General features: G+C 34.7%; 65 protein-coding genes. 17 read left to right on the top strand and 48 right to left on the bottom strand.

What is annotated here, in order from left to right; all coding sequences use genetic code 11:
- Positions 1–79: 79 nt before the first annotated feature.
- The 9 genes from J2Y38_RS23895 to J2Y38_RS23855 all read left to right on the top strand — a co-directional run bounded on the left by J2Y38_RS23895 (position 80) and on the right by J2Y38_RS23855 (position 7,370).
- Positions 80–1,885 (top strand): fibronectin type III domain-containing protein, encoded by a 1,806-nt coding sequence (locus tag J2Y38_RS23895; protein ID WP_309847741.1) that lies wholly within the window; start codon positions 80–82, stop codon positions 1,883–1,885.
- Between the two features lie 91 nt (positions 1,886–1,976).
- Positions 1,977–2,444 carry a phage holin family protein gene (locus J2Y38_RS23890; protein WP_309847739.1) on the top strand — a complete coding sequence of 156 codons (468 nt, stop codon included), beginning with the start codon at positions 1,977–1,979 and terminating at the stop codon, positions 2,442–2,444.
- 78 nt (positions 2,445–2,522) lie between these two features.
- Complete coding sequence (locus J2Y38_RS23885; protein ID WP_309847736.1) at positions 2,523–4,865, top strand: mechanosensitive ion channel domain-containing protein; 2,343 nt, start codon at positions 2,523–2,525, stop codon at positions 4,863–4,865.
- Between the two features lie 93 nt (positions 4,866–4,958).
- Complete coding sequence (locus J2Y38_RS23880) at positions 4,959–5,579, top strand: hypothetical protein (protein WP_309847734.1); 621 nt, start codon at positions 4,959–4,961, stop codon at positions 5,577–5,579.
- A 61-nt stretch (positions 5,580–5,640) separates the two neighbouring features.
- Positions 5,641–6,042, top strand: a complete 402-nt coding sequence (locus J2Y38_RS23875; protein WP_309847731.1) for a hypothetical protein — start codon at positions 5,641–5,643, stop codon at positions 6,040–6,042.
- 21 nt (positions 6,043–6,063) lie between these two features.
- Positions 6,064–6,450 (top strand): hypothetical protein, encoded by a 387-nt coding sequence (locus J2Y38_RS23870; RefSeq protein WP_309847729.1) that lies wholly within the window; start codon positions 6,064–6,066, stop codon positions 6,448–6,450.
- 21 nt (positions 6,451–6,471) lie between these two features.
- The gene (locus J2Y38_RS23865; RefSeq protein WP_309847727.1) at positions 6,472–6,723 is read left to right on the top strand and encodes a hypothetical protein; all 252 of its coding nucleotides are present in this window, start codon (positions 6,472–6,474) and stop codon (positions 6,721–6,723) included.
- A gap of 90 nt (positions 6,724–6,813) precedes the next feature.
- The gene (locus J2Y38_RS23860) at positions 6,814–7,026 is read left to right on the top strand and encodes a hypothetical protein (RefSeq protein WP_309847725.1); all 213 of its coding nucleotides are present in this window, start codon (positions 6,814–6,816) and stop codon (positions 7,024–7,026) included.
- Between the two features lie 2 nt (positions 7,027–7,028).
- Positions 7,029–7,370, top strand: a complete 342-nt coding sequence (locus J2Y38_RS23855; RefSeq protein ID WP_309847723.1) for a hypothetical protein — start codon at positions 7,029–7,031, stop codon at positions 7,368–7,370.
- A gap of 73 nt (positions 7,371–7,443) precedes the next feature.
- On the opposite strand, the gene J2Y38_RS23850 is transcribed toward J2Y38_RS23855, so the two are convergent.
- The 16 genes from J2Y38_RS23850 to J2Y38_RS23775 form a co-directional block, all read right to left on the bottom strand.
- On the bottom strand, positions 7,444–8,415 hold the full coding sequence (locus J2Y38_RS23850) for a M20/M25/M40 family metallo-hydrolase (protein WP_309847721.1): 972 nt from the start codon (positions 8,413–8,415) through the stop codon (positions 7,444–7,446).
- Between the two features lie 160 nt (positions 8,416–8,575).
- A complete protein-coding gene (locus J2Y38_RS23845; protein WP_309847718.1) occupies positions 8,576–8,908 on the bottom strand; it encodes an L-rhamnose mutarotase in 333 nt (110 codons plus the stop codon).
- A gap of 17 nt (positions 8,909–8,925) precedes the next feature.
- On the bottom strand, positions 8,926–9,975 hold the full coding sequence (locus J2Y38_RS23840; protein WP_309847716.1) for a sialidase family protein: 1,050 nt from the start codon (positions 9,973–9,975) through the stop codon (positions 8,926–8,928).
- Between the two features lie 90 nt (positions 9,976–10,065).
- Complete coding sequence (locus tag J2Y38_RS23835; RefSeq protein ID WP_309847714.1) at positions 10,066–11,664, bottom strand: SusD/RagB family nutrient-binding outer membrane lipoprotein; 1,599 nt, start codon at positions 11,662–11,664, stop codon at positions 10,066–10,068.
- A gap of 17 nt (positions 11,665–11,681) precedes the next feature.
- Positions 11,682–14,768, bottom strand: coding sequence for a SusC/RagA family TonB-linked outer membrane protein (locus J2Y38_RS23830; RefSeq protein WP_309847712.1), 3,087 nt, complete (start codon positions 14,766–14,768; stop codon positions 11,682–11,684).
- Between the two features lie 262 nt (positions 14,769–15,030).
- Positions 15,031–17,691 (bottom strand): glycoside hydrolase family 3 N-terminal domain-containing protein, encoded by a 2,661-nt coding sequence (locus J2Y38_RS23825; protein ID WP_309847710.1) that lies wholly within the window; start codon positions 17,689–17,691, stop codon positions 15,031–15,033.
- Positions 17,692–17,703: 12 nt separating this feature from the next.
- Positions 17,704–19,953, bottom strand: coding sequence for a GH92 family glycosyl hydrolase (locus J2Y38_RS23820; protein ID WP_309847708.1), 2,250 nt, complete (start codon positions 19,951–19,953; stop codon positions 17,704–17,706).
- A gap of 4 nt (positions 19,954–19,957) precedes the next feature.
- Positions 19,958–21,442, bottom strand: a complete 1,485-nt coding sequence (locus tag J2Y38_RS23815; RefSeq protein ID WP_180859480.1) for an alpha-L-fucosidase — start codon at positions 21,440–21,442, stop codon at positions 19,958–19,960.
- Between the two features lie 268 nt (positions 21,443–21,710).
- Positions 21,711–24,032 carry a family 20 glycosylhydrolase gene (locus J2Y38_RS23810; RefSeq protein ID WP_309847703.1) on the bottom strand — a complete coding sequence of 774 codons (2,322 nt, stop codon included), beginning with the start codon at positions 24,030–24,032 and terminating at the stop codon, positions 21,711–21,713.
- 5 nt (positions 24,033–24,037) lie between these two features.
- Positions 24,038–27,175, bottom strand: a complete 3,138-nt coding sequence (locus tag J2Y38_RS23805) for a glycoside hydrolase family 2 TIM barrel-domain containing protein (protein WP_309847702.1) — start codon at positions 27,173–27,175, stop codon at positions 24,038–24,040.
- Between the two features lie 289 nt (positions 27,176–27,464).
- Complete coding sequence (locus J2Y38_RS23800; RefSeq protein ID WP_309847700.1) at positions 27,465–28,490, bottom strand: N(4)-(beta-N-acetylglucosaminyl)-L-asparaginase; 1,026 nt, start codon at positions 28,488–28,490, stop codon at positions 27,465–27,467.
- A 169-nt stretch (positions 28,491–28,659) separates the two neighbouring features.
- On the bottom strand, positions 28,660–29,739 hold the full coding sequence (locus J2Y38_RS23795) for a putative glycoside hydrolase (RefSeq protein WP_309847698.1): 1,080 nt from the start codon (positions 29,737–29,739) through the stop codon (positions 28,660–28,662).
- Between the two features lie 14 nt (positions 29,740–29,753).
- Positions 29,754–30,824, bottom strand: a complete 1,071-nt coding sequence (locus tag J2Y38_RS23790) for a carbohydrate-binding family 9-like protein (RefSeq protein WP_309847695.1) — start codon at positions 30,822–30,824, stop codon at positions 29,754–29,756.
- Between the two features lie 7 nt (positions 30,825–30,831).
- A complete protein-coding gene (locus J2Y38_RS23785) occupies positions 30,832–31,797 on the bottom strand; it encodes a glycoside hydrolase family 130 protein (protein ID WP_056203439.1) in 966 nt (321 codons plus the stop codon).
- Positions 31,798–31,992: 195 nt separating this feature from the next.
- The gene (locus J2Y38_RS23780) at positions 31,993–33,870 is read right to left on the bottom strand and encodes a sodium:solute symporter family protein (RefSeq protein ID WP_309847692.1); all 1,878 of its coding nucleotides are present in this window, start codon (positions 33,868–33,870) and stop codon (positions 31,993–31,995) included.
- 38 nt (positions 33,871–33,908) lie between these two features.
- A complete protein-coding gene (locus tag J2Y38_RS23775) occupies positions 33,909–36,152 on the bottom strand; it encodes a GH92 family glycosyl hydrolase (protein WP_309847690.1) in 2,244 nt (747 codons plus the stop codon).
- Positions 36,153–36,273: 121 nt separating this feature from the next.
- Here J2Y38_RS23775 and J2Y38_RS23770 point away from each other — a divergent pair, with 121 nt between their 5' ends.
- Both J2Y38_RS23770 and J2Y38_RS23765 read left to right on the top strand, forming a co-directional pair.
- Positions 36,274–37,332, top strand: a complete 1,059-nt coding sequence (locus J2Y38_RS23770) for a sensor histidine kinase (RefSeq protein ID WP_053471174.1) — start codon at positions 36,274–36,276, stop codon at positions 37,330–37,332.
- A 69-nt stretch (positions 37,333–37,401) separates the two neighbouring features.
- A complete protein-coding gene (locus J2Y38_RS23765) occupies positions 37,402–38,115 on the top strand; it encodes a LytTR family DNA-binding domain-containing protein (RefSeq protein ID WP_073486976.1) in 714 nt (237 codons plus the stop codon).
- 552 nt (positions 38,116–38,667) lie between these two features.
- Here J2Y38_RS23765 and nagB read toward each other — a convergent pair.
- Positions 38,668–40,581, bottom strand: a complete 1,914-nt coding sequence (gene nagB, locus J2Y38_RS23760; protein ID WP_309847686.1) for a glucosamine-6-phosphate deaminase — start codon at positions 40,579–40,581, stop codon at positions 38,668–38,670.
- Positions 40,582–40,721: 140 nt separating this feature from the next.
- Positions 40,722–42,821 carry an alpha-L-fucosidase gene (locus tag J2Y38_RS23755; protein ID WP_309847684.1) on the bottom strand — a complete coding sequence of 700 codons (2,100 nt, stop codon included), beginning with the start codon at positions 42,819–42,821 and terminating at the stop codon, positions 40,722–40,724.
- A gap of 692 nt (positions 42,822–43,513) precedes the next feature.
- On the opposite strand from J2Y38_RS23755, the gene hmpA reads away from it, so the two are divergent.
- Positions 43,514–44,725: an NO-inducible flavohemoprotein gene (gene hmpA / locus J2Y38_RS23750; RefSeq protein ID WP_309847681.1), complete on the top strand. Its 1,212-nt coding sequence runs from the start codon at positions 43,514–43,516 to the stop codon at positions 44,723–44,725.
- 244 nt (positions 44,726–44,969) lie between these two features.
- On the opposite strand, the gene J2Y38_RS23745 is transcribed toward hmpA, so the two are convergent.
- The 8 genes from J2Y38_RS23745 to J2Y38_RS23710 all read right to left on the bottom strand — a co-directional run bounded on the left by J2Y38_RS23745 (position 44,970) and on the right by J2Y38_RS23710 (position 57,754).
- Positions 44,970–45,956: a glycoside hydrolase family 43 protein gene (locus tag J2Y38_RS23745; protein WP_309847679.1), complete on the bottom strand. Its 987-nt coding sequence runs from the start codon at positions 45,954–45,956 to the stop codon at positions 44,970–44,972.
- 190 nt (positions 45,957–46,146) lie between these two features.
- On the bottom strand, positions 46,147–47,322 hold the full coding sequence (locus J2Y38_RS23740; protein ID WP_309847677.1) for an aldose epimerase family protein: 1,176 nt from the start codon (positions 47,320–47,322) through the stop codon (positions 46,147–46,149).
- A 55-nt stretch (positions 47,323–47,377) separates the two neighbouring features.
- Positions 47,378–48,400, bottom strand: a complete 1,023-nt coding sequence (locus J2Y38_RS23735) for a glycoside hydrolase family 43 protein (protein ID WP_309847674.1) — start codon at positions 48,398–48,400, stop codon at positions 47,378–47,380.
- A 307-nt stretch (positions 48,401–48,707) separates the two neighbouring features.
- Positions 48,708–50,519, bottom strand: a complete 1,812-nt coding sequence (locus J2Y38_RS23730) for a sugar-binding domain-containing protein (protein ID WP_309847673.1) — start codon at positions 50,517–50,519, stop codon at positions 48,708–48,710.
- Positions 50,520–50,772: 253 nt separating this feature from the next.
- Complete coding sequence (locus J2Y38_RS23725; protein ID WP_309847671.1) at positions 50,773–51,813, bottom strand: glycoside hydrolase family 43 protein; 1,041 nt, start codon at positions 51,811–51,813, stop codon at positions 50,773–50,775.
- A gap of 135 nt (positions 51,814–51,948) precedes the next feature.
- Positions 51,949–53,121: a cellulase family glycosylhydrolase gene (locus tag J2Y38_RS23720; RefSeq protein WP_309847667.1), complete on the bottom strand. Its 1,173-nt coding sequence runs from the start codon at positions 53,119–53,121 to the stop codon at positions 51,949–51,951.
- Between the two features lie 83 nt (positions 53,122–53,204).
- The gene (locus tag J2Y38_RS23715; protein ID WP_309847664.1) at positions 53,205–54,728 is read right to left on the bottom strand and encodes a RagB/SusD family nutrient uptake outer membrane protein; all 1,524 of its coding nucleotides are present in this window, start codon (positions 54,726–54,728) and stop codon (positions 53,205–53,207) included.
- Positions 54,729–54,745: 17 nt separating this feature from the next.
- Complete coding sequence (locus tag J2Y38_RS23710; protein WP_309847662.1) at positions 54,746–57,754, bottom strand: TonB-dependent receptor; 3,009 nt, start codon at positions 57,752–57,754, stop codon at positions 54,746–54,748.
- A gap of 390 nt (positions 57,755–58,144) precedes the next feature.
- On the opposite strand from J2Y38_RS23710, the gene J2Y38_RS23705 reads away from it, so the two are divergent.
- Positions 58,145–62,095, top strand: a complete 3,951-nt coding sequence (locus tag J2Y38_RS23705) for a two-component regulator propeller domain-containing protein (RefSeq protein WP_309847659.1) — start codon at positions 58,145–58,147, stop codon at positions 62,093–62,095.
- A gap of 144 nt (positions 62,096–62,239) precedes the next feature.
- Here the strand turns inward: J2Y38_RS23705 and J2Y38_RS23700 are convergent, their stop codons facing one another.
- Positions 62,240–62,851, bottom strand: a complete 612-nt coding sequence (locus J2Y38_RS23700) for an LpxA family transferase (RefSeq protein WP_309847656.1) — start codon at positions 62,849–62,851, stop codon at positions 62,240–62,242.
- Positions 62,852–62,999: 148 nt separating this feature from the next.
- Between J2Y38_RS23700 and J2Y38_RS23695 the strand changes: the two genes are divergently transcribed.
- A complete protein-coding gene (locus J2Y38_RS23695; RefSeq protein ID WP_309847653.1) occupies positions 63,000–63,917 on the top strand; it encodes a bifunctional helix-turn-helix transcriptional regulator/GNAT family N-acetyltransferase in 918 nt (305 codons plus the stop codon).
- 193 nt (positions 63,918–64,110) lie between these two features.
- On the opposite strand, the gene J2Y38_RS23690 is transcribed toward J2Y38_RS23695, so the two are convergent.
- From J2Y38_RS23690 to J2Y38_RS23600, 19 genes are all read right to left on the bottom strand, one after another.
- Positions 64,111–66,018, bottom strand: a complete 1,908-nt coding sequence (locus J2Y38_RS23690) for a sialate O-acetylesterase (RefSeq protein ID WP_309847651.1) — start codon at positions 66,016–66,018, stop codon at positions 64,111–64,113.
- Positions 66,019–66,309: 291 nt separating this feature from the next.
- Positions 66,310–67,938: a DUF5597 domain-containing protein gene (locus tag J2Y38_RS23685; RefSeq protein ID WP_309847648.1), complete on the bottom strand. Its 1,629-nt coding sequence runs from the start codon at positions 67,936–67,938 to the stop codon at positions 66,310–66,312.
- A gap of 83 nt (positions 67,939–68,021) precedes the next feature.
- Positions 68,022–70,220, bottom strand: a complete 2,199-nt coding sequence (locus tag J2Y38_RS23680) for an endo-1,4-beta-xylanase (RefSeq protein WP_309847645.1) — start codon at positions 70,218–70,220, stop codon at positions 68,022–68,024.
- A gap of 12 nt (positions 70,221–70,232) precedes the next feature.
- On the bottom strand, positions 70,233–71,600 hold the full coding sequence (locus J2Y38_RS23675) for a glycan-binding surface protein (protein WP_309847643.1): 1,368 nt from the start codon (positions 71,598–71,600) through the stop codon (positions 70,233–70,235).
- A 34-nt stretch (positions 71,601–71,634) separates the two neighbouring features.
- Positions 71,635–73,266, bottom strand: a complete 1,632-nt coding sequence (locus J2Y38_RS23670) for a RagB/SusD family nutrient uptake outer membrane protein (RefSeq protein ID WP_309847640.1) — start codon at positions 73,264–73,266, stop codon at positions 71,635–71,637.
- Positions 73,267–73,278: 12 nt separating this feature from the next.
- The gene (locus J2Y38_RS23665) at positions 73,279–76,446 is read right to left on the bottom strand and encodes a TonB-dependent receptor (RefSeq protein ID WP_309847637.1); all 3,168 of its coding nucleotides are present in this window, start codon (positions 76,444–76,446) and stop codon (positions 73,279–73,281) included.
- A gap of 533 nt (positions 76,447–76,979) precedes the next feature.
- Positions 76,980–77,636 carry a fructose-6-phosphate aldolase gene (gene fsa, locus J2Y38_RS23660; RefSeq protein WP_309847635.1) on the bottom strand — a complete coding sequence of 219 codons (657 nt, stop codon included), beginning with the start codon at positions 77,634–77,636 and terminating at the stop codon, positions 76,980–76,982.
- Positions 77,637–78,302: 666 nt separating this feature from the next.
- On the bottom strand, positions 78,303–79,628 hold the full coding sequence (gene xylA / locus J2Y38_RS23655) for a xylose isomerase (RefSeq protein ID WP_309847632.1): 1,326 nt from the start codon (positions 79,626–79,628) through the stop codon (positions 78,303–78,305).
- Positions 79,629–79,636: 8 nt separating this feature from the next.
- Positions 79,637–81,118, bottom strand: coding sequence for an FGGY family carbohydrate kinase (locus J2Y38_RS23650; RefSeq protein WP_309847629.1), 1,482 nt, complete (start codon positions 81,116–81,118; stop codon positions 79,637–79,639).
- 1 nt (position 81,119) lies between these two features.
- Positions 81,120–82,127: a GntR family transcriptional regulator gene (locus J2Y38_RS23645; protein ID WP_309847626.1), complete on the bottom strand. Its 1,008-nt coding sequence runs from the start codon at positions 82,125–82,127 to the stop codon at positions 81,120–81,122.
- 257 nt (positions 82,128–82,384) lie between these two features.
- A complete protein-coding gene (locus tag J2Y38_RS23640) occupies positions 82,385–83,419 on the bottom strand; it encodes a glycoside hydrolase family 43 protein (RefSeq protein ID WP_309847623.1) in 1,035 nt (344 codons plus the stop codon).
- A 23-nt stretch (positions 83,420–83,442) separates the two neighbouring features.
- Positions 83,443–84,876 carry an MFS transporter gene (locus tag J2Y38_RS23635; RefSeq protein WP_309847622.1) on the bottom strand — a complete coding sequence of 478 codons (1,434 nt, stop codon included), beginning with the start codon at positions 84,874–84,876 and terminating at the stop codon, positions 83,443–83,445.
- 225 nt (positions 84,877–85,101) lie between these two features.
- Positions 85,102–86,211: an endo-1,4-beta-xylanase gene (locus J2Y38_RS23630; protein WP_309847620.1), complete on the bottom strand. Its 1,110-nt coding sequence runs from the start codon at positions 86,209–86,211 to the stop codon at positions 85,102–85,104.
- A 169-nt stretch (positions 86,212–86,380) separates the two neighbouring features.
- On the bottom strand, positions 86,381–89,251 hold the full coding sequence (locus J2Y38_RS23625; protein ID WP_309847617.1) for a glycosyl hydrolase 115 family protein: 2,871 nt from the start codon (positions 89,249–89,251) through the stop codon (positions 86,381–86,383).
- 183 nt (positions 89,252–89,434) lie between these two features.
- Positions 89,435–90,598 (bottom strand): mannonate dehydratase, encoded by a 1,164-nt coding sequence (gene uxuA / locus J2Y38_RS23620; RefSeq protein WP_309847744.1) that lies wholly within the window; start codon positions 90,596–90,598, stop codon positions 89,435–89,437.
- Between the two features lie 111 nt (positions 90,599–90,709).
- Positions 90,710–91,447: an SDR family oxidoreductase gene (locus J2Y38_RS23615; protein ID WP_309847616.1), complete on the bottom strand. Its 738-nt coding sequence runs from the start codon at positions 91,445–91,447 to the stop codon at positions 90,710–90,712.
- 176 nt (positions 91,448–91,623) lie between these two features.
- A complete protein-coding gene (locus J2Y38_RS23610; protein WP_309847613.1) occupies positions 91,624–93,777 on the bottom strand; it encodes an alpha-glucuronidase family glycosyl hydrolase in 2,154 nt (717 codons plus the stop codon).
- 284 nt (positions 93,778–94,061) lie between these two features.
- On the bottom strand, positions 94,062–95,090 hold the full coding sequence (locus J2Y38_RS23605; protein ID WP_180856796.1) for a LacI family DNA-binding transcriptional regulator: 1,029 nt from the start codon (positions 95,088–95,090) through the stop codon (positions 94,062–94,064).
- Between the two features lie 134 nt (positions 95,091–95,224).
- On the bottom strand, positions 95,225–95,662 hold the full coding sequence (locus J2Y38_RS23600; protein ID WP_309847611.1) for a PepSY-like domain-containing protein: 438 nt from the start codon (positions 95,660–95,662) through the stop codon (positions 95,225–95,227).
- A gap of 305 nt (positions 95,663–95,967) precedes the next feature.
- On the opposite strand from J2Y38_RS23600, the gene J2Y38_RS23595 reads away from it, so the two are divergent.
- Both J2Y38_RS23595 and J2Y38_RS23590 read left to right on the top strand, forming a co-directional pair.
- Positions 95,968–98,157: a sensor histidine kinase gene (locus J2Y38_RS23595; protein WP_309847609.1), complete on the top strand. Its 2,190-nt coding sequence runs from the start codon at positions 95,968–95,970 to the stop codon at positions 98,155–98,157.
- A gap of 12 nt (positions 98,158–98,169) precedes the next feature.
- Positions 98,170–98,811 (top strand): response regulator transcription factor, encoded by a 642-nt coding sequence (locus J2Y38_RS23590; protein ID WP_309847607.1) that lies wholly within the window; start codon positions 98,170–98,172, stop codon positions 98,809–98,811.
- 1 nt (position 98,812) lies between these two features.
- Here the strand turns inward: J2Y38_RS23590 and J2Y38_RS23585 are convergent, their stop codons facing one another.
- Positions 98,813–99,730 (bottom strand): type IX secretion system membrane protein PorP/SprF, encoded by a 918-nt coding sequence (locus J2Y38_RS23585; protein WP_309847604.1) that lies wholly within the window; start codon positions 99,728–99,730, stop codon positions 98,813–98,815.
- 3 nt (positions 99,731–99,733) lie between these two features.
- On the bottom strand, positions 99,734–104,941 hold the full coding sequence (locus tag J2Y38_RS23580) for an HYR domain-containing protein (protein ID WP_309847602.1): 5,208 nt from the start codon (positions 104,939–104,941) through the stop codon (positions 99,734–99,736).
- A 167-nt stretch (positions 104,942–105,108) separates the two neighbouring features.
- On the opposite strand from J2Y38_RS23580, the gene J2Y38_RS23575 reads away from it, so the two are divergent.
- Positions 105,109–106,125 carry a proline-specific peptidase family protein gene (locus tag J2Y38_RS23575; RefSeq protein ID WP_309847599.1) on the top strand — a complete coding sequence of 339 codons (1,017 nt, stop codon included), beginning with the start codon at positions 105,109–105,111 and terminating at the stop codon, positions 106,123–106,125.
- Positions 106,126–106,526: the final 401 nt, after the last annotated feature.

Here is a 106,526-nt window from a genome sequence, read left to right as displayed (position 1 = left end):
TGGTCAGTTTAAATTGAAAAGGGGTGGTCAGTTTGACCCGAAATCGGTGGTCACTTTATATTGAAAAAGCGTGGTCAAGTTGACCGTTTTTTCCAATCTAGGGCTTAAAAAAGATAAAAACTACATTATATCGCACGCAACTAGTACATCAAAAGGATGGGCAGTAATTAATAAAGATGAAAAGAATTTAGCTCTCCCAGGCATTTTATACCCAATTAAAGAAGGGTCAAATAAAGGATATTTAAAAACGATTCAAACTGGAACAAACCTAATATACGGAACAGGTGTATCTCAAACTGCCTATTTTGATTATGAAGCTATATATATCAGTGAATCTGAATACTTAAATCGTCCAACAAATCAGAACAATACTGATGCTTTAACGGTTAATTATTACAATTTAGAAAATGTAGAAGATTTTGAAATTATAAAGGATTACAAAACGATTCAAACAATTGTTGAAACAGTAATTAAGAACGTTAATGATATTAAAGATGAAATTACTGTAATCAATCAATCTTATCTACCTCTTAATGGATCAAAAGCAATGGAAGGGGATCTTGATTTAGGTGCTAATAAATTATCAAAATTAGATATAAAAGAAAGTTCTGCAGCCAATGTAAGAACTGCTGAATTCAAATTTGGGGCTGCAAATAAAAGAGGCTTACTGCATCCTGCAGATCCACCGGGAAGAGCATTAGTTGATAATAGTGATCAAACAAAAACAAATCTTACCTTAAATTTTGGTTCAGATTGGCAAAATACTACCATTGGAGGAAAGATATATTTAGACAATTTAAATACAAGTGTTGAAGACTTTAGCACTTCTAAGGATTCTGAAAATTCTTTATTACTGATAGATAATGCAAAACAAGTCCTGAAAAGCAATAACTTGCTAAATTCATTACTTGGTCGAATTAGTGAGTTAGAAAAAAAATCAGCTATACCAATTGGAATGATCGCTATTTGGGGAAAACCAGCTCCATTTCCTGAAGGCTGGGAAGAATATGTGCCTTTAAGAGGTAGAATGCCAGTTGGGTTTGATAGTGATCAATCAGAATTTAACAATTGGAATGCAAGAGATGGAGGAAATAAAAACAAAAAATTAACAATTGACGAAATTCCAAAAATAAGCCCAATAAACGGGCTAGGAATTCAAAAAGGAGGAACTTTTGGTGGTATTAATGGTTTGACACTTGCTGATACTGGAACCGGAGATTATGCTCCTGGACAATTAATAAAACCTTTTGGTGGAGATCAGCCCTTCTCTATATTAAACCCTTATAGAGTTGTTCATTTCATAGAATATACAGGAATAGCAAGCGATATAACAAAACCCACAACCCCAACAAATTTAACAGCTTCAAACATTGGCACTACAAGTTTAACTTTAAGCTGGAACGAATCAACTGATAATGTTGGAGTTACTAATTATCTTATTTATAAAGATAATAGTAATACTCCTTTAGTCGAATTAGGAAAAGACGTTCTAACTTATAATATCACGGGGCTATCTGCAAATACTCCTTACATCTTCCATGTCAAAGCAAAAGATGCTGCTGGAAATTTATCTAACCCAGCAACTATAAATACGGCTACTATAAATTCAGCTTCTACCCCAACGTTACCTACATTACAGCATGCTTATTATGGAGGCGAAAACATGACACTTCAATGGCCTAACTTTATTGATGTTGAGACTTTAACTTATGAATTATATCGAAGTATAAATGGCGGCGAACCTGTACTTCTAAAAACATCAACTGATACCTTTTATTATGATACATTATCAAATGGTGTAACTTATTCATATCAAATTCGAATTAATCATAATGGATATATATCTCCTTACAGTAATACTGTCACAGTAACAGGCAGACCTTGATAAAAATAATGCTAATTCATAATCTTTTGGGGTGTTAACCCCAAAAGATTATTTACCTACCCCAAATAAATATCTAAAAACAAAACCTATTATGAATAAAATTTCTGAATATTCAAATGAATTAAAACTACTGCTTTACGCCATTTTTATTTATTTAGAAATGGATACAGGAATTGTTAGAGTGCTATTTTATTTAATGATAATGGATACTTTTCTGGGTGTAATCAAAACAATTGTATTAAATAATCCCTTTAGTTTTAAAAAACTGGCTGTTGGATTTGTATCCAAGCTGGCTGTTTTGTTAATACCAACAGCTTTGGCTTTAATGAGCAAAGGACTTAATTACAACTTTAAGTGGTTTGTAACCGTAGTAATGGATTTACTTATTGTAAGTGATGGTATTTCAATAATTAGCAATATCATTGCCATCAAGACAAAAAAAGAAGTTGAGAATTTTGATGCGATGACACTCATTCTAAAATCAATCAGAAATCGTTTAATACAGCTTTTTAAAAGGATTTTAATTACCATAGATCCTAAATTACATATTGAAAAATAGATTGATAAGTTTAAGATTTCATTACATTCTTACCTAAAAAACAATTAAATTTGGAGACCTTAAATCACCAAATTAATTATGAATTCAAAAAGAATTTCTTATTTATCCGCCTTTCTAATGATATTGTTTTTAGTATCATTTTCTTATTCACAAACTACAGCTTCAAAAACAGAAAACAAATCTAAATTATTTGAAGAAACCGCAACAGACAGTGACTACTTAATGTCTATTGAAAAAGCCGGAGATGTTTTGCAATCTGCTGCTAATGATGCCGAATTCGAAGGAAACACTTTTCATTTGTTTGGAGAAATTAAAAGAACCGAAAGTAAACTCGATTTAATATTAGCAAGTTTAAAAGGCGCAAACCCGAATGTGCGAAATCAGCAAATGTATCGTATCGTTTTAAAAGAAATCGAACAAGAATTAAACGATCAAAATAAAGCGATAGATCACCGCAATGCAAATCTTGAAAAAATTAAAAGTAAAATTCTTGATCTGCGAAAAGACAAAACTCTTTTTACACTCATAAAAGATACCATTCGCAGAAAACAATTCAAAACAGAATTAGCCAGTCTTAAAAAAAGATATCTAAAAACGGACAGCCTGATGACCAAAAATCAGGAAGTTTTAAATACAAAAAAAAGACTCACAGTTGAACATAAAATTGCTGTTTCAAACGCCTTAACAACTGTAGAAACAAAACTTGAAAAATCTGGAATCAGTATTCTTAAAAAAGAATATCCATCATTATGGAGTACAGATACTACGGCAAAAAAAGTGGTATCGCACAACATTAAAGCAAAAATTATAATTGAAGAAAATGTTGCTGCTTATTATTTAAGCTACAAAGCAGGCGGATTAATTACGTTATGTTTCTTCATGGGACTTTTGGCATGGTATATTTCACGTAATTTGAAATACTTAAAATCTAACGGTCATGCCGAAAATCTTTCTCTTTTTAATTTTAAATATTTAAACAGGGGTATTATTTTACCTGTAATTGTTATAGGCTTAAATATTGCTATAGTTACAAATTTATATGCTCCTGCCCTATTTTTAGAACTCCTTCAATTAGGTTCGTTAGGCGTGCTGACAATTTTATTTAAAAATGACTGGTCTGGAAAATCGATGCGCAACTGGCTATTGCTTTTCGGATTATTTTTTGCCCTTTGTTTTCTGGATTTATTTATTGAAGTTGGAATGTTTCAACGCTGCTCTTTTATTATTATAAATATTCTGGGAATACGATATGGTTTAGTCCAAATTAAAAGTTTAAAAGATCAATTGTATATCAAAGGATTTTTTAAATGGGCCAGTATTATTTTTATCGGATTAAATGGATTATCAATTCTTTATAATATTTTCGGAAGAGTTTCACTTTCAAATATGTTGAGTCTAACTGCCTTTATTTCGCTGACGCAGATTGTTGCTTTAAGTGTTCTTTTAAAAATAATTCTGGAAATAATCCTTTTACAGATTTACACAACACGTATAAAACGTGGAATCGAAAAAATATTTGATTACGAGAATGTATCTGATACACTAAAAAAACCATTTATAATTATAATCAGTTATATGTGGCTGGTTGTAATCGCTTCCAATTTAAATATTTGGGAATCGTTACGTTCTTCTCTTGGTACTTTACTTAGTCGACCAAATACCATTGGAAGCATCACTTTCACTTTAGGAAATATCGTTTTATTTTTCATTATTGTCTGGGCCGCACATTTATTACAGAATTATGTTGCTTACTTTTTTGGAGAAATTGAAGATGAAAATGAAGAAAACATCAATAAAAGACAACATTCTAAATTACTAATTACCAGACTTATTGTTTTAATTGTCGGTTATCTTTTAGCCGTTGCCGCTTCGGGAATGCCTTTAGATAAATTGAGTATTCTTTTAGGAGCATTAGGTGTCGGTGTTGGACTTGGATTGCAAAACGTCGTAAATAATTTTGTTTCGGGTATTATTTTGATTTTTGATAAGCCAATTCAAATTGGAGATGTTATTGATATTAGTTCTGAATCTGGAAGGGTAAAATCAATGGGATTACGAACAACCAAAATCAATGCTCCAAATGGTGCCGAAATTATTATCCCGAATGGTAACTTATTGTCTCAAAATATTACCAACTGGACTTATACAGATAATTTTAAACTCGTAGATATTGCTATTGAAATTAGTGGCGATGCAACTCCCGAAGATATAAATACAACTATTTTAAGTTCTCTTGAAAGTCTTCCTTTAGTAAATAATACCAAACCATCTCAAATTTATTACAATTCTATTTCTGATGGAAAATTCAAAATACAGATTAAATTCTGGTGTAGTATTTACAGAACCGAAGAAACTATAAGTACAGCTAGACAGGTTTTGTTTAGTAACTTTAAAGCAAAAGGGTTGACTTTTTCGACATAAAATTTAAAATGAAAAATGGTTTGAATTACACATAAGTTTTTCAAACCATTTTTTTTAATTTTAAAACGAACTATTAAAAAATTTACTTTCTAAATGCATAAAATAATTATAATAGTTACAATATTTTGTCTCTTATCTTGTAGTGATAAAAAAACAATTCATTCCGAAAAATTAAATGTCAAGACTTCTGAAAAATTTGATTTAAAAAGATTCAATGATAATAAAAAAGATAGTATTTATGAATATCTTTTAAAGGATACTATTATCAAACTATATGAGGAAAAAAATCAATATAAAAAAGAATTAATAACTGCCAACCAAAGCTTTAAAAGCACTTTTATTTATAATAAAACTACCAAATTATTAGTAAATCAATTTTGTTCTTTTTACGGAATGCCAATTGGTGTTTGGAAAAGCTACGATGAAAATGGCAATTTAACAAGCACAAAAAATTATGATGAAGGGTTTGATTTTACAGTTAAAAATTTAATTGCAATGCTCAAAAAAGAGCTGCAAATTGATTTAATTAATGATAATAATTATCAGTCTTTAGTAATAAACAAATCTTCTTATAAAAGATTCTATTTTATAAATAGTGATTGCTATTTAATACAAATATCTACAACATCAGGAACCAGAACAATCAAAATTGATGGCAAAACTGGAGAAATTTTACATGACGAAACTTCTTTTATTATTGAGGATAATTTTTGACAAGGTAAAATGATAACAATAACTATTGAAAATACATCTAATCCAAATATCATTTTAAGAAATGAAAAGACTTAATCTTTTTTTCCTAACATTTCTTTTTTTAACGATGAACTGTCATTACAAAAAAGATAAATTGAAAATTAAAAACAACTCTGCTAAATATATCTACTACCACGTTCTTGTTAAATATAGAAATGAAAACGTTTATTATGGTCCATCAATTGGCGGTAAAGTAGACCCTGGTAACTTTGATTCTCCTGGAATTCGCGGATCAATCTTGCATGAAATGAATACAAATTCTTACGATAAAACACTCTATATTGTTTATTTCAATGAAAAAGATCGTGAATATGTTTTTAAAAATGAAAACATTATATTATTTGATAAAAGATTCAAAAATGATAAATATTCAATAAAAGAATTAGATAGCATGAACTGGGTAGTCAATTACCCACGCCCCTAAGCATTAAATTAAAAATTTAATATGAAACATTATAAAACCAGCATACTAATCTTTACTTTATTATTAATTTTCACCGCCTGTAAAAAAGAAAATGAAGATGAGATAATTATAGAAGAAGAAAACTCAGCCAGTTATTTTCAAAAGAAAATGAATAATATACAACTGATGGATTCTTTAAGCAAAAAAATTATAGATCATGGAGATACCAAAGCTTATTTTGAAATTCAATCGATATATAATATTGGCGAACAAAAATCAACTTCAGCATTGTATTATGCTCTTATAATGGCTAATAAATATCATTATAATCAAGCTTATTATGATGTATACTACATTTTAAATTCTCCAAAAGTTGATGATAAAACAAGAGAAATGGCCAACGAATATCTAAAAAAATACAAGAAATAAAATTTTAGATTAGATAAAAATATGAAAATAGAATTAACAAAGAGTGAATTCGATTTATTGATTCAGAATAATCTCTTACCAAACATTATAGATTTTATAGATAATGATGATTCTATTTTGATAAGCAGTAACCTTATGGGGTTTGAAATATTGCTAGATAATTTAGGCGATTTAATTGCAGAAAAAGGAATTGGAGATGATGGCGAAATAAACCATTTTGGGCTTAGAATTGAAAAAATAATAGACAAGATATCAGACACAATATGGGGATAATAAAAGTAGCATATTTTTTTATTATCAATACTACTAGTCTTTGCGTTCACGAGCAAGATGCTCGCGGCAGCGGGGACATGTACGATAATTTTGGAGGAAATACCGATGTATTCTCTGGAATGCGAGATTACAATGGGTTATACAGGCTCGTTGCTTTTTGGTGGAACATATACTAAATCCGCAGAAAGCGATTTTAAGGTTTCTGATAAAGGTGTAGAAACAAAAAGTATAAATTTATTAGGATTTAATGGAGGAGCTACAGGATCTAGAACAATAATTTTTTATAATTCTAAAAACAGGTAACAATGAAGTGCTATTGCTATTTTTTGAGTCTATCTTTTTTAATATTCAATTCTTGCTTAAAAGCTGATTGTGAGAGTTTATTTGAAAAAAGAAAAAACGATGACTTCTTAATTGTAGTTCAAGAGATTCCTAATACAGGGAGTTATAGATTCAACATTAAAGGAATTAATCCTACTACAGGTAAAAAAATTGAATATAAAAATGATGGTTGGAGTGAATATAATAATCTTATTTCAATAGGAGATACAATAATAAAAAGAAAAGGGGAAGTACTTTTTAGTATTCATAAAAAGGATACAATTCTATCATTATCTTGGCAATGCGAAGGAAAAACTTATAAATAACAAATAGCATTGTCTTCTAAAAATACGAAAAGCCACTTCATTACAAAAGTGGCTTTTTTTAATATATATAATTCTAATCCTGCTTTATAAAAACCAATTCCTCATTATAATTCGCAATACTTACCAAGGCATTATAAATATATTTACTCACTAAAGCACCGCCTTCAAAATTAATTAAATCAATATCATCTTCGGGAGTGTGATATTGTGGATGTCCACCTGTGTGGAAACCTACGGCAGAAATCGAAGCTTTGTAAAAAGAAACATGATCAGATCCGCCAACATCTCCGGCGAAAACAACCGGATTTAGTCCGCTGTTTTGGCCTAGTTTTTTCATAAGATCGACTCCGTTTGGAAAAGTTCCTGCGCCGCCCATATAGATTTGTTTTTCGGCATTTAATCTTCCTACCATATCCATGTTCAGCATTACTTTTACAGCTTCATTTTTTATCGGCAAATGATTTATGAAATATTTCGAACCCAATAATCCTTCTTCTTCTCCGCTGAAAGAAATAAAAATAATACTTCTTTTCGGTTTGGTTTTCAACTTCGAAACTTCTTCCAAAATACACAATAAAGCCGAAACTCCAGAGGCATTATCATCTGCTCCATTATGAATCGCAATTGTATCTTTCTTTTTGCTTCCTGAACCACTTCCGCCCCAGCCCCAATGATCGTAATGTGCGCCAATAACGATAAATTCATTTTTGAGTTTTTCGTCAGATCCTTCAATATATCCTAAAACATTTTGTGTCGAAACACTGTCGGATTTTGTTTTGTTGATTCCTTCTTTTACAAATACTTTAAAAGGCTGATAATAGTTGTTATTAAATTCCTTTAAACCATACTTTTTAAAATATTTTTTGATGTAAGATGCTGCGTCGTTATTTCCTTTTGTTCCAACGAAACGACCTTCTAATTTATCTGAAGAAAGATATTTATCGTGTTTATAAAATGTCTGGGCTAAGCTGCTTTTTTGAGCATTTACAATAAAGCTGAAAAGTAACAAACCGTAAACAAAGTTTATCTTTTTAAAAAATCTCATAATTATAGTTATCTAAAATTGGCACACAGATGACACGGATTCGCTTCGCGAAAACGCTGATTAAAACGGATTTCTTTTTTTCTTTTTTTCTTTTTTTACAATAAAAATCTGTGCCCATCCGCGCCTTTGCGAAGCAAATCCGTGTCATCCGTGTGCCAACTTATTTAAGTTCAAAAATTTTATCCATTAAAATCCATTTTTCTCCTGATTTGGCTTGTGGCAAAGCTTTTTGGAATTTCCACATTAGCGTTTCCCATTCCTGCACTTTTGGATTTTCGGCATCTTGTTTTGCTTTTTCTGTAAATGAAAAATCGTCATTCGCCTCGATAATCATAAACAAGCGATCGCCAACATTGTAAATTTCTAAATTGATAATTCCTGAATCTTTGATGCTTTTCTGAATTTCAGGCCATACATTTTTATGGTAATCAATATATTCTGCAATTAAATCTGGGTGGTTATTTAAATCTAAGGCAAGACAGTGTTTTTGCATAATTCTGTTTTTAAAATTTATTTCAAATCAAATGTTGTGTGCTTGATAAACTTTCGATTATAAGTATACAAAATATGAATCTTTTTATCTGAAGTCTGAATAATGGCGGGATAACTGAATTCACCTTCCGGCTGATTTTCTAAATCGAATAATTTGTTCCAATTAACACCATCTTTTGAATATTCTACATCCAAAACATTTCTTCCGTTAAACCAGTCTTTTCCCATCTTAAGTGGATTATTCACCAGTAAAAAAGATTTATTTGATAAAGTTACGGCATCAACTCCAGAATTTGAATTTACAACATTAATGCTGTCTGTTTTCTGCCATGTTTTGCCGTTATCTTCAGACCAAGATGAGATTAATTTATTATGTCGGCTTCGGGATAAAATCTGGATTTCTTTATCAGAATGAACTAAAAATGTTGGCTGAATAATATCAAAATTCTTCTTGTCGTTAATAGCTGCAATTGTCCAATTGTCTGTTGCTTCGGTGTAAGTTTCTATAAAAACTCTCCATTTATTATCGCCAACACTTTCGGTGCTGCTTCCGCATAAAATAATTCCGGGAGTAGTTTCGATGGGTTTATTCCGAATTGGTCCTAAAATTCCTTTTGGAAGATATTTTGGATTACTCCAGCTTTTTCCATCATCTTTAGAAACAATCATCGCACCAAACCATTCTCGCGGATTTTTTCCAATTTTATAAAATAAATACAAATTCTGACTTTTACTTTTAAACAAAACTGGATTCCAGCATGGCAGAGTATCGCCGTCTTTAATCAAAGGTTCAATCAGTTTTTTTGGTGCCGACCATTTTTGCTCTTTATAAGATGAAATATAAATGCTGACATCTTTTGCGCCTTCATATTTTCCGCCAAACCAAGCTGCCAATAGTGTATTATTTTCTAACTCCACCAATGTTGAAGCATGACTGGCCGCTGTAACCGGATTTTCTGCAATATAATTTTGAGTAATGTTAACTGCTTTTGGTTCATTTTTAATTGATTTACAAGCAAGAAAAACAGAAACTAATAAAACAATTGAACCGTATTTTTTTAAATTCATAATCTGACTTTTATATAAAACAAAAGGAGAGTTTCCTCTCCTTTTGAATTTTTAAGTAAAGATTGTGTGGATCTTTACTCAACCAAATAATTATTTTGTATCCCACCAAAGTTTAGTTCCTCCAGAATCAGGACCTCCAAGTTTAGAGATTCCGTCTGTAACTGCATCTTTGTTTGAAGAATATTCGTTAGTAACATAAATGATACGTTTCATTAAGCTTTTTCCAACTCCCGGATCAGTATTATCTGTATTCAACGGCGGATAAATAACTTTTGCATCACTTCTACGTAAATCTGCCCAAGCTTCCCACGATTCTGGGAAAATTGCCAAATACTTTTGAACTGCAATTTGAGTTCGCTGATTTGCTTCTGTCCCAGACCATGCCACTGGCAATTTAACTGGAATGTCTTGTAAATCTAAAGTTGGATAAACTGTCAAAATGTTTGGTAATGTTGGTAATGTTGATCCTGCAATGTAAGCATTAACAGCTGCCGCATCAGTAATTCCCCATTGTGCTAATGACAATCTGATACCCGTTTCATACAAACTCTGAGCAGTTCCTCCCATATTCCATCCATTCAAAGCTCCTTCAGCTCTGCTTAAATAGTTTTCAGAAGCCATAAAGATCTCAATGTTTTTAGTTTCACTAAGGTTATTAGCTGCACCATTTCCTAAAACATCGTTATTAAAAGTAGAGAACTTAGTTGTTCCAAACTGATCTTCTAAACCTCCAATTGGATTACCTCTGTAAACAGGAGTAGCAGCTGCAGCATCAAGAGGAGCAAACCATTTTTCTAAACGTGGGTCTTTATATCCTACCAAGATACTTTCCATAGAAGCTGTCATTACATAACCCCAGCTGTTTACAATCATATTTAAATTGTTTGGCGTAATGTTGCTCGCTTTGAAAAAAGCACTTTGATCGTTTGTCTGCATTACACCTGCAGCTACAGCAGCTTCTGCTTCTGTTTTTGCTTTTGCAGGTTCTTTATCAGAAATTCTTAAAGCTAAACGAAGTCTTAAACTGTTTCCAAAAACTCTCCATTTTGCCACATTTCCTGCGTAAACTCTATCGTTTGGCTGAAATGAAGCCACAGTTGTTACAGAAGTAGCATTTAATGTAGCATTTGCTTCGTTCAATAATTTAAAAAAGTCTGTATAAATAAATTCTACGCTGTCATAAGCTACTTTTTCTTTTCCGTTTCCTGCTTCAGTGTAAGGAATTGGTCCGTAAGCATCAACCATTTGATTGTACATGAAAACTTTCCAGATTTTAAGAACTGCCAAAGCTTCAGCATTCCCTTCAGATGCTTTAATAGCATTATTTAAAGCCGGAACTGCAACGGTGTAAAATCTTGTCCATCCACGGCCTTCGTATCCGTTTACGAATGCATTTCTCTCTGTACCATATCCGCAATTTAAATATTGAATAAAAGTAGAAGATAAAATACCCGTAGCAATACCCCAGGTTCCCTGATCATCAACACCTGGCGATGAGTAAGACCCGTTATGGATACCTGCATAAAGCGCAGATGCAAATGAAGGACCCGCTAACGTAGCATCTAACTGATCTTCAGTCAATGAATTAGGATCTTTGTTTATTTCATCAAAGTCGCTGGTACAGCTTGATAAAATCGAAACTGCCATTAATGCAACTCCTAACGTTTTTATTTTAAAACTATATTTCATGATATCTCTTTATTTAATTAAAATCCAAATTTCACATTAACTCCATAATCTCTCGTTGAAGGAATGTTGAAAGATTCTATACCTTGCAGGTTTCCTGTTCCTGCTCCTGCCTCTGGATCAAAATATTTAGCTTTGTTCACGAAGAAGAATAAATTTCTTCCCACTAATGAAAAATCAATATTTGTAAATCCTGAATTACCTAATATACGTTTTGGTAAAGAATAACCAAAAACAAGCTCTCTTAATCTAATGTTTGTTGCATCATAAATAAAAGGTTCTGCAATAGGCGTTCTTTGTCCAATAGCTGTCCAGTATTGCTCTGCCGTAATACTTGTAGTATTTGGAGAATAAGTCCCGTTTCCGTTAGAAACAACACCATCAACAACAATTCCGCCTTCTCTTCCTGCTAAAGTAACATCACTAACTCCCAAACCAGCTTGTCTAGCCTGAGTGTATGAAATAACTTCACCGCCAATTCTAAAATCAACTAAGAAACTTAAAGAGAAATCTTTGTATTTAAAGTTATTTTTAAAACCTCCAGTCCAGTCTGGGTTAAAGTTTCCTGCACGTACATCAAAACCATTTGTTGCTAATGGAATACCTGCACTGTTTACAATAACATTTCCGTTTGGATCTCTTTGGAAACCTTTAATGTATAAATCTCCATACTCGCCGCCTTGAACAACTTTACTTCTTACCAAACGTCCTTCTCCAAGAACTAATTCATCTCTTCCATCATAAATCGATTTTACTTTTGATTTATAAGAAGCGTAGTTTGCTGTAATATCCCAGCTAAAGTTTTCTGTTTGAATAGGAGTTGCTGTAAGCGTAAGCTCGATACCTTTATTTTCAATATCTCCACCATTTACAATCGCTCTTGAGAAAGAAGAAGATTCTGGAGTATTGATATAGAAAATTTGGTTATCAGTTAATGTATTAAAGTAGGTGAAATCTAAACCTAAACGATTATTAAAGAATCTCACATCGGCACCAAACTCTGTAGAAGAAGAAATCTCTGGTTTTAAGTTTGGATTTGCTTTTGTGCTTTGTCCGTATAACATACCGCCGTTTCCACCAATGTATGAAAATCTTTGTTGTGTTTGATAAGGATCAGTATCGTTACCAACTTGCGCATAAGAAGCTCTTAATTTTGCGAAACTGATTACTTCCGGTAATTTAACCATATCTGAAATCACAGCTGAAAGACCTGCAGAAGGATAGAAATAATCTGTTGGTAAAGTTGAAGACCAGTCATTTCTTGCCGTTAAATCTAAGAATAAATAGTTTCTGAAACCAATTTGACCAAATCCATAAACAGAGTTAATTCTTTTTTCTGAAGCTGTAGAAGTTGATTGAATTGTCTGTACGTTAGACAATGCAAAATAGTTTCTTTTACTTAAAACTCCTCCTGAATTTAAAGCAGAATTACTTTGCTGCAATGAACTCGCACCAGCATTAAGTCCAACAGAAAAATCTCCAAATTTTTCATTGTAAGAAAGTAAAGCATCAATATTCAATTCACTTACTGTTTCATAAGATTCGCTGTATGAACCTAAGTTATTGTTGAAGGCTACAGTTGCATATCTGTTTCTTACGTTTTTGTTTGTCATTTGGTCTAAACCAGCTCTACCTTGTAAACTTAACGTTTTTGTAAATTCATATTTAAGAGAAGCTAAACCAATGAATCTGTTTCTTTTATCTGAACGGGCATCGTCTCTTAAAGCAGACCAAAATGGGTTTCCACCCGGAGATCCTGTTTCGTCGATAAAATAATTCATTTGTCTTTGTCCTGCAGCATCAAAATATTCGAAGTTTTTATAATCGTTATAAGCAATACTACGAGGCAATAAATAAGCTGATGTTCCAATAGATTCTTCACCAGTTCTTAATAAGTTATCGATGTCCTGAACGATGTAGTTAGTTTTTACATCTAATGATAATTTATCAGAAATTTTACTAGTCAATCTTAAGTTAAGATTGTGTCTGTCTAATTGGTTTCCGCCAACAATACCTTCAGCGCGCGTGTTAGTGTAAGAGAAATAACCCTGCGCTTTTTCGTTACCAGCTGTTACCGTTAAAGTATTAGCTAAATTGTAACCTGTTTTGTAAAAATCAATAACGTTGTTTGGTTGTGGAGAATAACTTTGTGTAGCCGGCCCAGCATAATTTGGGTTACGAACTAACTGCCAGTTTGAAACCTGACTTCCGTCTAATTTTCCTCCCCAGCTTGAGCTAGAAGTTGGATTGTAAACTCCGTTTGCTCCCTGTCCATACTCATTTTGTAAATTCATCAGGTTATATGCAGATGAAGCCATGAAATTAGAAGATACCGAAACAGATGTTTTTCCTGATTTTCCTGATTTTGTTGTAATTACGATAACACCATTACTCGCTCTTGATCCGTAAAGAGCTGCTGCAGAAGGTCCTTTCAAAACAGTCATCGAAGCAATATCCTCCGGATTGATGTTTGAAATACCGTCTGGCTGTGTAGTTCCTCCTGTGTCAATATCAGGGTTTGTTGTAGTTGTACCGTTACTAATAGGCACACCATCTACTACATATAATGGCTGGTTATTTCCGTTAAGAGATCTGTTACCTCTTAATGTAATTCTTGAAGAAGAACCAACACCATTTGAAGTTGTAGAGTAGTTAAGACCAGCAACTTTACCAGATAGTGAGTTAGCAACGTTTAATGACCTTGCTTCTGATAATTCGTCTACTCCAATGTTTTGAGCTGAATACGTAATTGCTTTTTTCTCTCTCTTGATACCAAGAGCAGTTACTACTACTTCTCCTAATTGTTGTGCCGAAGCTCCTAAAGCAGCATTAATGGTAGTTTGAGTTCCCACGGCCACTTCTTTTGAAGCTGAACCAACATAAGAGAAAACCAAAACTGCTGATTGATTTGGAACCGTAATAGAGTACTTACCATCAAAATCTGATGATGTACTTGTTTTTGTTCCTTTAACAACAACATTTGCCCCAGGGATCGGAATTCCGCTTTGGGCATCTGTTATCGTTCCTTTTACTGTTGTTTGTGCTTCCAGATTTTGAAATCCAAATAAGCATATCACAAACAGTAATTTTAGTACGTTCTTGATCATATTTAGTTGTTTTTTGAGTTAATAACATGTTAAACTTAAGAATACATTTTGTTAACAGGATATAATTTCGACAAATGACAAGTTTGAAAAGGTGTTGGGAATACATTTATCTTTTAAGGGTACGAAAACGTTTTAAATTGTAATCTTTATCCTCTTTATTTCCAACACCTTGTTCGCATTAATCGAAGTGTTTTACTCTTTTTTCAACTACATTCTTTTCTAAATGACTTAAACGTTAAATATATTATTCAATTTGTGCGAATTAGTTCAAAACTTTGAAATTTGTTTTGATCAAATCCGTAGAATTTCCTCCAACCATAACTTCAAAATCTCCCGGCTCTACAACACGCTTCATTTCTCTGTTCCAAATAGATAACTCATCTGGTGTAAGTATAAACTCAACCGTTTTAGTTTCACCTTTCTTAACATTTAATCTTTTGAATCCTTTTAAGGTTTTTTCTGGAGTTGTAGTGCTGCTGTAAACATCTTTAATGTATAATTGTACAACCTCGTCTCCGTCTCTGCTTCCAACGTTTTTAACATCAACCGAAACTTTTAGCTCTCCGTCAGCTTTAATTTCTTTTGAACTGATTTTCAAATTTGAATATTCAAACTTCGTATAACTCAATCCGTAACCGAATGTATATAAAGGATGTTCGCTCTCTGCTACATATCTATGAATCGCAGATCGTTTTTGGTTATAATATATAGGTAACTGTCCAACTGATTTTGGAACTGTAATTGGCAATCTTCCACCCGGATTATAATCTCCAAATAAAACATCAGCCACAGCTCTTCCGCCTAACTCTCCCGGAAACCAGCCTTCAACAACAGCCGGAATATTTTCTGCAATCCAGTTTGTCGAAAGCGGACGTCCGTTTAACAATACACAAACCACAGGAGTTCCTGTTTTTTGAATTTCTTCGATCAATTCCTGCTGCATCCCGAATAAATCTAAAGAAGCAACATCTCTGTTTTCCTCCACCAATTCGTTTGATTCTCCTAAAACTACAATCGCAACATCGGCTTTTTTAGCAGCATCGATTGCAGGCTGTAAGTTTACTTTTTCTAAATTCCAGCGTAAGTGCGCTCTGGCTCCCCAGCCGCCTTCCCACATTTCAATGCGGACTTTGTATTTTTTTCCTGCTTCAATGTTTTTTGGCGTTGTAACCATGCTTGTCGCACCTTTTGTCCAGTTGTCGATTACCAATTGATCATCAATCCACATTCTGATTCCGTCATCAGAGCTTAAACCTATCCAGCCGTCAAATGCTTTATCTGATTTAATGTAACCAGTCCAACGAATTGAGAAATCATCATCTGTAACACCATCACCCGGAGACCAAGGCCAGTCAAACTCTAGTTGATTGTCAATACGTGTCAATGCCGGAGTTCCTTCTACATTTCTGTTATTGAAATATTCACCTTTTAATCCGTTTTGAGCTTCATCCGGAGTAAATAAATATTTAGATGGAATAATTTGTCCTTTTACAATTAAAGGAACACCTTCTTCATAAACTACGTTGGCCGTTTTTCCAACTAATTGTTGAATACCTTCGTAAACTGTCGTTCCAACGCTGTTTTTTGGAGCATAACCTCCCAATCTTGAAGCATTTGCATTTGGCCCAATAACAGCAACATTTTTTATGTCTTTACTTAAAGGCAGAATATTGTTGTCATTTTTCAACAAAACCATAGATTTCTGAGCTGCTTCCAGAGCAACATTCTGATTTTCTTTAGTATGAAAACGTTCTTTAATTAAGTTTTTATCAGTGTATGGATTTTCAAATAATCCCAATAAGAATTTCAAACGTAAAACTCCTCCGGCAGCACGGTCAATCTGCGCCATTGTCAATTTCTTTTCGTTTACCAATTCTATAATACTCGTTTGCCAGAATTCATTTGTAAAATCATAAAACTGCATATCAACTCCAGCTGCAATGGCTTCTCTGATACTTTCTTTTGGAGAACTGGTAACAAAATGCGTTACCTGAAGGTATTTTATAGCCCCTAAATCTGAAACTACAATTCCTTTAAAACCCCATTCATTTCTCAAAACATCAGTCAATAACCAATGATTCGCTGCACAAGGAATTCCGTCTAATTCAGAATACGCACACATCGTTCCCAATGCTCCGCCTTTTCTGAATGCTTTTTCAAATGATGGAAGATGATCTTCTCTCGCCGAACGTTCTCCGACTAAAATTGGAGAAGAATTTCCTCCCGCCTGCGGAATACCGTGAACGGCAAAATGTTTAGGTTCTGCAATAATCGAACGATCTGATTTTAAATCATCGCCCTGCATTCCTTTAATCATCGCCAGACCAATTTCACTGTTTAAATACGCATCTTCACCAAAAGTTTCGGCAACGCGTCCCCAGCGTGGTTCGCGGCCTAAATCTAAATTTGGACCTAAACCAAAATGAACGCCGTGCGATCTTGCTTCCATTGCAATTACTTTTCCCACTTTGTCCATTACGCTTGTATCCCAGGTCGCTCCAAGACCAATATTCATTGGGAAAGCTGTACTTCCTTCATCTAAATAACCGTGAAGCATCTCGCACATAATCAATGCAGGAATTCCCCATTTATTTTTTTTAATTATCTCGCTTTGAAGGTCATTTATCATTTTAGCCGAACGTGGATAAATATCGTGAATCGCCCCAATTCCCAGATTTCCAATTTTAGCATCTGATTTTACTTTAGAGAAATCTTCTTTTTCTTTAAAAAATTCGCCTTTGTACATATCCATCTGGCGCACTTTTTCTTCAAGCGACATACGGCTTAACAAGTCTTTTACCCTATCTTCTGTCGGTAGTTTTGCGTCTTGATACGGGTATTTTTTCTGCGCATAGATTTGGTTAAAAAAACCTACAGCCATTACAAAAATAATGGCTGTTTTTTTGATTTTGAGTTGTAACATAGTTGTGAGAGTTTAATTTTGAATCACTTTGAGCGTTCCTCCATTCACAAAATCATCGTGTGAAATAAAATAACTGTTCAGTGGTTTTCCGTTTAATTCTATTGTTTTGATTTTTCCATCAGTATTGATTTCTTTTTCAATAACAATATTTTCTTTTTTATAATATCTTGAATCTAATTTGATTGTTACTTTATCAAACATTGGTGTTGTAATTGTATAAATTGGGTCGCCGGGAGATATTGGATAAAATCCCATCATAGAATATACCAACCAAGCCGACATTGTTCCGGTATCATCATTTCCGGGTAATCCTTTTGGTTTGTTTTGAAAATATTCCTGTACTAGTTTTTTAACCAGTTCCTGACTTCTCCATTCTTCGCCTTTTACATAATTGAATAAGTAGGGATAAGCAATATCCGGCTCGTTTGCCATATCAAATTTTTTCGTATCAAAAACTTTTTGCAATTGATCTGTGAAAGGTTTATCACCGCCCATTAATTTCATCAATCCTTTGATATCATGCGGAACCATAAAAGCATATTGCCACGCATTTCCTTCGATAAAACCAACATTTGCTTCAAAATTAGATCCTGCTTCAGGGTCAAAAGGTTCGTACCAATTTCCGTTAGCAATTCTTGGACGCAGTAATTTTAAATTTTTGTCAAATAATTTTTGGTACGATAGTGAACGTTTAGCAAAACGTTTATAATCTTCTTTTTCACCCAAAGCTTTTGCTAAAAGTGAAATCGCATAATCTGAAGTATTGTATTCCAGCGTTGTAGAAACAGGCCCGGGATAATTAGTCGATAAATATCCTTTTTCTATATATTCTTTAAGCCCCGGACGCAGCGGATTATTTTCAATTTGGTCTGCTCCTTTCAACATGGCATAATAGGCTTTATAAACATCAAAATCCTGAATTCCTTTTAAGCAGGCGTCGACAATAACAATGCTTGCCGGATCTCCTACCATTGTAAATGTTTCTGTAGAGTTTAATTCCCATTTTGGCAGCCAGCCGTTTTCATCATACATTTTCAACATGCTTTTTATCATATCCGATTGCTGCTTAGGATAAACTAAAGAGGTTAAAGGATGCATGTTTCGATACGTGTCCCATAATGAAAATACGGTATAACGGGTTCCGTCGGTTTTACCAATTTTGGTTCTTTTAATCTGCGGATATTCTCCGTTTACATCATTTAAAGTATTCGGATGAATTAACGTGTGATACAAAGCCGTGTAGAAAATTGTTTTGTCATCTTCGGAACCGCCTTCAACTAAAATCTTCGAAAGTTCGTCGTTCCATTCTTTGTAAGTGTCTTTATAAACGGCGTCAAACGATTTATCTCCGGTTTCTTTTTCTAAATTTTCTCTGGCATTTTCGATGCTTACATACGAAATTCCAATTTTAACTTCAACCGTTTCTTGTTTGTCAAATTTGTAACTGAAATAACTTCCAATACTATCGCCAACTACTGTTTTGATGGTATTTTTCATTATTCTTGCTTTGCCGTTATAACCTCCCATCCATTGTGCTTCAACACCGTTGTATTTGGAAGGTTTTTTCCAAACACCGAATTTTTCAGCAGGTTTAGAAAACTTAGCTACAAAATAAACCGGATAAGCATCTTCCGGGCTATTATAACAAAATGAGCCAACGGAACGCATTCCTTCAATTTCTGTGGAAGAAACCACTTTAATCATCGAGCCTTCTTCATTCGTTAATCCTAAACCAAGATTTATCAAAATGTTCGACTGCCCTTTCGGGAAAGAGAATCTGCTTACACCAACTCGTTTTGAAGCTGTAAACTCTCCTTTAACTTTATATTTCTTGAGGTCAACGCTGTAATATCCGGCTTTTGCCACTTCATTAGAATACGTCGATCCGTATTTTAAATGATCGATTTCAAGATTTCCAGTGGTTGGCATCAATAAAATAACGCCTAATTCAGGACAACCCACACCGCTTAAATTAACCTGACTGAATCCTGTTAAAAAGGTGTTTTCGTTTACATATGGATTTGAAAGCCACTGACTGTCTTTTTCCATTGGAGTATTTTTTACTCCGGCAACATTAAACGGACTTATACTTGCCATTCCACGTGGTGCAATCGGTCCCGGAAAAGCAGCTCCAAAATTGGAAGTTCCAATAAACGGATTCACATAATCTGCCGGTTGTTGTGCAAAACTTGTGATGCTAAAAAACAGCATGCAAAAGCTGCATGCTGTTTTTAAAATTAATTTTTTTGATATTGAAAACATATTCTTATCTGTTAATAGCTTCTATTTTTAAAGTCCATGCTTCTTTTGCAGGTAAATTATTTCTAAGGCTTTCCGGAATTACAACTTTAAATCCGTTTCCTTCTTTTGTCCATTTTAGAGAAGTTTTAGAACCTAACATGGTAATTTTTGTTCCTTTTTTAGGGCTGATAGATTTCACTGTAACGCTTGCAGGAATTTTATCTTCTCCGTCTTTTGCTAAATAAAAAGCAAATACATTTCCAGCCTTATTTTGTGTAAAGCAGATGTTGTCTTCTTTAAAAGGCTCAATTGGTTTTGTATCATAAATCGCAACACTGTTTACTTTCATCCAGTCTGCGTAAGCTTGCAATAAATCATAAGCACCTTGCTGCCATTCTCCTTCCGGGCTTGGTGCAACGTTTAATAATAAGTTTCCGCCTTTTGCAACAATATCAACCAACATATGAATTCCTTGTCTTCCTGTCATGTATTTTGCATCTGGAGTATAAGACCATCCACCGCCAGAAGTAATACAAGATTCCCAAGGATAAGGTAATGTTTTTGCAGGAACTCGACCTTCTGGAGTTAAATAATTTTGGTTTTTTCCGTGAACTGCTCTGTCAACCACGATTAATCCTGGTTGTTTTTGGCGTGCTTTCACCACCAATTCGTCCATTTTTGGATCCTGATCTACTACTCTGTGTTTGATGAAACCGTTTTTAGATTCGTTTTCAGCAAATTTCTCGTCGTAGTTTTCTTTTAAATTTTGCTGATCTCTTTTTCTAACCCAACCTCCGTCAAGCCATAAAATATCTACTTTACCGTAATTAGTAAGGATTTCTAAAATTTGATTGTGTGTGAAATCAACATATTTCTGCCATTTTTCTGGATATAGTGACGGATCGTAATTTACGTTTCTGTCGAAAGGTGGAAAATACGGATCCCAGTAATTTTCGTTATGCCAGTCTGGTTTTGAGAAATAAGCTCCAGTTGAAATATTCTCAGCTCTAAAAGCATTGAAAACTTCTTTTAAAACATCGGCTTTTGGATTTGTGCTGAAAGGACAATCTTTGTCTGTTACTTTATAATCAGAATATTTAGTATCGTACATATTAAATCCGTCATGGTGTTTGGTGGTAAAAACCATGTATTTCATTCCCGCTGCTTTTGCCGCTTTTGCCCATTTTGTCGGATCAAATTTGGTTGGGTTGAAAGTCTTTTTCAAACCTTCATAATCTTTTACATATTGATTATAATTGGCAGGATTACTTCCTTTTTTACGTTCGCACCATCCATAATCTTCCGGGCATATTGACCATGATTCTACAATTCCCCATTGGCTGTAAGTTCCCCAGTGCATTAATAATCCAAACTTTTTGCCTTGCCATGCCTCTAAATTTTTCAACACCAACGGATCCGTTTCCGGTACATAACGCTCATCTTCATAAATGGCCTGCGAAAACATTTGAACGGAAAATAATAACGCGATTATGAATATTCCTCTTTTCATCTTTATTCTATTTATAGTTTTTTGTTTTTGTTTAATTGTAAAATTCACATTTCAACACATAGATACATAGCTCCCATAGTTTATAAAAAAAAGGCGTTTCACTTGCATTAACAAACATTGAAGCTATGTGTGAGAAACTAGTTTCTTTTTATACCCTTTTTTTATTCATTCAAAAAATAAACCTATGTTTCTATGTGTTTAAAAATTATGCGTAATCTCAACTTTGTCAAAGTTTAAAACTTTGACAAAGTTCGAAACGTGCTAAGTTTTAATTCACTAAAATCTCATCCACAAACAACCAAGAACTTTCTCCTTTCGGACTTTTCTTAAGGTTATAAGCGATTACTTTTACAAATCGTGTATTGACTTTTCCAAAATTGATTTTGAAATCCTTCAATTCCGAAGTCACATTTGGAGCATACGGACGTGAAACTTTACCAACTTCCTGATATTTAATTCCGTCATTAGAAACCAAAACTTTAATTTTTACAGGAAAATTAACTCCGGCTCCCTGACTTTCTAAAGCTCCTACAATTACCTGCTCAACGCTTTCCTGTTTTTCAAAATCGATTACCAATTCCATATCATTAACAAGCCATGCCTGCCATTGTCCGTCATGGAAGTTTTTACTTCCTCGAATTGTATTGACCATCGTATTGGCATCTCCTTTATAATTATCATTATAAGGCGTTAAATATTTTACTTTTTGGGCAAAAGCTTTATGGAAAATAATAGTATCTGTAAATGTTTTTCCAACTGGTTTTTCATCCTGAAATAAAGAAGCTTTTAAAACAGTAGTTTCTTTAAATTCAATTGGGTTTATATATTTCACCGCATGATGATCGATCGTTTTATCTCCTAAAACATATCGAATATCCGGATTTGGAAATTCATTTTTCAACGTCACATTAATTTGTTTTTTAGCCAAATCTGCTGTTGAAGAAGCGGTCACCAAATAAGCACTTTTAGCATAATTGATTCCCAAATAATCATAACGATTTAACATCGGTTTTAGTCTCGTTGTAAAATCAATCCAGTTACGGCTTTCTTTTGAACTCCATAAAACCTCAGCCATTGCAGCCAGTCTTGGAAAAATCATGTATTCTGAGTCCTTTGGTCCCGAAAGATATTCTGCCCATAAATTGGCTTGTCCGCCCAAAACATGATTCGCTTCTGCAGGCGACATTGTTGGCACAATTGGCTCAAATTCGTACACTTTATTTAAAGGATTATAAGCATCAAAAGCTAATGGTTCTTCATTTTGAGGACCTTGATAAAAATTAAAATAACAAGGAGATTCTGGAGTCATAATGACATCATGGCCTTGATCTGCCGCTTCAATACCTCCTTTTGTTCCTCTCCAGCTCATTACAGTTGCTTCCGGAGCTAAACCGCCTTCTACAATTTCATCCCAGCCAATTACTTTTTTACCTTTAGAATTGATGTATTTTTCAATACGTTTTACAAAATAACTTTGCAGTTCCGTTGAATTTTTCAATCCTAAATCTTTCATTCTTTTTTGGCAGTTCGGACATTTATCCCAATTGGTTTTTGTCGCTTCATCGCCTCCAATATGAATGTATTTTGATGGAAAAATGGTCATTACTTCGTCTAATACATTTTGCAGAAATTCAAACGTAGATTCTTTTCCTGCACAATAAATATCTGTAATAGGCCAAACTCCGCCAGACGGAACACCAATACGCTGATCAAAACAAGCCAGTTCCGGATAAGCTGCAATGGCAGAACTTACGTGCGCCGGCATTTCGATTTCTGGAATTACTTCGATGTTTTTGCTTGCTGCATATTTTACGATTTCTTTTAATTCTTCCTGAGTAAAAAATCCTCCGTAAGTTCCTTTTTCATCAGGGTTTGTGGCTAATCTGGCATTCCATGCTACATTTTCCTGATTCACTCTCCATGCTCCAACTTCGGTTAGTTTAGGATATTTCTTAATTTCAATTCTCCATCCCTGATCGTCTACTAAATGCAAATGCAAAACGTTCATTTTGTGCATTGCCAAACGATCGATTGTTGCCAGAATATAATTTTTATCGAAAAAATGACGTGATAAATCCAGCATTAAACCTCTCCATTGAAAACGCGGTTCGTCTGTAATCACAACATTCGGAATCTGCCATTTTGCAGATGAAATTGCATAAGTGCTTTCAATAGCCGTTGGAAGCAATTGTCTAATCGTTTCTAATCCGTAGATAAAACCGGCATTTCCTTTTGCTGTAATCGTGATTATATTATTATTTACCTCAACTTTATACGCTTCTTTATGCAGATTTGGATCTGTTTTAAACTGAACAAAATTGTTCTGCGGTGCTTTTACGCCCAAAACTGGACGCCAGCCTGCAGCCACTTCAAATTTGTTGATTAAAGCGTTTGAAATATCTTTTTGAAAATCAGTATTGGCAACAAAAACGGTATTTTTAGAAAACTCAAAACTTCCTGACTGAATCAAAACCTGATTGGGTTTCGGGATGATTTGAATGTCTTTTGCAGTAAAAACTTTTTTCTGACTGTAACCCAAACTTAAAACAGTTAAGAAGATTAAGACGAATAAGGGTTTTAATGATCTCATAATTATTATTTTAAAGATGGTGTTATTTTAAATTGATACTGATAATTTTTTCCTCTTAAAAGATATTTTTCCATAGGCCATGCCTGCCAGCTGTCGATTCCGCCAACTCCCATTTGTTTAGAATCAATTTTTAAACTCGTTAAATCTCTTTCTTTCAATTCGGCAGCGTGTCTTTGGTCTTTTTGCAGTCCGTCGTCTAAATCTTCATTTAAAAAATGTAAAGCGGTTACGGCCAATAATTCATCTGATGTTACGGTTAATTTCAATTTATCTCCTGATAATTCTAAGAAACGTACATCGGTTTTATTTCCCGTTTCCTGTGGACGGATGTATGGATAATATTGTTCTGAAACCGTTTGTGTATACAATCCCACTTTTGAACTGTAATTTCTGTCGATATAATTTTCGTGCGGACCTCTTCCGTAATAGGTCATATTGCTAAAATCTCTCGGAACAATTACTTCCATTCCAAATCTTGGTAAAATTGGCTGTTCTTTGTTTTTATCAATATTTAAAACTTCTTTTACGACTAATTCCCCGTTTCCGTTTAATTCATAATTCAATTCTAAAGTCGAAGAAACCTGTGGTAAACTATACGTTGCTTTTACCAGAATTTTATTGTCTTTAGTTGGAGTAAATGTCCAGTTTACCAAAGTCGGATTTTCTGTTGCATCTTTCCACGCTTTTAAGTTTACTTGAAAATTAGCTCCAAAATCATTATCGTTTGGTGCTCTCCAAAGATTGGGACGTAATTGATATCCGTCTTTTATAATAGGCTGATTATTGAAGGAATAACCGCTGATAAATCCTGTTTTTTTGTCGAAAGTAACCTCAGCTTTGTCACTTTTGAAAACCGTAGCATTGTTTTTTTTCTCCACGGTGATTTTTGATGCGCCTTCGATTTTAATATCGTTTTTCCAATTTCCTTTATACGCCAGTTGCTCTGTCGCAATTTCGAAACCTTTTGGTAAAAATGGTTCTTCTTGTTTTAACTGATAGCTGATGTTTATAAAAGCTTCCTGAAATTTTTTATCGCCTAATTTAATGGGCAATGTATAGGTTTTTGATTGTGTTGGATCGATTGCTAAATAATCGATAACGCCTGTCGTTTCTTTCACTCCGTCTAAAATTAAGGTCCAATGCAAAGTTACGTTGCTTAAATCTTTAAACGTAAATTCATTGTAAACTTTTATTGTAGCCGTTTCCTGATTTCCCCAGGAAGTTAGGATATTTTGATACACATTTCGTACTTCAAGCGCATGCGGATTTGGTTTTCTGTCTACCGTAAAAACTCCGTTGTTCACAAAGTTATTATCGCTTTTTACATCTTTTGGTCCAAAATCTCCTCCGTATGCTAAAATCGTAGTTCCGTTATCCAGTTTTTTATAAACCGACTGATCGATCATATCCCAAATGAAACCTCCCTGAAAGTTTGGATATTTACGAATAACATCCCAATAATCTTTAAAATTTCCCATTGAATTCCCCATTGCATGCGCATACTCGCACTGAATGTAAGGTCTTGACGGATTTGGATTTGCCAGAATATATTCTTCCATTTTGTTTGGAGAACTGTACATTGGATCGATAATGTCTGAATCCCATTCGAATTTTAAATCTTTTCCGTCCCAAGCGCCCGCAGTCGCTCTTTCGTATTGAATTGGTCTTGATTTATCACGGTTTTTAATCCACAAATAACCTCTGTAAAAGTTGTAACCGTTTCCGGCTTCGTTCCCCATACTCCAGATAATGATTGAAGTATGATTTTTATCTCTTTCGATCATTCGCTGCATACGCTGAATGTGCGCCAATTCCCAGTCTGGTTTATTCCCCAAAGTTTTGGTAATATCATAACCCATTCCGTGTGATTCAATATTGGCTTCATCAACCACATAAATTCCGTATTTATCGCATAATTCGTAGAAATATTCATCGTTTGGATAATGCGACATTCTCACCGCATTGATATTAAATTCTTTCATTAATTTAATATCCTGTTCCATTCTTTCTCTTGAAATTGTCTGTCCTGTAATTGGGTCAACTTCATGACGATTTACACCTTTTATGTAAATCGCTTTTCCGTTTACTAAAAGCTGTCCGCCTTTAATTTCTACTTTTCTAAATCCAACATTTTGATTGATAACTTCAATTACAGTTCCTTTTTTATCTTTTAAAATAAAACGTACCTGATATAAATTCGGAATTTCTGCACTCCATTTCTTCGGATTTTCTACAGCAAAATCAAATGTTTGTTTTTCGCTTAAAGCGGAAATAACTTTTGAGGTTACAATCTTGTCTCCATCTTTTAACTGAACATCTAAAGTATAACTGTCTTTTTTATCTAAATCAGAAAATTGAGTTGTGATTTTTAAACTTCCATTTACGTATTTGGCATCTAAATCCGGAATAATTTCGAAGTCATTTAAATGGGCTTTATTTCTGGCAACCAAATAAGAATCTCTTGTAATTCCGCTCATTCTCCACATGTCCTGACATTCTAAATACGAACCGTCATTCCATTTCATTACCTGAAGCACAATCGTGTTTTTTCCGGTTTTTACGTATTTGTTTAATTTGAATTCAGAAGGTAATTTTCCGTCTTCGCCATAACCTACATAAACACCATTTACCCAAACGGTTAAGTTTGATTTTGCTGTTCCGATATGCAGAAAAATATCTTTTCCTTCCCAGGATTTATCAATGTTGATTTCTCTTCTGTAAACTCCTGTCGGGTTATATTTTGTTGGAACAAACGGCGGATTTGGTGCCATTAAATAATCAAAATCGTAAGTTGTATTTACATAAACCGGATATCCATAACCGTTTACATCCCAGCTTGCCGGAATTTTGAAATTATCCCAGATATTATCGTTAAAATTGGTTTTCTCAAAATCTTTGGGAAGCGCCGCCGGATTATCCACATATTTAAATTTCCAGGCTCCGTTAATGTCTAAGTAATTTTTAGATTGTCTCCATTCGTTTTTAGCAGCTAATGTTTCGTTTTCAAAAACATAATAGGCGGCGTGCATGGGCTCTCTATTATCTTCATTGATTTTTTCATTCTGCCAAAACGGAACTTTTTCTTGTGCATTAACAGTTAAAACTGAAAGTAATAAGGTTAATATGGATATTGTTGTTTTCATTCTTTGTTTTTGTTTGAACACATAGCCCCGATTGTTATCGGGATAGATTGTGAGAGAAGAATCTATGTAACTATGTGTTTAAAATTTTTATTCTCAATTGAGTTTTTCTCAATTTTTGTCATTTCGACGGAGGAGACCCGAGCGATAGCGAACTGACGAAGTAAATCTTCGCAAGAAACTCCTCATAGTAACTCGTCAATCTTTGTAGAGCTACTTGCGAAGATTTCTCGTTCCTCGAAATGACAAGATTGTGGTCAAACTTTATCAAAATTCAATGACAAAATTGCGTTTATTTATCCCACGACATTTTAAATTTCGCATCTTCCATTCTATGCCCCTTTTCATCATCGGAAACAGCATAATTAAAACCAGATCTTAAACTGTAACCTGCATGTTCTCCGTTTTTATTTAAAGCAATAAAACCAACTTGCAGATATTCCATGTCTTTGTGGTTTTTGTGTTTGTTGTAAATACGTTCTGTGATTTCTTTACAGGCATCATAAGGCGATTTTCCCTGACGCATTAATTCGACAACCATGGCACTTCCTGCGGTTCTAATTACAGCTTCGCCCAAACCGGTTGCCGCTGCAGCTCCTACTTCGTTATCCAGAAAAAGACCCGCGCCGATTATTGGGGAGTCACCGACGCGGCCATGCATCTTCCAGGCAGCACCACTGGTGGTACACCCTCCCGAAAGATTGCCATCTTGATCTAACATTAGCATGCTTATGGTATCGTGATTTTCTATATTAATAACTGGCTTGTATTTTGAATCTTCCAGCCATTTTTTCCAGTCTTTTTCAGATTCCGGAGTTAGTAAATTTTCTTCTTTAAATCCTTCTGATAATGCAAATTGCAATGCGCCTTGTCCGGCAAGCATTACGTGTGGTGTATTTTGCAATACTCTTTTTGCTACAGAAATTGGATGCATAATTCCTTGTAAAAAACAAACCGAACCGCAATTGCTGTTGTGATCCATAATACAGGCATCAAGGGTTACTTTTCCTTCGCGATCCGGATATCCTCCGTAACCTACGCTTCGTACATTTGGATCTGCTTCGGGAATTTTCATTCCTGCCTCAATGGCATCTAAAGCTGGTTTTCCGGCTTTTAATTGTTCCCAGGTTTCTTTATTAGCAGGTAAACCGTGATTCCAAGTTGAAATTACAACTGGCTTTTTTACTTTTTTTGAAGGAAATTCTAATGCGCCTTCTTTTTCATTTTTTTTCTCTTTTGCAAATCCGCTAAAGCCTACAGAACTTACGGCTGCTGCGCCTAAAGCTGCTTTTTTGATAAAGTCTCTTCTATTTGACATGCTTTTTTACTTTTAGTTTTATTTAAACACATAGGAACATAGTTTTTGAAACCGCATAAAGGCGTTTCACTTGCATTAACAAACATAGCTTTATCGCCTGAACTTTGTCAAAGTTTAAAACTTTGACAAAGTTGAATTATCAATATATGTTTCTATGTGTTTAAAAATATTACTTTAAACTTGCTTTTGTTTCTTTGATTGTCTTTAAATTACTTTCAGACAATGCATTTCCGTCGAAAAATGAAACTCCAACTGCTCCATTTTCTTTTGCTTCTAAAATAGCTTGTTTTAGCTCTTTATCATTTTTCAATCCCGGAATATAAATTCCTGTATTGATTTTCGTTTTCTTATCTTCTAAATCGGCAACACCTTGTTTGGTAGCATAACCAACCCAGTCAATTTCTTCATTGTAAAAACTGTGGTAAATCATTGGATATACTTCGTCGATATTCCATTTGTCCCAACGCTGACGCACCATGTGATCTGCCATTTCAGGATAAGGAAATACGGCTGCAGTTAATTGTTTATTGTGTTTGTGTGCAATTTTATAAGCATCGTCAACAACGGCTTTTATCGCATTTAAACGGAAGTTTTTCCACTCCATATCGATAGATGTGTTGTGGCTTTCTTTTGGATTTTTATGATGGATTTTTTCGAATGCTTTTACACATTCGTCACAATAACAAAAATCGAATTGAGGTAATTCTACATCCTGAACCAAGTTGTATTTTGGCAATAAGCTGATTGGCAAAAAGATGTCCGGGAAACGAATATAATCTAAGTGAACACTTTCGATTCCGTCTACTTTTGCTAATTCTTCCACTAAATGCAAAACGTGTTCTCTTGATTCTTTTCTGGTTGGACATAACCATTGGTAATAATCAACATACGGACGATTGTCGAAACAAGATTTTCCTTCTTTACTTACCTGATACCAATCCGGATGTTGTAACGCAACTGAATCATTTGGACGGTTCATCGCCATAATCCAAGCGTGAACTTTTAGGCCTTCTTTTGTAGCAAGCGGCACTAATCTTTTTAAAAGTTTTTGATCTGTTGTTGTATTGATTAATACTTCGTCGATACCGCCGTCTTTGTATTTTTTGAATTCTTTGGTGTAATCTGCGTCTGATTTTTTGGCGTCTGCGGTTGTCCAGACAGCAAATTTAAATGAGGTGGTTTCTTCTTTTTTGGCACACGAAAAAATGCTGAATGCCAGTAAAAAAAGTAATAGTTTTGGTAGTTTCATAGTGGTTTTGTGGTTTATTTTGCTATTATTTTTCCGTCCTCTTTTATCACAAATGTTTGATTCGAAAAAGGGCTTTTTACTGAAATATTATATCCGCTGGAATGATTTTCTAAGATAGGTTTTAAAATTTTATTATCAACACTGATGTTTTCTTTTGTAAGATTCGCCAGTGATTTTGCCCAAACTTTATTCTTTTTAAAATATTCTTTTTGGGCTCTGTACAAATTGTAAAGTTCCCATTTTACTTTTTCGTCCTGCGGAATTGTAAAGGTATCTTTTCCTTCTTTTGAAGAAAAATAAACATAGCCCCATTTTTCAGGTTCATGCATATTAATGACACCCATTGGCGACCAAACCCAGTTATATTCTGGCAAAAATTTTCCGTCGGCGTCTTTTTTGCGTTCGTATTTACCGTCAACAAGAGAATGCTGCCAGTTTACTCTTGAAAAATTAACTCTCCAAAATTTATCTACAGGTACGTTTTGATCGAAAAAAGAGGTTTTGTAAGATGCCCACGGAATCGCCATTTCTAATGTCCAGCCTTGATCAATATCAGTTGGATTATTAAGCGTTCCCTGAACTTTAACTGCCGATTTTAAACCTGGAATATTCCAGTCGTTTAAAACTACGAGATCATTTTCTCTATAAGGTTTTGATAAAAATAGATCCCAAGCAGTGTTCAAGGCGTTTATTTCTAATTCGTAATAGTTAAAAGTGTCGCTGTCGGGATCTATAAAAACTTCGAAATCATTGTTGTAAAAAATAATGGTGTCACGTTGCTTTAAATTGGCCCAAACGTGCGGTTCCTCCATCTTTGCTAAAATATAAAAATTGGTTTCGTCCCACAGCATTTTGACTTTTGTTGCATACTTGGGTTTAATGCCGTTTTCTATATCTTCAAAAAGATCAGTCCAATCTGCTTTGCTCCATGAAGCATCAGATTCATCTCCGTCAATTGTAATTGGACTTGTTGTTTTTGAAGCAACGTATGTTTTAGGAATAATGGTATTTTTCTTCGATTGAGAAAAACCCACAACCGAAAAAGAAACTAAAACAACTGTTAACCATTGAATTTTTAAACGCATGCTTTTTCTATAAACTGTTATCTTTTGTAAACTGAATTACTTCACTTAATTTACCAAATGCAATGGCTACTGCGGTATCTGCTGCACCATAGTAAACGGCTAATTTATCTTCTTCTGTATCGTGTAAAGCGGCACATGGGAAAACTACATTTGGTACATCTCCTACCATTTCATAAATCTCTGCCGGGCCTAATAAATATGGCTGTGTTCTGTATTTTACTTTGTCTGGTGAATCAACATCTAAAAGTGCTGAACCCATTGCATAACGGAAACCGTTGCAGGTATTGATAACGCCGTGGTAGATCATCAGCCAGCCTTCATTAGTTAAAATAGGAATTGGCCCTGCTCCAACTTTCGTACACTGCCAAGCGCTTTGTTCAAAAGGACTTGGTTTCATTACCAATCTATGTTCTCCCCAATATTTCATATCAGGGCTGTAGCTGATCCAGATATCTCCAAAAGGCGTATGTCCGTTATCACTTGGACGGCTTAACATGGCGTATTTTCCGTTTATTTTTTGAGGAAATAAAACCCCATTTCTGTTGAACGGTAAAAAGGCATTTTCACATTGAAAAAACTCTTTAAAGTCAAAAGTATATCCAATACCAATTGTTGGCCCATTGTAACCATTACACCATGTAATCCAGTAACGGTCTTCGATGAAAACCACACGCGGATCGTATTTATAAGCAGATTCGATCATGTCTGTATTACCAGACTGCATTACGATTGGTTCGTGGTTAATGTCCCAATCGATTCCGTTTTTACTAAAGCCGGCAAAAATATTCATTTGAACCGCTTTGTTATCACATCTGAAAACTCCCGCATAACCGTCTCCAAAAGGAACTACAGCACTATTAAAAATACTGTTTGATGATGGTATTGCATATCTGTCGATAATTGGATTTTCAGAATATCTCCACATTACATCGTTACTGTTTTCGGGTCTGTCTTGCCAAGGAATACTGCTCATTTTTTTTGTTTTTTTATTGTTTGTTTTTTTATTCTCTCACTTTTGTCATCCTGACGAAGGAAGGATCTTCGTTAGTAACTCCGCCTAGAAATTCGCCAATCTTTGTAGAGTTTCTCGTGAAGATTCCTCGTTCCTCGGAATTACAAACTGTATCTTTAAGCTTTGTCTAAGCTCTTGTATCTTTAATCTTGTATCTTAATCTTCAATTTTTCTAACCTTATCCAACCACGTAAACTTCAATATCGTCGTCGTTACTAAAAACACAATCAAAGCTGTAATTGCTTTTGGATAATCTCTGATAATAAAGAATATCGGAAGCAAAATCATACTGGACTGCCAAATAATTCCAATCGCACAATTCATCATATCTCTCCAGAAATCATTGTTTTTTTCGAAAGTAAAATCTTCTGACTTTAATACTTTATAAACCGGACCCCAGAATCCCCAAGGTCTTACGTTTGCATAGAACGATTTTAAAACTTCCATATCTGTTGGTTTGCTTAAAAACGTTCCTAAAATACATCCTAAAATAGAGAAACCAAATATTATTGGGAACAAGTAAATCGCTTGTACTTGTGCTAAATCATATAAAAATGATCCTTCGGTTAAACTTCCTTTAGCCTGACCTAAAGCAAATTGTAAAGAAGCTACAATTAATCCGGCGAACATTCCCCAGAAATAACCCCAGCCATTAAAACGCCACCAAATCCATTTTAGGAAATTTGCTGCAACGTAACCTCCGTATAAAGCACTTGTAATCCAAAGAGTTAAGGAATTGATCGAGTCTGCGAAGAATCCCATGAAAACTCCTAAACCAACTACAAGGAAAGAAGAAATCTGACTTACTTTAATGTAATGTGCATTTGTAGCAACTGGTTTAAAGTATTTTTTATAAATATCATTTACAATATATGCTGGCCCTGCATTTACGAAAGCTGAGAATCCCGACATAAAAGCGGCTAATAAACCTGCTAAAAGGATTCCTTTAATTCCAACCGGGATATATAAATTGACCACTTTTGGCATTAATAATTCTAAATCGGCTCCGGTTAATCCTGTGTTGGCATTTAATTCTGGTGCTAAGTTTACCAATGCAATTACCACGATTCCTGTGATTAATAAGTATCTCGGAATGAATAAAATTAAGTTCGTGAAACCGCTCATATAAGCTGCTTCTTTTACAGATTTAGTTGAAAGAACACGTTGTAAATCGTAACTCGGTGTTGGTCCTGCGACACTTGCAAAGAAACCTTTGAATAACGTCATTCCGATGAAAGCACCAAACATTTTGTAACCTTCAGAATCAATTAAATTATTGAACGTTTGGAATTTATCACTCCATTGGGTTTCAAACTGCCATCCGAAGAAAACATTTTTCCATTCTTCGGTAATAACCGAATTTATCTGAATATCAGTATAATTAACAAAAGCGTATCCGGCAATTAAAACTCCCGCTACAATCATTATTAAATATTGTACAACTTCTGTCGCAACTACAGAAAACATTCCACCTTTAACGGTATAAATGGTAGTTAAAAAGATGATGATTAACGCGTAAGAACGCTCTGAAGTCAACAAAATTAAATCACCATAATGAAGCGTTAAATCCCACGGAAGAATAATGGTTACAAATTTTCCGATTCCTTCAAAGAAATAAGCGATAAAACCAATTGTAGAAATAATGGCAAAAATAGCCACAATAATATGTGATGCTTTTCCGGCTCTGTCGCTTCCAAAACGGGTTAAAATCCACTCAGAACCTGTCATTACTTTTGATCTTCTAATCCAGACTGCAAGGAACATCATTACGAAAATCTGGTTCCATATTGGCCAAAGCCACATGAACATGAAACTTTTTACTCCGTATAGAAAAAGTACTCCAATCATCCAGGAAGTTCCGGAAACATCAAACATTCCAGATCCGTTACTTAGACCTAAAAAATACCATTTGATTGTTTTTCCGCCAAGAAAATAATCATCCAATCCCTGTTTTGCTTTTCTTGAAATCCAAATTCCGATACTCACTGAGAGCAGAATGTAAGCTACGATTATCGATACGTCAATAATATCCATTAAATATATTTGTTAGTAGGTTAGTTACGTTTTTTGTTTTATTTTTTTGTTCCCCAGTTTTTATTTGGCTGAGGTCCCATTACAAAATGTAAAACCCCGCCTTTTAAAATCTGTTGATGTGTGATTGCTGTTTGATTGAATTCGACTCCGTTTAAAGTAGCCGACTGAATGTAAAAATTTTTGTCTGAAACATTTTGAGCTTCAATTACAAAAGTTTTTCCGCCTTCAAGATTGATGGTTGCTTTCTCGAAAATCGGACTTCCAATTTCATATTCTCCCGAAGCCGGATTCATTGGGTATAATCCCATTGAACTGAAAACATACCAAGCCGACATTTGCCCGCAGTCCTCGTTACCGCTTAATCCGTTTGGTGTTGTATTGTATTGCGTATCTAAAATATGGCGTACCCAATATTGCGTTCTCCAAGGCTGACCTGCGTGATTGAACATATACGCAATGTGGTGACTTGGCTCGTTTCCGTGTGCGTATTGCCCAATTAATCCCGAAATATCTGCCGAAACATTGTTTCCTGTAATTTCAGAACTTTCTGTAAATAACTGCTCTAAGCGTTTGGTAAAAGTTTCATTTCCACCGTGAATCGAAATTAAGTTATCGACATTTTGCGGTACAAACCAACTGTGCTGCCAGGCATTTCCTTCGGTATAATCCGTATGTTCTCTGTGGTTCGAATGTTTTGGGTCGAAAGGTTCGTTCCATGATTTCCCGTCATCCGATTTTCCTCTCATGAATCCTGTTTTCGGATCAAATAAATATTGATAGGCCTGAGAACGTTTTAAGAAAAATTCGTAATCAGCATTTTTACCTAAAGCTTTTGCCATTTGCGCTACACACCAATCGTCGTAAGCATACTCTAAAGTAATTGTAACCGATTCGTCTAATAAATTATAAGGGATATAACCGTATTTTTTGTAGAAGTTTAAACCGCGTTCGTCCTGCATCATGGTAGTTTTCATGGCTTGAAATGCTTTTTCGGCATCAAAACCTTTTATACCTTTTAAATAGGCATCGACAATTACAGGAATCGAGTGATATCCAGTCATTGTATTGGTTTCATTGGCGTATAAAGTCCAAACTGGTAATATTTTTTTGGTATCGTAATATGCTAACATTGAGTTTACAATATCTGAAGTTTTGTCTGGAGCCAATAAAGTCAATAAAGGATTTTCGGCTCTAAAAGTATCCCATAGTGATAAGGTCGAATAAGCGGTATAATCTTTTGCTGTAACAATTTGATCATCCTCTTTTCTAAATTGACCGTTTTTATCACTATAGGTTACAGGGGCAACTTGTGCGTGATACATCGCAGTATAAAAAATCGTTTTTAACGAATCTACTGGTGTTTCAACTTTAATTTTACTTAATGCGTTATTCCAAATCGAAGCGGCTTCTGATTTTGTATTGTCGAAATTTGCTTTTTCTCTGTCCAGATTATCTTTGGCATTAGCCACACTTACAGATGATAAAGCGACTTTTATAAATAGTTCCTGTGAGTTTTTCGGGTCAAAAAATAATTGTGCCGATGTATTTTCTGCGTCTGCTTTTTTACCGGTAACAATTTGTTTATCAGCAGATAAAATTGATTCTGTAATAGGTTTTGAAAACTTTGCTACAAAAAATACTTTTTGATTTGCTGCCCAGCCTTTACTATATCTGTAACCGCTTATAGTATATTCGTCTTCAATTGTAATTCCGGTTTTTAAGGCTTTGTCCCAATTTATGGCAAATCCTAAATCGACAATTACAGATTGTTTGTCGTTTTTGGCAAACGTATATTTATGATACGCTGTTCTTTGTGAAGAAGTTAATTCTACATTGATTTTAGGATCTTTAAGAAAAACTTGGTAAGAGCCCGGTGCTGCTTTTTCGTTAACATGACTGTAAATTGATTTATAAGGTAATTGATCGCGTGAAGTTGTTTTTAATGTTAAATCGACTTTTTTATTTGTCGGCATAAATAAAATGTCCGCCAAATCGCCAATTCCTGTTCCGCTTAAATGTAAATGACTGAAACCAGAAACGATAGAATCTGAATAATGATAACCCGAACACCAGTCCCAGCTTGAGATTCCGTTATCCGGACTTACTTGTAACATCCCAAAAGGAACCGTAGCTCCAGGGTACGTATGACCGTGTCCACCTGTTCCTATAAAAGGATCAACATGGTTTACAAAAATATTTTCCTGTTTATTATTTTTGTTTACATTTATTTTACAACTTGTAGCCAAAATTGCAAATAAAGCCGGCACGAGAATTTTCTTCATATAAAACAACCTTAATTTAACTTTAAATTTAAACAAACCGACTTTTTATTAAAACTTATTTAGACGGACAACACATAAACTTAGATAAACATCAAAAAAAGTCACAAAACATACTCATATTATGAATTTCAATTCTAACAAATTATACCGCGTACCTTTGTATTATCATGTGGTTTTTTGGCTGACTTATTTCTTATTTAATACTTTTCGATGGGGAAGTTATTTTAATGACTATTTGTATTCGCTAAAAACCAATTTGCTGGGTTTCCCTATTCACATGACGTTGTGTTATTTGAATATTCTGATTTTTATGCCGTATCTGGTTTACAGAAAAAAGTATGTGCTTTATGTTCTTGCGGTTTTGTCTGCCATCTTCCTTATGGTATTGGTGAAATTTAATCTTACCTATTTGTTAATCACACACAATGTTTGGCCGGAAGGTCCGCAGACAATTGATAAGCTGACTCTTAATTATACCATTGATATGATGATGGGAGAATTGTACGTAATTACTTTTGTTACGGCAATCAAAATCACTTTGGACTTTTTAAAGGAGCAAAAAAGAGTAACCGATTTAGAGAAATCACAGCTGGAAACAGAATTGCTTTTTTTGAAATCACAGATCTCTCCGCATTTTTTCTTCAATACTTTAAATAATATCTATTCTTTATCTGTAGAAAAATCGAATAAAACGCCAAAGATTGTTTTAAAACTTTCAGAATTAATGCGTTATATGCTTTATGATACAAGTGGTAAAAAGCAAAGTTTAGAAAATGAGATTTTATGTATTCAGAATTATCTGGATTTAGAAAGAATCAGAAACGACGAACGTCTTGAAGTGAACATGGAAGTTTCGGGAGATATTCACGATAAAGAGATTTCTCCGGTGATTTTACTGACTTTTGTTGAAAACGCATTTAAACACGGTGTAAACAAAAACACAGGAAAAGTCAGGATTAATATTGATTTTAAAGTAAAAGGAGATTTTCTGCATTTTACGATTTCGAACCCAACGCCAGAAATTACGCAACATCAGGATAATTTTAACAAGTCAAGTGGTATAGGTATCGAAAATGTCAAAAAAAGACTGGAATTAGGATATAATAAAAATGACTATAAGCTTTCATTTAAAAATAAAAAGAATATTTTTGTCGTGAAGCTTGTGATTAAAGTAACCTAAATGCAGCTTTTCCTCGTATATAAGTTTACCTGCTAGATTATTTCGCTCAAATAACATAAGATTATAGAAATGAAGATAAAATGTTTGATTATTGACGATGAGCCATTGGCAATCAATGTTATAAAAAACTATTTAGAGCCGATTGAGAATTTTGAGGTAATAGATACTTTTAGCAATCCAATTGAGGGCTTAAATTTTCTGAAAAATAATAGAGTTGATGTTATTTTTCTTGACATCAATATGCCTGTTCTTGACGGAATTAATTTTATAAAAAGTCTTGAAAACCCACCATTATTAGTTATTACAAGTGCTTACAGCCAGTTTGCAATTGAAACTTACGAACTGGACGTTTTAGATTATCTGGTAAAACCAATCGAATTTCCGAGATTAATGAAAACGCTGAATAAAATCAGCAAAAGGCTCGAAAATAAAACCAATTCTCCACAAGAAAATACCACAGACAGCCCTTTTATTTTCGTAAAAATTGACAAAAAAAGAATGAAGAAGATTTTCTTCAATGAGATTTTGGTTATCGAAAGCTTAAAAGATTACTTAAAAATAAACACCTTAACGGGAAAATATATCATTCACAGCACTTTATCTGACTTTACGGATTTACTGCCGGAAAAAAACTTCCTGAGAATTCACCGCTCGTACACGATCGCAATCGACAAAATTGACGCCGTTGAAGGAAACAGTATTGAAATTGAAGGATTGAGATATGTGATTGGAAGATCGTATATTGATCATGTGAAGCAAAGAATTTTGAATTCTTCGATTTAATACGATTGTCAGTCTGAGCGAAGTCGAAGACCTTTTTATATAACGAGACCTTTGTCAAAGTTTGAAACTTTGACAAAGGTTTTTTGTTTAGTTGAGGTTTGTCATTTCGAGGAACGAGAAATCGCACTAGAAATTCGACAACGAGAATCGCCAATCTTTGTGGAGCTACTTACGAAGATTTCTCGTTCCTCGAAATGACAAGATTGTGTTGAATATTTATTGAGGAAAAACTTTGTAGAGTTTCTAGTGCGATCCCTCCTTCGTCGGGATGACAAAAAATGAGGAAAAACTTTGCGCCCTTCGACTTCGCTCAGGGTGACAAAAAATGACGAACAGCTTTGTGTCCTTCAGCTTCTCTTAATGATAAAGCTGAGAAAAAAAACTTTGCTCCCGATAGCTATCGGGATTGCGTAAACCTTAGCGCTCTTTGCGGTAAAAAAATACGCAACGTATAAAAACAAAAAAAATGCAGCCAACCACGGCTGCATTTCAAAACTTGGTAACTAACCAAATAAACCACATGAAATAGTCTATTTTATTTTAAATATTTTCTTAGAAGAAATATCTCTTGAAAGCTTCAATTGCAGAATAATCTGCTAAACCTAAAGCGTGATATTTTTCTGCTGTTAATCTGTTTCTGTCTTCTGCTCTAATCCAGAATTCTCTGCTGTCATCACCCTGGAACATTACACCATCTTTTTGAGACTGGTGATAGAAAATTGCGTGACGTTTTTTCAACACCTGATCCGGACTCATTGGAACCGCCATTTCAATTTGGTACGTTTCCCATTCGTGCCACGCACCTCGGTACAACCAAACCCAGCAGTCATCCATGTAACTTTTATGTTTCAAACGTTTCAAAGCTTCAAACAAACTGTCCAGACAAACTTTGTGCGTTCCGTGCGGATCTGCTAAATCTCCTGCTGCGTAAATTTGATGCGGTTTTATTCTTTCAATGATATCGCACATAATTTCGATATCCGCTTCACCAAGATTATTTTTCTTTACCGTTCCCGTTTCATAAAAAGGAAGATCAAGGAAATTTACATTAGAATCCGGCAAACCTAAATATCTTGTTGCTGCCAAAGATTCACTTCTTCTAATCAATCCTTTTAATTTTCTAACTTCTAATGAATCGATATCATTACTTTTTTTGTTTTTCAAAAAGTCAATAATCTTTTCCGCTTCAGCAGAATCAGTATTTAATGCTTTTGTAATTTCTGCAAATTTCAACGCTTCCTGATTCGAAACCGCAATATTTCCAGAAGTCTGGTAAGCAATATGAACATCATGTCCCTGCTCTACCAATCTGTCAAAAGTTCCTCCCATTGAGATAACATCATCATCAGGATGCGGACTAAAAATGATAATTCTTTTTCTTTCCGGAGTGGCGCGTTCTGGTCTGTACGTGTCATCAGCATTTGGTTTTCCACCCGGCCAGCCCGTAATAGTCTGCTGCATTTTGTTGAACATTTTAATATTCAAATTGTATGCAGTTCCTTCTTCGCTTAAAACACTTGACATTCCGTTATCATTATAATCTTTGTCAGTCAGTTTTAAGAAAGGTTTTTTGGTCAATTCGCTTAACCAAGCCACCGCTTTCAATTTCAATTCGTCTGTCCAGATTACTGATTTTACCAACCAAGGCGTTTTTACTCTCGTTAATTCTGATGAAGCTTCGGTATCTAAAACAAAAGTTGTGTTGTTGTGCTGTTGTAAATACGTCGCCGGAACCCGAGATGAAATTTCACCTTCGATTGTTTTCTTTATAATTTCTGCTTTGCTGATTCCCCATCCAAGAAGTACAATTCTTTTGGCATTTTTTACTGTACCAATTCCCATTGTAATTGCTTTTTTAGGTACATTATCAATTCCTAAAAATGATGATGCCGCATCAACACGCGTTAAGTGATCCAATGTAATGCTTCTGGTTCCAGAATTTACGTGAGATCCCGGCTCATTGAAACCGATATGCCCCGTTCTTCCAATTCCAAGAAGCTGAAAATCCAATCCGCCGTAAGCTTTGATCTTCATTTCATAATCGATGCAATATTGCTGAAGGTCTTCATTGCTGATACTTCCGTCAGGAATATTGATATTTTGAGGCAGAATATTAACATGATTAAAAAGATGCTCGTGCATGAAATACCAGTAACTCTGAATATCTTTTTTATCCATTGGATAATACTCATCCAAATTGAAAGTCACTACATTTTCAAAACTTAAACCTTCTTCTTTATGAAGACGAACTAATTCCTCGTATACTTTTATAGGTGAAGATCCAGTTGCCAAACCTAAAACACAAGGTTCGTTTAGCTCTTCTTTTCTTTGAATTATATTGGCGATTTCCTGAGCAACTAAAATCGAAGCTTCTTTAGACGAATCGAAAATTACATTGTGTATCTTTTCAAAACGCGTTTCTTCGAACTTTCCAGCCTCTTTGAAATTTATACTTTCTTTAATCATTTGCCTGTTGTTGTAATTATTTAGTATAAAATTAAATATTACATAATGTAAATAATCAAAATTTCGACTAATAACCTGTAAGCTTCGCTAAAAAACAAAATTGGAAACTTTAAGCAAAAAGATTACAAATTAAAATGCAATTATAAAGTTTCAATCGCGTTTATTTCTGCAATAGAAACTGTTGAACCCTTCCCTACCGCTGACTTAGCAACAAAACGAATATATCTGGCTTTAGCTTTTTTGAAAGTCTTAACCTGCTCAATTGGATTGTGTTTAATATTCGAAAATTCACCCTCAGACTGCAATGTCCAGTTTATATTATCGATACTTGTGTAGAATTCGTAATTGGAGATTAAATTAAGATTATTACCCACTTGCTGCGGTACATAAGTAAAACCGTTTATGTTTAAAAGGCTTCCCATATCGATGGTTATTTCCTGCGGAAGTTTATTTTGATCATTACCAAAACTCCAATCTGTATTTGGATTTCCGTCGATAATTCGATCAGCTGATTTTAAATCCCCGCTTGAAGCCGAAACTATTTTCCAGTTTTCTTTTGATGCACCATATTTTGCCGTTTTTACAGCACTGCTTATATTTTCTGCAGCATCAATAGCAACGGCTTTTATAGTAACCGCTTTATTAACCCGAAATACTCCTTTATATAAAGTACTTTTTTTCGTTGGATTTTTTCCGTCAAGCGAATAATAAACTGGATTTCCATCTTCAGATTTTATCGTTACATCGCCATTTTTATCACGCTGAATTTCCGGCATGCGCACAAAAGTCGGCGCGTTGTAAGCCTGAATATTTGAAATAACAATATTGGCCTTTGAGTCTGTAATATTGATTCTTAATGCCGATGCTTTAACTCTGTCGATTCTTAAAATTCGTTTGTAACCAATCGTAGTTTCGTTTGCAACCGTTTTCCAGTTTCCATCAACTTTTGCTTCAACATTAAAAGCTTTTACACGTTGTCCAAGCGCAATATATTCCTGAAGTAAAATTCGGTTTATGTCTGTAGCTTTTTCAAATTCAAAAGTTATCGAGGCAGTTTTTACATTATCATCTGTTGCCCAATAGGTATTTTTATTTCCGTCAGAAACATTTTTTGCAGAAAATTCTAAACTATTTCCTCTAACATTATCAGCCGTAATTTTTGTTTTGGATAATAATTCCGTTTTAAAATCAGCTTTTATGGTTGCAACCAATTCTTTTAATCTAGCTTCATCGTTTTCGTGAACCAAACCTCTTTTATCAACCGGAAGATTTAATAATAAAGTTGCATTTCGCCCAACTGATTCATAATAAATATCAACCATTTCATCCATCGGACGCACTTTATCATCTTCAACCGAATGATAAAACCATCCCGGTCTTATTGAAACATCGGCTTCGCCCGGAACCCATTTTTCTCCATCTTCATGTCCCGACATAAATTCGGTATAATGCACTTTCCCCGCTAATTCATCTTTTTGACGTAAAAGCGACCAGTTTGTTTTTCCGGCACGTCCATCTTCATTTCCAATCCATCTCGCTTCAGATGGACCAACTCCCCAAACCAGAGTTTTAGGTGCCGTTTTGTAAATTAATTTATAGGTTTCATCCCAATTGTAATATTCAAGCGTATTGATTTTTCGGGTTTCATTGGCTCCGCCATAATAACCGTCTCCGCCGTTTGCGCCGTCAAACCACATTTCAAAAACATCTCCGTAATTGGTCAATAATTCTTTCAGCTGATTTCTGAAATAGGTTACATATTCTGGTTTGCCATAATCGGCGCGGTTTCTGTCCCAAGGCGAAAGATATAATCCTAATTTTAAATTGTATTCTTTACAGGCTGCTGCCAGTTCTTTAATCAAATCGCCTTTTCCATTTTTCCACGGAGAATTTTTCACAGAACGTTCCGTATATGCTGAAGGCCATAAACAAAATCCGTCGTGATGTTTCGCAACCAAAATAATTCCTTTCATTCCCGCCGCTTTCACGATACGCGCCCACTGACGAACATCTAAATTAGTAGGATTAAATAATTCCGGAGATTCATCGCCGTAACCCCATTCTTTATTGGTAAAAGTGTTTAATGAAAAATGCACAAAAGCATAAAATTCCATTTCCTGCCAGTCGATTTGTTTTTGCGTAGGAAGCGGTCCAAAAGGTTTTGGAGCATTCGCTAATTCCTGACTTAAACTGCTGGAAATTATACCAAAAAGACATATGGAAAGAAAAATATTTTTCATTGCTGATTTACTTAAAATAATCTGTAAACATAAATGTAATATAAATTGAAGTTTCGCAATGCAGAATTTCGACCAACAACGGATTTGAATTGTTGATTGTTGATTATTAATTGTAAAAAAATAAAAATCAACACAAAGCATATTGTAGAGACGCACAGCAGTGCGTCTTGCGCAACGTAACCACAATGTTTGATATTCGAGACGTAGACGCACTGCTGTGCGTCTCTACGGAATAAAATGAGAATATTCAATTCTTTACAAAAATGAATTGCCTCCAGCTTTAGCTGGAGGTTTAAAATATGAAAACATGAAAGGCTTTAGCCAAACTTTGAAGTTTTGGCTAAAGCCCTTTCTTAATAACCTTTTTTACCTCCAGCTAAAGCTGGAGGCAATTCAAAAAAAAATAAAAATCAACACAACGTATATCGTAGAGACGCACAGCAGTGCGTCTTGCGCAACGTAACCACAATGTTTGATATTCGAGACGTTGACGCACTGCTGTGCGTCTCTACAAAATAAAATGAGAATACCTGTATTCAGTCTCAAATTGAAACCTGAAACAAAAAAACTTACCCCATTATGATTTGGATCATAAAATGGAGCAATACTGTGGGATTAAATTTGCGAATATAAGTTCTAAGGCCTTTTATTTCTTAGAATTTCAATTTTAAATCCTAATCAAATTATTCAAAATGAATCCACAACAAAAAGAGCTTATTAAAGCTACGGTTCCAATTTTACGAGCGAGCGGCGAAGACCTTACCAATTATTTTTATGCCAGAATGTTTAAGCATCATCCTGAATTGCGAAATATGTTTAATATGGGAAATCAGGCAAACGGAAGACAAAAATCGGCGTTGGCAAATGCTGTTTTGGCTTACGCCGAAAATATAGAAGATCCGTCAGTTTTAATTGGCGTATTAAAAGGAATTGGAACCAAACACCGAAGCCTTAATATTCAGCCGGAACAATATAAAATCGTAGGAACACATCTTATCGCTTCTATTGGAGAAGTAGTTGGAGAAGCTGCCACATTGCCAATTCTTGAAGCGTGGACGGTTGCCTTTTACGAACTTGCCGATATTATGATTAATCTTGAAAAAGGTTTATACGAAGAAAATATCTCAAAACCGGGAAGCTGGAACGGCTGGAGAAAATTCGTTATTAAAAAAATTGTTGAAGAATCGGCCGAAATCAAATCCTTCTATCTTTATCCAGAAGATGAAAAAGCAATTGCCGATTTCCATTCCGGACAGTTTATCAGCGTTCAGGTTTTTGTACCTGAGCTGAATCTTTTACAGCCAAGACAATATAGTTTGTCAAGCACTTTTAATCCTGAATATTATAGAATTTCTGTAAAAAAAGAAACCGGAATTGCGCCAAATCCAAACGGATGGGTTTCGAATACAATGCATTCAAAATCTGAAGGCGATGTTATTTCGATTTCTTCTCCTGCAGGATTATTTCATTTAGAAAAAGATTCTCAAAATCCTTTAGTATTAATAAGCGGCGGAGTTGGGCTTACGCCGATGTTAAGCATGCTGGAAACAAATTTGAATTCGATTCAGAATAAAAAAACAATCTGGATTCACGGCTGCAGAAATGAATCTGTTCACGCTTTTAAAGATCAGATTTCAGCCTTAAAAGAAGAAGCAAATCACTTGGAAACCTTTACTTTTTATGATGCTGTAACCCCGGAAAATGTAATTTCAAACGAAGTAATTCACGGTCGCGTTGATCTTCATAAATGCAAAGATTCTATTTTATTAGAAGAAGCCAGATATTATATCTGCGGGCCTGAAATGTTCATCAAAACACAATATGAAGCGCTTATTAATTTAAACGTGAATCAGGAAAATATTTTCTATGAAGAATTTGGACCTCAGCTAATTAATTTGAATTAAAATGAGAATTGTCCGGTTTTATAATAGGAAATTATTAATTCAAGTACTTCAAAATCTGACAACAACGTTTTTTATAACTTTAACTCTCGCCAGTATTAACTGCTCTAATAAATCTATTTTTTTATTTTTTTGGATGCGTTCCTGGCTGGTTGCTGGTTTGATTTCGAACTTGTTTTCATTTTTTATATTTTCAAATAAAAAATAGATTAAAAAAGCCTTCAGTATTCTGAAGGCTTTTGAATTACTAATTAACTTTTAGAAACTGAAAACTTGCAGGATCAGCCACTATTTTTCCATCTTTAAATTCAATTGAAATAATTCCGGCTTTTCTTGGCGAAACGGCACTTTCACTATAATGAGTGTGCAAGACATAATGCATTTTATTGTTTTTATCCCAAAATACATCACCGTGGCCAATTCCGTTTTGTTTAGTATTTTTTCTGCTGATTATCGGACTGTCCGCCGCTTTTTCCCAAGGCCCAAGCGGACTTTTACTTGTGGCGTAACCCACGGCATAATCTATATTTCTGAAATCATTTGCCGAATAAATCATGTAATATAAGCCGTTGTGTTTTAAAACCGTTGGCCCTTCTGTAACCGGCCAGCTTACGTTTTGTGTATTTTCCCAAAGCATAGTTCCCGAAATGCATTCCGTTAAAGTTTCTTGTTTTATGCTTTTAAAATCGTCGTTTATTTCTGCCACAAAAATTCGGTTTCCATTTGTCAAACGAACATGATACAAATATTTCTTTCCATCTTCATCAATAAAAATAAACGGATCAATTTGATTTCCGGTTTTAATAATCGGTTCTTTTGAATCGCTTTTAAATGGCCCAAGCGGACTGTCACTGGTGGCAACTGCTATATTTTCATTCGCCGTATAAATCATATAAAATTTATTTTGATACGAAAGAATCTGCGGTGCCCAAAATCCTTTGTCTCCAAAAGCATCTCCTTTTTTAAAAGCCAAACCATTCTGCGCCCCAACCGGGCCTTTCCAGTCTTTTAAATCCGAAGAAGTATAAACCTGAAATCCTTCTCCATTTGGAATATCTCCGCTTGTGGTTCCGTATAAATAATAGGTTCCATTATTGTAAAAAATAGTTGGGTCAGCCAGTAAAATTGCTGGTGCTGGTTTTACTTCTATTGGTTTTGATTGGTTGTTGTCTTTTTCCTGCGAGCAGGCTGCGAAAACACAAAGTGATGTTATTAGGGATAGTATTTTTTTCATTTTTTATTGGATTTAGGTTTTAACGCTAAGTTTTTTAACCGCAAAGAGCGCAAAGAATTACGCAAAGGACACAAAGTTTTTTTCTCATTTTATGTCACCCTGAGCGAAGTCGAAGGGCGCAAAGTTATTCCTCATTTTTCTTAGCGTCCTTTGCGTAATTCTTTGCGCTCTTTGCGGTAAAACTATTTTATTATTTCACAGAAAACTGATAATAAGAAACCGTATGATATTTTTCTCCCACTTTCAAAACAATCGGGGCAAATTTTGGCTGATTTGGTGCGTCTGGGAAATGTTGTGTTTCTAGAGCAAAAGCTGTTCTGAAGTCATCTTTTGAACCAGATTTAAATGTGTTTTTTGACTGCATGAAATTACCGCTGTAAAACTGTAATCCAGGTTCTTCTGTAAAAATATCCATTGTAATTCCAGATTTATCTCCGGAAATTGTTGCGGCATGATTCAGTCCGTTTTTCTTGGTTCCGTTTAAAACGTAATTATGATCGTAACCTTTTCCGAATTTCAACTGCTCGTCTTTCGCTTCGATTCTTTCGCCAATTGTATGTTTTGAAGTAAAATCAAAAACAGTATTTTTTACTGATTTTAATTCACCACTCGGAATCAAACCTTCATCAACCGGCGTGAATTCATTTGCATAAATTTGTAATTCGTGATTTAAGATTGTGCCGCTTCCTTCTCCGTTTAAATTAAAAAAGGCGTGGTTTGTTAAATTGGTAATTGTTGTTTTATCTGTTGTCGCTTCGTATTCCATTTTTACCGAATTATCATCCGTAATCGTATACGTTACTTTTACAGTTAAATTCCCAGGAAAACCTTGTTCTCCATCTGGAGAAACGTAAGTAAAAACCAAAGTGTTTTCGTTTTCTTTTTCGGCATTCCAAACTACATCTTGAAAACCTTTTATACCACCGTGCAAAGCATTTTTTCCATTATTTAATGGAACTTGATATTGTTTTCCTTCTAAAGTAAATTTTCCTTTTCCAATTCGGTTTCCAACTCTTCCGATTGTTGCTCCGAAATAAGGTTCTGTTGAGGTTTTAAAGCCTTTTGCACTGTTCATTCCAACAACAACATCGGTTGGTTTTCCGTTTTTATCGTTAACCCAAAGTCCGATTAATCTTCCACCGTAATTGGTAAAAGCAGCTTTTATTCCTTTGTTTTCTATCCAGTATAAATTGACTTTTTTACCTTCGATTATGGTATCAAAATTTTTAGTTTCTAAAACGGTTTTAACTGAATCTGTTTTTATTTCGGCAGTTTCAGTTGAAGTTTTATTTTCTTTTTTATTGTCTTTGCAATTGAACTGAAAAAGTGCCAGTAAAACAACCGCAGCGATTTGAATATTTTTCATTTTTATGTCATTGCGAGGAAAAAGTAATATTATCCTCTGGTTAGTTTTTATAGTTTTATTTTGATGGAATTGTCAGTTTGGTTTCTTCACTAACAGGTTCTCCTAAAACCGGAAATCCGTTTGCATCCCAATCTATTTTCTGCATTCTTGGTGATCTTTTGTTTCCGCAGCCTTCACCCGGATTGGAGTTGGCGTGATATAAAATCCAGTCTTCTTTTCCATCTGGAGATTTGAAAAATGAATTATGTCCCGGTGCATAAACTTTATTTTTATCTGATTGTTTGAAAATTGGTTCAGAAGATTTTTTCCATGCCGATGCCTCTAATAAATTATCTCCGCCATTAAAAGTTAATAATCCTAAAGAATAGAAATCTGTCCAGCAGCCGCTTGCTGAAAACACAATGAAAATTTTACCATTTCTTTCTAAAAACTGTGGCCCTTCGTTTACATTTACCTGCGCAGGATTTACATCATCATGCAATGCACCGTGCGTTTCCCAATCGTTTGTTGGTGCTGAAATCATAACACGATCGCCATCAATTTCAAGCGGATTTTTCATTTTAGCGATGTAGATGTTTTGCTGTCCGTTGGTGTCGCCTTCCCAGCCAGCCCAAATCATGTAGAGTTGCTTTTTATGTTCGAAGACATTTCCGTCAATCGCCCATTTATCTGTTTTGGCAGCAATTTTACCTTTAAATTCAAAATTTCCTTTAAACGGATCTGATGATTTATTTTCTAAAACATACATTCTGTGATTATTGTTGTCGCCATTGTCTGCTGCAAAATAGCAATACCATTTTCCGTTTATAATATGAAATTCAGGTGCCCATATTTCTGCTGAATAATTCGTGTTTTTAGGCGGTGTCCAAATCACTTTGCTTTCTGCATTTTTGATGTCTGATAAATCTTTTGTTTTCCACAAAACCAGTTTATTTCCAAGTGTGTTGGTGTAGTAATAATAGCCTTTATAATACGTGCTGTAAGGGTCTGCACCTGCTGGCAAAATGGGATTTGTGAATGTTTTTTGCTGGGCAAAACTCATTGTTGTGAGCAGAACAAGAATTAGGTATTTTTTCATTTTAGTTTTTTTATTATTGGGCGTGGTTTTTTAAACACATAGGGACATAGTTTTGCTTTGTCTGTAAAAAGGCGTTTCACTTATTTAAACAAACATAGCTGTTGCTGCTTAATCTTGTCATTCCGAGGAACTAGGAATCGCACACGAAACTCCATATAGAGAATCGTCAATCTTTGTCGAATCTCTTGTGCGATTCCTCGTTCCTCGGAATGACAAACTTTGAGGCTATGTGTGGAAACTAGTTTCTTTCACTCTCTTATTTCAACACAAAAAACCTATGTTTCTATGTGTTTAAAAAAATCACTATTTAATGATTCAAAGCATTAATAACTTCAGTATTAATTTGATTTACAGCTTTAAAATCCATTTTATCTACTTTTCTGTCGTAGGTCATGAAACCGTTTACTTCGCCTTCAACATCAGTTGTCTGCGTGTAAACTGCTGCCGAAAATCCTGTTTTTATTAAGTTTTTAAGGATTTGAGCGTACTTTACATATTCGGCAGTAACTTCTGCTTCGTTTTTAAATTTCACATAACCCCAATTGTCATTTGCTCTCCATAAATGACCTTCAAGAGGAAGACCAATTCCACCGTATTCACCTAAAACAGTAACTCTTCTGGCATCATACAAATACAATTCCGGAGCTGGATATTTGTGTAAATCTAAAATATCACCCGTTTGAAAATGATTTCCTCCGCTTGAAGAATTTATTAAACGACTTGGATCATGATTTTTAGTCCATTCTGTAATTTCTACGGTTTTGAATTGCCCCCAGGCTTCATTAAAAGGAACCCAAACTACAATACTTGGATAGGAATACAAATGATCCATTATCTCCTTCCATTCTTTTTTGTAGATTTCTTGTGATTTTGGAGTACGCTGTAATTCTGTACCTTCAAAATACTTTTTATCTTGCCAAATCGGTTGTTCATCACCGCTTGGCATATCTTGCCAAACTAAAATTCCTAACTGATCGCAATGCGTGTACCAGCGTTCCGGTTCTACTTTCACATGTTTACGAATCATATTAAAACCTAATTCTTTAGTTTTAATAATATCGTATTTTAAAGCTTCGTCAGTTGGTGCAGTATACAATCCTTCTGGCCACCAACCCTGATCTAAAGGCCCAAATTGAAAATAATCTTTATTATTTAACTGCATTCTCATGATTCCGTTTTCATCTCTTTTTGATGAAATTTTTCGCATGGCAAAATAGCTTTTCACTTCATCAACAACTTTATTTTTGCTGATTAAACGGATTTTTGTCTGATATAAAAACGGATTTTCCGGCGACCATAATTTTGGAGAATTTAAAACAATATCATTGCTTTCGCCAACTACGGCTTTTTCTTTTGCAATTTCTTTTCCGCCGTCAAAAACAGAAATTTCTACTAAATCGCCTTTTTCTGCTCCGTTTACATCGGCTTTTATGCTGATTGTATTTTGGTCAATGTTTGGAGTTGTTTTTAATTCTGAAATGTTTTTACCATTTACAGGTTCAATCCAAACCGTCTGCCAGATTCCGGTTACTGGTGTGTACCAAATTCCTTCGGGATTTTTGACTTGTTTTCCTCTTGGCTGAGGTCCGTCGTTTGATGGATCCCAAACTTTTACAACCAGTTTTTGAGCTTTTCCTTTTTGGATAAAAGGTGTAATATCAAATGAAAATGGTGTGTAACCGCCAGTATGTGAACCCACTTTTATGTCATTAATAAAAACTTCTGTTTTCCAGTCTACAGCGCCAAAATGCAACAGAATATTTTTTCCGTTCCAATTTGATTCAATTGAAAAATTGGTTTCATACCAAAGTTCGTTTTTTGCTCCAACTTCTTTCATTACGCCAGACAAACTCGATTCAGCCGCAAACGGAACCAAAATTTGCCCGTCATATTTTGAAGGCGCTGTTTTGCCAAATTCCTGAATGGAATAATTCCATAATCCATTCAGATTTTTCCATTGGCCACGCTCCATAATCGGACGGGGATATTCTGGTAAAGTTTTGTTCGGATCAACCTGCGCTGCCCATTTTGTTTTGATTTTATCGCCTTGCGGTTTCCATTGTGCATGAACCAGACAGCTTAAAAAAAGCGCCACCAGAACTGTAGTTTTCTTATTCATTTTATATCGTTTTACGCAATAATTTCCTCGATTACTGCTGTTTCTTCTTTACTAAATAAATTACCAGACCATATCCACATAGTCTGGTAATTTCAAACACTAACTTTACTAACCAATTCTTTTAGTTATGAGTTTTGAGTTAGAAGTTATGAGTTGGGTTATTAATTATTTTATTTCCGATTAAATAATCCGTTTTTTATTAACTCAAAATTCAAAAACTTACGACCTCAACTCATAACTCATAATTTATAACTTATAACTTTTTTGTGATTCCAAATTTCTTCACTAAACTGTCGTATTCATTTTTAGAGATTGTAATCATGCAGCCGTGGCGTACTTTTTCAGGGAAGCTGTATTTATCCCAATCAGAGAAAAAAGTATAACCTGAGGCTTGAAACCAAGGTCCGTTTAGATTATCTGCAATTGATAATCCATAGGAAACTCCCGGATATTGTTCGTAATACACGTACCATATTTTATCATCTGGAGAAGGAATTAACATTGGTGCTTCTCTAAAGTTTGGACTGATAGATTGCTGGGGCAAAGAATAAGGTCCTAAAAGGGATTTTGATTTTGCAATTCGGATGGTTTTTCCAGTTGTCCAATACAAAGTTGGATAGGTTTCATCTTTAATTACAGCGTAATAAGAATCGCCTACTTTACGGATGAAAACATCAATGGTTCCCATATCCCAATCGAATAAACGTTTTGGAGTTCCTTCAAAAGTTTTTAAATCTTTAGATAAAACATATAAAGTTCGCTGACTTGCCCAATAACGTTCGCCGTCTTCTTTTGTTCCTTCAAGATGCGGGGTGTGCCAAGTCATGATGAACTTTTCAGAATCTTTGTCGTAATATAATTTTGGTGCTCCTATTCGCTGTAAAGCATTTGAATAATCAGGTGTGCTTTTTAAATCAGGCGTATAATCGGAGTGTTTTTTCCATGTAATTAAATCATCTGAAACCCAGATATTGATACTTTTTGCGTCATCGCCTGTATTTCCTGCGATGTAATATTTTCCGTCCGGGCCTTTGCAGATATCGGGATGTCCTTTGTATTCTTCAAAAACTCGTTTTCCGTTGTTGAGGTTTTCCCAATGCAAACCGTCCAAACTTACAGAATAGTACAATCTGCCGTAATCGTTGTGCGTCATGTGTGCAAAAAGATACGCTTCGTTTTTTGGTTTTTCATTTCCTTTAACTTGCCCCGGCGGGTCTGGCTGTTGTGCTTTCGCAGAAAATCCAACCAAAATTACGGCTAGAAAAAAGAGCTGCTTTATTGTATGTGTTTTCATTGCTTTTAAGGTTTAGTTTATTGCCCACGGGTTTTTACGGGTTAAACGGGTTTGCGCTGATGTTTTTTTTAGATTGAATTTAAAATGATCGGCAGAAACCTGTTTAATCAGTTTAATCCGTGGGCCAATAATTATCTACTTCTTATTAGCCTCAGATGTCATCTTTTTGATTAAATCTGTTTCGGCTTTTATGTATGGCGTTCCGTCTGTGTGTAATACTTCGTGAAACCATACTTTTGGTTCTGCAGTATATGTTTTTGTCCAGCTGTCCCAAGCGTATTTCGTTTGTGTTTTTCCATCTACAAATCCCCAGTTGATCATTCCAACATTGTATTTTCTTGCTATTGGTAAAAAGCCTTCAAATGTGCTTCCGTTTGGTCTTGCCATATATTCGGTACACAATAAAGGTTTTCCGTAACGCTGTAATTGTTTGATTACTTTTTCGAAATCCTGTGGTGTGTTATAATTATGGAAAGAAACAATATCAGATTGTTCGATCTGCATTTTGTGCATTGGTTTCATTTTGGCTTCGTCACTCCAGTCTCCAACCCAAACTCCAGAAGTTAATGGCTGTGACGGATTGCTTTCTCTTGCCCAAACGAAAACATTTTTTAAAAGAGGAAGGATTAAATCAACTTTATTTTTGATTTCGATTTTTTCGTAAGATGGACCTGTCATGTTATCTGGTTCATTCCAAACATCCCAGCCTAAAATGCGTTTGTCATCTTTAAAATGAGCAACGGTTTCTTTTACATATTTCTCTAAACGAGGATATTGTGTTTTATCCTGCAATACTTTTTGCCCCGGACTCTGCACCCAGCCTGAGTTGTGCGTGTGCGGTTTTGGAGCACGTTGTTTTCCTAAAGCAGGAAACGGATCCCAGCAGGAATCAAATAAAACAAAAAGTGTTTTAATATGATGTTTATCTGCAATTTCTAAAAATTTATCCATGCGTTTGTAAAATCCTTCTGCATCTTGCTGGTGCAATAAATCATGCAGGTAAACACGCATTACGTTCATGCCTAAATTTTCTGCCCAGCCCAATTCCTGATCAATTCTTTTTGGATCAAAAGTATCTTCCTGCCACATCTCTAATTGGTTTATAGCTGTGCTAGGATAATAATTTGAACCTACTAACCAAGGCTGTTCTGCATACCATTTATTGGCTTGATCTTTTGTCCAGATTTCTCTTTTTTCAACTGCAGCAGTTTCGTTTTTATTTTCTTCGGTAGTATTCTTTTTGTTGTTGCAGCTTAGCAATACTAATCCTGCCAACATAAATGTCAGACACAATTTTACTTTTCTCATTATAAATTTTGTTATTATGAACAATCGTTCTTTATGATAAGGGAATCAGACCAATACATCTGATTCCCTTAAAAAATTAGTTTTTAATATCCTGAGTTTTGTTCCAGATTTGGATTATTATCTACATCACTTTGTGGAATTGGCATTCTATGATTTTTACCCACTTTGAAGTTTTTAAAATCCGGATCACGAAGCGCAATTTTATCAACAGAAGCCTGAGAATTTAAATCTCCCCAGCGTTTTAAGTCTTCCCAACGCACGCTTTCTCCCGCTAATTCTAAAACTCTCTCTGTTTTTAAACGCTCTAAGAATTTATCATGATCGTTTCCTATTTCAGGATGAGCAACTGCTAAAGTGTTCATGTTTACACGGGCTCTTACTAAATCAACATATTGATAAGCTTGTGCTGTATTTCCTGTTTCGTTCAAAACTTCGGCATAGCGCAGTAAAATATCAGCATAACGAACTAATCTGTAATTTACCTGGCTGTAATAATCTTCATTATTTCTGTAATAATCACGGCTTCCTTTTCTAAACCAAGCTTCATTATTATTCCATTCCCAGTTTCTTCCGTAGGTTTTATCTCCAAAATCAGCTAATAATTCCGGATAGTATAAAGTCCATCTTAAACGAATATCAAGATCACCATCTTTATTTTGTTCGGCCTTGAAAGCATTTACAAGCCATAAACGCGCTTGTCCGTCAGACCATCCAATTCCTCTTGGTGCAAAAAACTGACCACGGTTGCTGGAAACTGCAGCGTTTGGATCTTCACCAGTTCCTCCTTTTCTTTGATCTCCAAATTGAATTTCAAAAACAGATTCGCTGTTGTTTTCGTTTACATCTGTAAAATTATCTCTGTAATTAGTAACCAGACCATATCTTGCACCTGGCCCTGTAATCAAATATTCTAGCGCCGTTTTGGCTTCTGGCCATTTGTGCTGCTGCATGTATAATTTTGCCAAAAATGCTTTGGCAGCTCCTTTATCAGGTCTTCCGGTTTGATCAGACGGCCATTGCGCTGGTAAATCCACAAAGGCTTCGTTCAAATCTTTTTCAATCTGAGCCCAGATTTCATCAACCTTTTTTTGCTGTGGCAAATCTGCTGGTGTAGATGGATCTAAAACTAACGGAATATCTTCCCAGATTACGGCTGCATAGTAATAATGTAATGCTCTGAAAAATTTAGCCTGAGCAATGATTTTCTTTTTATCATCTTCATTTTGAAATGTGATATTCGGAACATTTGCTAAAACCTGATTACATCTAAAAATGGCTTTATAAGTATCTCTCCATGTTACTGCATTTCCTTCCCAAAAATTATAATTTATATAATTGAATCGCGTCCAGTCTGCTAATTCTGTCCACGGGCTTACACTATACCCTTCATCAGAAGTCAAATCTAAACGAAAATACATCCATCTTGCCCAAAGACCGTCTTTGTAAAACATAGCGTAAATTGAGTTTACACCAGCTTGAGCATCACTTTCAGTTTTCCAATATTGGTCTACTGTAATATCATTAGGGCTGTTCAGGTCTAATTCACTTTCACAAGCTGTAAAAACAAGACCCAGAAAAGCTGCGGTTATTATTATTATTTTTTTCATTATGCTATTTTTTTAAATTAAAAGCTAAAATCAACACCAAAAGAATAAGTTTGAAGATTTGGGAAAGCACCATTATCAACGCCTCTTTCAAAAATATTACTGTTTGTAAATTCAGGATCTAAACCTTTATATTTAGTAATTGTAATAATATTTTGTGCCGATAATGTTAATCTTGCTCTCGAAATACCTGAATTTTTCAAGACACTTTGAGGCAGGTTATAACCAAATCCAATGTACTTAAGTCTGATAAAATCTCCATTTTCTAAGAAACGGTCACTGTCTCCTCTTGAATTTAAAGTTGAACCTTTTGTGATTCTAGGAAAATCAGTATTTGGATTTTCAGGTGTCCAAGGCTGAATTCCAGCTCTGTAATTACTATTGTCATCAAATCTGTCTACAACACTTCTAAATCCGTTATAAACAGTTGCTCCGTGAGAAGCGATCCAGTTCATAGAAAAATCAAAACCTTTATACTCTGCTCCTGCATTTAACCCCATTTCGAATTCTGGCCATGGGCTTCCCACAATAGATTTATCTGTACTTGTAATTTGTCCGTCACCATTAACATCTTTAAAACGAATATCTCCAGGAACAGCATTTGGCATAATTACTTGTCCATTAGCATTTTTGTAGTTATCAATTTCCTGCTGATTTTGAAACAATCCATCAGTTTGTAAAACATACCACATTCCTACCGGCATACCAGCTCTTGTGATTGTGTTTCCAGAAATATTTTCATTTTGACCGTTACCTAATGAAACTAGTTTGTTGTTAACTTTTGTAAAGTTGATAGAAGCATTAAACGAGAATTCATTGATTTTTTTGCTGTAAGCTAATTCTAATTCAAAACCTTTATTTTCAACAGTTGCAGCATTAGAAATTGGGTTTCCGCCGTCATTTCCTGTAGTTAATAAAATTGGGAAACCAAATAATACATCTTCTGTACGAGCGATAAAATAATCTGCTGTAAGACGTAAATCATTATTTAAAACACCAAGATCTAATCCTATGTTGGTTTGTTTTAATTTTTCCCAGCGCAGTTCTGAATTTGACAATTTTACCTGAGTTGCAGAAGGATATAAATTCTGATCGTTTCCTAACACAATCTGTCCGAAATTATTAACGAAGCTTTTGTATTCGTACTCTTTAATATTTCCAGAACCTAATTCTCCATAACTCGCTCTTAATTTTAAATCTTTAATGAACTCTGATTTAAAAAATGATTCGTTGCTTATTCTCCATCCTGCTGAAACAGAAGGGAAATTCCCCCATTTGTTTGCATCACTAAATCTTGATGATCCGTCGCGTCTTAAAACAGCATTTAATAAATAACGGTTATCATAATTGTATTCAATTCTTCCAAGATAAGATGCAAGAGCTGCTTCATTAATAAAACCACCAACTACCGGAGAATCTCCTTGGTTTAAAACCTCATAATATTGTCCAGTTCCGGAGTTTATTGGCAGGTTTCTTTTTGTACCATAAATTTGATCGTATTTATCTTTTTGAAAAGTCTGGCCAACTAGAACCGTTATATCATGTTTCCCGAATTCTTTTTTGAAAGTCAAAGTATTTTCGAACAATGTTGTTTGTGATCTTCCTTTATTTTGATCTGTCTGAGATGGATCTATCGGTTGATTTAAGGTCCAGTTCCCTACTTTTCTCATGAATTTATAAGAATCAAAACTAGTTTCATATCCAAAATTGAAACGATATTTCAACCATGGAGCAAATTTTAATTCAGACCAGATGTTACCTCTAATTCTGAAATTTTCGTTGATTGTATTGGCAAAATCAGCAATTGCAAGAGGGTTTGTTCCAAAAGTATCTGCAACACCTTGTTTACCGTAACCATATCCTCCAGGATTAGATGCATCGTAAAGCGGAATTGTTGGTGTCATTCTGTACACATCAATAATTGGATTTCCAGACATTTCATCTGTTTTAGAATTACTGATTGCTAAGTTTTCTCCAATACTAAAAATTCCTTTTGTTCCGCTTGAATTTACACGGAATGAAATTCTGTCAAAATCAGTTCCGATTACTGCTCCTTCATTTCCAAAATAATTCCCAGACATAAAGAAGGTTGAGTTTTCATTCCCGCCAGAAACGCTGGCATTATAATCCTGCATCATTCCTGTTCTAAAAACTGCATCCTGCCAGTCTGTATTAACTGCCATATTCAGGTTTTGTCTTGTCATTCCGGCATTATCATAAGCCATATTATTTAATCTGGCAAACTCTTCAGTTCCCGCCAAATCATAGCGTGGAATAGTTGTAAAACTGCTTTTTGCCGAAACATCAATTTGAAGCGGCCCTTTTTTACCCTTTTTTGTGGTAATAATAATTACACCATTTGCTGCTCTCGAACCATAGATTGCTGCTGCAGATGCATCTTTTAAAACCTGAATGCTTTCAATATCATTTGGGTTAAAATCTCTGTTTGCTGAAGTAACTAATCCATCAATTACATATAATGGATTTGTATTTTGAAGATTTTTAAGACCACGAATCTCTACACTGGCTTCCTGTCCCGGACGTCCACCGCCGCGAACCTTAACTCCGGTAACTAAACCTTGTAATCCGTCAGCAACAGTAGTTACCTGTCTTTTTTGGATTTCTGTAGCTTTTACAAGCGAAACAGCACCTGTAAGATCTTTTTTCTGCTGTGAACCGTAACCTACAACTACAATTTCATCCAATTTCATTGCGTCTTCTTGTAAAGTAACATTGATAGACGTTTTGTTGTTGATTTCAATTTCTGTTGTTTTATAGCCTTGTGAACTAAAAACCAGTGTTTGGTTTCCCGCGGCAGCTATTTTATATGTACCGTCAAAATCGGTAACTGCGCCATTTTTTGTGTTTTTTATGACAACGTTAGCAAACGGAATTGATTCTCCTGTTGCAGAAACTACTTTTCCCGTTATGGTTATTTGCTGTTGTGCATACGTTTGTTGTAATAATAAACTAAAGAAAAACAAGAGGTAATATCTCTGCTTTAAAATTTGAGTGATCTTTGTTTTCATTGATTTGTCATTTAGATAGTTTTCATTTCTTGGTTGGTTTTACAATTGTTTTTTAAAAATTCTAATCATCTCTGATGCGAGCAAAAAAATAATTAATATTGCTCAGTAATAATAATGTGTTCATTTTAATTCAAAATTATTAATGGTGTATTTTTTCAAACTTAATTTTATTGATGCTGTATTTTTTTAGCCTAAAAATTATCAATATGATTTGTTTGAAAATTCAAAGTAGATGATTTTAATTCAAAATAAAATGATTCATTTGTGTCAATTTCTATCTCAAATGATTCAAATTGTATAAAAAAGATCAGAAATATAGCGGCTTGCAACATTTTGTTGAATATTGACACGATTTGAATAAGTCCTTGTTTTATCCTAAAAAACACAACTATGCGTAAATTCTTTCTTTTATTATTTTTTTCGCTTTTTTCGATAAATTTTATTCAGGCACAGGAATATTATTTCAAACATTTTCAGGTTGAAGAAGGACTTTCTAACAACACTGTTTTGACTTCTTTACAGGATGAGGACGGCTTTATGTGGTTTGGAACAAAAGACGGTTTAAACCGATTTGACGGTTATCGTTTTAAGACTTACAGAAGCAATGCCGACCCAATTCATAGTTTAGGAAGTAATTATATCCAGTCTTTACATGAATATAAAGGTGTAATTTGGGTAGGAACTGATAAAGGTTTGTATCAATACGATAAAAAAACAGATCAGTTTACGGTTTTAAACGAAGCGATTAACGACCGTATCAACGATATTAATCATGACAAAAACGGAAATATCTGGTTTATCTCTGGAAATATTCTCTATAAATATTCGACAACAAAAAAGGAAACCAAAACTTTTAATCCGAATAAATATTTTATTGCCACTTCGATTTCCAGAGATGCAAATGGTCAAATCTGGGCATCTTCATTGAATAAAATTTATCGTTATTCTGAAGAGAATCTTTCTTTTGAAAATATTCCGATTACGCCCCCTGCAAGTTCTTCTAATTTTAGAATTACCATTATTTATGCTTTAGATAAAAATAATATTGTCATTGGTACGCAGGACGACGGAGTTTTGCTTTATAATATTCACAATAAAACAACTTCTAGTTTAGAATTTTCGACAAAAAAACCGGTGTATGTCCGTCAGTTTAAAAAGAGAGGAAATGATGAACTTTGGATTGCCAGCGAATCTGGAGTTTATGTTTACAACCTGAAAACAAAGTCCAGCATTAATCTTAAAAAAAATTACAATGATCCGTATGCGATTTCAGACAATGCGGCGTATTCAATAACTATTGATAAGGAAAATGGAATTTGGGTTGGAACGTATTTTGGCGGTATTAATTACCATCAAAAACAATACACACAGTTCAAGAAATATTTTCCGCAGAAAGGACAAAATTCTATCAGCGGAAGCGCCGTTAGGGAAATTCATAAAGATGATAAAGGTGATTTGTGGATTGGTACCGAAGATGCCGGTTTAAACCGATTTAATCCAAAAACACAGCAGTTTACATCGTATTTACCAAATGGAAACAAAAGCAGTGTTTCCTATTATAACATTCATGCTTTAATGCCCAGAAAAGACAAAATTTGGGTAGGAACTTTTGAGCATGGTCTGGATGTTTTAGACCGAAATTCGGGTAACGTTGTGCGACACTATAGCGCCAATAATCCGGCTTCTGGATTGCGCAGTAATTTCATTTTTTCTTTTTATGAAACCAAAAAAGACGAATTGATTGTGATTACTACAATGGGACTTTATTTATACAATGAAAAAAATGACAATTTTGAAACCTTAAAAACTTTTCCCGAAACGACGCATTATACGACTTATAAAGAAGATAGCGACGGAAATCTCTGGGCAGGAAGTTATCGTGATGGTTTGTTTTATTACAATCCGAAAACCAAAAAGAAAGAGGTTTTTATTTATGATTACAAAAACCCAAACGGAATCAGTAATAATTCGATCAATTATATTTTTGAAGACAGTTTTAAAAATTTATGGTTTGCTACCGAAAACGGACTGGATTTATTTGATAAAAAAACAAGGACTTTTAAAAAATTTACAACTAAAAACGGATTCCCGAGTAATGTTGTTTATTCGATTTTAGAAGATGAAGCTAAAAATTTATGGTTGACGACTTCTAAAGGTTTGGTGAAATTTGGCCCGGATCATAAAAGCATTAAAATTTACACCACCGCAAATGGTTTATTGAGCGACCAGTTTAATTATGCATCTGCTTTTAAGGATACAAACGGCGATATGTATTTTGGAAATTTAAACGGAATGATCAGTTTCAACCCGAAGAATTTTACCAAAAATAAATATACGCCTTCGACTTTTATTACCAATCTGCAAATCAATAATAAAGATATTGATGCCAATGAAAATGATTCGCCTATAAAACAATCTATTGCGCATATTGACGAACTGGAACTTAACAACAGCCAGTCATCATTTAATCTTGAATTTGCTTCGTTAAATTATACTGCACCAGAACTTACAGAATACTGGTATAAGCTTGAAAACGTGAATAATGACTGGGTTTATCTGGAACGTAACAATAAAGTTTTCTTTACGGAATTGGCGCCTGGCGATTATGTTTTTAAAGTAAAATCACTGAATAGCTTTGGTGTTTGGAGTAAAGAAGTGGAATTGAAAATCAGGATTCTGCCGCCGTTTTGGGCGAGTTCTTATGCGTATTTTTTCTATTTTCTGCTGATATGCGGTTCGTTTTATTACATCATTCGTTATTCGCAAAATCTGACTCAGATTAAACACAATCGAAAAATAAAACATTTAAACGACGAAAAAGAAAAAGAAATCTATCAGGCCAAAATTGACTTTTTTACGAATGTAGCGCACGAAATCAGAACGCCTTTGACGTTGATAAAAGGGCCTTTGGAAAAACTTTTGGTTATGGATCACATTTTGCCGGAAGTGCCTCAGAATCTTTCGATAATGAAAAAAAATACTTCTCGTTTATTAAAACTGGTAAACGAATTACTGGATTTTAGAAAATCAGAAATTGGCGGTTTGAAACTTACTTTCGTGGAAGCGAATATTTCGTCGATGGTTCGGAATTTACATTTGAGATTTAGTCAATTAATCGAAGAAAGAGGAATTGAATTTGAACTGGAACTGGGAGATAAAGATATTTTTGCTTTTGTAGATAAAGAGGCTTTCAAAAAAATCCTGAGTAATTTGATGAGCAATGCTATTAAATATTCTACAGATAAAGCTTCGATTACGCTTTTTAGAGATGAAAAGAAGTTGACTTTAATTGTAAAAAATGACGGAAATCTGATTCCGTTTCATTTAAAAGATAAAATTTTCGAACCGTTTTTCAGGGTTGATAATATGGATACGACTTCGGGAACGGGAATTGGGCTTTCGCTGGCGCATTCGCTAACACAGTTGCATAATGGAAACCTGCAGGTAATTCCGGATTCAAAAGTGAATATTTTTGAACTTGTGGTTCCGCTTCGTCAGGAAGAAGAATTTATGTTTTATAATGAAACGGAAAAAGATGAAACAGAGACGGAATCAGAAACTGTAGAAATCGAAAATAAACACGAAAAAACACAGCTATTAGTTGTTGAAGACAATGAAGATTTATTGAATTTTATTACGGCAGAATTAGCTCCATTTTACACGATTTTAAAAGCTGATAATGGAGAAAATGCTTTAAAAATAATTCATAACGAGAATATTCAGTTGGTAATAAGTGATGTTTCGATGCCAATTATGGACGGAATTACGTTGTGTAAAGAGATTAAAACCAATTTAGAAACGAGTCATATTCCGGTAATTTTGCTTACTGCTAAAAACTCGCTGAAATCGCAAATTGACGGTCTTGAAGTGGGTGCCGATGCGTATATCGCAAAACCTTTTTCAATGGATTATTTAAAAGTTCAGGTGAATAATCTAATCGAAAACAGAAAGCAGATTATGAATTATTATGCGAGTTCTCCGCTTTCGCACATTAAAAGTATTGCGCACAACAAAACCGACGAAAAGTTCCTGAAAAAACTCGACGAGGAAATCCTAAAAAACATCACGGATTCTGATTTAAGTGTTGAATCTTTGGCAGAAATCATGAATATGAGCCGTTCGACTTTATACCGAAAAATTAAAGATATTTCGAATTTGAGTCCGAATGAGTTGATTAATATCGTCCGTTTAAAACGTGCTGCTGAATTACTTTTGAATGAGAATTATAAAATGTATGAGATTGCTGAAATGGTGGGGTATAAATCGCAGACGAGTTTTGGTCGTAATTTTCAAAAGCATTTTACGATGACGCCTTCAGAGTATATTGCTATGAATAAATAGTTTTTTTGCTGTCGATATTCGTTGGGGTTACGTTGCGTAGACGCACTGCTGTGCGTCTCTACAGAATAAAACGGGTATAAAAATGGCAACAATATCAACACAAAGCATATCTGTAGAGACGCACAGCAGTGCGTCTACACAAAGTTATTCCTCGACTAATTGCTCAATCAACTGTAATCTTTTTACAACCATATTTTTATCCAAAATTGTCCCCGGCGATAAAACGGCATTTGCACCAACTTTAGAATTATCTCCCAACAATGACCCGAATTTATCTGAATGGGTATTGATAATCTTTTCTTTGTATTTAACCGAAATGTTTTTGTTTTTTCTTTCGTTGTAATGATTGGCACAAATTGAACCTGCTTCAAAATTAATATTTTGCCCAATCAGGCTGTTTCCTATATAATTGAAATGTGCTACAGCCGAATTATCCGAAATAAACGATTGTTTTATTTCTGAACCTGGACCAATTTTTACAGATTTCCCAAACAATATTGGCCCACGTAGATAAGCGTGCGCACCAACATAACAATTTTCTGAAATGATGATTGTTCCTTTTAAGGTTACGCCTTCTTCAATTACGGCTGTTTTGTGTATCGCAGTTGTCCCTTCTATTCTATAATCAGCTGAAAGAAGTTTTAATTTTTCTAAAAGTATTTTGTCCAGTTCGTTGACAATATTCCAAGGTTCAGTAGCTGTATAATCTGGAAAGTAAAAATCAAAGTTTCCTATAAAATCGATTGGCTTTATCATGATTTGTAAATTTAAAAAGAGAAGGATTTATTTATCTTATAAAAATAAGACTTTGGAGGATTTTAATTTTTATTATTTGAAAAAAATAATTAGTTGACAAAAGCAACTGTTTTATATATTTGTATTCAACAATACAATATTTCAAATTATGAATGCTACAACTTCAAAAATTAGAAGTTTTAATCGTTTTTACACTTCACATTTAGACATTTTAAGCCAGCATTATCTGGATAGTGATTATTCGTTGACCGAAGTTCGAATCCTTTACGAAATCAGCGAAAGCAAAACTATTACAGCACAAAAAATCACCGAAATTTTAAATCTGGATAAAGGATATGTAAGCAGAATTTTAAAACGTTTTTTAAAAGAAAATATAATTGCAAAGGTTTCTTCACCCGATGATAAACGTGCTTTTAATATTGAACTTACTGATTTAGGGAAAGAATTACTGCATTCTTTAAACAACAAAGTAGATGAACAAATAAACCATAAAATCGAAAAGCTGAGTTTCTTTGAAAAAGAAAATTTAATAAACTCAATGCATACTGTAAAAAATCTGTTGTCTGAAAGCAAACCCGTTCGAAGTGACATCACCTATCGTCATGAAATTAATCCGGGAGATATTGGTTACATCATTTATTTACACGGATTTATTTATGGCAATGAATCTAATTTTTCGAACGAGTTTGAGAAATATGTGATTAAGACTTTTTACAATTTCTTAGAAAATTATTCTCCAGAATATGACCGAATCTGGATGGCTGAATATAACAATAAAATTGTGGGCTGTATTGCGATTCAGCATCAATTGGTGGAAGAAGCGCAGTTGAGGTGGTTTTTACTTGATCCGTCATTTAGAGGGCTTGGAATTGGCAAAAAACTTTTAACTGATGCAGTTGATTTTTGTCGTGAGAAGAAATTTAAAAACGTGTTTCTGCTTACTACAAGCATGCAGGACAAAGCGCTGGAAATGTACAAAATAGCGGGGTTTGAACTTACATGGTCTAAAGAAGTACAGGAATGGGGGAAAGTTTTTAGCGAAGAACGTTATGATTTAAAATTGTAATAAAAATACAATAGTATTAACACAAATTATATCCGTAGAGACGCCCAGCAGTGCGTCTTATGCGCAAAGTTATATACGTTGGGGTTACGTTGCGTTAGACGCACTACTGTGCGTCTCTACAGTAAAAAATGGGTGTAAATTATTTGCCTCCAGCTAAAGCTGGAGGCAATTGAATAAAATTAGATGTAAAAAATTATTTAATATCTGCTTCAAAAGGCGAAGCGGGTAAATTTTCTTTATTGTATAAATTGGCTTCTGCCGGATTATCTGCCCAGGCATATCTAACCTTTACAGGATCTGCGACCGAATCATTACTCACGATAACTTTATCGCCATCGATAACGGCTTTTGCCCAAACGAATTTTCCATCATTTCCGGCAATTGCGAATTCTTTTAATTCATTTCCGGTTTTGATTTGCAATCCGGTTCCAATATCTGAAAAACTTAGAATTAGCTTGTTTCCTTCTTTTTTTATTGATTTAAAAATCGGTCCCGAAGCGACTAAATTCTTTTCGCCATAAACCAATTTTCTTGCCTGAAGCGACAATCTTTTCCCGACATCGTATTTGTTTAAAGGGTGAATATCGTTCCACTCGCCTACATCGATTATTACAGCCATTCCTGTATTTGGAATTTTTAGTGTATTCAATTGCTGCTGCCTTAAAGCCGCCCAATTACTTTCTACTGGCTCTGATTTTGTTTCCATATAATTGGCCAGCTGAACAAATATAAAAGGTAATTTTTCCTGTTTCCATTGCGTGCGCCAGTTCGCAATTAAGGTTTCCATTAAAGGAAGATATTCTGCTGGTTTTTTGGTGCTCGATTCGCCTTGATACCAAAGCACGCCTTTTATAGCATAATTTTTAAGAGGCGCAATCATCGCATTATAAAGTCCGACTGGTTTTAATCTGACGAAAGTTTGTGCTGGAAGCGGTAACATTTTTGCACCTAATTTGTATTTCCAGATTCCTTTTAAATCAATAGTTTGATCGCCATTAATTAATTCATACGGTTTATCCAATACAAAACCTCCTTTACCCGAATTACTGATAACCCGAACGGTAATTTCGTTTTTTCCTTCTTTTAAAATATTGGCATCAAAAGAGTAAATTCTCGGTGGATATTGATAGGAAGTTGTGCCAACAAAATGTCCGTTTACAAAAACCGAATCGGCATCAACGATTCTTCCTAAAATAATTTTTGCCTGATTTTCTTTTATTTTTTCTAAAGCAAATTCTTTTTTAAACCAAACTGAACCGTTTACATTTCCGAGTTCACCGTCTGCCCAATAACCGGGAACTTTCATCGTTTTCCAATCGGAATTATCGATTTCAGCTGCCCATTTATTTTTTAGTCCGGGATCTGTTTCGTCTAATAATTTATCCCATTCTGAACTTACTTTATCGTCGTTTTCGTCGATTTGTTTTTCGAGGCTTCCATCTTTAAACTTTAAATACTCCTGATAATAATCCGGAAATTTTTTGATGCTTTCTTCGCTGATCCATGCTTCTGCGGGAGAGCCGCCTAAAGAGGAATTGATTATTCCAATTGGGATTTGGTATTTTTCATAGATTTCTAAAGCGAAAAAATAGGCAACTCCAGAGAATTTCAAAACGCTGTTTGGGTTTGCTGCGATCCATTCTCCAGAAGCAAAATCGGTATTTTCTCTTTCAAAAAAATATTGATTGGGAACTAGAAATTGTCTGATATTTGGATTCTCCGCTTTAGCGATATAATCCTGATATTTGTATTTAAGCCGTTCCATCGACAGCTGCATATTTGATTGACCGGAACAAACCCAAACGTCACCAAAAAATATATTTTTCAGGGTGATTGTGTTGGATGCTTTTAAGGTCATTTCGTATGGTCCGCCTGCTTTTTGTGATGGAAGCTGAATTAGCCATTTTCCGTCTTCGGCTGTAATGGTTTTGTATGTTTTGTGGTTGAAATCGAGTTGGATTTTTTCTTTTGGTGATGCCCAGCCCCAGATATTGACTTTTGTATCGCGCTGTAAAATCATTCCGTCGCTTATTAGTCTTGGTAATTTTATTTGAGCATTGGCATTGAAAACTATAAGTATTGCTAGTATTATTTTTTTCATTTGGTTTTGTTTATTTTTTGCCCACTGATGACACGGATTATACTGGTTAACGCTGATTTTTTTTTTGCCACGACCCGAGCAATAGCGGACAGGCGAAGCAATTTCACGAATTTTCACGAATTTTTATTTCTGCTCACGGAAAACACTAATTATTTTAAATCATTTTAATCTGTGTTAATCTGTGGCTAAAAATTTTTCACGCAGATTTAGCAGATTAGGCAGATTTTTTAATCTTAAAAAAAATAATTCGTGAAAATTCGTGAAATTAGTGGCAAAAAAACAGAAATAAAACTACTCATAAATGTATAGTTTTATTTTTTGAATTTCATAATCGCCTACTGAAATTCTTAGATGTCTTCCTTGATGAGTTTGATCTCCGTTGAAATGTCTGATGGTTCTCCATTTTTCGTTTTCAAATTTTCCCTGATCTGTTTTTAATATTCCGGCGTTATTGTTTTTATTATTTAAAGGTTTAAAAGTCACGACAATTCCAGAACCTGCGATGTAAAATTCATCGGGTGTGATTTCTATAATTATGGCGCTTGCTGTTGGCCAGGTTTCTGCTTTTGCTCCGTCCGACCAATTTAAAGTGTAATCGTGTTTAAAGGTGAATTCGTAATTTCCTAAATTGATGATTTGTGTATTATTTTCCTTGTCTAATAAAACTCCATCAATTTTTCCTTGTCCTTTATTGGCTTCAATAACTGGCGTTAACTGCTTTACTAAATCGTAAATTTTGCCTAGTGGTTCTTTTTTGGCATCGATCACAGATTCTATGGAGAAAGGCGAAAAACCAATGGCTTCATAATGTCCAATTGCGTATAAACCTTTAAAATGGGCAGTTTCATCAAAACGATGTTCGGGGATAAATAACGGATCGCCTTGTCGGGTAAACAAATCATTCCATTGTTTGAATGACGGATTATAAAAGTCCGGTGAAAGAAAGTCTATGGCATTTCCGGCTGCTTTCCAAACATCCATTACATGCGGCAAGGGTCCTGCACTTGGATATTCTCCCGGTTTCTTTTCCGGTGCGTTTAAGGCTGCGTTTACAAACATTGGGATTGGGTAAGCGTCTTTTCCGGCTTTGGCGATTGTATTGGTGAATTTTGAGAAATACCATGCCATAAAAATTTCATCGGTTTGGAGACTTTTTCCGAAAATTTCTTCCCAGTTTCCAGTTGTTTTAAATCCGTTTTTCTGCCAGACTGCTGAGAATTCCGGAACTAGTTTTTCTTTGTTTTTCTGTAAATATTGAATGAATTCTTTTGGAACTTCTTTTTTGAAAGCTTCATTTGCTAACGGATGATAATCGCGTGCCGTTGGCAGCATTCCGATTTCGTTTTCAACCTGAACCATAATTACGGTTTGTTCTTTTTGGTCAAAATCTTTAATATGAGACATTAGTTTCTGAAACGCTTTTAAATCGACTTGAAGGTTTTCTTCGCTAAAAGGCGTTAGAATTTCATGGCTTTTATTTTTGTCGTCTTTTATTCTCGGATATTTTTTCTGATTCAGTTTTACCCATTCCGGTGCGTGACTTGACATGCTGTTTTTCCACGATCCAAACCAAAGAAAAACGAGTTTTAGATTTTCTTTTCGGGCTCTTAAAATCAATTCATCAACTAACGAAAAATCAAATTTGCCTTCCTCCTTTTCTATTAATTCCCAATAAATTGGAGTTAAAATTGTGTTGAGGTTCATGTCAGTTAACTTTTCCCAAATGGGTTCCATACTCTCCATAGTTGTTGCCGAAGAATTTCCTAATTCTCCACCGCGAATAATGAAAGGTTTGTTGTTGACAATGAGCTGTGTTTTATTTCCTTTTTTTTGAAGATGCGGTATTTTTTCCTGGGAATATCCGAATTGTAAAAAAGCAAAAAACAGTATAACAATTGTATTTTTTAGGAACGTAAACATTCTGATTCTTTTTAAATTAAAAACAAATAATCCATAATACAAATCCTTTCAGATTCATATTATGGATTAAGACTACACTTAACTTACTTAACCAACTCTCCTGAAAAGTCTTTACTTACATCTTTTCCTGCAAGACCATCAGCAGTTCCTTTATAGGCGTGTTTACGAACGTAATTTGCATCCCAAAGATTTGGTGCTTCGTCCGGAAGCCAAAATTCATGTTCTTTTGAGTTATCAGAAACTCCCCAAACTGTAATACCATATTGCTGCGCTGCCGGAATGTATTTTTTATACATATCTACCACATATTGATACATTTCTGCCTGTGATGCCTGCTGCGCAACTGTTGGAGCATTTGTTCCTAATCTCACATCAAGCTCAGAAATTTTAATCAATTTTCCTGTCGCTGCCAGTTTTTGGAACATTTGGGCAATTTTATCTTTATCAGTATTTAGACCTATGTGCATCTGCGTGCCAATTCCGTCAACTTTTCCGCCTTGGCTTTCAATATATTCCACATATTGAATTAAGCCGTCGCATTTGTCTAATCTTGATTCTAAGTTATAATCGTTGATGAAAAGTTTGTCAGTTGAATTCCCGTATTGACGTGCAAGTTTGAATGCGGTTACAGCGTAATCTTTTCCTAGGTATTTTATCCAAGAGAAAAAATCTGCTGCGGTATCGCCTTCATTTCCTGTTCTTAATGTTCCGTCTTCTTTCATTGGTTCATTTACAACATCCCAGGCAAAAACGCTTGTTTTGTAGTGTGTCATCATTTTAGAAACCCAGTCAGCCATAGCATCGCCAATGATTTTTGTTTTTTCGGCATCAGTTTTATTAATGGTTATTGGTGCTGTTGGACCTCCGCCAGATGATCCATCCGTTACTAAAACATTATCTATGTAATAGGTTCCGGCTGCTCCGCCTAAATCAAAGTTTAAACCTGTTTCGGTTCCATTTCCGGTAAATTTCCATTCTACTAATTTCCAAGTTGGCGTTGTTGCCTGATCTCCCTGATAATGTGCCGTTGTTCCTGTTGTTGAACATCTTACAGAACCAGTTGCTTCAGAACGAATCATATACGAAATGGTATATTCTTTTCCAGAAGTAAAGGTTGAAGTAAAATCAGCATGAATTTGTGTTTTCCATTGATTTGCTGCATCCGAAGTTGCGTTTACCACTTTCATTGCTCCGGTTCCTTCATATGCATCAGACGCGCCTGCTGCACTTAAAGCATCATTAGCCCCATTGTATTTTGACCATCCGCTAATGCCTGCATTAAAATTACCATTGGCAACCAAATTTGTAACTGTTGCTGCGGCATCAAGATCTACAACTGCAATTGTATTTACATCAATTAGATACGTCACATTTGGCAGATATCCTAAATCGATATTGAATTTGAAATTGGTGCTTCCCCCAACAAAATCTCCGGGAGCTAATTTAATTTTAACCTGCTGCCATGCTGATGTTGTTGCAAAAGCTTCTGTCCACGATCCGCCGGTGCTGAACCAGTCTTTGTACGGATATTGGTTGGTTAATGAAGCGTTGAAAGAAATACGCCCTTTTCCAGTTACATCTGATTTTATGTAGAAAGAAATCTCGTAATTATGACCGCTTACAATTGATACATCCGGAGAGGTTAATTGCAGATTATAAGGGGCAGAAGATGCCGCGCTTGATTCTAATTTAATCGCTTGCGAACCTGTTGCAAGTCCTTCATTTGCTGCAATAGCAATTCCTTTTCCGGGATTATTTCTGGCCCAGTTTGTAAATGTTCCGTTTTTTAAACCGGCAACATCTAATGTATTGGTTCCGCTTGAACCGGTAATTACGGTTGGCGCAATTATACTATTTAAATAACTTGCATTTTGGTTCGAATGCCAAACCAAAGTATGACCAAAAACTGTTAATCCAGCTTTTTTTGTTTCGGCAATAAAGGCATCTACTTTAGTAAAATTAATTTCACCTTTTGAGTTTACCATTGCGCCGTGTTTCATTTCATAACCCGGTGTAACCTCATCAAAGTTGTCGTTTACAATTTTGCGGTACGTCGCGTCAGTTAGGTATAAATCGGCACCAATTCCGTTTCCTAAAACAAAATCTGTGTACGTTTTAAGGTTATCGTATCGGCTTATTTTTTCTACTAATTCTAATGGAAGTTCTGCCCCTGTAACCTCACCATGCTCAGGATCTTTTTCCCATTCCATTAAATTATCATCACAGGATGCCAGAAGCATTAAGGATGAAGCAATTACTGGTATTATATATTTATATTTCATTTTGGTATTTTTTTAGTTAGGAAAATCGTTGTAAACCGGAGTATCTAAGGATACTATTCTCCAGTTGTCTGTGTACACTTTTACTGAAGTTGGTTTTGAAGCAAATTCTACTTCAGTTGCAGTTCCTGTAACGTCTTTTAGTTTTACATCAGAATTTTCAAAGAAAAAACCGAAGTTTTGATACGTTGCAGCTTCACGATATGCTAAAACTGTTTCAAAAGTGAACGGTTCTTTAGACCATGCATAAAATTTATTTAGCGGAATGGTAACCGTTGTCCATCCTGTGGTTTGAAAAGCAACAGATTTTCCGTCAACAATCCACGGAACATAATTATAAACAGCTCCTGTCCATTCTCCACCGTTAAAATTATTGACCATGCATATTTTTAAGAATCCAGAATCTTTCCAAACATCCGGAACGTATACATCAAATTGTAATGCTACTTTGTCGAGCGGCGTGCTTGCCGGAATATATGGCGTTAATTGTGTTCTCCAGTTATCGACTCCGTTTCCTGCTGTCCAAACTTCTGTACATCTGTTTTTGGCAGCATCAAAAGAAGCAATTCTTTCCGGACGGTGCGGTACATATTTACCTTGCGAAACATTTCCTGTTCCTAAAGCAAGTGATGCTAAATCTTCGGGCTGAATCATACTGGTTGAAGTTCCCCAATATCCGTGTTGTCCTCTTCCGTCAAAATCTAATAAAACACCTTTTTTAAAGTTGAAATAAGCCGGAGAATAAACGCCTCCGTTTGAAGTTTGAACAAATAATGAACCTCCGTTTTCTGAAACGCCATTTGGTACAGTAACGGTAAAAAATTCGCCGTCTTCATCTGAAGTAATTCCTGTTGATACTTCTATATTTCCAGGGAAAACAACTTTGCTTACTTCGGTTAAACCTGTACCCGAAACGGTGATGGTTTCTCCTGCATTAGGCATTGTGTTGGAAATGTTTGTGATCGCTGGTTTTCCTGAACGAATTTCAAATGAAAATGTGGTTTCGTTATTATCGTTTACAAATCGAATCGTGTTTCTTACCGATGGATCTGCTTCTAAAATTGGGGTATCGGCAGAAACATTGATCAGCATTGAATTATCTGATACAAAAACTACATTAAAATAAGTTTGATATCCGTTGATGTATACTCTTTTTAAGCCTGTAAAACCAGAACCTTGTATACGCAAAGCTTGTCCTAAACGGGCAAAAGTCACTTCTCTATCCGGAACGGTTGAATTTACATCTTCCAGAAAAACTTTTGATATGGTGATGGTTCCGCCTTCAGAATCGTTATTGTCACAAGAAGTAAATAGCATACTAAAGAACATTATTCCCAGCAGTGCGATGGGTGCCCAATACTTTTTATTTAAAATATATTTCATATTAATATTTTTTAGATTGTTGTTTTTCAAAATACTAGAACAAGTCTGTTATTTTTTCTTCTGTAAATTGATACGGAACCGGATTTTCTCTCAATAATGGATTCTGAACCAGTTCTGATTCCGGATAAGGCAGAAGGAAAATTGTAGCATCGATCACGCCAATTGAACGCGGACTGCTGCTTCTTGCCGGATCTATAGATAATGTATTTGTTGCCGAATCGTAAAGAATTGGCTCAATTGTTCCGCGGTTTTGTGCCGTTACGTAGTTGATAACTTCTTGCTGTTTGTAATAAGCGCGTCGCACTAAATCGTACCAATATTGTCCTTCCATAGCAAGTTCAACTCTTCTTTCGTGAATGATATCTGCATAAGTCAACGTTGTTTTTGGATCAAGACCTGCACGCACACGAAGTTTATTTACGCCATCTAAAACAAGTGCATCTGCTGTTGAAGCGTTGTTTCCTAAAGTAGCTTCGGCATAATTTAAATAGACTTCTCCTAAACGCAGCATATAAGTATTTAAGGCTGAGTTCATACGGCTAATTTTAGAATTGTCTTTTGTAGAACCTACAACTCCTTTTTTTACGGTTAAGAACTCTTTTGCGTGATCGACTGTATAACCTCCGTTTGATTTATTGATTTCCGGATAGAAATCATCATCACCCATCCAGGTTGCTTTACGGCGAAGGTCTTTTGATTCGTATTCTTTTAAAACATCATTTGAAGCTCTTGTCCAATATCCCCAAGCTGCATCGTCTCCTGTAATATCAGAACCTAAAGCAAAATAAGCCTGATGTGTATTAATAACTCCGTAATCTCCGTTTGGAACCCATTGCAAGGCAAACATAGATTCAGTATTGTTGTTGTTATCAACCATAAACAAATCAGCGTAGTTTGGCATTAAACTATATGGACCTGAAGTGATTACTTTTTCGGCTGCTTTTTTGGCTAAATCTAAATATTGCTGATTTCTTGTTCCGCTGTTTGGGTTATCGCTTACTCCCGAATAGGATAGATAAACACGAGACAACATTCCAAAGGCGCTGTATTTTGTTAAACGTCCGGCTTGTCCTGCGGTTTCCGGCAGATATTTTGCTGCAAATTCTAAATCGCGAATAGCAAATTCATACACATCTTTTAATGGATTTTTGTTTACGATTGGGTTTTTAACCAATTCTCTTGGGTCTGTAGAAATAATTACATCTCCCCATAAAGAAGCTAAATACCAATAAGCGGTTCCTCTCATAAAACGTGCTTCGGCGATATATTTGTTTTTAACACCTTCGTCTACTTTGCTATCAGAAATTCCGATAATTACGTTATTCGATTGTTGTACAACATTGTATAAAGATCCCCAAGCCGAAACTAAAGGCCCTGTTAATCCTGTTTCAGATAAATCTGTAAATGGATAAACGTAATCAGAATAAGGTGCGTATAAGTTATCTGAACGTCCGTCGCCTAAACCGTAATAGAATTTATCATTAAAATCAAACCAAACTCTGTTGTAAAGTGGGCCTGTAGCCGATTGAAAATCGGATTCTGATTTATAGAAATTCTCTTTTGTGATTTGATCTTCTGGTTCAACATCTAAAAGATCACTACAACTAGTCCAAACAAATGGCAATGCGATCATAAGAACCGTGTAAAATATTTTTTTTGTTTTCATAGTCTGCAAATTTTAGAAATTAACGTTTAGTCCAAGCGTAGTAATAATTGGCGAAGGGTAACGTCCATTATCGATACCGCTTAAAAGCGCATCCTGATTAATTGATCCCACTTCTGGATCATAACCTTTGTATTTTGTGAAGGTTAAAACGTTTTGAGCATTAGAATATATCTTAATGTTTGAGATTCCATATTTAGAATATAATTTCTTTGGAAGATTATATCCTATCGAAATATTTTTTACTCTTACATAAGAACCATCTTCTACAAAACGGTTGCTGAAACGGTAGTTTGATGCAGATGATGCAGACGATGCCGCAATTCTGGTCATATAAGGATCTCCGCCCACAATTTGTACATTTCTATAATCGTTTGGCCCGTTTGGATCGATTAATTCTAATTGCGCATATCCTAAAGAAGATTTCAATAAATTGGTGTTTTCACGAGGATTTTCTAACCAGCGTCTTTGGTAGTTTACGATATCATTTCCGTAAGAACCTGTCAGCAAAATGTTGATATCAAATCCCTGGAAAGAGAATGTGTTTCCGATACCGAATGTGAAATCCGGAGCCGGATTTCCAATGTAATCGCGGTCTTTTTCGTTGATGATTCCGTCTTTGTTTACATCTTCAAAAATATAATCTCCAATCCAAACACCGTTTTCACCAATCGCCATTCCTTCTGGCAAAGCCGTTGGTTTTACTACTCCCTCTTTATCTTTATAATAGAAATCTGTTGCTTTTTCAAATCGGCCAATCACTTTATATCCATAAAATTGTCCAATTGCTTCTCCAACTGCTGTTCTCGTAACAGTTGTAACATCAGAACCCTGCTGAATGTTTTTATTTAATACGCCAGATTCTGTATTAAGTGCCAAAACCTTGCTTCTGTTCATTGAGAAAACAATATTCGATTTCCATATAAAGTCATTTCTCTCCATGTTAATAGTATTCAAACTAAACTCAAATCCCTTATTTTCAAGAGATCCAATATTTACTGTTGGCGGTCTTGTAGCTCCCTGTCCCGTTGTTCCTACGTAAGCCGGCAATGGAAGTTCAAGAAGTAAGTCGTTTGTTTTTTTGTAATACACATCGGCAACTAATTCTACTCTGTTATTAAAAAGGCCAAGGTCTAAACCTAAGTTGCTGGAATATGTTGTTTCCCATTTAATGTCCGGGTTTGCTGTATTTCCTGCTAATTGTCCAGTTCCCCAGTTTGTTGCCGAAGATCCGTAAATTGAAGTATAAGCGTAGTTTGGCGCACTTTGATTACCAACAGCTCCCCATCCTAAACGTAATTTTAAATTGTTGATGGTTTTATTTTCTTTTAAGAAATTTTCGTTTGAGATTTTCCAGGCCAAAGCGGCTGACGGAAACCATCCCCAACGGTTTTCTTCTGCAAATTTTGAAGATCCGTCTCTTCTTAAAGTCGCAGTCAGTAAATATTTATCATTGAAAGAATAAAACAATCTCCCAAAGTAAGAGCTGATAGAACTTACACTGCTTGCATTTGAGTTTCTTGCTGTTGTAGCATCTCCGGCATTTAAATCTGTAGCGCCGTTTGTGATATAACCAGAACGGTATCCATAAAGGTTTTCCCAGCTTGATTCCTGCATTTCCTGACCTAACATGGCATTAATGGTATGCGCGCCAAAAGTTTTATTGTAAGTCAATAAATTGTTCCAGCTCCAAAATGCACTGTTTGATTTTGTTCTTGTTCCTTCGCGAACATCGTTTACTAATGCTCCAAAAGTATACGATGGATTAAAAGTATAATTGTTTGCAAATCCGTAATCTAATGAATATTGCGTTTTGAATTTAAGGTCTTTTGTAAAACCAATTTCTGCATACGTATTAGCTCTAATAGCGTAGTTTTTATTGTGATTGTCTTTTATAGACGCTAAACCTATTGGATTGTTTTGAACGAATTCTGTAGTGTCCGGGCCGTCAAAAGTTCCATCGGCATTACGAACCGCAACGTTTGGCGTTTGTTTTAAAGCGGTTATAATTAAAGCATCATCTGTAACAGTAGTAGTTTGATTGTATTGACTTAGGGCAAAGTTTACTCCCAATTTTAAAAAGCTTTTTACCTGAGAATCTACAACTCCTCTTAAATTGAAACGGTCGAATGAAGAACCAATTGCTATACCTTCCTGGTCTAAATAACCAATTCCTAAAGAGTAAGTTGTACTTTCTGAGCCTCCTGAAGCTGATAAATTGTAACTCTGCATTAAAGCGGTGTTGAACAATTCTTTCTGCCAGTCTGTTCCTTCGCCTAATAAATCAGGACGAATAAAGGTATTGTCACGCTGAACAATTCCTAAATCTGAACGTGTGTTTTTTAATGTTCCGTATTCTCTAAGGTTTAATAAATCTAAATGTTTCGGGATTTCCTGCCATCCTACATAACTGTCAAAGTTTAAAGTAAGATCGCCTTTTTTACCGCGTTTTGTGGTTACGATAATAACTCCGTTTGCTGCTCTTGAACCGTAAATTGCAGTTGCAGAAGCATCTTTTAAAACGTCCATCGAAACAATATCTGATGGATTAATCATAGAAAGCGGATTCGTGTTTACTGAACTTGTTGTATTGTCGATAATTACACCGTCGATTACAAAAATGGGTTCATTTGATCCTGTTAACGAACTGATACCACGAATACGAATAGAAGAACTTGCTCCCGGCGCACCGTTGTTTGCCTGTACGTTTACACCCGCCGCACGTCCTTGTAAAACCTGCTCGATTGATGTTGTTACAGATTGTGTAACTGCCTGACTGGTTACTGATGAAACAGAACCTGTTAAGTCTGATCTTTTCATGGTTCCGTAACCTACCACTACAACTTCTTTTAAGCTGCTTACATCTTCTTCAAGTGTTACATCTATTTTGCTTTTGTTCGCAACTGCAACGTCTTTTGAGCTATAACCTATAAAGCTGAAAGATAAAGTTGCATTTGCGGGAACCGGACTGATGGTATACGTTCCGTCAAAATTTGAAACCGAACTGATTTTAGTTCCTTTTACAAAAATGTTTACTCCCGGTATTGGTCCGTTACTATCAGAAACTGTTCCTGACACAGTGGTTTGTGCATTTACCGCAGCAGAAAATACCAACATCAGGATTAAGTACCCTAAGTTTTTAAAGTATTTTGATTTGCTTTTAGTAATTAAAAGGTTAGTCATAAATAATTAGTTTAATGAGTTAATAGTATGGTTTAGTTAGTTTTTTTTATGAAATGATGTAGAAGTTGTTTTCAGAATAAAAACATCTCATAATCATTATTAAAACAAATATATATAAAAAACAACAATACACAATCGGTTGCGTTAATTTTATTTAAGAATTATAAAAAAATACTACGTTAAAAAAACACATAGTTCATATATATTGCTAAAAAATTAAATTATAATTATTTTTAGCAACTTGTTCAACTGAAAGATTATGAATAAAAAGCTGTTTCATTCAAAATACTAAAAAAAGTATAAATTATAGAATTTAAGATATTTTCAATACCTCTACATCGTTTTAGTAATACTAAAATTACAGAATAATTGAATTTTTAACTTAATATTCTAAAGGAAAGCTGAATACGAGCGCATTTCTAAAATTGTTTGATTTAAAAACAATTTAAAAAGGCAATCGGTTGTTGAAAAGTTACAAAAAAAGCCCTTTTCGAGATGAAAAGGGCTTAGTCATTGCGTTGTGTATTTAGGGTTTAGAGATTCATTTTTTTAGCATCTTCAACAAACTGTTTTAAACCAATATCTGTAAGCGGATGTTTCAATAATCCTTTAATTGCCGAAAGCGGTCCGGTCATTACATCTGATCCAACTTTGGCACAATTTACAATATGCATCGTATGTCTTACCGAAGCCGAAAGTATCTGTGTATGATAATCGTAATTATCATAAATTTCTCTGATTTCAGCAATAAGATGCATTCCGTCTGTTGAAACATCATCTAATCGTCCTAAAAACGGAGAAACATAAGTCGCTCCGGCTTTCGCCGCCAATAAAGCCTGACCTGCCGAAAATACTAAAGTTACATTGGTTTTAATTCCTTTTGAAGAAAAGTATTTACAAGCTTTTATTCCGTCGCCAATCATTGGTAATTTCACCACAATCTGCGGATGCAAAGCTGCAAGCTCCTCTCCTTCTCTTATCATTCCGTCAAAATCAGTAGAAATTACCTCAGCAGAAACATCGCCGTCGACAATATTACAAATGTCTAAGTAATGTTTTAAAATGTTGTCTTTTCCTGTAATTCCTTCTTTTGCCATCAAAGACGGATTTGTCGTTACGCCGTCAAGAACGCCAAGAGATTGTGCTTCTCGAATGTCTTCCAGATTAGCGGTATCAATAAAAAATTTCATGTGTTTTTTTGTTTAAGGTTGGTGGTTATTTTGTGGTCTGCGAATGTTTTAATGGAGTGTAATCGTATGGTTTGTCATTTCGAGGAACGAGAAATCGCACTAGTAATTCCGCATGCAAAATCGCCAATCTTTGTAGAGTTTCTTGTGCGATTTCTCCTTTCAGTCGAAATGACAAGATTGTGTGGGTATTTCTTTTGTAGAGACGCACAGCAGTGCGTCTAACTTCCAGTGAGAAAAAAATGTGCATTTCGACCGATTCTGCTCTTCAAAAAACCTTCAATAAAAAAATAACTCACTTAATAATTTTATCAAACTGACTTTATTTTAAACCTCAATTTTCAAAAAATAGCAACTAAACCTTAAATCTATTTTTGTCAAATCTAAATCTCAAAAACAAGTCATAATCTAAATACACATTCTCTCTATTTTTTATCTAAAAAATTACTGAAACAGTTGTTGAACAATTCCCACTTTCTACAGCTATCACATTTTTTAGATAGTTTTCTCACTAATAAATTTTAAACACATAGATGCATAGTTTTTCTTTGTCGATAAAGGCGCTTCACTTGTTTAAACACACATAGCACTATGTGTAAAAATCTAGATTTTTTTTCGCCTCTTTTTATAAAAATTCAAATCTATGTTTCTATGTGTTTAAATAAATTATTAAATATATTGGTTAATGATATTTTCAAACAATTCTTGTTTACCACTTTGAAGTGTTAACTCTCCGTTTTGGTTTGCGATATCGTATAAATCTTTAAGGTTTAATTTTCCGTTTTCGAAATCTTTTCCTTTTCCTGCATCAAATGAGCTGTATCTTTCTGTTCTTAATTTTTCGTAAGGAGAAGAAGTAATGATTTTATCTGCAGTCAATAAAGCTCTTGCAAAAGTATCAGCTCCACCAATATGCGCTAAGAAAACATCTTCTAAATCAGTAGAATTTCTTCTGATTTTAGCATCAAAATTAACTCCACCACCTTGTAATCCGCCAGCTTTTAAGAAAACCAACATCGCTTCAGTAGTTTCCTGAATGTTATTTGGGAACTGATCTGTATCCCATCCGTTTTGGTAATCACCTCTGTTTGCATCGATGCTTCCTAACATTCCTGCCTTTGCTGCAACTTCTAATTCGTGTTGGAAAGTATGCTGTGCCAATGTAGCGTGGTTTACTTCGATATTGATTTTGAAATCTTTATCTAAACCATATTCTTTTAAGAACCCGATTGCCGTCGCCGAGTCAAAATCGTATTGATGTTTTGATGGTTCCATTGGTTTTGGCTCGATAAAGAAAGTTCCTTTAAAACCTTGCGCTCTTGCGTAATCTCTAGACATTGCAAGGAATTGCGCCATGTGGTCTAATTCTCTTCCCATATCTGTGTTTAGTAAAGACATATAACCTTCTCTACCACCCCAGAATACGTAGTTTTCTCCACTTAAAGCAATTGTTGCATCAAGCGCCAATTTTACTTGTCCTCCGGCTCTTGCCACTACATTAAAATCAGGATTTGTAGCCGCTCCGTTCATGAATCTTGGATTAGAGAAACAGTTTGAAGTTCCCCAAAGTAATTTAATTCCAGACTCCGCTTTTTTCTGTTTTAAGTAATCTGTAATGAATGCTAAACGTTTTTCTGATTCTGCGAAAGTTGCTCCTTCAGCAATCAAATCGTAATCGTGAAAACAGAAATAATCGAATCCCATTTTGCTGATAAATTCAAAAGCAGCATCTGCCTTATCTTTTGCAGCCTGATACGGATCTGATGATTGATCCCAAGCAAAATGTTGTGTTCCAGGTCCGAATGGATCACTTCCTTGTCCGCAGAATGTATGCCAGTAAGCGATAGCAAATCTAAAATGCTCACGCATTGTTTTTCCAGCTACAACTTGCTCTGGATTGTAATATTTGAATGCCAACGGATTATCAGATTCCTTTCCTTCAAATTTTATTTGGCCAATACCTTTGTAGTATTCTTTATCTCCTAAAACTATCATTTGTTCTTTTATTTAGTTGTTAATATTAATTCTAATTCTTGTTTCCATTTCTGGTAAGCAGTTTCATAAGGTTGTTTATTGTGCAGCGGTAAAAACGCCATTACATGATCGTTGTCACTAACATTTGCTCCAAATTTGCTGTAATCACCATCTTTTAAACCAACAGCTCTTGCTGCACCAACAGCTCCGGTTGTATTATAAATTTCAATTTCGTGACCAATTAAAGTAGCTACTGTATTAGAGAAAATCTCTGAACGGAAAAGATTATCATTTCCGGCTCTAATTACATTAATTGTTGCATTATCATCCTTTAAACATTCCATTCCGTACACAAACGAAAACGCAATTCCTTCTAAAGAAGCTCTAAACAAATGCGCACTATTGTGAATATTCAAGTTGAGGTTTAAAAAATGAGTTCCGATGTTTTTATTATTGAACATACGCTCAGCTCCATTTCCAAACGGAATCACGACAACTCCTTCTGAACCTACTTCTACATTTGAAGCTTTTTCATTCATAACTTCATAACTTTCGTTCCCCATATTATTACGAAGCCATCTGTACTGAATTCCAGCTCCGTTAATATTTAAAAGTTTACCAACTCTTGGCGTTTCTAATTCATAATTTACGTGAACGAAATTGTTTACTCGAGTGCTTTTTCCAGATGACATTTCGCTTACCGCATAAAATACGCCCGAAGTTCCGCCCGTAGCCGCTACTTCTCCCGGATTCAAAACATTTAAGGCCAAAGCATTATTTGGCTGATCTCCCGCTCTGTAAACAATTGGAATTCCTGCCGGAAGACCGGATGCTGCCGAAGCTTGTTCTGTAACAACGCCCTGATTAGTGAAATTTTCTACGATTTTTGGCGTCAATGAATTATCGATTCCGTAATAATCCAAAAGCCAATCTGCTACTTTATTTTCTTTATAATCCCAAAGCATTCCTTCAGACAAACCGTTTTTAGTTGTCGTTACTTCGCCCGTTAATTTCAAAGCGATGTAATCTCCCGGAAGCATGTATTTATCAATTTTATTGTAAACTTCAGGTTCGTTTTCTTTCACCCATTTTAGCTTTGAAGCGGTAAAATTTCCCGGAGAATTCAGTAAATGCTCCATACATTTCTGCTCTCCAATTTCGGCGAAAGCCTTATTTCCAATTTCAACCGCACGGCTGTCGCACCAAATAATTGAATTTCGAAGCGCATTTCCAGCTTTATCCACGATCACTAATCCGTGCATTTGGTACGAAATACCAATTCCCTGAATTTTCGATGCATCGATATTAGCTTCACGAATTGCCCTTTTGGTTGCCGTACAAATGTGCTGCCACCAAATTTCTGGATCTTGCTCTGCCCAATCCGGGTGAATCGACAAGATTTCCATTTCGTTTTGCGGTTCATTCAAAACGATTACTTTTTTACCCGTTTCAGCCTCAACCAAGGCTGCCTTGACCGAAGAACTTCCAATATCATATCCGATATAATACATACTATAATGATTCTCTTATTATTAATTTTGTTGGCACATAACATTTCGTTTCTTCGTCATGCGTAATAAATGCCGCTGCTTTGGTTCCTAATTCTTTGAAATCAGTTGAGACAACTGAAATTCCTTTATAAATAAATTTCTTCATTGGCGTTTCGTTATACGACAAAAAACCAACGTCTTTTCCAGGTTCAAAATCTTTCTCTTTACATTGCTCTAAAAAGTATCCTAAAATCCTGTCACTTACACTGATATATGCCATTCCTTTTTCGATATTGAACTTTTTCGGATCTGTTACAATCTCATATTCAAAACTAAAATCAGCACAGAATTTCTTAAAAAAATCAACCGTTTCCTTAGGGTGATTTGTAAAATCCGGATACACAAATTGTATCTTTTTATACTTTTTAAACAAATCAGCCGCTTCTGTCAAAGACTCATAAAACGCTTTTCCAAAATCCTGAAAAACATAATTATTCGTTTTATCAGCCTGAATATTCCAGTCTATCAGAAGCAGTTTATCTTTTGAAATCGCCGACAAAGCCGGAGCAATTTCCTTGTGATCAAAATTCATCACCACATATTTGTAATACTTCCCGATTCCGTTATTAATGATCGTTTTAAAAACATCAATATTATAATGGTGAAACTGCACATCTGTAATTACATTATCCGGCAGGTTATTGACAAATGAATGGTACAAAACTTCTTTATACGCCTTAAAAGTGTCTAAAACCAAAAGCACTTTTCTCGTTTCGCCCGAAACATAATAGCCTTTATTCGGCACAGATTCAATCGTATTTTGATCTTTTAAAATCGTATACGCTTTAAAAACAGTGTCTCTAGAAAGCTGATATGTTTTGCAGATTACATTTACTGACGGAAGCAAATCTCCCTTTTGTAAAATATTCTCGGCAATAGCATTCGTAATCCCGTCAACCAATTGTTGGTACTTCGGAATATCACTATCGTGATTAATTATAAACTCAAATTTTTCTTCTTCTTTTAGCATACCGTTCTGTTCCGTTCTGTTATGCTAAAGTAAATAATTGTATCTTATAAAAAAATACTTTTTGTATTTAAATTGTTAACTTTTAAATCTCTTTAAACTTATACTTTGGGCGTGCCCCTCCGGGTCGGGCTATCCGTTTCAAGTCCTCGCACTTCCTTCGTCAGGCTGCGGGCTTTCCACTTCTATCCCTCACGCAAACCAACCTTGCAAGAAACCCTAAAACCAACACAACCGATTGTATTTTTCAAGAAATTTTTTTAATCTATCAATCTTCTTATTCCATACGGATCAATCGTAACAATCGAACCATCTTCCAGATAATCGATTTTAGTTACTTTCATACTTCTTAAATGCGTCACGCCTTTTGATAAACTCGAATCGTGATAAAACAAATACCATTCGTTCTCCACTTCACAAATAGAATGATGCGAAGTCCATCCCACAACCGGATTCAAAATTCTTCCCTGATATGTAAACGGTCCATACGGATTATCACCAATGGCGTAACAAATAAAATGCGTGTCTCCGGTTGAATACGAGAAATAATATTTTCCGTTGTATTTATGAACCCACGAAGCTTCAAAAAAGCGACGGGCATTATCTCCAGCCGGCAAAATTTCTCCGTTTTCATCCAGAATTTTAATTTCTTTCGGTTCTTCTGCAAACTCCAGCATATCATCACGAAGCAAAGCTACAATTGGCCCTAAAGCAGGTTCGTTTCCAGAAGGTTCTTCGTTATCGGGATCGTATTTATTGTTTCTGTATTTCTGCAATTGTCCGCCCCAGATTCCGCCAAAATAAATATAATGTTTACCATCTTCGTCTTCAAAAACTGCTGGATCAATACTGTAACTTCCTTTTATCGCATCTGGCTCCGACTTGAAAGGTCCTGCGGGAGAATCTCCAACGGCAACTCCAATCTGGAAAATCCCATTAGCACGTTTGGCAGGGAAATACAAATAATACTTTCCATTTTTCTGTGCCGCATCTGGCGCCCACATTTGTTTTTCGGCCCAGGCAACATCTTTTACATGTAAGGCAACACCATTATCAACGGCCTTTGATGAAATGCTTTCCATCGAAAAAACGTGGTAATCTTCCATCCCGAAATGATCTCCGTTATCGTTAAACGGAATTCCCGCATCAATATCATGTGACGGATAAATATAAATTTTACCATTAAATACATGCGCCGACGGGTCGGCCGTATAAATGTGAGAAACTAAAGGCTTTGAAATCGCCAGTTCATTAATTTCCTCGAAATTAATTTGTTCAATGCTATCTTCAGGCATAGTAATGTCTTGGTTTTAAATAATTAAGTTCTTCTTTCTTTTAATTCGGTTTCGATCTGCACTTCCATTTCTTTATTGATTTTATAGAAAAACAATAATCCGGCTCCAATTAAAAATGGAATTGCAGGAAAAATGCTGACCAATAATTTGATTCCGTTTATTGCAGTTTCTGTCTGTACGGCAGAATTTGGCGTGTAATGAAAATATCCTAAAAACAATGTTGTTAAAGCACCACCAATACTTAATCCCGCTTTTAAACCTACCATCATGGCAGAGAAAATAATCGCTGTAGCGCGGCGATTGTTCAGCCATTCCGAATAATCGGCAACATCGGCAATCATCGCCCAAAGAATTGGGATTGTGATTCCGTAGAAAAATCCGTGTAAGATTTGGGAGAAAAACATGAAGCTAATTGACGTTGACGGAAAGAAATAAAAAGCAATAATAAACAACGTTGAAATGAATAAAAACAAACCGAATATATTTCGCTTTCCGTATTTATCTGCAAGGTTTTTAGACAATGTAATTCCCACAATCATAAAGATAATGCCGCCGGCATTAAACAATCCAAATCCGGCTGAAACAGGATCATTACCAAAATGATTCAAACCAATATTCGATAAAGTATCTAAAATAGGCTGAATAAAAAGTGCTAATTGCTCTTTATCAACATAGTTTTCAAAATAATACACATACGAACCGCCTTTCATTGCCAGCGTAATAAAAACCAAAGTGGTAAGCGAAAGCATAATTATCCACGGTCTGTTTTTGACTAAATCGCTTAAATCTTCTTTAATACTTGACTTTTGTTCCGGTTTCGGAATGATTCTTTCTTTCGTTGTCAAAAATGTGATTAACAACATGATAGTACCAATGATTGCCAAAACCGTCATTACTTTTTCGATGCCAATTGCTTTGTCTCCATTTCCGGCACTTTTTATAATGCCGAGCATAAAAACCTGAACAAAAAACTGCGCAAACATAACGGCCACAAAACGGTACGATGACATACTGTTTCTTTCGGACATATCGCCTGTAATTACACCGCTTAAAGCAGAATACGGAAGATTATTTCCAGCGTAAAAAAGCAATAATAAAGTATAGGTTACAACGGCATAAATAACTTTTCCTTTATAAGAGAAATCGGGAGTTGAAAATGCTAACAGCGCCACAATTCCAAGCGGAATTGCAGTTGCCAAAATCCACGGTCTGAATTTTCCCCATTTTGTACTGGTTCTGTCTGCTAACACGCCAATAATGGGATTAAAAATAAAAGCTGCAACTAAACCCACAATCAACATGATGATAGAAGAATCTGTTGGCGATAATCCGTAAATATCGGTGTAGAAATAAGCCAGGTACGTCATCAAAGTTTGAAAAACTAAATTGGCTGCTAAGTCTCCTAAGCTGTATCCAATTTTTTCTTTGATGGATAATTTTTGTGAAATGTTATTCATTTTGTGGTTTGTGGTTAGTTAGTTTATTGTTTTAAACTTAGTTCTTTTTTTGTCATTTCGAGGAACTAGAAATGACAGGATTGTGTTGAATTTAATTTAAAACAATCGGTTGTGTAAAATTATACAAAAAAACATATTACGCAAATTTACTTTACTTTATTTCAAGAATATTTTTAAAAACAACCGATTGTTAATAATATTTTAATTCAAAGCCATTTTAACTCGTTATTCTTCCGTTTTCTTCAACTTTAAAATACTATCGTAAGCTGGTTTATGTTTTAAAACTGCATCAAACGGAAGCGGATAATTCGTTCTTCCTTTTATCGGCCAGTCATTTAGCCAAGATTGTCCATCATAAACGCCCCAAAAAGTAACTCGGCTGATTTTGTCTTTATGCTTTAAAAATAGTTTAAAAATCGACGCGTAACGTTCTGCTAATTGCTTTTGGATAGAATCAGGCAATGATTTAGGATACGGATTCATTTTTGCACTCCCTTCAAAATTCTGATTCACATCGGCACCTTTTAAATCCCACGGATTTGGCAGCACGGTAATATCCAATTCTGTAAAAGCAACTTTAATCCCTAATGCCGAATATTCTAAAATACTTTTTTCAATTTCTTCAATCGACGGACTTTGCAATCTCCAATGTCCCTGAATACCAACACCGTCAACCTTTCCTCCTGCTGCTTTTACTTTTTTGATTAAAGCAATTGCTCCGGCCCTTTTTGCTGGTTCTTCGATATTATAATCGTTGTAATATAGCTCCGCTTTCGGGTCTGCTTTTTCTGCCAGTTTAAAAGCATCAACAAGGTATTTTTCGCCAAGTGTTTTCAAAAAAACAGATTGTCGCAAAGTTCCATCGTCGTTTAAAGCTTCATTTACAACATCCCAAGAATTGATTCTGCCTTTATATTTGGAAACAATTGTCTTGATATGATCTTTCATAAAAGCTTTCATTTCGGTACTATTCGCTATTTTTTCCATCCAAGGCGCTAATTGACTGTGCCATATCAAAGTATGCCCGTGAATAAACATTTTATTCTTTTCGCCATATGCTACAAATTTGTCTGATAAAGCAAAATCATACTTGTCTTTTTGCGGATGCGTGAACATCGACTTCATAATATTTTCCGGCGTGATTGCATTAAATTCTTTCTTGATCAATGAATCAACTTTTGCATCTTTTTCTTCAATTTGATCTGCACTTAAAGCGGTTCCGATATAGAAGTCGTTTTTGTAAACGTCTTTTAATGAAGCGGTTTCTTTTTGCGATGTACAGCTTACAGTCAGCAAAGTCGTGACGGCAAACAAATAAGGTTTAATAAATTTCATATATTTTTGGTTTAATAGTTAATAGTTTTTTCTTTCTCTCAAAGATTATTCTCAATCTTGTCATTCCGAGGAACGAGGAATCGCACTCGGGATTCGACAAAGATTGGCGGCATTCTGTGTGGAGTTTCTAGTGCGATTCCTCGTTCCTCGGAATGACAAACAGAGCGGATTATTTCTTCTTAAAACTCTCCGGCGGGCCTAAATACGACTCCAATAATTTTCCTTCTTCGGTTTCAATTACAATCTTTTGAAGCAACAAAGCTGGATCGACGGCATAAATTTTCAAAATATGATTTCCAGCCTTTTCAATAGTATGCGATGATATTATTATTTCGATATTATTCGCAACAGATTCTGCCCAAGCTTTTTCTGAATTATCCTGATTGAAATTGATTATTTGTGGTTTTTCATTATCAAAAGCAATTCCGTATTTCAAGCCGTCACGAATTGTAAAATTAATTGTTGGCGAAAAATAAGCGTGAACTTTTACATTTCCTTTGCTAAAAAAATGAACGTCGTATTCTAACCTTGGAGATTGTTCCGAGATTTCAATAGGTTTTATATTTGAAGGTTTTATTGTTATTCCTGAATCTGTTTTACCAAGATTTGGAATTATCGTCCATTTTACTGAATCTGAATTGATTGCTTTTGAATAATTTTGGGCTTCAATTGAAATATATCCATTGCTCTCAACAAAGCCATGAACTTTATCTGATTTGATATTATTGGTATTTACTTCAACCTTGTACTTTTTATCGTCTGCTGAAATTGTAAGTTGAGCTTTAGTTATTCCTTTTGGAGCTTTTTTCCAGTCGATGTTTACTATAATTCTTCTTTCTGAATGAATTGTTCCTTTCATTAAAGAAAATAAAATCCAATTGTTTTTATTTTCAATATTAAGCTGAAAAGATTTTACGCCTCGATTAAATAAATCAATATAAGACGACTTATTTTCAAGAGAATTAAAAGTCGGCAGAACAATTGTTTTATTATTATTTGAATCATAAACCTCATCGCAATTTTCGACCGTAATTCCAGGATTTGTTGCAGTATCGTAAAAAACAACTTTTGTTTTCGGAATTACATTTTTATCAGGCTGCTGCCAATTATCATAACCAATATGTGTTTGCGACATCATATGATTCCATTTTACGTTTGCTAATTTCGTATGGTAGTAATTCGTCAGCAGACTGTCTTTCTCAAATAATTCTTTTACTTTTTCAGCATACACATTTGCAATGGCATTTCCCTGACTTGCATACAATTCATTTTTAGCCGTTGCAACATATAACTCATTTAAGTTTGCACTTGCTAAAACAGGAAATAAAACCAGCTGATAAAAAGCATCTTTATATTCTGGCTGTAATTTTTCATTTATTGAATTAGCTTTTTCAACCAGTTTTTGATAATCTTCAACAACCTTTTCTGCTTCGTTATAATTGGTGATGCTGTAGGTTTTTGAATCTAACAATTCGGGTTTTCTGCGAGAATTGTATTTGGTGTATAATTTTAGAATTTCAGCAATATCATTTGCATTTTGATCTCCAAAATTTTCTTTTGCCCAATTCACATAATATTGCTCTAAATTTCCAGCATTGAATTTTTCAGGATTCCACGCCATATCTAAGAAAAATTCTATCGGAAATTCCATTGGTTTAATGTCGCCCACATTTACAATCCAAATTTTATCAACGCCATATTGATAAGCTAAATCCATTTGTTCCCAAACTCTTTCAATTTGGTTTGTGTTAATCCATTTGTAATTTCTTGGTCCGCCAACGTAATCGTAATGATAATAAATTCCGTAACCGCCTTTTCTTGGTTTAGAATCTAGTTCTGGCAGTTTGCGGATATTTCCCCAATTATCATCGCAAAGTAAAAGCGTAATATCATCAGGAACCGTCATTCCTTTGTCGTAATAATCCTGAACTTCTTTGTAAAGTGCCCACATTTGAGGTGTTTCTTCGGCTGGTTTTTTCGTAACTTCTGCAATGATATTTCTTTGGGTTTTTACGATATTTTCTAGTAAATCAATTGCAGTTCCTTCGGTCATTGGCTCGTCGCCGTCGCCGCGCATTCCGACAGTTACAATGGTTTCGTTGTTTCCCATTCTTTTAATTCCGTCTTTCCAAAAGTTAATTAAGGCTTCAGAATTGGTATTAAAATCCCATTTTCCGTTTGCTTTTCCCCATTCTACATGCGCTCTTGTTAGCGGTTCGTGATGTGAAGTTCCCATTACAATTCCGTATTCGTTGGCCAAAACAGCATTCTGCGGATCTTCTACATAAAACATTCTGCCCCACATTGCCGGCCATAAATAGTTGCCTTTCATTCGCAAAATCAATTCAAAAACTTTATCGTAGAATTTTGAATTGAATCCGCCAAATTTCTCAAATGCCCAGCCAGATAAAGCGGGAGCTTCGTCGTTTATAAAAATTCCTCTGTACTTTACTTTTGGTTCTCCCTGCGAATGTATTCCGGGTAAAACATGCAATTCTGATTGTTTTTTTATCGGAACATCTGCCCAAAAATACCAAGGCGAAACACCAATTTGATTGGATAAATCGTAGATTCCGTAAATCGTTCCTCGTTTGTCTGAACCTGCAATTACTAAGGCTTTTTTAATTCCTTTAAAAGGATTTTCAATAATCTGGGTCGTAAATTTTTCCCATTTTCCGCGAAGTTCGTTTGGATCAATTTTTCCTTTTTTGACTAATTGATCTATAATTTCGCTTTTTCCGAGTGTTCCTATAATAACAACAAAATCTTCTGCTTCTGAAATTTTATTGATTCGTTTTGGATGCAAATCCGAAACCTGAAAAATGTCATTTTCTAAATGCCCAACAACTTTTAAAACGCCTGAAAAATCATTTTTGTCAACTAAAATAGAAGCTGTTTTTCCTTTTGAAACTAAAGGAAAGTTTTCGACGGAAGCCTGATTTACTACATATTTCTCTGGATTTATTGCATGCGATTTTGTGCTTAATCCGATGAGGAAAAGCAGTAAAAACTTATATAGCAACTTAAAATTTAAACACATAGAGACATAGTTTTTCTTTGTTTGTATAAAGACGTTTCACTTGTTTAAACAAACATAGCTTTCGCCAGTTTTGTCATTTCGACGTAAGGAGAAATCGCACTCGGGATTCGACAAAGATTGGAGACATTCTGTGCGGAATTTCTCGTGCGATTCCTCGTTCCTCGGAATGACAAACAGTACGTTTTACAAATTCAACTTATAAGCAATTCCCGTTTCTAAACCCCTTAACTCAGCAAGCCCTTTTAACCTTCCTGTCAAAGAATATCCCGGATATGTTTCTGTCGTTTCATCAACGGAATGCAGGAAACCATGATCGGGACGCATTGGCAGACTTATTTTTGTTTTGTTCATTAACAATAATAATTTCTCTACGATAACTTCCATATTAACATCGCCATTTAAATGTTCTGATTCTCTGAAAATTGTTTCGCTTTCGCGGATGGTATTTCGGAGATGTAGAAAGTGAATTCTGTCTCCAAAATCATCTATAATTTTTTCGAGATTGTTTTTCGGGTCGGCACTTAACGAACCTGTGCAATAACACAATCCGTTTGCTATTGATGGAATGGTATTAAAAATCGCCTCTAAATCAGCTTCTGTTGAAACAATTCTCGGAAGTCCTAAAACCGAAAACGGCGGATCGTCTGGATGAATTGCTAATTTTGAACCTGTTTTTTCTGCGACCGGAGCGACTTCTGATAAAAAATAAATCAGGTTTTCTCTTAGTTTTTGATTGTCGATATTCGCATAATTATCTAATAAAGATAAAATCTGTTCTGCCGTAAAGTTGATCGTACTTCCCGGTAATCCTAGCAAAACATTTTTAAACAATAATGCTTTTTCCGGTTCTGAAAGTTTATTGCCGAAATTCAAGGCGTTTTGTTTTTGAATTTCAGAATAATCATTTTCAGCGTTTGGTCTTTTTAAAAGGAAAACATCAAAATAGGTAAACGCATCCTGATTGTATAGCAATGCTTTACTCCCGTCTTCGTTAATAAAATTATGATTCGTACGTACCCAATCCAGAATCGGCATAAAATTATAGGTGATGATTTTGATCCCGCATTCTGCCAGATTACGTAAACTGATTTTATAATTTTCGATGTATTGCTGATAATTTCCTGAAGCTCTTTTGATTTCCTCGTGAACCGGAAGACTTTCCACCACAGTCCATTCCAGTCCGTAATTTCGAATGATTTCCTGTCTTTCTTTTATGTCAGCAATTGTCCAGACATCGCCAACGGGAATTTGGTGCAAAGCGGTTACAATTCCTGTTGCTCCGGCTTGTTTAATATCGATTAAACTTACGTTGTCGTTTGGTCCGAACCATCGCATGGTTTGCTGCATTTTTATCATACTTTTTTTTTGTGCCACGAAGGCGCTAAGTCACAAAGTTTTTCTCTTCAAAGTTTTTAAAATAAAACTTTGTGACTTAGCGACTTTGTGGCATTTTCACAATTAAAACCCAATACTGTTTCCTCCATCAACTGGTAAAACGGTTCCCGTTGTATATTTTGATTCGCTTAAAGCGAAATAATAAACGGCATCTGCAATGTCTGAAGGTTCACCTAAATAACCCATTGGTGTTCTTCCCAGTACTTTATTTTTTCTTTCGGGATCATTGTCCAAAGCTGTTGATGACATTTTGGTTTTGATAAATCCTGGCGCAATGCAGTTTATACGAATGCCAAACTGAGCCAATTCTACTGCCATGGCACGTGTCATCGATTCAATCGCGCCTTTACTTGATGAATAGGCAATTACTTTTGGGATTCCATATTGTGAAGCCATTGAACTGATGTTGATGATGCTTCCGCCTCCGTTTTCTTTCATGTTTTTTACGACTTCTCTACTTACAGCAAAAACGCTTAAAAGATTGGTATGAATTATGGATAAAAAATCTTCATCGGTTACATCTGTAAATTCTTTTTTCATATTGATTCCGGCATTGTTTACCAAAATATCGATTGGGGCATTTTTGGTTATACTTTCGATCATGGCTGGAATTGCTTTCAAATCATTTAAGTCAAAAATTACCGGAATTGCATTTTCTCCAATTTCTTTGCAGGCTTCTTCTGTTTTGTCTTTTGTTCTTCCGACGATGTAGGTTGTGATTCCGTTATCACATAATTTCTTTGCGGTTGCAAATCCTAAACCTGAATTTCCTCCGGTTACTATTGCTGTTTTTTTATTCATAATTTTTAAAATATATTTTTTGGTATTTGGTATGCGGATGACACGGATTCGCTATCGCGAAAACGCTGATTTGCACGGATTTTTTGTTCTTTTTTATTGAGAAGAATCCGTTTTTTTTCCGTGTCTTCGCGATAGCGAATCCGTGTCATCCGTGTTACATTTACTTCATAATTTACTTACCCATTTCCCGGTGCAAATGGGAATTTTAATGATTTAAAATACTCTAAAGTTTGGGTTGGTTTTTCTACTCCGACAGGAAGTTCTTTTCCTGAAAATTGCTGAAAATATAATAAGCAGGCGTCTCGCCACCATTTTGCTTCTTTCTGCTGAATTTCGAGCAGCATTTTAACTTCATTGAAACGTTCGCTGTCAACATATTTTTCTGCTTGATTCCAAACATTTTGCATCTCTTTGACTTGATTTACGCCTTCTTGATATTTCAATGCTAAACCATTCCATAGTGTTTCTCCGTTTTTTAGTTTATAACCCCATGAAACGTGATGAAACCATAATAAATCTTTTTCTGGGCATGTTTCTATGTTATCAAAAAGTTTTTCTATTTCTGGCGCATATTGCGAAGTGGCATTGGTTCCCGACTTTGATCTGTCAAAACCAATTCCGTTTTTATCTGCTTTATGGTAATAAGTCGGGTTCCATTCTGGACGTGATAAATTAGAAACCCACGGTCCTGGTCCGTAATGATGTCCGGTATCCATAATATGATGTAGACCAAGTGGTGTCATATAATTTACAACGGCTTCACGCGATTCGATCATCATAGCTGCAACTGGTTTTATGAAATTTTCATCGTTTGAAAAAGTACATCTTAACCATTCATCAGCAATGGTTTCAGAGTCTAAATACGGATTCCACGCCAGTCTTCCGAAACCGTACCAATTGGCTTGTGCAAAAGGGTGTCCTGTCCAGTTTAAATCATTTCCGATATTAGCAACTCCGGCAATTCCGGTTAGTTTATTTTGATATAAAGTACCGTCAATGACTTTGGCAACGGTTGAACCTTTTCCTTTTTGATAGGTATCTGATTCTAAAACTTCCTGAAATAATTTTGGCAGAAAAACTAAATGTGTGCTAAAACCTAAATATTCCTGCGTGATTTGAAATTCCATCATTAAAGGCGTTTTTGGCATGGCGCCAAATAACGGATGAAACGGTTCTCTGGGCTGAAAATCGATCGCGCCGTTTTTTACTTGGACGATTACATTTTCCTTGAATTTTCCATCATATGGCTGAAATTCGGCGTAAGCTTGTTTTGCACGATCGTTTGCATCATGTTCTGAATATACAAAGGCTCTCCACATAATTATACCTCCAAACGGCGCAACGGCATCGGCAAGCATATTAGCACCGTCGACGTGATCTCTTCCATAATTTTGCGGACCGGGCTGACCTTCTGAATTGGCTTTCACTAAAAATCCTCCAAAATCTGGAATTCGTTTGTAAATTTCAGTTGCTTTATTTTTCCACCAATTGATCACTTCAGGATCTTTTGGATCGGCTGTTTTTAGGTTTCCTATTTCGATTGGTGCTGAAAATCTTGCAGTTAAATAGACTTTTATTCCGTAAGGTCTAAAAACATTTGCCAAGGCTTCGACCTTTTCTAAATATTGCGGCGTTAAGATTAAAGCATTTGCATTTACATTCGTCAAAACTGTTCCATTGATTCCTATTGAGGCATTTGCTCTGGCATAATCAATATAGCGCTGATCGATAAAATCTGGTAATTTCTGCCAGTTCCATAAAGAGAAACCTGCATAACCGCGTTCAACAGTTCGGTCGAGATTATCCCAGTGATTTAGGATTCTGATATTTGTTTTGGGAGAATCGGTAATATTTAAGTTTTGAATTGATTTATTGGTCTGCATCAATCTTAAAAAATTAAAAACTCCGTATAAAACTGCTACATCATTTTTTCCTGAAATGATAAGCTGTTTTTTATTTTTAAAACGAATTGTTTTAATGATAAAACCTTCGTTGTTTATTTTGTCGAAATCTTCTTTTAAGGCTTTTTGTAAATCCGGATTTAAAAAATTTTGAGAAGCTATAATCAGATTGTTTTCTCCTTTTATTTCTGATTTTATTTCCGGTTTATTTCCCAGCATATCGACGATTGCGTTTTCTAATTCTTTTACGGAAATCTGAGAAGTTTGGGAATTTCCTAAAGAAACAATTCCCTGAATATTGTTTTTATATTCTAAAGCAATTGTTGAATTAGTTATTCTGTCATATTGAAGCCATAGTTTATAATCCTTTTGCGCAAAAGCAGAAAAGGAAATCGAAAGAAACAGAAAAACAAATCTTACTGAAGTCATTTACTAATTAGTTTATTCTTAAAAACTTTCATTTTTACAACATCAACGTTTTGGACTTGAATATTACTATTTGATAAAATTTTAATTCAAAAAATGTATTATTCCAAACAAAACAATAATTGCAATCGGTTGCGTAAAAATATAGGATTGTTGTTTAAGAAAAAAATTTTAGTTCTCTTTTTTTCAAAAAATATATTTCTGTAACAAATAAAAGCAGGATAATTATAAAAACTATCCTGCTTTAGAGGGGTTGAATTCAGTGTTTAAATTCTGAATTTTATATTTTATTTTTGAGAAGATTCTCTTGCCAGTACTTCTGTATTCAAAAAGGTGATTTCTTTTGCATCATCATTTTTAGATGATTTCAAATTTTTGATAATAATTTCGGCCGCTGCTTTTCCCATTTTTTCGGCAGGATGCGTAATTGTCGACAAATTAGGATCTATAATCTGTGAAATTGGGTCGTTATTAAAACCAATTACTTTAAATTCTTCGGGCACTTTTATGCCTCTTTTTTTAGCGGTCTGCACGGCACTTACGGCTAAAATATCTCCGGGAGCAAATAGTCCGTCGGGCATTGGTTTTAAATCAAATAAAGCATTGCTGGCTTTTACTCCATCTTCGTAGGTAACTGAATTTAAATTAATTATCAATTCTTCTTCTACAGTAATATTATGATCTTTTAAGGCTTCTATATAACCCCTTTTTCTTTCATTATAAAGATTTCCTAATTCTGAACCAGCGGTTAAATGTGCAATTCGGATACAGCCTTGTTCTATAAGGTGTTTTGTTGCTTTGTAACCTGCTGTATAATTGTCGATAACAACTCTAAAAGTATTGTAATCTTTAGGAACCCTGTCGACAAATACTAACGGAATGTTATTGTTTGAAAACTGATGGAAGTGTGCCGTATCTCTGGTTTCCATTGCAAGCGAACAAATTACACCGCTTACACGATTACTATACAGCGATTTAGCCATATTTACTTCTTCTTCGTAAGAATCATGCGACTGCATAATAATTACGGTATAATCCGATTTTTGGGCTGTGATTTCGATTCCGCTGATTAAGGACGATAAAAACGGCTGTGTAACGGTTGGGATCAAAACACCAATAGTTCTGGTTTTGTTTCCGCGTAAACCTGCCGCTAAAGTGTTGGGAACAAAGCCCATTTCTTCAGCAGTTTTTTTCACTTTCTTTATCGTTTTATCACTTATGGTATGGTGGTCTTTTAAAGCGCGTGAAATAGTTGATGTTGCCAGGTTTAAACGCTCGGCAATATCGTAAATCGTTACATGTTTATTCTCTTCCATGAAATAAAAAATAGAAATGTAAATATAAACTATTTTCGCTCAAGATGTTCTTAACTATAAATTGGTGTTAAATAAAAAATTCCCGATTAAACCTGCCTGTGATTTAATCGGGAATATAAACCAATAAAAGATCTTTATTTGTCTTTTTTATCTTTTAGAATTTTACCGTCTTTGGTAAATTCCAAATCGATTTTGTTTGTTAAATCAACATCCAAATCTTTGTGCCCATAGTCGATGTGCGTTATTTTTTCGTTTGGATGATTTTTGGCAACATAAGCTTTGATATTATCCGGAATAAAATCGGTTGGAATTGGTTTGCCTTCTCCATCAACTTCACGATACGATCCGTCTTTCCAGAATTCTACTTCTGTTCCGTCTTTCAATATTACTTCAAAACCTTTTTCTCCGTGTTCTGCATCTTTTTTGGCAGTTACCACTGTGGTGTGGCTAAAATGTTTCTTTAAAAATTCCTGCGCTGGTTTTGGGAGTTCTGTAACTTCTATTTTCTTCTGTGCACTGGCCGGGATTGTTAGGGTTAACAATGCTATGGCTAAAAATATTCTATTTTTCATAATTCGTTTATTTAAGTATAGTATTACTAATTTACTACAAGAAAATTTAGCTTCAAATCTATTTAAGAAACTTTTAGTTTTTCTCCTATTTACTAATCAATTGGTTTACAATTATTTTCGGGTTTGTTTTTCTAAAAAGATTATATCACAACTTTGGTTAAAAAACCTATTTTAAGAAACTGGTATTTAATTGTTTTGTGTTATTTTTACCTGTCTGTCTAAAATGGAACAGATTTTATAAACCCCAAGTTTACAAGACTTTAAAAATTACTCTAATTCTGATTTAGGGTACAAACCAAAAATGTATGGCAATTTGGTCCGGAAGGCTTTATTTATTGATTTTTCTCTTTTTATCTTTTAATCTGCTGGCTCAGATTGATAATAAAAAGAAGTCTTTTGTTTCCAAAAGTTCTTCAGAAATAAAGGAGGATAAAATCATTAAATCGCTTTATACTTTATATAATAACGGCGATGAAAAAAAGGCTTACAATAAAGCCCATTCTATATTAAAATCTGCGTACGGCAATCGTTCTACTGCTTGTGCTGATTTGCTTTTGGGTTATTACTTCAATAAAAGGGCGATTATAGATTCTTCTATTTATTATACTAATCAGGCTTTAAAATTTAATACGGTTGTAAATGATTCTTTAAAAAACCGGCTTTTTTCTTTGGGTTACAATCTGCTTGCGATTAATTATAAAACGAGAGGTTTACTTAATGAAAGTAAAAAATGGCATTTAAAAGGTATTGAGGCTTCTCAAAAATACAATGAAAAGAATCTTTATTACACGCATCTGCATGGTTTAGCACTGACTTACAGCGAATTGAGCGATTATAAAAATGCAATTGCATTATTCAAACAATGCCTTGAATATAAAGAAGATGAAGAAATAATTCTGGGAAGTTATATTAATCTTGGAGATATTTATTCTGAAATGAAGGATTATGAAAATGGTAATTATTTCTATAAAAAAGGAAAAGCGATTTGCGATAAAACGAATAACAATCAGGCAGAAGCGGTGATTTTAATTGGACTTGGTGCCAATTATCAATTACAGAAAAAAAATAATGAGGCTTTAAAAGTATATCAGGAAGCGGTTGTTATTGCTGATAAAAATGAACTGAATCAATTAGCTGTTACTGCCAGAAGCAGTATTGGAGATACTTATATTGCATTGAAAAAATACAATGAGGCCAAATTGATATTTTCTGAAGCGCTTCAAAAGTCGGTTCATTTTGGATTGCTTCAAAAACAGAGTTATATTTATGATGAATTGCGAAAAATTGCAATTCAGCAGGAAGATTATAAAAGTGCTTATTCGTTTTTTGAAAAATCAACTCATATTAAGGATTCTATTAATAAACTTCAGAAAATAAAGGAAATTAATGAGTTGGAAATCAAATACAAAACAGCTCAAAAACAAAAGGAAATTGAGGTTTTGAAATTTGAAAATGAGACTAAAAAACTAACACTGGCAAATCAGGAAGAGGCGATAAAAAATATGCTGCTTCAGGAGGAAATTTCTAATAAAAATAATGAAAATACGATTTTGTCTTTTCAGAATTCATCGAATAAAAAACGAAACGAGATTTCTCTTTTAAAGAAGGATCAGCAATTGAAAGCTTTAGAAATCAATCAGCAGAAGAAAACAAAATTGTTTACCATAATTGCTTTTTTGGTTTTATTACTGCCTATTATTGGGCTTTTATTTCAGTATTATAAACGTTTTAAAGTGCAGCATTTACTCAATATAAAGCAGGCAGAAATTAGTTCTCAAAAAATTGACGGAATCCTGAAAGATCAGGAATTAGAGTTGATTAAGGCTTCGATAAGCGGTCAGGATAAGGAAAGACAGCGTATTTCGCAGGAATTACATGATAGTATTGGCGGTAATCTGGCTGCGATAAAACTGCAGGTGAATCATTTAGATGTTTCTAATTTTTCAAATGTTCAGAAAATCAGTCTGCAGTTGGATGAAACGTATCAGCAGGTTCGAAGTTTGTCGCATACTTTACTTCCGAAGAAATTCAGCCAAAATAAGTTTTTGGAAGTTTTGGAATCTTATTTCAGAAATATCAGCGAGGCCAGTAAGATTAAAATTTCGTTTATTCCGTATCCAAAAAAAGAGATTAATGAATTGGATGAAGATATTCAAATTGAAACGTTTAAAATTATTCAGGAACTTTTAACGAATACGATTAAACATGCAAAGGCTTCTGAAGTGGAAATTCAGCTGAATTATATTGAGAATATTCTAAATCTTTTATTTGAGGATAATGGCGTTGGTTTTGATACGGAAAAAAGCTCAAAAGGAATTGGTTTTATTAATTTAGAAACGCGAATTGACAACTTAAAGGGTTCGTTTGTAATTGATTCTAAATTGAAAAGAGGGACGATTGTTAATATTGAAATTCCGGTTTTAGAACCTAGATCAAAAAATAAAATTAAGGGTATTGATTTTAAAAATCAGCTTGACGAATTAAAAAGTAACTAATATATTAGTTTGATGAATAAAATAAATTTACTTATTGCCGATGATCATACCATGTTCCTTCAGGGAATTATGTCTTTATTAGAAAAGGAACCGAATATTGGCACTGTTAATACGGCAATAAACGGGATCGAAGCATTGGAAATAATTAAAAAGGGTAATATTGATTTTATTATCCTGGATATCAGTATGCCGGAAATGGATGGTATTGAATTGAGTAAGATTTTGAAAAAAGAATATCCAGATGTAAAAATCCTAATTGTAAGCACACACAGTAATGTGATGATGATTTCGAGGTTGATTAGAATTGGCGTAAATGGTTATTTGCTAAAGAATGCTGAGAAGTCTGAACTTTTGAAAGCGATTAATACGATTGCTTCGGGAGAAAATTATTTTGCTGAAGAACTGGAAGAAAAACATCTTTCGAACAGTTCTAAAATTGAAAAACAGGTTTCGAATTTAACAGAACTGAGTTCGCGTGAGAAGGAAATTTTGATTTTGATCGCACATGAATATAATACGGCTGAAATTGCCGAAAAAACGTTTATCAGCTTAAATACGGTTAATACACACCGCCGTAATTTATTATCAAAACTGAATGCTAAAAATACGGCGGGGTTGGTAAAATATGCAGTTGAAAATGGTTTGGTTGATTGATTTATTCGAATCCTTTACCCATTCGGTAATTTAAAACGAGCCCAAAAGTATCTGGAATTACTACATTATCAAAGGATTTATTATAGGTACAGATTACCCTGAAATTATCTGAAACATGAAATCCTGCAAGAGCATTTATTGTATTTGAAGTTCGATAACCGCCTCCAAATTCGAATTTGTTTTTGTAGTTTGCTAATAAATTAAAATCGGCCTGAAAAGGTGATCCTTCCATATATTTTACTAAAACACTTGGGTTTAAAAGTAAATCTTCGCGGCTACTTGTAAAAAATCGATAGCCTAAATAACTGTAATATACATTTTTTAAATTGGTGTTATTTTTTGAATTGAAGGCTTCATTTAACAAATTTGGTGCAGATAACCCTAAGTAAAATTTATTATAATTATATAAAAAACCTACACCAACTGTTGGTGTAAAAGTGTGTATGCTTTCTTGAAATTCCGGATCAAATTCTAATCCTAATTCGGTTAAATTTTCGTTATAAAGCATTGCTCCGGCTGTAACTCCAAACGAAATCATTTTGGAATTGGCTGATCTTTTCTCTCCTGCTTTATAATCGGAACCATAATAAATTTTATACGAGTATGAAGTAAAAAAATTGGTTGTGTTTGTGACTCCAATCTCGTCGCGGGATATTCCGGCTGCTAATCCTAATCTGTCTGACCACGCTGATTTGTTTATGGAAAAATCAACATTTTTTGGACTTCTATCAAAAGAGTTGAAATATCCATTTGTGGTCATTGCAATATCTATATCTGAATAATATCCCGCATGTGCGGGATTTATTAAAACAGTATTATAATTATAACTTGAAAAAACTGGTGTTTGCTGTGCATAGGCCTTTTCTAAAAAAATGATTATGATGAGTAAGGCTGTAATACTATTTATTATACTTTTCATGAATTAGCGTTTTAAAACAAGATATCCCTTGAGTTTTTTAAAGTGATGTGGTTGGTTGACACGGATTTCGAAGAAATAAGTTCCTTCTGGTAATTGATTGGCACCCAGATTTCGGCTTTTGTTGGCGATTCCGGTAAATACGTTTGATGTATTGTCGTAGTTTTCGGTTTGAAAAACTAAATCGCCCCAGCGGTTGTAAATTAAAACCTGATTGTTTGGATAATTTGTAATATCATCGATTTGCCAATAATCATTTATTCCGTCGCCGTTTGGAGAAAAACCATATTTTGTTTCGTCTTTATCTTCTGGAACAACTGTTATTGTTACAAAATCTTCGGCTTCACAATTGTATTCATTTTTAAAAACTACTTTATAGGTTGTGGTTGTTAAAGGTGCTGCAATTGGGTTTGCAATTGCATTATTGCTTAATCCATCTGAAGGGAACCATAAAAAAGTTCCATTTTCTGAAGTTACTGCTTCAAGGTTTACAGATTGTCCTTCTGTAATTTGCTGATCATTTCCTGCCTCAACTACAATTGGATTTGTAAATATTTGAAAATGACAATCTTTTGAATTATTACTTTGATCTGAAACTGTTATTTTAACTGTCATTCCTGCTAAATAGTCACTTCCTGCTGCTGGATTTTGAACAATCGAAGGATTTGGATCCATGTTATCTGTTGCAGAAATCATTTTTGTATAATCTGGAATTACGGTTGTATTACATTCCACCATTTGATCTGTAAGACAGGTAAAAACAGGCACTTCATTATCTAATACAATATGTATCACAAAGGAACAACTGGTCTCATTACCACTATTATCCGTAGTATTCATTACTACATTCATTCCGTCAGAAATTGCAGAACCTGGACCTGGGGTTTGTGTTACCGTTAAGTTTGAATCGCAATTATCTGAAACTGTAACCATTGAACGATAATCTGGAAGTGACGTACCCACAAGCAGATTCTGATCTCCAATACAGGTTATTACTGGCGGGGTAGTATCTGCAGAGAGGCTGACAATAAAACTGCATTCTGAATATTGATTTGATGCATCTGTAGCGGTTACGGTAACGGTCATTCCGTCTGTAAAATCACTTCCTGCAGCTGGATCCTGAGTAATTACCGGCGATGGATCACATTCGTCTGTTGCTTTAACTAAAAGTGTATAGTCTGGAATTTTTGATCCGCAGGCTAAAGTCTGATCTCCGATACAGTTATAGATTAATGGCGGTGTAAAATCTTGTTCTGCCGAATGTACAACGAAGGTGCATGCGTCCGAATTTCCAGATTCATCTGTGTATTTTATGTGTATTGAAATTCCGTCATAGAAACGAGTTCCGACTGGCGGTGTCATTTCTGCAGTAATATTATCACTACAATTATCCTGCAGATTCATTATAGGACTAAATGCATAATTGGGGATAAATTCTCCGCAATATAGTGTTACATTTAATGGAATGGTAAATGTTGGGGGTTTGGTATCTGCACCAGTTGCACTAATAATTATACTGCAATTAGTGTAGTGTCCAGCATCATCTTGAGCGGTAAAAACAATTTCCATTCCGTCATAAAAAGCGGTTCCTTCCGGCGGATTTTGAGTAAGTTGTACATTTGTATCTATATCATCTGTTACGGTTAGTAAAGGAAGATAGTTAGGAACTTTTTCTCCACAAGCTAATTGCTGATTTCCCAAACAGGTTAAAACAGGTACTTCATTGTCGATACCATCTGAAATAGTAAAAGTACAAGTTTGAAAATGACTGCTTGCATCGGTTACGGTTAAGGTTACAGTTTGTTTTCCTCCTGTGAATATGGTTCCAGGAATTGGACTCTGTTCTATTAAAGGATTCTGATCACAGTCATCTGTAACGGTTATATTGTTTGTATAATTTGGAATTTCGTCTCCTTTGTCAATAATTTCGTTGTTTGGGCAATTAGCTATAACTGGTTTTTCGGTATCTGTTATATTTTTTTTACCGTAAATAACATATACTCTTCCCGGGTCCTCATTTATTTTTACAGAACCTGAAGAATTATACATTATACTACTTCCAATAATATCATCAAAACCATCATTATTAATGTCTCCGGTAAAATTAAATGATGTATCGTATCCGTGAGAAAATGTTAGTCTTAAACCGTCTTTAGCGGTAAAATTGAACATATTAATAGAACTTTTCCAGATCTCTCTACCGTAAATAATTACAGCACCTGAATTATTTACCGCAAAAAGGTAATCATCTATTCCATCTTTATTAAAATCACCAATACTACCAGATTTGCCTACTGAAGCGAATGAATTTTCTAATTTAAAACCGTTTGTACCGTCAAGATTGTTTAAATCTACTGAAGCCGGAATACTTGCAGAACCAAAAAGGACAAAATCTCTATTGAATGCAATATCATTAAAGCCGTCATGATTAAGATCGCCTACTTTATTTATTCCTGTGTATTTTAAAGATGATGTTGAATGCTGTACAATAAAACCATTGCTGCCATTTAGGGTTGTTACATTAAATTCACTTGGAAAACCTGAGCTTCCGTAAATAATATATCTTTTCTCTCCATCATAAGTAGCCACAGCAATATCTGGAATGCCATCTCCATTAACATCTCCTAATCCTGTTAAAGAATTAGCAATTTTATCAACAGCAGGATCACCGGAAATTGAAAAACCATTGCTGCCATTTAGCTCTGTCGATAATAGTAAGGCTGGAAAAGGACCGCTTTTACCATAAATTATATGTCCTTTTTTTAATTGTCCGCTTCCAAAAACAGCGATATCATCAAAACCGTCATTATTAAAATCGCCAATAGGATCAATCCCTGTACCTATCGTTTCATAATATTCTGTCCCAGAAAATACAAATCCGTTACTTCCGTTTAAACTTGATAAAAAGAATTGAGGGGCAAGACCTCCTGTTTTCCCAAAAATTACATAAACTGCACCTGCATCGTAATTAATATTTTGTTTGTGAGGTGCACTCAACATTAAATCATCTATTCCATCACCATTTATATCGCCTGCAGAAGCTACTACAGTCCCTGTTTTGTTATATCCGTTTAAATCTACATCATCACGAATAATAAACCCGTTCGTTCCATTTAAATCTTTTAAATGAACTGTAGGTGGAAATCCGGTGGTTTTGCCATACACTACATATACACTTCCCTTTATTATTTCCTGTGCATTTTTAAAAGCTCCTGAAGAACTTCTTATATCTCCTACTGAGCTTAATATAAAATCTTGAATACCGTCATTGTTTATATCTCCTGCCTTATTTACACTAAATCCTGTTTGTATAAAACCTGTTTCTCCGTATACCACAAAACCATTTGTTCCATTTAATTCTTCCAACGAAAAATTTACTGTTTTACATGTTGGCGCTGAAGGAGGTGTTTTCAATTTTACTAAAAAAGTACATGAATTTGTGTTTCCGGATAAATCAGTAACAGTAATCGTTACATTGGTATCTCCTTTGAATAAAGTCCCTTGAGGTGGGCTTTGAGTTATTACCAAATCATAATTACTGGTATACAAACAATTATCTGTTACATTAGGTAATAACGTAATATAATTAGGTAATGTTGAATTCACATAAAGTTCCTGATTGACAGGACACTCAATGATTGGCTTAACATTATCTATACGGTCTAAAGTTTCGCCGTAAAAAATATATGCGCTCCCTTTATCCCAATAATAATCTTCTCTTCTGATAGATCCTAATATAAAATCATTTGTCCCATCATTATTAAAATCTCCGATTCCTGCTGCGTCACATGCAAAAGTCTCATTAGAATAACCAACGAAATCATCAAAAATCTGGTATCCAACCGTATTTAAAATTTTATTTTCTTTTACAATTCCCGTAGCGGTATTTCCACCAAAAACAATATATAAGGCACCACTGTTTGAGATTCCTTCTTTAGAAGAAATTGCAATATCATCCTTTCCATCGTGATTAATATCTTTTACTCCTGCTACTGAAAATCCAAACTGATCATTGTATTTATTTCCTTGAAAAACTACACCTGTTGCTGGTGTTATACTTGTTATAGAAAATGAAGCCGGAAATGTATTCCTTCCAAAAACAACATAGGCTCCACCGACACCGCTAACTCCGTCAAGATCTTTAAATGGAGCCCCTACTATAATATCATCAATACCATCATTATTAAAATCACCTGCTGATGCAACTGATTTTCCCATTCGGTTTTCCTTTATAGAATTGGTTATAATTGTCCCTTCTGATGCATTCAAAATATCCAAATCTATTATTGCAGGAAAACTTAAATTTTTACCAAATATCAAAACAACCCTTCCTGAATAAGGATTTGCTGAATCTTGAAAAGATGGAAATCCTAAAACTAAATCATCGATTCCATCATTATTTATATCTCCAGCATTGTGGCCAATACTGTCTCCATACCAAACTGGATATCCTGATATTTTAAAACCATTTGTACCATTTAATGATGAAGTGACTAAATCCGTAATACCTGCAGCTCCAAAAACAACATAATTATTAGTTCTTGCAGCGTAAAATTCAGTAATGACAACATCAGATATTCCATCGTGATTCACATCGCCAGCATAACTTACATCTATTATATATGTATTTGCCTCTCCATTACAGGTAATAGAAATTCCTTTTGTATTATCAATATCGGTTCTGTTGTAAAGTGGCTGAAATGTATTAGCCCCAAAAAATACTTGTGCGGTTGCCATCCCTTCCTCAGTATAATTTCCAATAATAATATCATCAATTCCATCATTATTAAAGTCACCAGCCGGGCTTAGCATAGTTCCTAATTTTTCGCCAGCGGCAACACCCCTAATTACAAAACCATTAGTTCCGTTTAAGGCAGCAACATCAAAAGTTTTAAATGAAAATCCTGATCCACCAAAAATGACATAAATCTCACCTACATCTTTCATTCCGCCAAAATCAATTCCCGGCGCTCCAATCATAATATCCGGTATACCATCATGATTGATATCTCCTGCACTTTTTGTTGTGTATCCTAAATCATCTTCATTAGCTTTACCTTCCAATAAAAATCCATTCGATCCGTTTAAAACAGAAACCGGTATTTGAGCACAACCATTCTGACCGTTTGAAATCCATATTCCAGCGAAAAAAAACAGGAATAAGAAAATTTGAAACTTTGGTGTTATTTTTAAAATAGTTCTATTACTTTTCATTCTGCAGCTATATATTTTGACTTTTCACAAGTTGCAAAACTATAGCTCAACTGAATTTCATACATCACTATAAATAATGATTTTTTAATAATTTAAGTTAACACCATCATATTAATATTCATAAAGAATAATTTGTAATTTAGTCTAAACCCTTAAATTTTAAACATATGCGTTGTACCGCAATCATTTCAATGATTATACTTTTAACATCTTGTAAAAATGAACCAAAATCTGATGTTCTTACCAATTATTTTACTTACGATCAAAATAATGTAGAATCAGCTGGTGTAAAAATGATTCCTATAAAAACACCTATAGGTGAATTTAAGGTTTGGACAAAACGTTTTGGAAACAATCCAAAAATAAAAATCCTATTATTACATGGAGGCCCGGCAATGACACACGAATACATGGAATGTTTTGAAACATTTTTTCAACGTGAAGGTTTTGAATTTTATGAATATGATCAATTGGGATCTTATTATAGTGATCAGCCAAAAGACAGCAGCCTATGGACAACCGACCGATTTGTAGATGAAGTAGAACAGGTTAGAAAAGCAATTAATGCAGATAAGGATAATTTCTATGTATTAGGAAATTCGTGGGGAGGAATTCTTGCTATGGAATATGCTCTAAAGTATCAACAAAATATGAAAGGACTATTAGTGTCAAATATGATGGCAAGCGCTCCTGAATATGGAAAATATGCTGATGAAGTTTTAGCAAAGCAAATGAAACCCGAAATTTTAGCAGAAATAAGAGCTTTAGAAGCTAAAAAAGATTTTAGCAATCCGAGATATATGGAATTATTACTCCCAAATTTCTACAAAGAACATTTATGTAGATTAAAGGAATGGCCAGACGGACTAAATCGTGCCAGCAAACATGTAAATGGAGAAATTTATACAATGATGCAAGGCCCAAGTGAATTTGGGATTAGCGGAAGATTAGCAAAATGGGATATTAAAAATCGTTTACAAGAAATTACAATTCCAACACTTATGATTGGTGCCAAATATGACACAATGGATCCAAAAGCAATGGAAGAACAAAGTAAATTAGTTAAAAAAGGACATTATTTATATTGCCCAAACGGAAGTCATTTAGCCATGTGGGATGATCAAAAAGTCTTTATGAATGGTGTAATTCAATTTATTAACGACGTTGATAGTAAAAAAATATAATAAGACATAAATTCCAACACACTGATTTACAGAACCATAAACATCAATAAAATAATTATAAAATTTCTCTTAGCGTCTGCTGTAACTTACTTTTTTGCTTTTAGAATAAACAAGTTATCGTTTTACAGCATTAGTGCATAATATTAATTTCGAATATTCGACTTTAAGTTCAAAAAATATTACCTGCGGTTTCAACCGCAGGACCGTCCTGCATGACCTGGTAGATTCCAGCTAATATTAGTTTTTTAACCGAAAAAGATTTTAGTTCCCAAAACATTTACAAAACAAAAAATCCTCATCAAATAAATGATGAGGATTCTTAAAAGAAAGGCGACGACATACTCTCCCACAATACTGCAGTACCATCTGCGCAGGCGGGCTTAACTACTCTGTTCGGGATG

It is taken from the genome of Flavobacterium sp. 2755 (assembly GCF_031455715.1).
Taxonomy (GTDB): domain Bacteria; phylum Bacteroidota; class Bacteroidia; order Flavobacteriales; family Flavobacteriaceae; genus Flavobacterium.
The sequence above is the reverse complement of the archived record's forward strand: the minus strand, read 5'-3'. Positions and strand labels throughout refer to the sequence as shown.

Bases quoted from the DNA above. Each gene is read 5' to 3' on its own strand.
- J2Y38_RS23890 (WP_309847739.1), top strand. From the start codon at position 1,977: ATGAATAAAATTTCTGAATATTCAAATGAATTAAAACTACTGCTTTAC.
- J2Y38_RS23885 (WP_309847736.1), top strand. From the start codon at position 2,523: ATGAATTCAAAAAGAATTTCTTATTTATCCGCCTTTCTAATGATATTG.
- J2Y38_RS23880 (WP_309847734.1), top strand. From the start codon at position 4,959: ATGCATAAAATAATTATAATAGTTACAATATTTTGTCTCTTATCTTGT.
- J2Y38_RS23875 (WP_309847731.1), top strand. From the start codon at position 5,641: ATGAAAAGACTTAATCTTTTTTTCCTAACATTTCTTTTTTTAACGATG.
- J2Y38_RS23870 (WP_309847729.1), top strand. From the start codon at position 6,064: ATGAAACATTATAAAACCAGCATACTAATCTTTACTTTATTATTAATT.
- J2Y38_RS23865 (WP_309847727.1), top strand. From the start codon at position 6,472: ATGAAAATAGAATTAACAAAGAGTGAATTCGATTTATTGATTCAGAAT.
- J2Y38_RS23855 (WP_309847723.1), top strand. From the start codon at position 7,029: ATGAAGTGCTATTGCTATTTTTTGAGTCTATCTTTTTTAATATTCAAT.
- J2Y38_RS23850 (WP_309847721.1), bottom strand. From the start codon at position 8,415: ATGAGATTTTTTAAAAAGATAAACTTTGTTTACGGTTTGTTACTTTTC.
- J2Y38_RS23845 (WP_309847718.1), bottom strand. From the start codon at position 8,908: ATGCAAAAACACTGTCTTGCCTTAGATTTAAATAACCACCCAGATTTA.
- J2Y38_RS23840 (WP_309847716.1), bottom strand. From the start codon at position 9,975: ATGAATTTAAAAAAATACGGTTCAATTGTTTTATTAGTTTCTGTTTTT.
- J2Y38_RS23835 (WP_309847714.1), bottom strand. From the start codon at position 11,664: ATGAAATATAGTTTTAAAATAAAAACGTTAGGAGTTGCATTAATGGCA.
- J2Y38_RS23830 (WP_309847712.1), bottom strand. From the start codon at position 14,768: ATGATCAAGAACGTACTAAAATTACTGTTTGTGATATGCTTATTTGGA.
- J2Y38_RS23825 (WP_309847710.1), bottom strand. From the start codon at position 17,691: ATGTTACAACTCAAAATCAAAAAAACAGCCATTATTTTTGTAATGGCT.
- J2Y38_RS23820 (WP_309847708.1), bottom strand. From the start codon at position 19,953: ATGTTTTCAATATCAAAAAAATTAATTTTAAAAACAGCATGCAGCTTT.
- J2Y38_RS23815 (WP_180859480.1), bottom strand. From the start codon at position 21,442: ATGAAAAGAGGAATATTCATAATCGCGTTATTATTTTCCGTTCAAATG.
- J2Y38_RS23810 (WP_309847703.1), bottom strand. From the start codon at position 24,032: ATGAGATCATTAAAACCCTTATTCGTCTTAATCTTCTTAACTGTTTTA.
- J2Y38_RS23805 (WP_309847702.1), bottom strand. From the start codon at position 27,175: ATGAAAACAACAATATCCATATTAACCTTATTACTTTCAGTTTTAACT.
- J2Y38_RS23800 (WP_309847700.1), bottom strand. From the start codon at position 28,490: ATGTCAAATAGAAGAGACTTTATCAAAAAAGCAGCTTTAGGCGCAGCA.
- J2Y38_RS23795 (WP_309847698.1), bottom strand. From the start codon at position 29,739: ATGAAACTACCAAAACTATTACTTTTTTTACTGGCATTCAGCATTTTT.
- J2Y38_RS23790 (WP_309847695.1), bottom strand. From the start codon at position 30,824: ATGCGTTTAAAAATTCAATGGTTAACAGTTGTTTTAGTTTCTTTTTCG.
- J2Y38_RS23785 (WP_056203439.1), bottom strand. From the start codon at position 31,797: ATGAGCAGTATTCCTTGGCAAGACAGACCCGAAAACAGTAACGATGTA.
- J2Y38_RS23780 (WP_309847692.1), bottom strand. From the start codon at position 33,870: ATGGATATTATTGACGTATCGATAATCGTAGCTTACATTCTGCTCTCA.
- J2Y38_RS23775 (WP_309847690.1), bottom strand. From the start codon at position 36,152: ATGAAGAAAATTCTCGTGCCGGCTTTATTTGCAATTTTGGCTACAAGT.
- J2Y38_RS23770 (WP_053471174.1), top strand. From the start codon at position 36,274: ATGAATTTCAATTCTAACAAATTATACCGCGTACCTTTGTATTATCAT.
- J2Y38_RS23765 (WP_073486976.1), top strand. From the start codon at position 37,402: ATGAAGATAAAATGTTTGATTATTGACGATGAGCCATTGGCAATCAAT.
- nagB (WP_309847686.1), bottom strand. From the start codon at position 40,581: ATGATTAAAGAAAGTATAAATTTCAAAGAGGCTGGAAAGTTCGAAGAA.
- J2Y38_RS23755 (WP_309847684.1), bottom strand. From the start codon at position 42,821: ATGAAAAATATTTTTCTTTCCATATGTCTTTTTGGTATAATTTCCAGC.
- hmpA (WP_309847681.1), top strand. From the start codon at position 43,514: ATGAATCCACAACAAAAAGAGCTTATTAAAGCTACGGTTCCAATTTTA.
- J2Y38_RS23745 (WP_309847679.1), bottom strand. From the start codon at position 45,956: ATGAAAAAAATACTATCCCTAATAACATCACTTTGTGTTTTCGCAGCC.
- J2Y38_RS23740 (WP_309847677.1), bottom strand. From the start codon at position 47,322: ATGAAAAATATTCAAATCGCTGCGGTTGTTTTACTGGCACTTTTTCAG.
- J2Y38_RS23735 (WP_309847674.1), bottom strand. From the start codon at position 48,400: ATGAAAAAATACCTAATTCTTGTTCTGCTCACAACAATGAGTTTTGCC.
- J2Y38_RS23730 (WP_309847673.1), bottom strand. From the start codon at position 50,519: ATGAATAAGAAAACTACAGTTCTGGTGGCGCTTTTTTTAAGCTGTCTG.
- J2Y38_RS23725 (WP_309847671.1), bottom strand. From the start codon at position 51,813: ATGAAAACACATACAATAAAGCAGCTCTTTTTTCTAGCCGTAATTTTG.
- J2Y38_RS23720 (WP_309847667.1), bottom strand. From the start codon at position 53,121: ATGAGAAAAGTAAAATTGTGTCTGACATTTATGTTGGCAGGATTAGTA.
- J2Y38_RS23715 (WP_309847664.1), bottom strand. From the start codon at position 54,728: ATGAAAAAAATAATAATAATAACCGCAGCTTTTCTGGGTCTTGTTTTT.
- J2Y38_RS23710 (WP_309847662.1), bottom strand. From the start codon at position 57,754: ATGAAAACAAAGATCACTCAAATTTTAAAGCAGAGATATTACCTCTTG.
- J2Y38_RS23705 (WP_309847659.1), top strand. From the start codon at position 58,145: ATGCGTAAATTCTTTCTTTTATTATTTTTTTCGCTTTTTTCGATAAAT.
- J2Y38_RS23700 (WP_309847656.1), bottom strand. From the start codon at position 62,851: ATGATAAAGCCAATCGATTTTATAGGAAACTTTGATTTTTACTTTCCA.
- J2Y38_RS23695 (WP_309847653.1), top strand. From the start codon at position 63,000: ATGAATGCTACAACTTCAAAAATTAGAAGTTTTAATCGTTTTTACACT.
- J2Y38_RS23690 (WP_309847651.1), bottom strand. From the start codon at position 66,018: ATGAAAAAAATAATACTAGCAATACTTATAGTTTTCAATGCCAATGCT.
- J2Y38_RS23685 (WP_309847648.1), bottom strand. From the start codon at position 67,938: ATGTTTACGTTCCTAAAAAATACAATTGTTATACTGTTTTTTGCTTTT.
- J2Y38_RS23680 (WP_309847645.1), bottom strand. From the start codon at position 70,220: ATGAAATATAAATATATAATACCAGTAATTGCTTCATCCTTAATGCTT.
- J2Y38_RS23675 (WP_309847643.1), bottom strand. From the start codon at position 71,600: ATGAAATATATTTTAAATAAAAAGTATTGGGCACCCATCGCACTGCTG.
- J2Y38_RS23670 (WP_309847640.1), bottom strand. From the start codon at position 73,266: ATGAAAACAAAAAAAATATTTTACACGGTTCTTATGATCGCATTGCCA.
- J2Y38_RS23665 (WP_309847637.1), bottom strand. From the start codon at position 76,446: ATGACTAACCTTTTAATTACTAAAAGCAAATCAAAATACTTTAAAAAC.
- fsa (WP_309847635.1), bottom strand. From the start codon at position 77,636: ATGAAATTTTTTATTGATACCGCTAATCTGGAAGACATTCGAGAAGCA.
- xylA (WP_309847632.1), bottom strand. From the start codon at position 79,628: ATGATAGTTTTAGGAGATAAAGAATACTACAAAGGTATTGGCCAAATA.
- J2Y38_RS23650 (WP_309847629.1), bottom strand. From the start codon at position 81,118: ATGTATTATATCGGATATGATATTGGAAGTTCTTCGGTCAAGGCAGCC.
- J2Y38_RS23645 (WP_309847626.1), bottom strand. From the start codon at position 82,127: ATGCTAAAAGAAGAAGAAAAATTTGAGTTTATAATTAATCACGATAGT.
- J2Y38_RS23640 (WP_309847623.1), bottom strand. From the start codon at position 83,419: ATGCCTGAAGATAGCATTGAACAAATTAATTTCGAGGAAATTAATGAA.
- J2Y38_RS23635 (WP_309847622.1), bottom strand. From the start codon at position 84,876: ATGAATAACATTTCACAAAAATTATCCATCAAAGAAAAAATTGGATAC.
- J2Y38_RS23630 (WP_309847620.1), bottom strand. From the start codon at position 86,211: ATGAAATTTATTAAACCTTATTTGTTTGCCGTCACGACTTTGCTGACT.
- J2Y38_RS23625 (WP_309847617.1), bottom strand. From the start codon at position 89,251: ATGTGTTTAAATTTTAAGTTGCTATATAAGTTTTTACTGCTTTTCCTC.
- uxuA (WP_309847744.1), bottom strand. From the start codon at position 90,598: ATGCAGCAAACCATGCGATGGTTCGGACCAAACGACAACGTAAGTTTA.
- J2Y38_RS23615 (WP_309847616.1), bottom strand. From the start codon at position 91,447: ATGAATAAAAAAACAGCAATAGTAACCGGAGGAAATTCAGGTTTAGGA.
- J2Y38_RS23610 (WP_309847613.1), bottom strand. From the start codon at position 93,777: ATGACTTCAGTAAGATTTGTTTTTCTGTTTCTTTCGATTTCCTTTTCT.
- J2Y38_RS23605 (WP_180856796.1), bottom strand. From the start codon at position 95,090: ATGGAAGAGAATAAACATGTAACGATTTACGATATTGCCGAGCGTTTA.
- J2Y38_RS23600 (WP_309847611.1), bottom strand. From the start codon at position 95,662: ATGAAAAATAGAATATTTTTAGCCATAGCATTGTTAACCCTAACAATC.
- J2Y38_RS23595 (WP_309847609.1), top strand. From the start codon at position 95,968: ATGGCAATTTGGTCCGGAAGGCTTTATTTATTGATTTTTCTCTTTTTA.
- J2Y38_RS23590 (WP_309847607.1), top strand. From the start codon at position 98,170: ATGAATAAAATAAATTTACTTATTGCCGATGATCATACCATGTTCCTT.
- J2Y38_RS23585 (WP_309847604.1), bottom strand. From the start codon at position 99,730: ATGAAAAGTATAATAAATAGTATTACAGCCTTACTCATCATAATCATT.
- J2Y38_RS23580 (WP_309847602.1), bottom strand. From the start codon at position 104,941: ATGAAAAGTAATAGAACTATTTTAAAAATAACACCAAAGTTTCAAATT.
- J2Y38_RS23575 (WP_309847599.1), top strand. From the start codon at position 105,109: ATGCGTTGTACCGCAATCATTTCAATGATTATACTTTTAACATCTTGT.